Genomic DNA, 101,801 nt, shown 5'->3' on the forward strand with positions numbered 1-101,801 from the left:
ACAAAAAAACATCAGCTATTAGGCTGATTTTTTTTTGTATTTAAATTTGAAAATATTAACTCTTACCATAACTTTAACGACAAGTTTTATGAACACCAACAAGTTCACTTAAAAAATATTTAATAATGGAAACAATAATATTCATGCTGGGCAAACACCCTTAATTATAAATCTACATAACCTAGATTGAATGGAGGGAAAAATATGAGAGGAAGAATACTCAATTATTATGCAGGTGGTAATACTGCAAAAGGGTTTTATAATCTCTATGACTCAGCTTTAGAGGATTTAGATAAATTATTCATTCTAAAAGGTGGTCCAGGTACAGGGAAATCAACTTTAATGAAAACAATTGGAGAATTGATTGTAAATAAGGGAATCGATATTGAATATTTACATTGTTCTTCAGATACTAATTCAGTTGATGGCTTAATTATCCCGAAATTTCAAATAGGTATAGTGGACGGAACAGCGCCACATGTAATTGAACCAAAAGCTCCAGGGGTTATTGAAGAATATGTGAATTTAGGAGTTGCTTGGAATTCTAAGAAATTGGCCGTGCACAAGGAAACCATACTATCACTAAATGATGAAATTTCTAAGAAGTTTCAAAAAGCGTATGACACATTTGCGGCTTCCTTAAAGGCTCATGATGAAATTGAAGAGATTTATATATCGAATATGGACTTTTTAGAAGCTAATAAACTAACTGACGAATTGATAGCGCTATTTTATGGCAATGAAAGTAATACTGAAAAAGATTCCAAAGTAAAGCATAGATTTTTAGGTGCAGCAACTCCAAGTGGTGCGGTTGATTATATTCAAAATTTAACAGAAGAAATCGAAAAGCGATATTTTATTAAAGGTAGAGCTGGTTCTGGGAAATCAACAATGTTAAAGAAAATAGCAGCAGCAGGAGAAGAAAGAGGATATGATGTAGAGATTTATCATTGTGGATTTGATCCAAACAGTCTTGATATGGTAATTATACCTGAAAAAGGTATTGCAATTTTTGATAGTACAGCACCACATGAATATTTTCCTGATCGTGAAAATGATGAAATTATTGATATGTATGAAAGATGCATTACACCAGGAACAGACGAGAAATACGCTACTGAAATAGAAAGAACAACGAATTCATATAAAGATAAAATGAAAGAAGCGATCTCTTATTTGGCTGAGGCTAAAGTTCTTAGAGACAAATTAGAAGCGATCTATGTTGGCGCTATGGACTTTACAAAAGTTGATAAGATTCAGTCAGAATTAATAGAGGAAATTGAAAGTATAATAAAAAATTAGTATTATTTATTTTGAAAAAGGTGTATCTACGAAGGTACACCTTTTCTTATTTCTGAAGAAGAGATTTATTAGTTCTTTTTAATCATTTATTTCTACTTTATTCTAAACGTATATAGAATTAATTGAATTTTCTCTATATTTTCGCAAGTTCTGATTTAAAACATGCGATTGAACTAAAATAATACGACACGTTTTTATTTATTTCATTTTATTATTCAAAGTTTCTACGTTTAAGAATAACCAATAATCATTTTTTTTGTTATTAATTGTAGAAAAATGTCAACTCAATTCGTAGGAAATTCCCCCAATTTACTTCAGTATATGATGAATGTACATTTAGATTGTATTTATTTACTTACATAATGGTAAGGGCTTAAGTTTAAGCAATTTGATCATCCTAGATTTATTAAACTACTAACCTCTTAATCATAGTATTAAAGCAAATACATAATAGAAATATTACGTCCATAATAAGGAGAGGGATTTCATGAAACTTCGTAAAATTTTACCGTTTAAGGTAATGTCCACAGTAGCAATCTCATCTTTGATTTTCTCATCATATACAGTACTTGCTGAAAAAAGTGATATAACAACTCAAGCGATAGAGGATCATGTTCCACAATTGCTAGATCAAAGTTCGAAAGGTAAAGTGGATTTATACAAAGATCATCAAAAGGAGGAGTCCGAGAAAACTTATAAACCTACTGATAAAGTTCGTTTTATAGTAGAAGTTGATCAACCTTCAACTTCTGAGACTTCAGCGTCAAAGAAAAAATCCTTATTTAAAGAAAAACAAAATAAAGTAATTGAAGAAATTACAAAGAAAAATAGAGCTAAATCAAATTCACCTAAATTAAAGCAACGTTTCTTTGAAGGGTTTAATGGATTTAGTGTTGAGACAGAGTATCAAAATTTGGATGAAATCAAGTCTACACCAGGTGTACTTAACGTAAGTGTTGCAAGAACATTCCATGAAACAATGGCAGCTAGTAAAGAGTTAGTACAAGCTCAAAAGGTTTGGAATCAATATGGCTACCAAGGAGAAGGTTTACTTGTTGCAGTTGTTGATTCTGGTATTGATTATACTCACAAGGACATGACGCTAACTGAAAAGGGGAAGCAAAAAGAAAAGTTAACCCAAGCTGGTATAAAAACTAAATTAGACGGTACTTCTGTAAATGATGTTTGGTACACCGATAAAGTACCAACAGGTTATGATTGGGCTGATCATGACACTGATATTATTCCTCGTGGTGATGGAAGTCCTCACGGTACGCATGTTGCAGGTACTATTGGTGCTAATGGTGACGAGGCAAATAGTGGTGTTCAAGGAATCGCTCCGGGGACTCAATTATTAGCTGAAAAAGTATTCTCCGATGTAGGTGGAGGTGCTTATGAAGATGATATCATAGCAGGAATAGAGCATGCAGTAACAATGGGTGCTGATGTTATCAATATGAGTTTAGGTGTTGATTCAGGATTTGTAGGTGAAGATTTTGATCCGGTTCAAAAAGCAATACGTGTAGCAACGGAACAAGGAACTTTAGTTGTAGTTGCTGCTGGAAACTCAGCTTACAGTACGAAACACAACTTATTATATCCTTCTGCTTATCAGCCATATGCTGAAAATCCAGATATTGGAACAGTAGGTGCACCTGGAGTAAGCCCTTTTGCTCTATCAGTTGCTTCTTATGAAAATACAAAAGTGCACTTAAATACTTTAGGAGATGTTAATGGTTTTAAACTTCCTTTCCAAGACCAAACGCAATTTGCTCCATCAAAAAACTTTAAACTTTCTAGAAATTTAACGCCTAATCAAGAATATGAAATGGTATATGTAGGAGAAGGTTCGAAGCCTACTGATTTTACTAATAAAAACGTAGAAGGAAAAATCGTCGTAGCTAAAATGAATAACCAATATACATCGTATTCGTTTGTTCAATTTAATGCGGCAAAATATAAAGCAAAAGCTGTAATTGTCATTCCACCTAGTAATATAGTAGATTATCCGATTTTAAGATTCAGCGAATTTTCAATTCCGGCTGCGACAACTGGTAAGGCTGTTGGTCAAGAATTAATAAATAAATTAGATAATAATCAAATTGTAAAGATGAAGTTAGACGGAGATACATGGATTGATAATCCAGATCAAAATATGATGTCTGATTTTTCATCATATGGCGCGCCAAGTACATTAGATTTTAAACCAGAAATCTCTGGTCCTGGGGGTAATATCTACTCAACTGTACCTGGAAATGATTATGAAGTGATGAGTGGTACGTCAATGGCAACACCTCATGTAGCAGGTGGTTCGACACTAGTATTACAGTCTCTTTATGAAAAAGGATTACAACATTCAGAAGATACAGCTCTAAAGGCTAAAATTGCATTAATGAATACATCGAGTGTTGTGATGGACCCTAAAACAAATGGAGAAGTGCCATATTCACCACGCATTCAAGGTTCTGGTTTAATGCAAATTCAGAATGCAATTAAAACACCCGTTATCGTAACAAGAAAAGATACTCCACTTGAGCAAGCAGGAGCAGTAGCGTTGAAAGAAATTAAAAACGATCGAGCGATTTTTAAATTAAATGTAGAATCTCTTGAAGCAAAGAATCCTAAAGAAGAATATGAGTACACAGTTAATGTAGACCTATTGACAGATGCAACTGAAACAAAACAATTTGACTTAGATGGCGATGGAACTTTGGATTCAAAAGATTATTTAACATTAAATAGTAAAAAAATTGAAGGCGCATCAGTTTATGTAAATGATCAAAGGATATCTAGTACAGATGGTGCTAAATTTAAAATTAAACCAGGACAAGAGAAAAACCTAACTGTAGAGATTCGTCTTCCTAGAACATTAAATGAAAATGCGTTTGTCGAAGGATTCGTAAGACTTGTTCCTAAAGATCAAACAAAAGCAGTACCTCTCACAATCCCATATATGGGCTTTAATGGTAGATGGGATGCGCCAAGAAATATCGATCCACCTGCATGGGAAAAAGATGCATTTTTAGGTTATACAGCATTATGGGATGGAACATCAGAACGTTATCCAAAAGGATATAATTCAACAACGGGTACTTTTGATCTTAACAAAATTGCTATTTCACCAAACTTCCATTTAAATGGAATTTATTCTTCATTTACAGCTTTAAGAAATTTAGCTAAAACTGAAATCTATATCGAAAATCAAAAAGGCAAAATGGTTAAATACCTTGGCGACTTTAGTGAATTTAATGGAACCCCATATAAATTTAGAAAAAATGTCATGTCATTTGGGGATACTAGCTACAACGAACTTTACGCTTGGAATATGACAGATGAAAATGGACAAGTTGTTCCTGATGGTGTTTATCATTACGTTATTCGTACAACTTTAGACTATCCAGGGGCAAAACCTCAAGAAGTAAAAATGCCAGTAAAAGTTGATTCGATTCTACCTAAAGTTACAGATATTAAGGTTACACCAAAAGATGGTGGGAAATATGAAGTTTCATGGAAGGGTACTGATGATGAAACTGGTTATGCTGCTTCGGTTGTCTGGGTTAATGGGAATTACTATTCACCAGGCGCAGCGCAAACATTACTAGTAAATGTTGAGCCAAAGAGTATTGTAATTGGTGGAGCTGACAACGCATTTAATCACTCTTATGCTACTTGGGGAGATCAAAGCTCCAAATATATGAGTGAATGGATGGTTCTGTCAAATGGTAGTATTTATCCTACTACAAACTTAAATAAAAACAGAGTAGCTTCAGTTGATTACTTTGCTCAAAACAGAGTAGATTGGACATTTAATGTAAAAGATGTAAACGGAAATATTGTAGATACTTTTGGATTTAAAAATGAACGAGAAATTCATATAAAATGGTTCCCAAAAGCAGATCTACCAAACGGCACATATTATATTTCTGCTGACGTAGTAACTAAAGATGGATTTAAAATAACATCAACTCCGACTAAAGTAACGGTTCTTCAATAAAAGTCAATAATTGAAAAAGCTATCTTTCCTATTTATGATAGGGATAGATAGCTTTTTGTTTTTCATTTCTTATTCGATAATTGAAATCCGAATAACAAATAAAAAAATTACAGTTGCTATCGGTAATTTAATAAAAGTAGGCATCATAGAATGTACAAAACTGAGTAAAACACGAACATTAAAATATTTTTTAAGAAAAACATTCATATTTTATTGAAAAAAGAGTAATAAATTGATACTATAGAGATAGGAATTTTAGCAAACCTCATATAAGTTTGGGAATATGGCCCAAAAGTTTCTACCTAGTAACCTTAAATTACTGGACTATGAGGGGAAGTTAATCACACGTGTACGTTATTAGTATACGCCTAAGTAGATTATCTTTCTCGCCATAGAGGGATATTTCTATTTAGGCGTTTTTTGTTGGAAATTTATTGTAAAAAATAAAAAAATAGCGATAAACTTGGGGGAAAAGCAGATGAAACCGGTAGTTGGTGTCATTATGGGGAGTACAAGTGATTGGGAAACAATGAAAAATGCTTGTGATGTGTTAGATGAGCTAAATATTAGCTATGAGAAACGAGTTGTTTCGGCACATCGTACACCAGATTTAATGTTTGAGTATGCAGAATCAGCTAGAGAACGTGGTATTAAAGTAATCATTGCAGGTGCGGGTGGTGCTGCTCACTTACCAGGAATGGTAGCAGCAAAAACGACACTTCCAGTAATTGGTGTACCAGTACAATCAAAAGCTTTAAATGGATTAGATTCATTATTATCAATTGTACAAATGCCAGGTGGAGTACCTGTTGCAACTGTTGCAATTGGTAAAGCAGGTGCGACGAATGCAGGCTTACTTGCAGCTCAAGTATTAAGTATCCAAGATCAAGACGTTTATTTAGCATTAGAAACTCGTCGTGAAAACACTACTAAACAAGTTCTAGAAAGTAGTGAATCATTATGAATAACAAAGTAATACTACCAGGACAAACAATAGGGATCATCGGGGGAGGCCAACTTGGAAGAATGATGGCGCTTTCAGCGAAAGAAATGGGCTATAAAATAGCTGTTTTAGATCCTACTCCAAACTCACCTTGTGGGCAAGTATCTGATATAGAGATTACAGCTGAGTATTCTAATATAGAAGCAATTAAACAGCTTGCGAAAGTAAGTGATGTAATAACATATGAATTTGAAAATATTGATGTAAATGCACTTGAGTATTTAGATGAACATTCCTATTTACCTCAAGGTAGTGAGTTATTAAAGCTAACAAGAAATAGATTAACTGAAAAAACTGCTATTCAAAATTTAGGCATTAAGGTTGCTCCATTTCGATTAGTTGAAAATGAAGAACAATTTTCGGAAGCAGTTACGAATATAGGTTTACCAGCTGTGTTGAAAACGACAACTGGTGGTTATGACGGAAAAGGGCAAGTTGTATTAAGATCTGAAGAAGACTTTGTTGAAGCGTTAGAACTTGTAAAAAAACAGCAATGTATTCTTGAGGGCTGGGTTCCTTTTGTAAAAGAATTGTCAATAATTGTCGCAAGAAATAGTAATGGAGAGGTTAGTACGTTTCCAATCGCAGAAAATGTTCATATAAATCAAATTCTGCATACTTCATCTGTACCAGCAAATACCTCAAAATTAGTAATAGAAACAGCTGAGAACTATGCAAAAAAAGTAGCTAGCTCATTTCATCTTGTAGGTGTATTAGCAATTGAGTTATTTGTAACAGAAGATGAGCAGGTTTATATTAATGAATTAGCTCCGCGTCCACATAATACAGGACATTATACGATGGAGGCAGTTGAAACTTCACAGTTTAAGCAGCATATTCGAGCTGTTTGTAATTTACCATTAGGTAACACGGAATTACTAAAACCAGTTGTAATGGTGAATATATTAGGTGAACATGTTGAAGATGTATTGAATGTAATGCAAAATGATAGTACATTAAATGTCCATCTTTATGGTAAAGAAGAAAGCAAAAAAGGCCGTAAAATGGGACATATTAATATAATGGCAGCATCAACAGAACTAGCGATGCAAAAAGTACAACAGTTAGGGATTTGGAATCAAAGCCCGGTGGAGGTAAAAATATGATTGAACGTTATTCACGCCCAGAAATGGCAGCAATTTGGACAGAAGAAAACAAATTTAAAGCTTGGTTAGAAGTTGAAATCTTAGCATGTGAAGCATGGGCTGAATTAGGAGATATTCCTAAAGAAGACGTAAAAGTGTTACGTGAAAAAGCTTCTTTCGATATAAATCGAATTTATGAAATTGAAAAAGAAACACGTCATGATGTAGTTGCATTTACACGTGCAGTTTCTGAAACTCTAGGCGATGAGCGTAAATGGGTACATTATGGCTTAACTTCAACTGATGTAGTAGACACAGCACTTTCATACTTATTACGTCAGGCAAATGACATCTTATTAAAAGATTTAGAGAACTTCATTGGAATTCTTGAAACGAAAGCTAAAGAACATAAGTACACAGTAATGATGGGACGTACTCACGGTGTACATGCAGAACCAACTACTTTTGGATTAAAACTTGCTTTATGGACTGAAGAAATGAAACGTAACTTAGAGCGATTCAAGAATGCGGTTGAATCAGTTCGAGTAGGTAAAATCTCAGGCGCAGTTGGAACATACGCGAATATTCCTCCTTTTGTTGAACAATATGTTTGTGAAAAGTTAGGGATTCAAGCAGCTCCAATTTCAACTCAAACTTTACAACGTGATCGTCATGCTCATTACATGGCAACACTATCTTTAATTGCAACTTCAATTGAAAAGTTTGCAACTGAAGTACGTGGATTACAAAAAAGTGAAACACGTGAAGTTGAAGAATTCTTTGCAAAAGGTCAAAAAGGTTCATCTGCAATGCCTCATAAACGTAATCCAATCGGATCTGAAAATATGACAGGTTTAGCTCGTGTAATTAGAGGTCATATGGTAACGGCTTATGAAAATGTATCACTTTGGCATGAAAGAGATATCTCACATTCATCTGCGGAAAGAATTATCTTACCGGATGCAACAATACTTTTAAATTACATGTTAAATCGATTTGGAAATATTGTTAAAAACCTTACAGTTTTCCCTGAGAATATGAAACGTAATATGGATCGTACTTACGGATTAATTTATTCTCAACGTGTACTACTTGCTTTAATTGAAAAAGGAATGTCACGTGAAGAAGCTTATGACACTGTTCAACCAAAAGCAATGGAAGCATGGGAAACTCAAGTACAGTTTAAAGAGCTTGTAGAAGCAGAAGAAAAAATTACTTCTTTATTATCTCAAGAAGAAATTAATGATTGCTTTGACTACAGCTATCACTTAAGTCAAGTCGATACAATTTTTGAACGCTTAGGATTAAATTAATAAATGATTGTTTGGCTAAGATTAGAGAAATAAACTCTTAGCCAAACAATTCAAATAACTTAAAAAAGCATAAATTCTATTGGGTGTTTAAATGAGGATATGGGAGGCATTGTTAGCATGGCAGAGCAAGTAATGTTGTATGAGGGAAAAGCAAAAAGAATTTTCTCAACTGAGAATCCTGAAATTGTAAGAGTTGTATACAAAGATTCAGCAACTGCATTTAACGGTGAAAAGAAAGCAGAGATTGCTGGAAAAGGTCGCTTGAATAATGCAATTACTAGTTTACTATTTTCAAAGTTAATGGAATCAGGTATTGCATCTCATTTCGTAGAAAAAACATCAGAACTTGAACAACTTGTAAAACGAGTAACAATTATACCAATTGAAGTAGTTGTTAGAAATATCATTGCTGGTAGCTTATCGAAACGCATGGGATTAGATGAGGGAGTTAAGTTAGAAAAGCCAATCATTGAGTTTTATTACAAACGTGATGATTTAGGTGATCCAATTATTAATGAAGATCATATCGCTGCACTTAAACTAGCAACACCAGAAGAACTTGAAACAATTAAAGAGATTGCTCTCCGTGTTAATGATGTACTAGTAGAACAGTTTGATGCATGTAATGTTCGATTAGTTGATTTTAAATTAGAGTTTGGCAAATTAAATGATGGAACAATTTTGTTAGCAGATGAGATTTCACCAGATACTTGCCGATTATGGGATAAAGAGACAAACGCGAAATTTGATAAAGATGTATTCCGTAGAGATTTAGGTAACTTAACAGATGGATACGAAGAAATTTTAAAACGCTTAGGGGGATTATCATGTTCAAAGTAAGAGTATTCGTTACATTAAGAGAAAGTGTTTTAGATCCACAAGGAAATGCTGTTAAAAACGCACTTCACAGCATGAATTTTAGCGAAGTTCAAGATGTTCGTATCGGTAAATATATGGAATTATTAATTGATAAAAATGTTGCAGATTTAGATACAACTGTAAAAGAAATGTGTGAAAAGTTATTAGCAAACATCGTAATTGAAGATTACCGTTATGAGGTAGAGGAGGTAGTCGCACAGTGAAGTTTGCAGTAATTGTGTTCCCGGGCTCAAATTGTGATGTTGATATGTATCATGCAATCAAAGATGAGTTAGGCGAAGAAGTAGAATACGTATGGCATGATTCAACGAATTTAGATGAATTTGATGGTATCTTATTACCAGGTGGCTTCTCATATGGAGATTACTTACGCTCTGGCGCAATTGCAGGCTTTGCCAACGTGATGGATGCCGTGAAGAAAGCTGCTGCTGAAGGTAAACCAGTATTTGGCGTTTGTAACGGATTCCAAATTCTAACTGAAGCAGGTCTACTACCAGGTACTCTTAGACGTAATGAGAAATTAAAATTTATGTGTAAGCCTGTTGAGCTAGTTGTTGAAAACAATGAATCAATGTTTACAACTGGTTATGAAAAAGGTCAAGTAATAACAGTACCAATCGCACATGGTGAAGGAAATTACTATTGCGATCAAGAAACATATGAAGCACTTAAAAGTAATAATCAGATAATTTTCCGTTATCAAAATAATCCAAATGGTAGTTTAGATGATATCGCAGGAATTGTTAATGAAAAAGGAAATGTATTAGGAATGATGCCACACCCTGAGCGTGCAGTTGATGCATTATTAGGCTCAGCAGACGGACTTCAACTATTTCGTTCAATTGTAAGAAACTGGAGGGAAAACCATGTCGTTACTTCTTGAGCCAAATCCAATTCAAATTGAAAATGATAGAATTTATGCCACTATGGGCTTAACTGATGAAGAGTTTCAATTAATCAAATCAATTATTGGTCGCAATCCGAACTATACAGAGCTTGGATTATTCTCAGTAATGTGGTCAGAACATTGTAGTTATAAAAACTCAAAGCCTTTATTACGCAAATTCCCTGTAAGTGGTGAACATGTTTTACAAGGACCAGGTGAAGGTGCGGGTATCGTTGATATTGGCGATGAGCAAGCTGTAGTATTTAAAATCGAAAGCCATAATCACCCTTCTGCAATTGAACCATACCAAGGTGCTGCAACTGGTGTAGGTGGAATTATTCGTGACGTATTTTCAATGGGAGCACGTCCTGTTGCACTTCTAAATTCTTTACGCTTCGGTGAATTAGAAACGCCAAGAGTTAAGTATTTATTTGAAGAAGTAGTTGCAGGTATTGCTGGATATGGAAACTGTATTGGTATTCCAACAGTTGGTGGAGAAGTAAACTTCGATCCATGTTATGAAGGCAATCCTTTAGTAAATGCAATGTGTGTTGGATTAATTAATCATAAAGACATCAAAAAAGGTCAAGCGCATGGTGCTGGAAATACAGTAATGTATGTTGGTGCTTCAACTGGTCGTGATGGAATTCATGGTGCAACTTTTGCTTCTGAAGAGTTATCTGATGCATCTGATGAGAAACGTCCAGCGGTACAAGTAGGCGATCCATTTATGGAGAAGTTATTACTTGAAGCATGTTTAGAAGTAGTTCAAAATGACGCTCTTGTTGGTATTCAAGATATGGGTGCAGCTGGATTAACATCTTCATCTGCTGAAATGGCTTCAAAAGCTGGAATGGGAATTGAGATGAATCTTGATTTAGTTCCACAACGTGAAGCTGGTATGACAGCTTACGAAATGATGCTTTCAGAATCACAAGAACGTATGTTATTAGTTGTAGAAAAAGGCAGAGAGCAAGAAATCGTAGACTTATTTGAAAAGTATGATCTACATGCAGTATCTGTAGGCCGTGTTACTGACGATAAGATGCTTCGCTTACTTCATAAAGGTGAGGTTGTAGCTGAATTACCTGTAGATGCTCTTGCTGAAGAGGCACCTGTATATCATAAACCATCAACTGAACCAGCATATTATGGTGAGTTCCAAGCGATGGAAAACTATATTCCTGAAATTAATGATTCAAAAGAAACGTTAAAACAATTACTTTCTCAACCTACAATCGCAAGCAAAGAGTGGGTTTACGGTCAGTATGATTATATGGTTCGTACAAATACAGTAGTTGCTCCAGGTTCTGATGCTGCAGTAATCAGAATTCGTGATACTAAAAAAGCTCTAGCAATGACAACTGACTGTAATGCACGCTACTTATATTTAGATCCTGAAGTTGGTGGGAAAATTGCAGTAGCAGAAGCAGCACGTAATGTAATTTGTTCAGGAGCACGTCCTCTTGCAATTACAGATTGCTTAAACTTCGGAAATCCTGAAAAACCTGAGATTTTCTGGCAGTTAGAAAAAGCAACAGATGGTATGAGTGAAGCTTGTAATGTATTAAGTACTCCAGTAATCGGTGGTAACGTATCATTATATAACGAAACAAATGGTGAAGCAATTTACCCAACTCCTGTAGTAGGTATGGTAGGTCTAATTGAAGATGTTGATCATATCACAACTCAAAACTTTAAAACTGCTGGCGATTTAATTTATGTAATCGGTAATGCAGAAGCTGAATTCGGTGGAAGTGAGCTTCAAAAATTATTAAATGGCAAAATCTTTGGTAAAGCACCAAGCATTGATTTAGCTGTTGAATCTAGTCGCCAAGAGCAAATTCTTGCTGCTATCCAAGCAGGTGTAGTTGCTTCAGCACATGATATTTCTGAAGGTGGTTTAGCTGTAGCGATTGCAGAAAGCACATTTGGTCCGTCAGAAGTGGGTGCAACTATTACAATCGAAGGAAATGAAGTTGTTTCATTATTTAGTGAAACTCAATCACGTTTCTTACTTTCAGTTAAACCTGAACATAAAGAACAATTCGAAGCATTAGTAGATGCAAAGTTAATCGGTACAGTTACAGAAGAAACATCAGTAACAGTTCGTAATGAAAACAATGAAACAGTTCTTCATGCTTCAGTTGAGGAACTGAAACAGTCTTGGAAAGAGGCGATCCCATGCTTGCTGAAATAAAAGGACTAAACGAAGAGTGTGGAATATTTGGAATTTGGGGGCATACTGATGCTGCCCAAATCTCCTACTATGGTCTTCATAGTTTACAACATAGAGGCCAAGAAGGAGCTGGAATTGTTGTAACGAATGGAAATGAGCTTGAAGGTGCAAAAGGACTTGGTTTAATAACAGAAGTTTTCAGTAAAGGTCAATTAAATGATTTACACGGAAAAGCTGCTATTGGTCATGTTCGTTATGCAACTGCAGGCGGAGGCGGATATGAAAACGTTCAGCCTCTACTATTCCAATCGCATACTGGAAGCATAGCTCTTGCTCATAATGGTAATTTAGTAAATGCTTCAAGATTACGTAAAGATTTAGAGATGCAAGGAAGTATTTTTCAAACGACTTCTGATACTGAAGTACTTGCTCATTTAATTAAACGTAACGGTTCTGCTCCATTAAAGGATAGCATTAAAGCATCTTTAAATATGATCAAAGGAGCTTACGCTTACTTAGTTCTTACAAAAGATGCAATGTATGTTGCACTAGATCCTAATGGCTTTAGACCATTGGCGTTAGCTAAACTAGGTGACGCTTATGTAGTAGCTTCAGAGACGTGCGCATTTGATGTAGTCGGAGCAAAATATATCCGAGATATTAATCCGGGAGAATTACTGATTATTTCAGACAAAGGAGTGGAAACTGATCAGTTTACTTCTTCAGTTAATCACACAATTTGTAGTATGGAATATATTTATTTCTCTCGTCCTGATAGCAATATTGACAATATCAATGTTCATGCTGCACGTAAAAATATGGGGCGTGTATTAGCTAAAGAAGCTCCTGTTGAGGCAGATGTAGTAATTGGTGTTCCTGATTCAAGTATTTCAGCAGCAGTTGGTTACGCAGAAGAATCTGGTATTCCATATGAACTTGGATTGATTAAAAATCGCTATGTTGGTCGTACATTTATTCAACCTTCTCAAGAACTTAGAGAGCAAGGGGTTAAAATGAAACTTTCTCCAGTACGTTCGATCGTTGAGGGGAAACGTGTAGTAATGGTAGATGATTCAATCGTTCGTGGAACTACAAGCCGCCGAATCGTACAAATGTTACGTGATGCAGGTGCAAGTGAAGTTCATGTTCGTATTGGTGCACCACCATTGAAAAATCCATGCTATTACGGTATTGACACTTCTACAAGAGAAGAGTTAATTGCAGCAACTAATACAATAGAAGAAATTTGCGAAGAAATTGGTGCAGATTCATTAGAATTTATTAGTCTAGAAGGATTACTAAATGCTATTGGTAGAAATCATGAGGGACCAAATAGAGGTCAATGTACTGCATGCTTTACAGGGAAGTATCCAACAGTAATCTATGATGAAAATGAATTAGTACATTCTCATAATTAAAAAAATCGAGGCGGTGAGCAGTCGCCGCCTCTTTTCAATTGAATCTATTCATAAGGACTGAAAGGGGAAATCATCACATGGCGAATGCATATAAACAAGCTGGAGTAGATATCGAAGCTGGCTATGAAGCAGTGAACAGAATGAAAAAACACGTTCAAAAAACAATGCGTCAAGAAGTTCTTGGTGGATTAGGCGGATTTGGAGGAATGTTTGATCTTTCCAAATTCAACTATAAAGAACCAGTTCTTGTATCAGGTACAGATGGAGTAGGAACAAAATTAAAATTAGCTTTCCAAATGGACCGTCACGATACGATTGGCATTGATGCAGTCGCGATGTGTGTGAATGATATTGTGGTTCAAGGTGCGGAGCCTTTATTTTTCCTAGATTACTTAGCAGTTGGCAAGGCTGTACCTGAACGAATTGAACAAATTGTAAAAGGTGTATCTGATGGTTGCGTTCAAGCAGGCTGCTCATTAGTTGGTGGAGAAACTGCAGAAATGCCTGGTATGTATCCAGAGGATGAATATGATATTGCTGGTTTTGCAGTAGGGATTGTTGACAAACCGAAGCTTGTAACAGGACAAAGCATTAAAGAAGGAGATATCTTACTAGGAATTTCATCAAATGGGATCCATAGTAATGGTTATTCTCTAGTTCGTAAGGTTTTATTAGAAAAAGGTGGCTTAACGCTTGATCAACACATTGAGAAATTAGGTCATACTTTAGGCGAAGAACTACTTCGTCCAACTAAAATTTATGTAAAACCAATCTTAAATGTCCTTAAAAAGTTTGAAGTAAAAGGTATGGCACATATTACTGGTGGTGGGTTTATTGAAAATATTCCTAGAATGCTACCAGAAGGAATTGGTGCAGAAATTGATTACGGTTCATGGCCAATCCAACCAATCTTTGATTTATTAGAAGAGATTGGTGAATTGAAGCGCGAAGAAATGTTTAATATTTTTAATATGGGAATTGGTATGGTTCTTGCTGTTAGTGAAGAGAACTTACATGACACGATTAAACTATTAGAAGAAGACGGTGAAAAAGTATTTATTATCGGAAGAACAAAAGCAGGTGAAGGTGTAACCTTTGGTGGAGGTTCTCTGTAATGAAGAAGATTGCCGTATTTGCTTCAGGTAATGGCAGTAACTTTCAAGCCATTCTTGATGCAACTCTAAACGGAGAAGTGAATGCTGAAGTGAAACTACTTGTTTGTGATCGTCCAAATGCATTTTGTATCGAACGAGCAAAGCAAGCAAATATTCCATCATTTATATTTTCAGCGAAAAACTATGAATCAAAAGAGCAGTATGAAGGTGAAATTATTGCTCATCTCAAAGAGTTAAATGTCGAATTTATCGTTTTAGCTGGCTATATGAGATTAATTGGTCCGACAATTTTAGACTCATTTCCTGGGAAAATTGTAAATATTCATCCTTCATTTCTACCATTATTTCCTGGAAAAGACGCAATTGGTCAAGCTCTCCTAGCTGGTGTCGAATCGACTGGTGTAACGGTTCATTATGTCGATGAAGGTATGGATACTGGTCCAATTATTGCACAAGAAGAAATTCTGATTGAAAAGGGAGATTCTAAGGAGTCTCTTGAGAAGAAGGTTCATAGTGTCGAGCATGTTTTATATGTGCAAACACTAAAAAAATTGTTTAGTTAACTAGATTAGAGAATAGCATGAAATCGATTAGTTGGGGGAATGGATCGTGAAAAAACGAGCTTTAGTTAGTGTTTCAGATAAACAAGGAATTATTGAATTCGTAAGTGGATTAATTAAACATGATTTTGAAGTTATTTCAACAGGTGGAACTTTTAATTTATTAAAAGATGCTGGATTAAATGTAATTGGTATTTCAGAAGTAACTAACTTTCCAGAAATTATGGACGGTCGTGTAAAAACATTACACCCTTCAATTCACGGAGGTTTACTAGGAGTTCGTTCAAATGAAGAACATATGCGTCAAATGAACGAGTTAGGTATTCAGCCAATCGATTTAGTTTGTGTAAATTTATATCCGTTTAAAGAAACAATCATGAAGCCTGATGTTACATTTGAAGATGCAATTGAAAATATCGATATCGGTGGACCTACAATGCTTCGTTCAGCAGCTAAAAACCATGAGTTTGTATCGGTAGTAGTTGACCCGACAGATTATGAAGTAATTTTAGCTGAGTTAGCTGAAAATAATACAGTTTCGATTGAAACGAACCGTCGATTAGCTGCTAAAGTTTTCCGTCACACTGCAGCTTATGATTCACTAATTTCTAATTATTTAACAGAGCAAGTAGGAGAAGAAAATCCTGAAAGCTATACTGTTACTTACGAATTAAAACAATCTTTACGATATGGTGAAAATCCACACCAAAAAGCAACATTCTATCGTGCTCCAATGCCAACAGTTTCTTCTATTGCTTATGCGGAGCAATTACATGGTAAAGAGCTTTCTTATAATAATATTAATGACGCTAATGAAGCCTTAAATATTGTACGCGAATTCTCAAATCCGGCTGTTGTCGCTGTAAAACATATGAATCCTTGTGGAGTAGGAGAAGGAACGACAATTGAAGAAGCTTATGATCGTGCTTATACTGCTGATCCAGTTTCAATTTTTGGAGGAATTATTGCGACAAACCGTGAAGTTGATGCTGCAACAGCTAAGAAAATGCACGAATTATTCTTAGAAATTATTATCGCTCCTTCATTCAGTGAAGAGGCTTTAGAAATCTTAACTAGTAAAAAGAACTTACGTTTATTAACAGTAGACTTAGAAACTAAACCTACGTTTGCACCTAAATTAACGACAGTTCATGGTGGCTTATTACGTCAAGATATGGATACGTTTGGATTAGATGATGCTCAAATTACAGTTCCTACAAAACGTCAACCAACTGAAGAAGAGTGGGAGAACTTAAAATTAGGCTGGAAAGTTGTAAAGCATGTTAAATCAAATGCAATTGTTTTAGCAAAAGATCATATGACAATCGGTGTTGGCGCAGGTCAAATGAATCGCGTTGGAGCTGCAAAAATTGCAATTGAACAAGCTGGCGAAAAATCAATTGGCTCAGCATTAGCTTCAGATGCATTTTTCCCTATGAATGACACAGTAGAAGCAGCGGCTAAAGCTGGTATTACTGCAATTATTCAACCAGGCGGATCAATCAAAGATGAAGATTCAATTAAAAAAGCTGATGAATATGGCATTGCAATGGTCTTTACAGGGGTTCGTCACTTTAAACATTAAGAAATAAGGAGATGACAAGATGAAAGTATTAGTCATTGGTCGCGGAGGCCGTGAGCATACAATTGCTTGGAAGGTAAATCAATCGGAGAATGTAACAGATGTATTTGTTGCTCCAGGAAACGATGGGATGATTGATGTTGCAACACTTGTCAATATTGATGAAAGTGACCATGAAGCACTTATTGCATTTGCAAAGAAGGAAGAAATTGATTTAACAATCGTTGGTCCTGAAGTTCCTTTAATGAACGGAATTGTAAATGATTTTCGCGCTGCTAATTTAAAGATTTTTGGTCCAACTAAGGAAGCGGCAATTATTGAAGGAAGTAAAAGCTTTACAAAGGATTTAATGAAAAAATACGCTATACCTACTGCAGCATATGAAACATTTACTCAATTTGAGGATGCAAAAGCATATGTTGAAAAAGTTGGTGCACCAATTGTAATTAAAGCTGATGGATTAGCAGCTGGTAAAGGTGTAGTTGTAGCGATGACAGTTGAAGAAGCAATCATAAGTCTTCATGACATGCTACTAGATGAAAAGTACGGCGATGCAAGTGCATCTGTAGTAATCGAAGAATATTTAGAGGGCGAAGAATTCTCGCTAATGTCGTTTGTTAACGGGAATAAGGTTTATCCGATGGTAATCGCTCAAGACCATAAACGTGCTTATGATGGAGACAAAGGACCTAATACAGGTGGTATGGGTGCTTATTCTCCAGTACCACAAATCTCAGAGTCAGTTGTAGAACAATCTTTAAAAGAAATAGTCATCCCAGTTGCAGAAGCAATGATTTCTGAAGGAAGACATTTCACTGGAATCCTATATGCAGGTTTAATGTTAACAAGCCAGGGACCTAAAGTAATCGAGTTTAATGCAAGATTTGGGGATCCAGAAACTGAAGTTGTATTACCACGTTTAGAAAGTGATTTAGCTGAAGTCTTATTAGGGATATTAAATGAAGAAGAAATCCAATTAGAGTGGTCAGAAGAAGCTGTAGTTGGAGTTGTGCTTGCTGCAAATGGATATCCTGAAGTTCCTGAAAAAGGCGCAGTAATCACTGGATTAAATAATGTAAGTGAAGAAACAATGGTTTTCCACGCAGGTACAAAACTTGAAAATAATGAATATGTTACAAATGGTGGAAGAGTTTTAATTATTGCACATAAAGGAAGCTCAATTAATGCAGCTTGCGAAAATGTTTATAAGCAAATTGATACGATTCAATCAACTGGCTTATTCTATCGCCACGATATAGGACATAAAGCAATTAAAGTAAATAATTAATAAGATAAAGGTCGTCATTAATGTTCAATGGCGACCTTTTTTCTTGTTGGAATAAGAACTGGTGTTCTGTTTTGTCTATACAATCTACTCCATTTTTGATAAACTACTCTATGAAGGTTGAATGTAATCTTCGAATGGATCTTCCTCGTTGTGTTTATCTGCCATAACCTTACATTTCTTACCTAGTGCAGTCATTGGGCAAAAACGTAATATTCCCTCTGCAACTTTCATGGCACCGATTATGATCAAAATAATGACAGAATTACTACATCTTCTGCGTGTAAGTTTAGCTGTGCCGTAAGCTAAGAGTGTAAAGCCAGCAGTTATACGTATAAGTGCATTGATTATGCTAATATTTGGTCTCAACAGTAACTCCCCTTATAATAAGTATCAGTGACTACATCACTCTTTACCATTTTTCCCTCTAATTGTTTCATTATCATAGGAAACAATTAGTATTAGTTACTTAAAATGGGGACGTAGGGTTACTTTTCCTTTTTAAGTAAGATACAATACATTTATATTTTTGATAAAAATACTTAATAGATATAGATAAATTAATGAAAAAAACAATTTCGGAGGACAAAATGTACGATTATTCACAATGGAATCACATATTTAAATTAGATCCAAACAAAGAAATCACTGATGATGATTTAGAAAAAATTTGTGAATCAGGAACGGATGCAATTTTAGTTGGTGGAACGGACGGTGTAACGTTAGATGCTACGATATCACTTCTTGTTAGAATAAGACGTTACGCAGTACCATGTATTTTAGAAGTATCAAATCTAGAAGCCGTAACTCCTGGTTATGATTTTTATTTTATCCCGACAGTATTAAATAGCAATGACCCAAAGTGGATTGTCGGAATGCATCAACAGGCAATGAAAGAATTCGCACATTTAGTTCATGCTGAAGAATTGGTAATGGAAGGTTATTGCATATTAAATGAAAATTGTAAGGCCGCAAAGCAGACAAGTGCAGTGACAGATCTTTCAATCGAAGATATTGTCGCTTATGCGGAAGTTTCTGAGCAATTATTAAAATTACCGATATTTTATTTAGAATATAGCGGCATCTATGGTTCACCACAGGTGGTAGAAGAAGTATCAAAAGTATTAAACAATACGAAATTATTCTATGGTGGAGGAATTTCATCAGCTCAACAAGCAATTGAGATGAAGCAATTTGCTGATACGATTGTTGTTGGGAACATTATCTATGATAACTTACAAGAGGCTTTACTTACTGTGAAAGCTGTGAGAGAAGGAGCGACGAAGTAATGAAAACAGCAGAAGAATTATTGCAAGGTTTAAATCCAATGCAAAAAGAAGCCGTTAAAACGGTTGATGGTCCTTTATTAATTATGGCTGGAGCAGGTTCAGGTAAAACTCGAGTACTAACACATCGAATTGCGTATTTATTAGGCGAAAAAGGTGTAGCTCCTTGGAATATACTTGCGATTACATTTACAAATAAAGCAGCTAGAGAGATGCAAGAGCGTATTTTTAATCTAGTTGGAAAAGATGCAGAGGATATTTGGGTTTCGACATTTCACTCAATGTGTGTAAGGATCCTTCGTAGAGATATTGATCGAATTGGCTTCAATAGAAGCTTTTCTATTTTAGATACATCTGACCAATTAACAGTCATAAAAAATATTCTTAAAGAGAAAAACTTAGATTCTAAGAAATTTGATCCACGTAGTATTTTAGGGACGATTAGTAGTGCAAAAAATGAACTACAAACTGCTGCTGATTATACAAGAGATGCTTTTACTCCTTATGAAAAAGTTGTTGGAGAAATTTATGCATCTTATCAAGATCGACTACGCAAAAATCATTCTTTAGACTTCGATGATTTAATTATGATGACAATCAATTTATTTGAACGTGTTCCAGAAGTACTACAATATTATCAACGAAAATTTCAATATATTCACGTGGATGAGTATCAAGACACAAACCACGCTCAATATAAAATTGTAAAATTACTTGCAGAGCAATTCAAAAATATTTGCGTTGTAGGTGATTCTGATCAATCAATTTATCGCTGGCGTGGAGCAGATATTTCTAATATCCTTTCATTCGAAAAAGATTACGAAAAAGCACAAGTTATTCTGTTAGAACAAAACTATCGTTCGACTCAAACGATACTTGATGCAGCTAACGCAGTGATTACGAATAATTCGAATCGTAAAGCAAAAAAGCTATGGACAGAAAATGGACAAGGTACGCCGATTCATTATTTTAGAGCTGCTTCCGAACAAGATGAAGGCTATTTCGTAGCTGGTAAGCTTGCACAGTGGAAAAAAGAAGGCGTTCGTCAATATGGCGATGTTGCAATTCTATATCGTACAAATGCACAATCACGTGCAATGGAGGAAGTTTTAGTTAAGTCTAATATTCCTTATAAAATGGTCGGCGGAGTAAAGTTCTATGATCGTAAAGAGATTAAAGATGTACTTGCTTACTTAAGGTTTATTGCCAATCCTGATGATGAAATCAGTTTTTCAAGAATTATTAATGTACCAAAACGTGGCGTCGGAGCGGCATCTGTAGATAAAATTATTAACTATAGCATAATGAATGACTTATCTTTATCTGATACTTTAGAGCAAATAGATTTCGTTGGATTAAGTGGGAAAATTACGAAAGCAGTTGGAGATTTCCATGCTATGACAAAAAACTGGCAACAGATGCTAGATTATTTATCAGTAACTGAACTAGTTGAAGAAGTACTTGATAAAACAGGCTATATCCAAATGTTAAAAGATGAAAATACAATTGAATCTGCTTCTAGAATCGAAAATATTGAAGAGTTTTTAACTGTTACAAATGCTTTTGAAGAAAGTAGTGAAGATAAAAGTTTAGTATCATTTTTAACTGATTTAGCCTTAGTTTCTGATATCGATCAAGCGGACAAAGAAGAGTCACAAACAGATGAAGTTATCCTTATGACGCTTCATTCTGCAAAAGGATTAGAGTTCCCAGTTGTCTTTCTAATAGGTTTGGAAGAAGGTATTTTCCCTCATAGCCGATCTTTAATGGACGAAGAAGAAATGGAAGAAGAAAGAAGATTAGCATATGTAGGTATAACACGTGCGGAAAAGGAGTTATACATTACAAATGCTCAAACACGTACACTTTATGGGCGTACAAGTATAAACCAAGAATCTCGCTTTATTAATGAAATTCCTGATGAACTTTTAGATCGTGCAAATAAGAAAGTAGTAACTGAGCGCCGTGCTGTATCGAGACCAGTAGTAGCAATGAAAACAACGGGTGGCGAGTCACTTGGTTGGAGAGTTGGAGATAAAGCTTCTCATGGTAAATGGGGAATTGGTACAGTTGTGAGTGTAAAAGGAGAAGGCGAAGCAATGGAGTTAGATATTGCATTCCCAAGTCCTGTTGGTATTAAGCGGTTATTAGCAAAATTTGCTCCAATTACGAAAGCATAGAAGGGATGGAGAGCTCTTGGATCAAAAAATCATTGATAAAGTTGAAGAACTAAGAACAAAATTAAATCAATACAACTATGAGTACTATGTGTTAGACCAGCCATCTGTGCCGGATGCCGAGTATGACTCATTATTACATGAATTAATTGGATTAGAAGAACAATATCCTACTATCATAACACCAGATTCTCCATCTCAACGTGTAGGTGGACAGGCAATTGATCTGTTCGAAAAAGTCGTTCACAGTCATCCAATGTTGAGCCTAGGAAATGCGTTTAATGAAGAAGATTTGAGAGACTTTGACCAAAGAATAAGACAGGATTCAGCTCGCGTTTCTTATGTTTGTGAACTAAAAATAGACGGCTTAGCCGTTTCACTTCAATATGAAAATGGATTGTTTGTCAAAGGTGCAACTCGTGGTGATGGTACAGTTGGAGAAGACATTACGCATAATTTAAAGACAATTAAAGCAATACCATTAAGACTTTCAGAGCCAGTTACAATAGAAGCTCGTGGTGAAGCATTCATGCCAAAAGCTAGCTTCGAAAAGGTTAATGAATCGCGTGAAAAGAATGGGGAAGAACTATTTGCAAATCCAAGAAATGCAGCGGCTGGTTCATTACGCCAACTTGACCCGAAAATTGTTGCTAAACGAGATTTATCGTTCTTTGTTTATGGATTCCCTACAGCTGAGGAGTTTTCAATTCAAAAGCATAGCGAAGCACTAGACTATCTTCACAAACTTGGATTTAAAACAAATACTTTCCGCAAAACATGCCACACAATTGAAGAAGTAATTGAATACGTTCATGAATGGAAAGAAAAGAGACCGTCATTACCTTATGAGATTGATGGAATTGTCATAAAAGTGGATGAATATAGCATTCAGAAAAAGCTAGGTTCAACAGCTAAAGTACCAAGATGGGCTATTGCATATAAATTCCCTGCTGAAGAGGTAGTTACAAAATTAGTAGATATCGAATTAAGTGTAGGGCGTACAGGTGTAGTGACACCAACTGCAATTTTAGAGCCTGTTCGTGTTGCAGGTACTGTAGTAAAACGTGCATCGCTTCATAATGAAGATTTAATTAAAGAAAAAGATATTCGAATTGGTGATTCAGTCGTTATTCGCAAGGCTGGAGATATTATTCCTGAAGTTGTGAATGTTCTATTAGATCGTCGTACTGGTGATGAACAGCCTTTTTCTATGCCAACTCACTGCCCTTCATGTGAGCATGAGTTAATAAGAGTGGCAGGTGAAGTTGCACTACGATGTGTAAATCCTTTCTGTCCATCTCAAATTCGTGAAGGATTAATTCATTTTGCGTCCCGTGATGCAATGAATATCGAAGGTTTAGGCGAAAGAGTAGTATCACAATTATTTGATGCTAATTTAATTAAGACTTTTACAGATCTGTATCTTCTAACGAAAGAACAATTATTATCTCTAGAACGATTTGGAGAAAAGTCAGCGGATAAATTAATTTCTGCAATTCAATCTTCTAAACAAAATTCACTTGAAAAATTATTATTTGGACTAGGCATTCGTCATGTAGGAGCTAAAGCTGCAAAGACATTAGCACAACATTTCCAAACAATTGATCGATTAATGGAAGCGACGGTTGAGGAAATAACCGGAGTTAATGAAATTGGTTCTAAAATGGCGCAATCAATAAATGATTACTTTTCACAAGACGAAGTAAAAGAACTTATTGCAACCTTTAAAACAGTTGGAGTAAATACTGAATATAAAGGGATTCAAGTAGAAAATATGAATTTGGATTCTCTTTTTGCTGGTAAAACAGTAGTATTAACTGGTAAGCTAGAACAGATGACTAGAAGTGAGGCGAAGAAGCAATTAGAAGCACTTGGTGCAAAAGTAGCAGGAAGTGTTAGTAAGAGTACTGATTTAGTCATTGCAGGTGAGGCAGCTGGATCGAAATTAGACGCTGCACGTAAATTAAATATCGAGATTTGGGATGAAGAGAGAATGATTAAAGAGCTTCAACCACAATAATAAATTCAATCAATTAGAGGGCGGATTAATGAGGTATTAGTTCGTTCGCTTAATAAGTAGAAGGTGTGAGTTAGATGAAAAAACCATTAGGAATGCTCCTATGTTGTTTTTCGCTCATCTTATCTGGCTGTTCATTATCAATAAAGAATGAAGATAAGGTTGTACAAGAGGGCAGTAACAAAAAAGGGGAAGACGCAATCATACCCCGTTATTCAATTTCAAATGATTACTACAAGACAATACTTCCGTTTAAGCCGAGTAATACAAGGGGTGCTGTCGTTGCAAATATTGATAATAGACTAGATATTAGTGAATTTGAATTAGGTTTAATGCGAATTGTACAAGAGCAATATTCAACAAAAGATTACTTGTATCAAGAAGGACAATTATTAAGTAAAAAAACAGTGGAATCTTGGCTAAAAAGGAAGTACACTCCATCACAATTTAAACAAAAACAAGATGCACTTGTAAAAGCAAATTTAAAAAAGAATTCGATTACAAATGATGGTTTGAATCCAATTCAAACAGACACAAAAAATCTTACTGAAGATGAAAAGGCTAAACAAGCTCCGATTTTTTTAAATTCTATTTTAGAGCAGGATTATCTAAAAAAGGATGGGAAAGAAGTTAAAGTTGAGGGAGTAGCAATTGGTTTAGCAATGAACTCTGTTTATTATTATCAAGAGGAACATGGCTATCCAAGAGAGCTTAAAATTCCTCAAGATGAAATGATTAAACAAGGTAAAGCGATCGCTCAAGAAATTTTGACGCGAGTTCGAAAAATGGACGAATTTAAAGATATACCGATTACATTTGCTATTTTCCGTCAGCAAAGTCAATCATCTGTAGTACCTGGAAACTATGTTGCTATGACTTCAGTTTCCGGAAATGACTTTTCGATTAGTAATTGGGATAAAATTAATGAGAAGTACTATTTATTCCCTTCAGCTGCTGCAACTGCAGATCACCGAGATGATGCGATGAAAATGGTTAACTTTAAATCCGATATAGAAAATTATTTTCCGAATTATACAGGTGTTGTAGGCACTGGTTTTTATAAGGATAATGAATTAATACAACTAAAAATTGATATACCTATGCAGTTTTATGGTAAGGCAGAAGTCATAGCTTTTACGCAATATGTAGCGGGACTTATGATGGACCATTTCCCTTCATACTTAAAGGTTGAGACGAATATATTCTCAACAAATGGACAGGAAGCACTTATCGTAAAAGAAGTAGATGCTAAAGAACCTAGTGTGCATATTTATAACTAAAAGGAAGAGGACAACTCTTCCTTTTTTCTATGTTACGGAAGAATCTGTAAGCGTTTCATATTTGAAGAAAATATAGGAATATTGTATTATGTAAATGTGAGTTTTTTATACAGTAGATAATTCTACTAGCAATTGACTGAAAACACTGATAGAAAAACGGTTACAGTTATTGCTATTTTCAAACTAAAGGGGGATTTATTCAATGGTTATACCTTACAAACATGAGCCATTTACTAACTTTGGCTTAGAGGAAAATCAAGAACAATACAAACAAGGATTAGCACTAGTTTCATCATATTTAGGTGAAAAATATCCACTAATCATTGGTGGAGAGCGTATCTTTACAGAAGAACAAATCGTATCTGTAAATCCTTCAAATCACAAAGAAGTTATTGGTTCTGTATCTAAAGCAAGCCGTGAATTAGCTGAAAAAGCTATGCAAGTTGCTGATACAACTTTTAATACATGGAGAAAAGTTAAGCCTGAAGTTCGTGCTGACATCTTATTCCGTGCGGCTGCAATTATTCGTCGTCGTAAACACGAATTCTCAGCTTTATTAACGAAAGAAGCTGGTAAACCTTGGAATGAAGCTGATGCTGATACAGCTGAAGCAATTGATTTCTTAGAGTTCTATGCTCGTCAAATGTTACAATTAAAAGACGGAATTCCTGTTGAAAGCCGTCCTGGTGAATATAACCGTTTCAACTACATTCCATTAGGAGTTGGTGTTGTAATCTCTCCTTGGAACTTCCCATTTGCAATTATGGCTGGAACAACTGTAGCTGCTGTAGTAACAGGTAACACTGTACTATTAAAACCAGCAAGTACAACTCCAGTAGTTGCTTACAAATTCTTAGAAGTATTAGAAGAAGCTGGATTACCTGCTGGAGTAGTAAACTTCGTACCAGGTAGTGGTGCTGAAGTAGGAGATTACTTAGTTGATCACCCACGCACTCGTTTCATCAGCTTTACTGGTTCTAAAGAAGTAGGTATCCGTATTTATGAGCGCGCTGCAAAAGTTAACCCAGGTCAAATCTGGTTAAAACGTGTTATCGCTGAAATGGGCGGTAAAGACACAATCGTAGTTGATAAAGAAGCTGATTTAGAATTAGCTGCTAAATCAATCGTTACATCTGCATTCGGATTCTCTGGTCAAAAATGTTCAGCATGTTCTCGTGCAGTAATTCACCAAGATGTGTATGATCAAGTTCTTGCTCGTGCAATCGAATTAACAAACGAATTAACTGTAGGAAACCCAGAAGATCGTTCAACTTACATGGGTCCAGTTAATGACCAAGCTGCATTCAATAAAGTAATGAGCTACGTTCAAATCGGACGTGAAGAAGGCCGTGTAGTAACAGGTGGAGAAGGAGACGATTCTACTGGTTGGTTCATCAAACCAACAATCGTTGCTGACGTTGCTGAAGATTCTCGTTTAATGAAAGAAGAAATCTTTGGACCAGTTGTAGCATTCTGCAAAGCTAATGACTTTGATCATGCTTTAGAAATTGCTAACAACACTGAATACGGTTTAACAGGTGCTGTTATCTCTAACAACCGTGCAAACATCGAAAAAGCACGTGAAGATTTCCACGCTGGTAACTTATACTTCAACCGTGGATGTACTGGTGCAATCGTTGGTTACCAACCATTTGGTGGATTCAACATGTCAGGTACTGACTCTAAAGCAGGTGGACCAGACTACCTAGTTCTTCACATGCAAGGTAAAACAACTTCAGAAATGCTTTAATTAATAGAGTAAAGGTTTGTTTTAGACATCCTTTATATAGAAGAAACCCCACAGAGAATATTCATTCTTTGTGGGGTTTTCTTTGTATTTATTTGCTATTATGATCAATTAAAAAAAGAGCGTATGAATTTTATGCTTTTCTTCTTATTTCACTACTTCACTATCTAAACCTTTCCTTATATTATTATGCTATAATTTTATCATAACGATTGAGAACAGAGAGAAGGGATACCATGCAAATTTTACAGAGAATTATTCAATTAGTAGATTCAATACCATTAGGAACTCGTGATGATTGGGACTCTTATTTTTTAGGACAAGCATTTATAACTTCTCTTCGTTCAACTTGCGGAAGTAGAAGGGTAGGAGCAGTTATTGTTAGTGATAATCGAATAATTGCTTCTGGGTATAATGGATATCCAAAAGGAGCTAAGCATTGTATTGATGGGGGGTGTCCTCGCTTTGCTGCTCGTCAAGAAGGTTTAATAGATAGTGGTAAATACTCAGATCAGTATCCTTGTGATGCTTTCCATGCTGAAGAAAATGCAATTTATCAATTAGTACAATCCGGAATTCAAAAAACGAAAGGTGATAAATGGACAATCTATTGTACAACTGCACCGTGTCGAGCTTGTGCAAAAATGATAAATGGAGCGGGGATTACTAGAGTTGTCTATAATGTAGGCTATCCGGATGATTATTCAATTGAGTATTTTAAAAAATATGGAATTGAACTGACAAGAATCCCTGCCGAATAAATTTTAGTCCAAATTTAAACAAACGTTTGATTATATGTAGGAATGTGTGTACAGACTGTTTGAAAGCGAATGTCTTTCGAGGTTCATTTAATCTAATAAAAGCGAAGTTATCCTATACGATCATTTAGCTTCAATTAGGTGAAGTAACGAAGAAAGAGACCGTTTGGCGGACAGTCTGTAATTATTTTACTTGTATTTAAGTGGAATGTTGCCCGACACATGGGAAATTTGGTATTATCAGTATATTGTATGTTGTGCGAATAATATGGAGGTGCAAATAAATGTCAAAGATTACAATGGAGCAAGTTAAGCACGTTGCTCATTTAGCGCGTTTAGCGGTTACTGAGGAAGAAGCTGAGAAGTTTTCTAAACAGCTTGGAGCAATTTTAGATTTTGCTGAGCAGTTAGGTGAACTTGATACAACAAATGTAAAACCAACTACACATGTCCTAAAAATGCGTAATGTATTACGTAAAGATGAGCCAGGTAAAGGTTTACCAATAGAAGAGGTACTGAAGAATGCACCAGACCACAAAGATGGACAAGTTAAAGTACCGTCAATATTGGATTAAGGGGGGAAATGAGAGTGTCATTATTTGAATATACAGTTTCAGAATTACATAGCAAATTAAAATCAAAAGAGATTAAAGTAGAAGAATTAGTAAATGAATCTTATGAGCGAATCGCAGCAGTTGATGGTGAAGTAAAATCATTTTTAACTTTAAATGAAGAGCAAGCACGCCTTCAAGCAAAAGCACTTGATGAAAAGCCTTGGGATGAGTCCCGTGGAATTCTTTCTGGTATGCCTATTGGTGTAAAAGATAATATCGTTACAAAGGGTCTTCGAACTACTTGTGCGAGTAAAATTCTTGAGAACTTCAATCCAATATACGATGCGACAGTTGTAACGAAATTAGCACAAGCTGAAAGCATTACGATCGGAAAATTAAATATGGATGAATTTGCAATGGGTTCATCTAATGAAAATTCTGCGTTCGGTGGTACTCGTAATCCTTGGAATACGGAATACGTACCAGGCGGAAGTAGCGGTGGGTCTGCAGCTTCAGTTGCTGCTGGAGAGGTATTATTCTCTTTAGGCTCTGATACAGGTGGATCAATCCGTCAACCAGCTTCATTTTGTGGAGTTGTTGGTTTAAAACCTACATATGGTCGTGTATCTCGTTCTGGTTTAGTAGCATTCGCTTCTTCTTTAGATCAAATTGGCCCAATTACTAGAAATGTAGAAGATAATGCTTTGTTATTACAAGCAATTTCAGGATTAGATGCAAATGACTCAACTTCAGCAAATGTAGAAGTCCCTTCATTCGCTAAGGCGTTAACAGGTGATGTAAAAGGTCTTCGTATCGCTGTACCGAAAGAATATTTAGGTGAAGGCGTTGGAGAAGAAGCTCGTGCATCTGTTATGGCTGCTTTAAATTTATTAGAAAGCTTAGGTGCTACATGGGAAGAGGTTTCATTACCACATTCTAAATATGCATTAGCGACATATTATTTAATTTCTTCATCTGAAGCATCTGCTAACTTAGCTCGTTTCGATGGTATTCGTTACGGTCATCGTGCAGCTGATGTAGAAAACTTAATTGATCTTTATAAGAAAACAAGAGCTGAAGGCTTCGGAGACGAAGTAAAACGTCGTATCATGTTAGGTACTTATGCATTAAGTTCTGGTTACTATGATGCTTACTATAAAAAAGCTCAACAAGTTCGTACTTTAATAAAAGAAGATTTCGAGAAAGTATTTGAAAACTATGATGTTATTATTGGCCCAACTACACCAACTCCTGCATTTAAAGTAGGCGAAAAAGTAAGTGACCCAATGACAATGTACGCAAATGATATTTTAACGATTCCTATTAACTTAGCGGGTGTACCTGCGATTTCTGTTCCTTGTGGTTTCCATAATGGTCTTCCATTAGGATTACAAATTATCGGTAAACATTTTGATGAGTCTACAATTTACAGAGTTGCCCATGCATACGAGCAAGCAACTGACTTTACAAAACAAAGACCACAACTATAAGGAGGCGCGGGAAAGATGAATTTTGAAACGATAATCGGTTTAGAAGTACACGTAGAATTAAAAACAAAATCAAAAATCTTCTCACCAAGCCCTAATGCGTTTGGTGCAGAACCAAATACAAACACTGGTGTAATTGATTTAGGTTATCCAGGTGTGTTACCAGTATTAAATGAAGAAGCTGTAAACTTTGGTATGAAGGCAGCAATGGCATTAAATTGTGAAATTGCAACTGAAACAAAGTTTGACCGTAAAAACTACTTCTATCCTGATAATCCAAAAGCTTACCAAATCTCTCAATTTGATAAGCCGATTGGTGAAAATGGATGGATTGAAATAGAAGTTGGTGGCAAAAAGAAACGAATCGGTATTACTCGCGTTCATTTAGAAGAGGATGCTGGAAAGTTAAATCATACAGATGAAGGATATTCATTAGTAGACTTTAACCGTCAAGGAACTCCATTAATTGAGATCGTTTCTGAACCGGATATGAGAACTCCTGAAGAAGCTTATGCATATTTAGAAAAACTTAAGTCAATTATTCAATTCAGTGGCGTATCTGATGTAAAAATGGAAGAAGGATCACTTCGTTGTGATGCTAATATTTCATTACGTCCATTTGGACAAGAGGAATTCGGTACAAAAGCCGAATTAAAGAACTTAAACTCATTTGCTTTCGTTCAAAAAGGGCTAGAGCACGAGCAAGTTCGCCAAGAAAAAGTATTATTATCTGGTGGAGTAATCCAACAAGAAACACGTCGTTACGATGAAGCTACAAAGACTACAATCTTAATGCGTGTTAAAGAAGGATCGGATGATTACCGTTACTTCCCAGAACCAGACTTAGTTGAACTTTACATTGATGATGAGTGGAAAGAACGTGTTCGTAAAAGTATTCCAGAGCTTCCAGATGCTCGTCAAAAACGCTATGTAGAGCAATTAGGTTTACCAGCATACGATGCAATGGTATTAACTTTAACAAAAGAAATGTCTGATTTCTTCGATGAAACAGTAAATAATGGTGCAGATGCAAAATTAGCATCTAACTGGTTAATGGGTGAAGTTTCTGCATACTTAAATAAATCACAAAAAGAACTGCATGAAGTTGCTTTAACGCCTGAGAACTTATCTAGTATGCTTAAATTAATAACAGACGGTACAATCTCTTCTAAGATTGCGAAAAAAGTATTCATTGAATTAATCGAAAACGGCGGAGACGCAAATGAAATTGTAAAAGCAAAAGGTTTAGTACAATTATCTGATGAAGGCGCTCTTCGTAAAATCGTTATCGAAACACTTGATGCGAACCCGCAATCAATTGAAGACTTTAAAAATGGTAAGGACCGAGCTATTGGTTTCCTTGTTGGTCAAATGATGAAAGCGACTAAAGGCCAAGCAAATCCACCACTATTAAATAAGATCTTAATGGAAGAAATTCAAAAAAGATAAGATTTTCAATAAAAAAACTACGAACTATAAAGCTCGTAGTTTTTTTGTACTGTTTGAGATTAAAATGACTCAATAATATGGTTGGCTTGCTGGTGCATACAAAAAGAAATCCACTTTACCGTTGGGTCGTTATATAATCCTGATATATGTATTAATAAAGAAAAAAATCCAGCACCTAGTATATTTCCAATGTAAGTAATAAGCCACAAATTTAATACCTCTAGCCAATTCATTTTTCCTCTAACGGCAATATAGGCAAAATAAAATATGTTACCTATAAATAAGTCAGCACCACCGTATGCAATTAGAAGAATGGCGACAGTGATTGTTATTACAGCCATCGGGTAAGCAAAAGGTGTATACGCGGCATGAAAGAAATTACTTGATTTAAATGCCACTATAACTCCGAAGCCTATAAACATACTAGCCATTATAGCTCTTAATAAAAAACGCAAAACACTATCTCGATAAATCTTTAACTTTTTTAGAGCAAAATACTCTACATTCACGAACGGTTTGTTTCCCATCTCATTATCAATCCTTAATTCTACTTTAATGTATTTATCATCAATATGTACTATAATGATTAAGTTGTTCAAAACCATTGAAAAATATAGCTAAGAAACGAATGTAATATAAATTTAATATAATATAATATTACTTTTCAATCTCGGTTTTCTGGGTTTGAACATGCTTTAGATAGGTAAAAATAGATAAGTAAATGGAAAAAGTTTACTATAAAAACTTTTTAGGTTAGGATATAAGTTAGAGAACTTAAATAAATAAGTAGGATGGTTAATGATGAAACGTGCTAGAATAATCTACAACCCTACTTCTGGTCGCGAAATTTTCAAGAAAAAGCTTCCCGATGTTTTGGAATTGTTCGAGCAAGCGGGCTATGAAACTTCTTGTCATGCAACAACCGGTGCAGGAGATGCGACAATCGCAGCAAGAGAAGCATGTGAACGAAAATTTGATTTAGTTGTAGCTTGCGGTGGAGATGGAACACTTAATGAAGTCATTAGTGGTTTGGCAGAACAAGAATATCGACCAAAGTTAGGATTAATCCCAGTAGGGACAACAAATGATTTTGCTAGAGCAATCGGTGTGAATGTTTCAATTATGGAAGCAGCTGAAGTCATAACAAATGGGCAAACTGTCCCCCTTGATATTGGAAGAGTTGATGATAAATATTTTGTAAATATTTTGGCTGCCGGTAAAATTACTGAATTAACATATGAAGTACCTAGTAAACTAAAAACAATGTTAGGACAGCTTGCGTATTATTTAAAAGGTATTGAAATGTTACCAAGAGTTAAGCCTACACGATTAAAAATTGAGTATGACGGAAAAATATTTGATGAAGAAGCATTTTTGTTCTTATTATCGAATACAAACTCTGTTGGTGGTTTTGAAAAAATTGCACCCGAGGCAAGCATTAATGATGGACAATTTGACTTATTAGTATTAAAGAAATCAAATATAGCTGAAATCATTAAAGTATGTGCTCAGCTATTAAGAGGTCAGCATGTACAAAATGAACATGTTCTTTATACTAGAGCAAGCCATTTGAAAATTATGTCTGATGAAAAACTACTATTAAATATTGATGGTGAGTATGGTGGAGAAACACCATGTACAGTCGATATGCTTTACAATCACCTAGAAATCTTTGTACCATAATAAGTGAAATAGTAGTAAATACTAGAAAAAGTAACCACGGTAGTTAACGTGGTTATTTATTTTGTATAATGAAATGGTTTAATAAAAGGTTGAAAGGTAGGTAAGGGACTTGTCGAAAAGAGTATTACCTGTAGAAAAGAATCAATTTATAGATGTTGAATTTATCGATTTAACTCATGAGGGACATGGAGTTGCAAAGGTAGATGGATATCCGATCTTTGTACCAAATGCACTTCCAGGTGAAAAGGCACAAATTAAGGTGCTAAAAACAAGCAAAGGCTTTGGTTTCGGTAAAATTATCGAATTCCAAAAAGAAAGTGATGTTCGAGTAGAACCAATCTGTTCGATTTACAATCAGTGTGGAGGCTGTCAAACTCAACATATGAGCTATGAAGGCCAGCTTGAAGCAAAACATAAACAAGTTGTAGAAGTTGTAAAACGAATTGGGAAACTTGATGATGTAATAATCCATCCGGTATTAGGAATGGAAAATCCATGGAGTTACCGTAACAAAGCACAAGTTCCAGTAGGAGAACTTGAAGGTGGACTAGTAGTTGGTTTCTATCAAAAAAGAAGCCATGAAATTATTCCAATGAATGAATGCTACATTCAAGGAAAAGAAAATGATGAAATGATACAAGCTGTTAAAGATCTTTGTGATGAATTAAAAATAGAGCCATACGATGAAATTAACCATAAAGGTCAGTTACGTCATATCATGGCACGTTACGGATACTATACAAATGAATCAATGTTAGTTCTTGTTACTAATAAAGTAAACTTTGCTCAAAAAGATGAATTAATAGCTAGAATTGTTAAGAAATATCCGACAATTACGAGCATTATTCAAAACGTAAATAATGAAAAAACAAATGTGATTCTTGGAAATCAAACAATTGTATTATACGGAAGTGAAACAATCAAAGATAAAATTGGAAATATTACTTTCGAAATTTCAGCACGATCATTTTATCAAGTAAATCCTACACAAACTAAGGTTTTATATGATAAAACACTCGAGTATACAGACTTAAACGGTAGTGAAACCGTTATAGATGCATATTGTGGAATCGGATCAATATCTTTATTTTTAGCACAAAAGGCTAAAAAGGTTTATGGTGTAGAAATTGTACCTGAAGCCATTGAAGATGCGAAACGAAATGCAATGATTAATGAAATGACAAATGTTGAATTTGAAGTAGGGAAAGCTGAAGAGGTTATTCCTAATTGGTACAAGCAAGGAATTACAGCTGATGTATTAGTAGTAGACCCTCCAAGAAAGGGTTGTGACGAGGCTTTATTAAATACAATCATTGATATGAAGCCAAGCAAAGTAGTTTATGTTTCATGTAATCCTGCTACATTAGCAAGAGACTTAAGAGTTCTTGAAGACGGCGGATATAAAACAGTAGAAATACAGCCGGTAGATATGTTCCCACATACAAATCACGTTGAAGCTGTCGCGAAATTAGTACTTAAGGAAGGGAATTAATTTTCATTACTAAGACTTTTAGTAACTTGAACAGTAGAATGCTGTTGGCCGGAGATAATAATTTTAATTTTGGGCTAAAAGGTTTGAATTTTTTAGCCCATTGAGAGGATTTGAATTTAAATATGGCAGATAATTTTTGGCGTGATTTACCACGACCATTTTTTGTACTTGCACCGATGGAAGATGTGACAGACGTTGTTTTTCGCCATGTGGTGAGTAAAGCGGGTAGACCGGATGTATTTTTCACAGAGTTTACAAATTCCGATAGCTATTGTCATCCAGAGGGCATGAAAAGTGTGCGTGGCCGTTTGATTTTTACAGAAGATGAACAGCCAATAGTGGCACATATTTGGGGGGATAATCCTGAATATTTCCGTCAAATGAGTATTGGCATGGCAGAACTAGGATTTAAGGGAATCGATATTAATATGGGTTGCCCTGTACCGAATGTGGCATCAAGAGGGAAAGGGAGTGGACTTATTCTGCGCCCTGACGTTGCTGCAGAACTAATTCAAGCTGCAAAAGCAGGTGGACTTCCTGTTAGCGTGAAAACGCGACTCGGTTTTAAGGAGGTAAATGAGTGGGAGGAATGGTTAACGCATATTTTTAAACAAGATATTGCCAATCTTTCTATTCATTTACGTACAAGAGAAGAAATGAGTCAAGTAGATGCACATTGGGAGCTAATTCCGGAAATTAAAAAATTACGTGACCGCATCGCACCGAATACGCTTCTAACAATTAATGGAGACATTCCTGATCGTCAAGTTGGCCTACAGCTTGCCGAAAAATATGGTATTGATGGTGTTATGATCGGCCGAGGCATTTTTAAAAATCCTTTTGCTTTTGAAAAAGAGCCAAAAGAGCATAGTAGTAAAGAACAACTCGATCTTTTAAGACTACATCTTGATCTTCAAGATCAATATGCTGATGTATTGCCACGTTCAATCACAGGGCTTCATCGCTTTTTCAAAATTTATGTCAAAGGATTCCGCGGAGCTGGTGAACTAAGAAATCAATTGATGAACACGAAATCAACAGATGATGTACGTGTAATGCTTGATAACTTTGAGTCAAAGAATCTTGATGGAATCGCTGAATTGTAAACGTGACATCCGTTGTGTTGTCAATGATTATCCGTACATGTAAAGATGTTAAAAAAGTACTCTCTAGAGTAGACTCTTTAAAAGTCTAGCTATAGGGTACTTTTTTTATTATACAATCCTCAATCTTTTAGCTTGAATTTAGTTGTTCTTATTGAATAAGTGGTTTTTTTCCTTTACATGAAGAAAATATCCACCTAGTAAATGAGAAATGTTTACTTTACAATTAATGCAACTATAGATAATGAACATTTTTTAAATTGAGAAACGTTAAATAGAATGAATCGATAACTTAACATACGAAATCAACGAAAGGGAGGATAAACACATAATGAATAGATTGATAATTGGAATGGATGGCGGAGGAACGAAAACGAGAGTTCTGGTCAAAGAACGACTAGATGGAGAAACGTTATTTGATCAAAATTTTGGCATGTCAAATTATAACAACATCGGTGTAGAAGGGCTTATACCAGTATTTAGTGAAATATATGAATCGCTATTTTCATATTTTGGAGAGCGTTTACAAAATGCGATTCTTGTACTAGGTTCTGCAGGAGTAGATCGTCCTAAAGATATTGATATTTATTTAGATGCATTAAAAGAAAGTGGTTTTACTTGCCAGCTAGAAGTAGTAAATGATGCGGAAATTGCTCTTGTTGGTGGCAACGGAGAAAGAAAAGATGCTTTGATAATTGCCGGAACAGGTTCGATAGTTATGGGAGTAGATTCAAAAGGAAATACACTACGCTCAGGAGGATGGGGCGGATTAATAAGTGATGAGGGTGGAGGTTTCCAGATTGGTTTACATGCAATTGCTGCTGTTTTGAACGAGTATGACAAAGTGATTGCTCCTACATCTTTTACCGAAAAATTGCTCGCTCATTTTAAGTTGAATTCTCCGGAAGATTTTATGGATTTATTATACATGGAAGATACAATTCCGGTAGATAAGGTAGCTTCTTGTACCCCAATCGTTTTAGATGCATGGGTAAAAGGTGATGAAGCTGCCCGTTCAATTGTTGAAGGTCAACTAGATAAGTTGGTTCGTTTAGTGATTGGAATTAGTAGACAAATGGGTTCAATTAATTTCCGCCTATCTGTGGCCGGAAGTTTGCTGACGAAATCAGCTGAGTATTTCGATGCATTAAAAGAAAAGTTAAGTGTGGCTTTACCTCAAGTTGAACTTTCTGCACCTCTTTATGATCCAGTTTTCGGTGCCATCATTATTGGCGAGAAATACAAGTAATTCAAAATAAAAATAGTAAGGAATGGCGATTGAATATGCGTGAAATAGGAATTAGTGTGTATCCCAACTTTTATCCTTTAGATCAAATTAAAGATTATTTAGCAAAGGCTAGTTCATTAGGTTTTAAAAAAGTATTTGTTTCGCTGATTTTAAATAATCATGGTTTCGAAGGTGCACTAAATGTAAATGCGGAAACTTGGAATGAATTATTTTGTTACTGCAAAGAACTTAATATGACTGTGTCAGCTGATATGAATGATGAAGTTTTCAATGAGTTGGGTTGTACATTAACCGACCTTACAGTGTTACAAAATATGGGCATCACAAGACTCCGAATTGATGGAGGATTTACGAGTGAAGAAGTTGCACTTCTTTCAAAAAATAAACAAGGGATTCAAATAGAAGTAAATGCTTCAATGTCCTCTTCTGATAATCAAAATGGAAACGCTTTACGGGAATGTCGCGAGTTTTTAGAAACAATAGAAAGAGAAGGAAATATTGAACAATTAACAGCTTGCCATAATTTTTTTCCTCTACCAGATACAGCACTGTCTTTAGAAGACTTACGCTCAATTAACAATCTGTTTGCTTTATTCGGTGTGCCAGTCGGAGGATTTGTCGCTTCGCAGCTTTCGCCAAAGGATTTACACCACTTAGGTCATGGAGTTTGTACAATTGAAAAACACCGTTTCTTGCCTAGCCATATTGCCATGCTAGAGTTATTTGCAAATGGTTTTAATGATGTATTAATTGGTGACTCATTTGCAGATTTTACAGAGCTCAAAGAAATGGCTAGATGCTACAAACAAGATTATATAGAAATTCCAGTTGTTTTTAATCAATATGTACCAGAGCAAACAAAGTTGAAAATAAGCGAGCAGGTTCTTATTTCAAGAGTTGATCAGCCGGCAAATCTCATTCGTGCAACTGATACTAGGGGAATGAAAGTACCTCATTGCTATTGTGCACCAAGAGAGAAATATACAGTTTCTATTTTAAATAATCGAAGTGCACAATATGAGGGAGAGGTACAAATTTCATTAAAAGATTTAGGACAATCCGTTGAACATAATGTCATTGGATTTGTTCATCCTTTTGCATACGATTTAATGCCGTATCTTTTAGCCGGCAAAAATAAATTTCGATTAGTTGAATATAAGTAAAAAATTTATATAGTCGAGGTATCAGAATGGTAAAAAGTGCAGTAATTCTTGCAGCAGGCAAAGGGAGTAAAATGAATCCTTTTAGCGCAGTTCGCTCCAAAACAGCAATAAAAATCGCTGGTAAGCCATTAATTCGTTATAATATTGAATCCATTGTAGCAATGGGAATAGAAGACATTGTTGTTGTTGTTAATGAGGAACATCAAAGAGAAATTGAGAATCTTCTATTCGACATAAAGAATGTTAAATTTGTAGTAGATCAATCAAATATAGGAAGTGCGGAAAGTTTAGTAAAAGGGGTTGAGAAACTTTCAAGTACTGAGGAGTTTCTCGTTCTTTACGGCGATACGATTGTCGAACGAAAGGATCTGGAGCAATTAGCTAGTTCCAACAAACCTACCGTTTTGTTGAAAAAATTAGAAGAGTCGTCAAGGAATTGGATCGGCGCGAGTATAAAGGATGGATTTGTTCTGTCAATTGGAGCGCACTACCGTGGCGACAGTATTACCCATCAATTCGCAGGATTTCTTTTTGATGAGTTATTACTGGAAGAAGTGAAAAGAACGCCTGATTATTTTCCGAATGTAAAAGTAGGAGTGGGTGCTCCGAAAGAACAATACATCGAAGCTGCACTTCTAATATCACTTGAGAAAACAAAATTACAAGCGATTGAGTGTAATGGCCATTTCTTTGATATAGATAAGCCATGGCATATGTTAGAAGCGAATGAATATATGGTGAATCATTTTTGTAATGCATTAAAAGAAAACGACCTAGCGGAAGGTGCAACAATTTCTGAAAATGCAACCATTCATGGTCACGTAAAGCTTGGTAAGAATTCCTCAATTGGTGATCGAGTTGTCATTCACGGTAACCTAATTGTAGGTGATCATACAATTATTGATAATGGTGCGATTCTTAATGGAAATGCGGTTATTGGTGATCATACTGCCATTCGTAATTATTGTATGATTTATGATGGAGTTTCAATTGGGTCGCATTGTATATTCGACCATTGTGCAGAGTTCCTTGGCGGAATGGTAATGGATAAGGTATATCTTTACCACTATGGCGAGTTTTATGGTGCAATAGGCAGTTATACGGATATCGGTGCAGCAACGGTTTGTGGAACATTACGCTTTGATGATGGGGAAACTGAGCACATTGTAAATGGACGGAAAGAAATACCTTTACATTTTTCAAATGCAGCGTATCTTGGTGATTATTGTAGAACTGGTGTGAACACGATTATTATGCCTGGATGTAAAATAGGTGCTTATAGCGTGTTAGGAGCAGGTGCAATCATCGATAAAGATATTGAACAAAATAGTCTTGTTTTCGTAAAACAAGATCTCGTTATAAAAAAATGGAGTGAAAAGAAGTACGGTTGGTAATTTTATTAAATCAATTAAAGAAGGTATTCATTTATGGAGAATTATTTTAAGTATGTAATGGCAAATCTCGAAAAACTATATACGACACAGAATCAAAAAATAGATGAAGCGGCAACTTGTATTTTTGAAGCCATTCAAAATGGTGGTCGCTTCCTTGTTACAGGTTCGGGTCATTCACATATGTTTGCTGAAGAATTTTATGTAAGAGCGGGTGGATTTGCGGAGGTCTCACCAATTTTGCCGAATGAGTTTTTTTTACATGACCATCCATTAAAAAGTACTGTGATCGAACGATTAGAGGCTTATGCAAAGGTAATTTTCGATTTATACAAAATAAGCTCAAAAGATATTCTTGTGATTGCTTCCAATTCAGGGAGAAATGGAATGACGGTTGAACTTGCAAAAATGACACAGGAATGCGGTGCAAAGGTAATTGCTTTTACAAATCCAAATCATCCAGAAGGTTCTAAATCAAGACATAGTAGCGGAAAATACCTTTGCGATTTTAGTGATGTAGTCATAGATAATTGTACCGGACCTGGAGATGCTTCCTTTTATGTAGAAGAAGCAAATACAGGGATGGGGGCAACTTCAACAATGGCTGGAGCCTTTGTTGCGCAATCAATTTCTATATTATTAGCAAAAAAATATCATCAAGCTGGATTAAAACCACCTGTTTTTAAAAGTTCTAATGTAGATGGTGGAGATGAGTGGAATAAAGAATTATTTGCAAAATACTATGGTGTTTAATTTATGCTTTTTAATGTTTCTCAAAATTTAACAAAAAAATAAGATTAATCGACTACCCTTTAAGATCTTTGAATTTAAGAATCAAAAGGTATGCTTTTAAAATTCACTGATTCGTTTTTGCGTTCCCAGTTTATGGGTGCGCTTTTTCGCGTTTGACAGATTAAAGTGCTAACCACGTCTTACAGAATTTCTAATACATTGTTAAGAAATGCTTAACTCAATAAAATGCGGAATCCCTTATTTTTAGTACTTTTGTTGTAAGATAAGGATTTTTTTTGTATTCAAAAAAATAAAAACGAATGTTGTTAGTAAAATGTTCCTGTATTTTATAGCAGGTCTTAGGTCGTATTATAACATTGGAAGTTCGCATGACTTATGAACTAGGCTTATTTGTTTTAAATTGCGAACTATTTTGGAAAAATTCAAACTGTTAAATAGATTTACTGGAAAGTAAACTTAAAATACTAGATTAGGCATCTAGGGTGGTGAGGTAATATATGCGAAGAGATTTAATTTTGCAATTTTTGTATCAAAAAGGAAAATCACTAACTTCACAAGAGCTTGAATCAGAATTCGCTATTTCAAATCGTACATTACGAAATGAATTAAAAGAACTAAACGCGATTGGAGAAAAGTCCGGATTTGTGATTCAGAAAAAACGTGGTGAGGGCTATTTACTTCATATCGAAAACCAAGAGTTGGTTCAAACGTATATGAATGAAATAGATGGAGCATTGGCACCAGATTTACCCCGTGTTCGAGTGAATAATATTATTATGCTTTTACTTCAAACAACAGAGTTTCAAACGATCGATATGTTTGCTGATAGTCTAATGATTAGCAGATCGACAGTTTTTACCGACATGATTGAAGTTGAAAAGCAAGTAAGGATTTTTGATTTAAAAGTAGAAACAAAATCACGCTATGGGGTTCGTTTACTTGGGGATGAAACGAATTTTAGAAGAGCGTTTTCCTACTTCCTAAGTCAAAAAGAAACAGGATTGTTAAAAAAATCAAATTATCAAACTTTTGAGAAAGCGTTTCCATTTGAGGAAATTCGAGCTGTTTTGAGTGAAGAAGTACAGAATAATCAACTGAAATTAAGTTATTTTGCACTTGAGAATATTTTATTGCACATCCAAGTACTCTCTTTTCGAGTAACTCAACACAACTTTATCTTGCCTAATCAAGAAAAAAAATTAGATGTTTCTCTAATCAAACCATCGTTTATGAATATAGCAAAGAGAATTTGTGAAATTCTTTCTGAACTATATCATGTCGTATTACCAGAAAGTGAAATTATCTATTTAGCTGCACATATAAGTGGTAAATCGAGTGTTGACGATATTGAGGAACATGAAAAAAATGACTTGAAGCAAAAACTAACGAATTGTTTGGAAAGATTAGATCAAACATTTTTAACTCAGTTTTCAGGTGATCAGCAACTTTTAAATACGATGATCATGCACATGTATCCATTGTTAAGAAGATTATATTTCAATTTAAAGCTTACGAATCCATTGATAAATGATGTATATAGTAGGTATTCAGACGTGTTTATGATTGCCTTAAATTTTTCTGAAATGATTAAGGAAATTTGGGGATTCGAACTTTCTAGTGATGAAATGGGTTACATTACAATGCATTTAGCAGCTCACGTAGAAAGGGAGAAACAAAAACAACTAAGTTCCTACAAAAAAATTCTACTATCGTACGGATTGGGAGCGGGATCGGCCGATTTAATGAAAATGAAACTTGAAGCACTTTTTCAAGGGGCAAAGATTGATGTCGTTCTGTACAGCGAGCTTCAGTTAATAAATCTTGAAGAATATGATTTATTAGTTTCATCGACTTCGATTCCATTTGATACGATTTCGATTCCGTATATTCAAGTAGCACCAATACTTACTGAAACGGATGTTCAAAGAATTCGACGTGCGCTTACTAGATACCCGGCTAATAAAGTTAAAGAAGATGTACCAACACTTTTATCTTTATTTCATACAGATTTGTTTTATATAGAAGAAAGCAAAGAGTTGTTTGACTACAAAGCCTTTATTAAAGAAAAGGCAAAAAGAGTGGTTGAACTAGGATTTGCACCACCTAACTATCCTGATTTAGTTGTCGACCGTGAAGAAAAAATATCGACGATACTACAAAACGGAATTGCAGCGCCACATGCATTGAAAATGGTTGCGATCCAAGATTCAATCAGTGTGGTGATCTTTAAAAACCCACCGATAATCGATGGAAAAGTTGTACAAATCCTATTTTTAATTAATCTTCGTGCCGGAGACTTGTTTTTACACAAAGAGTTAAGTCGATTATTTTTACACTTAATGGATTACCCCGAGACGAAGCAGAAAGTATTAAAATCAAACAATTTCAACGATTTTCAATATGAAATCTCTAAAATCTTGTTTCAGTATGGTTCGTAATGAAGTAGCGATCATTCTAAAAAAATCAACCTAGTGGGATGGTCGCAATCATATGCGAATCAACATTCATATTATCATTTGGCTTTTGTAGATAATGTTGAAAACGGTTACTCACAAAAAATAATAAAATAAATTATTTCGGAGGAAGATTAATGAAAAGAAATAAATGGTTTTTGGGTAGAGCTTTACCAGCATCAGTATTAGTAGCTTCAATGTTTGCAGGTAGTTTTAATAGTGTAGTAGTTAAAGCTGCTCCTACTGTTTCAACTCAATCTACTGTAGCTCCAATTTCAACCGGAACTAAGATTTATATGACAACGACAGAGATCACTCATGCAAAACCAGCTAATTTAGATACAACAAAGCCAGTAAAATGGACAACATCTGATCCATATGTTGCATATGTTGATATGATTGGAAACGCGAAAGGAGATTATAGCGGAAAAATTTTAGGGATATCTGGTGGTACGGCAAGAATCACTGGTACCGGAGTAGATACGAATGGTAATGCAACAACTGTGAATATTACTGTTACTGTAAGTGAGACACAGTCATCTACTAATCTTGAAAAAGTTGTTTACTATTATAACGCTGGGGATTCAAATATTCCAGCAGCACTAAAAGATTCAAAATGGGAAACAACAAATATTCCTACCGCACCATCAGGAGCTAAATTCCCATCTAAGAACTATGTTGGCTACGTTAATGGAGAAAATGACGTAAAATGGTTGATTTCTAAAGATACTTTAATCAAGTCAAACGATAAAATTATTCTTGGTGACGAAAAACCTCATGGCGTAATTACTGGTATCGTATCGGATGCAATTACACTTTACGATCCAAACTTAGCACCAGCAGATCAAATTCAGTATCTACAAGGTGGAAGATATATTCCTCAAACTGGTGGATCTTCAGGTTCTGGTACTAATAATTCAGGTGCAGCTGCAACTTATAACGCCAAAGAAGTGATTACAAACATTATGCCAGATGGAAATAATGGACTTTGGGTTCTAGGTGAAAAAGGTAATGCAACGCATATCGTTAGAAAACAAATGTCGCTAATGGGTAAATCGTTATTACAAACCGAGGTTTCTAGAAACTACACGGATCGATTTGGATTCCAATCTGGGAATATGAGATTCAATTCACAAGCGGATATGATTAAAGCGCTTATGACTGCTGATAAAGATGCAGGCAGAGGCAACTACGATACAGATAATGATGGTCTTTGGACGACAATGTATGCTTCTGGAGAAATCTGGAGATACAACTACATGAAAGAAAACTTTGGAGAATCTGATGCTAGAACAAAAGACGCAAAAGCATCTGCTATTCGTGCAGTTGAATCAATCGTAACGCTTGGTTATGTATCTGGTACCCAATTAAAAGTTACATCTAAAAACAATGTAAATGACTATGTGTATGTTGTTAACTCTTATGGTGGAAACGTATCAACAATCGAAGAAGCAAAAGCATGGCTAGCTGAAAACGAAGGGAAGCCAGTTTATGTTGATGAAAACGGTAAGTATACATTAGATCACACAAAAAAACCTGCTGCATCTGGTTTCTTTGCAAGGTCATATAAAGTTAACACAAGTAACAATGGTGCAACAACTCCAGAAGCTGAAACTTGGGATAATGCATGGATAAAAAAGAAGGTTGGACAAACAACAGATATAAATGGAAAAACAGTTTACTACAATGTCGCAGGAGCTTTCAAAAATGGAACTAATCCTGCTCTTAAAGCTTATGACACAGTTGCTGTACCTCCACGTTTAACAAATATATTTGCAAGCCAAAATGAAGGTTTAGATGCTGATACAAAAGCTTTAGACTCAAATAAAGTCGTTTACAAAGCAACAACTTCTACTGATGAATTAGTAGGTCATTATTTTACGCTTGATTTAGCATATAAAGCGTTCAAAGATGAAGATCCAGAACTAGCAGCGTTAATCAAAAATAATATGATTAACCATACAAATGCATTAATTCTAAATAACTATTTCCAATTGACTGTAAATGGCGAGAATCCAACTGAATCTCGTTTTGATGAGGGAACGATTCGTGGAAATGGATTAAATGTTCCAAATGCTCCAACTAGATGGGCAAATTTGAATCCGGAATACCTTGATGGTAATAAAGATGCATGGGGAAGAGACGCAGACTATGAAGATGGTCCATTAAATGCACAATTACTTTTACAAGCACTTGCAGTCGCAAAAGATTTTGGCGGGTATACATCTAAAGAAAAAGAACTCCTTAAAGCTCAGGGCATAGATGTTGTTGAACCACTAGATTTTGCAAACGAATACAAAGTAATGAATGGCCAAAAGGCTACAAAAAAAGCTAATGAACACAATGATTTTGAAGTAAGATACCCAAAAACACACAACTCGAAATCGATGCTTGATATGTCATTGCAATATCTTGCAAGATACTTTGGTATTGCTGCTCATAACGGAGATGATATTGGTGTTAGCGGTGTAACTCATGAATCATACATGAACTATTCTGACGAAGAAGAAGAAGCACTAGCTTATTACACATTATCTCACCATGCTGATCAGTTTAACGGAGACGAAATCTTAGAAGGTATGAATCAATGGTGGACAAATGAAAAGAGAGAGAAAAACCCATTTATGACAACTTTCTATGCAGCTTCTCTAGGTGCATTGAAAGCTAAAGGGATTGATATCGGAAATGCACAAGTTGACCTTGCTGGTTCAGAGTGGCAAATGTCTCGCATCCCTAACAATTTCATGAACTTTGATGTATTATCAGCAAACAGAAATGACGTAACACATGTAGCGCCGAATCTTATGGTTGATCAATTAATTCCACGTGATGAAGTTATGATGTCTAAGTACAACACGAATATTTTCGGAACGATGGATCGTAGAACGATTGACTCTGGTAACAGTTTAACAATGGAATCTTCAACTGTAATCTCAATGCCATACTGGATCACTCAAAATCCTGAGGATGTTGCTTATGTAGAAAAGTTAGGTTCAAAAGTGACTAAACCTGTAAATAAAGGTACAGAAAGCTTAAGTTATCCAACGAACATTGCAAAGATGAATCCTCATGCGAAATATAATGAAGACACACATACATTTACGATTAATGTTGGTGAATCGGTTAGACTTGATGCAAAAACAACTGGCTATACTCGAAATGTGTCTTGGGCAACGGATGCTTGGGATCAAGCAGGATACAAAAATGGATTACCATCACAAATCAATGCCAAACCAGATGTATCACAAGTGATTGACCTAAGAAATATAGCAACTTATGGTGATGAAGGTAATGTAAAACCAACCGACTTAAGTGTAAATGGCGAGTACTATGGGGCATACGCAACAGGCTTAAAACCAGGAACTTGTACGGTATCGGCATATGTTATTGATGGTTTCTTTAGAACACCGAAAAAAATCACTTATACAATCAATGTTGTTGATCCGATGAAATCAACTGGTAAAATTGCTCCTACAAAGTTGGACAAGAACTCTTTTGCATATCCAAGCTGGTTAAAAAATGCAATGGCTGAAAAAGGATTAAATACAGATGGAAACAAATTTATAGAAGTTAGTTACGAATCATCATCTCCAGACGATGTAGCTGTTGATGCGGATGGAAAAGTAACATATAAAACAAATAAATCAGCTACTATCACTGCGACGGTTGTATACTCTGCAATGACATTGAATGGAGATCCACAATTTGCAAATGATAGTCACGTGATGACGTTTGTACGCACAGTATCTAAGGATGCTAAATAAAAGTATCTGTTATTAAATTCAAACATTAAAGATTATTTACTAAAAGAAATAAATTCTAAAAGGATCTTGGTATATGGGAAATTCATGATTTACCAAGATCCGAATTCCTTAGAGAGGGGATAACGAAATGAACAGTAAATTTTTTGAAAAAAAATTCTTACCGATCGCTTCGAAAATAGGTAATCAAAGACACTTACTTGCTTTGCGTGACGGTATTATGTTTGCCATGCCACTAATGATCATTGGTTCATTTTTCATTATCGTAGCTTGGTTAGAAGCAGAGTGGTACCAAAACTTTATGTCAAAAGTGTTTGGCGAAAATTGGAATGCTTTTGGAGATATCGTTTATAACGGTTCAATGGGGATTATCGCTTTAGTTGCAGTATTTGGCGTAGCTTATTCCTTAGCAAGTAGTTATAAGGTCGACAAAAAGAATATTGATGGAGTTCCAGCTGGAGTATTAGCATTAGCAAGTTATTTAATTGTTAATATTATGAGCACTTTCAAAGATGGTAAGGAAACTGTATCTGCATGGTCACCTGATCTATTTGGTGCACAATACTTGTTTGTTGGATTAATCATTGCCATTATTACTGCTGAAATATATCGTTACTTCTTACAAAAGAAGATCATCATTACGTTACCAGATACTGTACCGCCAACAGTTTCACGTTCATTTACGGCGCTTATTCCTGGTTTTGTGATTATCCTTTTCTTCTTACTAGTTCGATACGGATTTAGTCATACTGGATGGGGAGATTTTGCAACGTTTGTTCATAAAGTTGTAACACAACCATTTACAATTTTAGGTTCAACTTATATTGGTACACTTGTCGCTTGTTTAATGGAACATCTTTTATGGAGCTTTGGGATCCACGGTTCTTCGATTATCACATCTGTTATGGAACCAATTTGGATTACAAATGCTGATGCGAACTTGGCAGCAGTTAAAGCAGGTAAAGAATTACCACATATTATTACGTATACATTCTATGAGAATGGGATCTGGATGGGTGGATCTGGAGCTACTTTACCAGTAGCAATCTATATGACATTTTTAGCGAAGTCAAAACTTCTTAAGAAGGTAGGACGTCTAGCGATTGGACCATCGATCTTTAACGTAAATGAGCCAATTATGTTTGGTGTTCCAATTGTTTTAAATCCATTTTTAATGATTCCTTATATTCTAGCGCCAGTAGCAGTGTTAACAGTGACTTACTTTGGTACGGCAATGGGAATATTCCCACATACGACTGGAACGATTATCCCGTGGACAACCCCATATTTCATAAGTGGTTATTTAATGACGGGTGGTAAGATTATGGGTGTAGTCATGCAATTAGTAGCTTTTGCAGTGGCTTCGGCAATTTGGTTCCCATTCATTAGAATGTGGGATAAGAAAAATTTAGAATTAGAGAATACTAGTAAATAATTCGACAGCAATTAAATGGATAATTGATTAGAAGAAGGGACTAAAACTTATGGAAAATCGACAAAAAATACTAACTTCGTTTCGATTAAAAAGAATCGGTGCCTTTGCCATTGATGCAATAATTGTTTCAATCATCTTGTCAATTGTGTATCGAATCACGGGACTTCCAAACTTTCCAGGGGTCTTAGCAAATATGATTGAGCTTCAAAAATCAACTGCTAGTCAAGATGCAACTGTAAAGGTAATGGCTCTTTTTAATGAAGCATTTCTACAATCGCTTATCATCTATTTTTGTTATGAAGTTGCTACAACTCTATTATTGAGAGGGTCAACAATTGGAAAGATGATCTTTCGATTAAAATTAACACGCATTAATAACAATAAGGGAAAGCTTCCTTATATATTTCTAGTGATTGTTAGAAGTTTCTTTAAATTTTTGACGATGTTTATTTTTCAAGGTATCCCTTTCTTCTTATCCGTTATTAGCATGTTTGCTAATCAAAAATCATTGGCTGTACACGATCGAATTGGTCGATTTGTCGTTATGAATAAAAAGGAAGCATAAAAACTTACTAAAGAAAGAGGAAATCATCATGAATATCTTACTTTGCTGTGCTGCAGGCATGTCAACAAGTCTAATCGTTTCTAAAATGGAAAAAGTTGCGGAATCAAAAGGTATTTCAGCACGTATATGGGCAGTTTCTGAATCAGTTGTTCGCTCAGAAATCGAAGAAGCTGATGTGTTATTGTTAGGTCCACAAGTACGTTTCCTTTTAGAAGAAATGGAAGAAATCTGTGAAGAGAAAAACATTCCAGTTGAAGTAATTAATATGATGAATTATGGCATGTGCGATGGTGAAGCGATTTTAGAGCAAGCGATCAGTTTAATTGAAAATAAGTAGTAACTGTCAAAGAATTGACTCTTTTCAATCTTTGCCCAAGAAAAATATGATAAATACCTTAAAGGTTTATACATTTTAAAATTAATAACCGTGGGAATATGACGATAAAAAAATTTTATGAATAAAAAAGAGAGGAGGTCAGTTTTATGGTAAAAAATGAAACAGAAATTTTCACACTGATCCTTCACGGTGGAAATGGTCGAAGTGCTGCAATGGAAGCGATTCAAGCAGCAAAAAAACAAGACTTCGATTTGGCTCGCAAGAAATTGAAAGAATCAGGTGATGCTTTAAATGAGGCACATCATATTCAAACAACACTTATTCAGTCAGAGATCGGTGGTACTCCAACTGAGATTTCACTTTTAATGATCCATGCCCAAGATCACTTAATGAATGCAATGACTGTAAAAGACTTGGCAAAAGAGTTCGTTGACATGTATGAAAGGGGCCTAAAGTAATGTCAAAGAAATTTAAAATCGTTACAATAGGTGGAGGCTCAAGTTATACGCCAGAATTGGTTGAGGGAATCATTAAGCGCTATGAACAAATCCCAGTAACTGAGCTGTGGCTTGTTGATGTCGAAGCTGGACGAGAAAAATTAGAAACAGTTGGTGCACTAGCAAAGCGTATGGTCAAAAAAGCTGGAGTACCAATGGAAATTCATCTTTCGTATGATCGCCGTGAGGCCTTAAGGGATGCTGATTTTGTTACAACACAGCTTCGTGTTGGACAACTAGCTGCACGTGCACTTGATGAAAGAATTCCGCTAAAACATGGCGTAATCGGACAAGAAACAAATGGTGCAGGTGGATTGTTTAAAGCCTTACGTACAATTCCAGTTATTTTGGATATTTGTAAAGAAGTGGAAGAGCTATGTCCAAATGCTTGGATTCTTAACTTTACAAACCCTGCCGGAATGGTAACAGAGGCAGCATTAAGATATTCAAATATTAAGAGATTTATTGGTCTTTGCAATATACCGATTGGAATGGAAATGGGTGTTGCAAAACTATTAAATGTAGATCATTCACGTGTACGTATTGATTTTGCAGGTTTAAATCATATGGTATATGGTATAGAGGTTTATTTAGATGGAGTTAGTGTAAAAGAACAAGTACTTGAAATGATTATGGATCCTGCGAATGCTAGTTTTGTAAAAAATATAGATGCTGAAGAATGGGCACCTGAATTCTTAAAAGCAGTCAATGTCATTCCTTGTTCATATCATCATTACTATTACAAAACATCGGAAATGCTTGAAAGAGCATTAAAGGATTTTGAATCGAATGAAACGCGTGCAGAAGTCGTGCAAAAAATTGAAGCTTCTCTTTTTGAAAAATATAAAGATGAAGCGCTAGATATAAAACCACCTGAATTAGAAAAACGCGGTGGAGCTTACTATTCTGATGCGGCTTGTCGTTTAATTTCATCAATTTATAATGATACGAGAGATATCCAACCATTAAATACAATGAACAAGGGAGCAATCTCGGGCTTACCGTATGACGGGGCAGTAGAAGTTAGCTGTGTTATTACAAAAGATGGTCCTATTCCACTAACAATCGGGGAATTACCAGTGCCAGTTCGAGGATTAATTCAAACGATTAAATCTTTCGAACAGACAGCAATCGAGGCTGCTGTAGAAGGAAGTCGTGAAAAAGCAATTCTTGCCTTAACGATTAACCCGCTTGTAGCTAACGATAAAGTAGCTGTAGCCATCGTTGATGAAATGCTAGAAGCGCATAAAGAATATTTACCGAGATTTTATAAATAGGAAATATGTTTACGGCAGCAAATCCTTTAGGATGCTGCCTTTTATATTTTTATAAAGATATTCTGATATTTTAATAGAACCACTACCTAGTCTAGGACTAGCCTAAACAATTGTCGAATAATCAATACAAAAGTCTTAGTAAGGATTTTTTCATCATAAAACATTTTATGATGATCTATCTAGATGATAAATATATCTAGAACTTTATAACTATAAAAAAATGCTCCAAAACGATAAATTAATACATAAAATTACATAATTTTATTAAAAACGCAAAGAAACTTTAAAGATTTTAAAATATTTGGAATTTTATGAAGGAATTTTGACTCAAAAAAAGAATTAGTTAATTTATCTATTATTCCTTAAAAACTTTATTAAAAATTATTTAGAAAGTATAGGCATTAATAGGTTCAAAAAAGATGAAAGGAGATATTAGGGGGCCATCTGTGTAAAGTTTTTGAGGTAATTTGGCATGTTCTTTATTGAGAAAAGAATTTGTCGATAATCCTCGAATTGCTGAATTAAAAAACAGGGGAAGTTTTTTAAGAAAGTATGTACTAATTTATTTTATTTAAAATTATCTTGGAGGGAACGGAGAAATGAATAATAAAAAGAATCGTAAAATTACTACATATGCATTAGCATCTGCTCTTGCTCTTTCTAATTTTGCATTTGTTTCACCAACTTCAGCAAAATCTTACCGACCAGGTGATTTAGCATCTAAGTTGGAGCAAATTAAACAATCACAAAATAAAAATAAAGTATCTGAAGCGAAAGCAAAATTAAAAGCTTCAGATAAAGTACGTGTCATTGTTGAATTAGAAGGGCAGTCACCAATTGAATACGCAACTAAACAAGGTAAATTGTTTAAGGACTTGTCTCAAAGTCAAAAGTCTAGTCTATATGCAAAAGTTGATAGCCAACAAAGTTCGGTAAAATCAAAATTAAAATCAAAAGGTATTAACATTAATTATAAAAAACATTTTACAACTGCATTTAACGGTTTCAGTGGTGTAGTTGAATTTAGTGATGTAGCAAAAATTGAAGCTACTTCAGGTGTAAAAAACGTTTATTTAGCAAATGAATACAATCGTCCTACATCTGAACCAACTACACCAGATATGACGAAGAGTCATCAATTTATCCAGTCTAAAGAAACTTGGAAAGACACTGGATTTGATGGTAAAGGTATGGTTATCTCTATTATCGATACAGGGATTGACCCTACACATCGTGACTTTAAATTAACTGATCCTACAAAAGAGGACTTAACAAAAGATTCTGTGGCTAAAATTGTAAAAGATAAAGCTTTACCAGGTAAATTCTACACTGATAAGGTTCCTTATGGTTATAACTACTATGACCAAAATGATATCGTTACAGACCTTGGACCAGGTGCTTCAATGCATGGTATGCACGTAGCAGGTACTACAGCTGCTAACGGTGACGAAGCAAACGGTGGTATTAAAGGGGTTGCACCAGAAGCGCAAGTTCTTGCGATGAAGGTATTCAGTAATGACCCAAGCTATCCATCTACATGGTCTGATATTTATCTTGCAGCAATTGATGATTCTATTAAACTAGGAGCAGATGTACTAAACATGAGTCTTGGTTCTGTAGCATCTTCTTATGAGCCAAATAGTGCAGAAGATCTTGCAATTACTCGTGCAGTTGACAACGGTATCGTCTGTGCTGTTTCTTCTGGTAACTCAAACCATATTGGTTATGGCTGGGGAGATCCTCTATCACAAAACCCTGATATCGGTGTAACTGGAGCTCCAGGTCTTAATAAAGACACGATCTCAGTAGCTGCTTCTGGAAATGAAGCTTATCTTTATGAACATGCGATCACTGTGGATGGTAATAATGATCTTACTGTTATTGGTAAGGGAATCGATGCTTGGAAGAATTTATCAGATAAATTCGGTGGAAATATTCCAGTTGTAAATCTAGGTAAGAACGCTGATGGAAGCTACAAACTAGGTGGTCAGGATGATTATAAAGGCGTAGATGTTAAAGGGAAAATCGTATTAGTCGCACGTGGTACGTATACTTTTGCTGATAAAACGAAATATGCCTCTCAAGCTGGTGCTGCTGGTATTATCGTTTGGAACGCTACAGCTGGTGCTCAATACGCTGACCAAGGCGGATGGGAAGTACCAATGATGCTTGTTAACTCAAAAGCAGATGGTGAAGCGTTAGCGAATGCGATTAATGGTTCAGGAACAATTCATGTTAACCAAACAGCAAAAAATGAAAGTCCAGAAATGGGTCGTATGACTGCATTTACTTCATGGGGAGTTACACCTAGTCTTGAGTTAAAACCTGAAATTACAGCTCCTGGTGGAAATATTTATTCAACCGTTAATAATAATCAATATGAAGTAATGAGTGGTACTTCAATGGCAGCTCCACACGTAGCTGGTGGTTCTGCATTAGTACAAGAGTACTTGAAAAGTGATAAACGTTTCAGTTCGTTAAGCTTAAGTCAACGTACTCACTTAGCAAAAGTATTACTAATGAATACTGCAAAAGTTATTAATGACTTAGATGGTCATCCATTCTCACCACGCCGTCAAGGTGCAGGTATGATGCAAATTGAAAATGCAGTTACAACACCAGTTTACTTCTACAGTAAGGCAACAGGTGAAGCGAAATATGAATTGAAGGATTTCCAATCTAAACAAGTATCGATGACGTTCACTGCAAAAAATATTTCTGATAAAGATGCTGAATATAAAGTTGATGCAAATGCGTTAACAGATGAATTCTATCAAACTGCTGACGTTGATCGTAATGCGCTTCAAACAGGTGCATTAAAAGGTGCAAAAATAGATGCTCCTAAAACAATTAAAGTACCAGCGGGTCAATCTGTTGATTTCACTGTGAAAATTGATTTAACTAATGCAAAAATTCCTGGATTCGATAAAGCTGGTAAAGAAATTCTAGCAGATCTTCATGACAATATTTTCGTTGAAGGTTCTGTAAATCTTATCGGTACAAACGGTAATCCAAATTTAACGGCTCCATACGTAGGCTTCTACGGTAAGTGGGACAGTCTGCCAATCGTTGATGGATTCAAAGATCTTGGTGAAACTCGTTACTTTGATTTAGCAAGAGCTTATAAAGGTGCACATGACATGGCATCTGATTACGATAGTACATTCTGGGAAGCTGCGCCTGGAAAGAATGGAGAGAAATATTACGCATTTTCACCAAATGACGACAATAATGGTGATGATATCAATGCGCTTCCATCATTCCTAAGAAATGCATCAGAAGTACAATATAACATCCTTGACAAAAACAATAAATTCCTTCGCCGTTTAAGTGCTCAATCGGATGTGACTAAAAATAACTTTAACAATGGTAGAGGCGAAATCATGAAGGATAGCGAGTCTACTATTTGGGATGGTAAAGTGAATGGGCAAGTTATGCCAGACGGTTTATACTATTACGAGATTAAATCTGTAATTGGCTATAATAATGCAAAGTGGCAGTCTAAAAAGATTCCAGTATATATTGATACTAAAGCTCCAAGTGTTAAAGCAACTTATGATCCAGATAAGAAAATTGTATCTTGGAAAGGTTCGGATGATGCATCAGGAGTGCAAGTATACGGTATTTTCGTAAATGGTAAATTAGAAGGCGTAACTGATAATACACAAACTTCTTTTGATCTTTCTAAAGCTCCTGCTAAAGCTATAGTAGAAGTACTTGCTTTGGACTATGCAGGTAACGCGGCAGAAGATGTTGCAACGATTGGTGACGTGGATCTTCCGCTAGTATATATCACTGACGGATCAAAAGATTCTACAGGTGAATATATTCCAAACTCACCAGAACCATGGGGAGCTTACAGTGATAACACAGTTCCAGTTAAAGGTTTCGTAACAGATGATATTGGTATTAAAACTGTTAAGGTTAATGGTAAAGAAGTACCGGTTGATTTTGATTCTAAGACTGGACACTACAACTATTCAACAACTGTAACATTTGACAAAGATGGTCCATTCACTGTTCAAGTAGAAGCAACAGATTATGCAAACAAAAAATTCTCAGTTGCGCGTCATATTTATGTTGATACTCACGAGGCAGAAATTAATGTACTAAATGCTCCTACTCGTGTGGATAAAAAAGTAGATAAAGTTACATTTAAAGTAAATTTAAAAGATAACTACAGCTACTTAAACTTCTTCGTTGGTGAAAACCATGAATTTGAAGTTCCATTAATTAGCCCAGTGGATGTTGTAAAACCATTAAACAAAGATTATGAAGTAACTGTACCGTTAAAAGAAGGAAAAAATACAATTACGTTAAGAGCGACTGACCTTGCTGGTAATGAAACAGTGAAGACAGTAGTAATTAATCGTGCAGATGCTGCAATTAAAACTGGTTGGGTTTTAGAAAACGGCAAAAAATACTACTACAATAGCAAAGGTGTTAAAGTAACTGGATGGGCTACAATCAGTGGTAAAAAATATTACTTCGATAATAACGGAGTAATGAAAACAAGCTGGTTAACTTACAATGGTAAGAAGTATTACTTCGATAAATATGGAGTAATGAAAACAAGCTGGTTAGAATTAAATGGTAAGAAGTATTACTTCGATAAATATGGAGTAATGAAAACAAGTTGGTTGGAATTAAATGGTAAGAAGTATTACTTCGATAAGTATGGAGTAATGAAGAAAAGCTGGTTAGTATTAGGAAATAAACACTATTACTTTGATAAATACGGAGTAATGAAAAAGAGCTGGTTAGTATTAGGAAATAAACACTATTACTTTGATAAATACGGAGTAATGAAAACTAGTTGGTTAGTATTAGGGAATAAACATTATTACTTTGATAAATATGGAGTAATGAAAACTGGTTGGTTAGTATTAGGAAATAAACACTACTACTTCGAATCAAATGGAGTAATGTTTAGTAATGGTTGGAAAAAAATAAATGGTAAATATTATTACTTCAACAAATCCGGAGTAATGGCTGTAAATACTACAATCGGTAAATATAAAGTTGGAAAAGACGGAGCAAGAAAGTAAGATTTTTGATTTAATAGCTTACTAGATTTAGAAAAATTTTTTAGCACGTATTCGATTTGAAAAATCGGATACGTGCTTTTTTGATATGTAAAAGTGGGAACACAGCCTATTTTTCTGGGGGGGTTCTCATAAAAAAGCCACAAGGAAAACCAATTTCCTTGTGACTTTTTAATACTACTTTAACTTATTTTCGTTTTATTATTGTTATCTGTTATCCCAAGTGTACTTCTTTTCTTACCGTATAAACCATAAACAAGAAGTCCTATAGCCATCCAAACGATAAAACGAATAAATGTAATACTTGGAAGACTAGCGATTAGATAAGCAGAAAAACCAATTCCAATTAATGGAATAATTGGTACTAATGGTGTTTTGAATCCTCTTTTTAAATCAGGACGTTTTATACGTAATACAATAATAGAAGAACAAATTAAAATAAACGCTGTTAACGTTCCGATATTAACTAGTTCTGCAACTTCGTTAATTGGCGTAACACCAGCTACAAAAGCTGTAATTAAACCAATTAATAAAGTAGGACGATAAGGTGTTTTATATTTAGGGTGCAATTTTGTAAACCATTTTGGTAATAAACCATCTCTGCTCATTGAGAACCAAATACGTGATCCAGCAAGCATAAATGAGAACAATACTGATAGAATCCCTGTAATTGCAGCGGCAGAAATGATTAACGTAATCCACTTCATACCAATATTACTAAAAGCTTTTGCTACAGGTGCTGCGTTATTAAGTGTTTCATACGGAGCCATACCTGTAATAATAAGTGACATTGCAACATACAAACATAAAGCGACAGCTAATGATATGATAACTGCAAGTGGTAAATCACGTTGCGGTCTTTTTGCTTCTTCAGCTGCTGTAGTTAATGTGTCATATCCGAATACAGCAAAGAATACTAGAGCTGCACCACTCATTACGCCATGAAAACCAAAAGGCATGAATGGGTGCCAGTTAGCTGTATTTATATGAAAACTTCCAACGCCAATAACTAAAAGTATAATACCTAATTTGATGATAACCATTAATGAATTAAATTTAGAACCCATTTCAGTTCCTAATGTAAGTAAGCCAGCAATTCCAAGACTAACTAAAACGGCAATTAAGTCAACTTTGTGACCTGCTCCAGTACCAGGCGCACCTTGTGCCCATACAGGAAGGTGAACTCCCATTTGTAATAAAAACTCTTGCATGTAGCCAGACCATCCAATGGCTACTACTGCAACAACTAAAGCATACTCGAGTAACAAATCCCACCCGATTAACCAAGCTGTACCTTCTCCTAAAACAGCATAGCTGTAAGTATAAGCACTTCCGGCTACCGGTATTAATCCAGCAAATTCTGCATAACACAATGCAGCTGCTGCGCTAGCTAAACCAGCAATAATAAACGATAAAAGAACTGCCGGACCAGCATGTTCAGCTGCTGCTACACCGGTTAATACGAAGATACCTACACCAATGATCCCGCCTAAACCAATGGCAGTCAGTTGCCATAAACCTAGAACACGGTTAAGTCCGGTATTTTTAGCCCCATCCTGTTGAAGCTGTTCAATCGACTTTTTCCTGAAAAAAGCATTCATCCAAAAACTCCCCCTTTTTTAAGAATAATCTGTATTTTTAGTAAATAAATACACACTGTTTAAAATAGTGCGTAGTAACTAATCAATTTGCAATGGAAGAGTTTTATCATTTCTCAAATTTAAGTAAGCGTTTACTAATGCATATAAAAAATAGTAGTAGACTTAAATAGTAAGAGAATTATTCTTTTCTTCAAAGATTTTTTTGTATTGTAACATAGTTCGATATTACTATGCAATAATAGTATGAATGTTTTAAATAGTATACATTGAGCTAATAAAATATAAATTTTAAATTAAATTAATAAAAAGTATGTGCGAAATTACATAGATATATCAAGGGATTCTATGCCTTTTTTAGTAGTCTTTCTTTCTAGTAAAACTTATTATAAAGAAGCTAAAATTATTTTTCGAAATAGAATTTAGAATATTCTGAAATAATTTTCCTACTCGGATTATACTTTAGTAGATAAATAAACGGCTTATTAAAAAAAAGATATTAAATATTTATGATTTTCTAAAAAATCTCCTTGAAACCCTTTTTAAAACAATAGACAATAGACATAGGAGAAGTCGTAATAAGTTTTTGGCAAGATAAGGAAGGGGCAAAAGTTTTATGGAAACGGCGAAAAGAATTTACGAAGAAAAAGAACGAGTAATTACGCCACGTCAGAAGAAATTTATTGTAATGGGGATCATTGTTCTTTTAATCGTTTCTGTGGTTCTTAGCGTAGCGGTAGTAGAAATTAAAAAGAGTAAATCTAAAACATTACAGTTTATCAGTCCAACCGTAAAAAGTTTTACGAAAACTGAAACTGTGTCTGGTCATGTAGTACAAAGTCATACGGAAACAATTTACGTAAATCCAACAAAAGGTTCGATCAATGAGATTTTTGTTAAAGAAGGTGATACTGTCACGAAAGGGCAAAAACTCTTTTCTTATGAAGATCCAACTATAGCAGCTGAAATAGGACAAGCAGAAGTAAATAAGAAACTAGCAGAAACAACTGTCACACAGAAAAACGACCAAATTTCATCATTAGAAAAAGATATTCAAAATGCTATTTTAGCGTCAACATCTAATTCAACTGATGCAACTAATCCAGATAGTAATGTGACAAATACAACAAATACACTGGAGATTCAGTCTTTGCAAGTTGAACTTAATTCTGCAAAGGAAGAGCTAAATGCTGCACAGCTAAAAGTAGAAAAATATACACTTGAAGCTGAACAGCTAAAAGCACAACAAGAATCATTAACTGTAAACAGTAATAATGATGGGGTAGTACTTAACTTGAATAAAAGTATCGGACAAGGTTTTAAAGCAACAGATAAACAGCAAATCTCAATAATGCAAATTGCTTCAAACGAACCATTCCAAATTGAAGGAAAGCTAACTGAGAAAGAGAAAGCAAAAGTTGAACCAGGCCAAGCAATTAAAGTCAGTTCAAAAGTTGTTGCTAATAAGAGCTGGAAAGGAAGTATTTCAGAGGTAAGTAACTATCCTATGAATAATCCTTCCACTAATCAAGATAAGAAATCAACAAAAGAAGCAATACCTTATTACTCTTTTAGAGCAACACTAGATTCACAAGAAAAACTATATCCTGGTTACGAAACAAATCTTGAAATAGTAGTACAATCAAAGGATTTGTTAGCAGTACCTGCGACGAGCGTTAAAGGGTCAGGAAAATCAAAATATGTTTATGTACTTAAAAAAGGAACTATTTATAAGAAGAATGTAAAAACTGGCCAAAAACAAGGGAAATATGTTGCCATTCTTAAAGGATTAAAGGAAGGGGACAAAGTAGGTAAAAATCCTTCCTGGACTGTCCGCCCTGGAACTAAAATTGATTTAAAAAAGTAGTTGAATAGATGATCACTATAGGGAAAGGATTTTGCGATAGTGATCGTCTATTAATTTTCATAGAAACAAAGGTAAAAAAGGCATCTAAAAAAGTCAGGTTACCTGACACTAGATGCCTTTTTAATATGAAAATAGTATAGTCAAAGTTAGTAATTCCCCCAGGTCATACCTTTAAAGCGTTTTCAAAATAATGAATTGATTTAAGCATTAATTTTTTGTGGAGGTAATGGAACAGCGCGTAGTTCTGTTGCTTCTTCCTTAATAGAAAATAAATAAGCGATTAATCCTAAAAGAGCCGTAATAATCAGCATAAAAATGGAAGTTGTGAAGTCGCCACCTGATGAGTCACGCAACCATCCCATAATATAACTAGAAAAACCACCCATTAGATTTGTAAATCCGATTAATCCTGCAGCCCGTCCAGCTGTTTCCTGTGTAGAGTATTTTACTAAGAACATATTACTTAAATGGAAAACACCACCTTGGCAACCCATAGCTAGCCCCATACAAACGCCTGCTAAAATCGGGTTTGGAACAAGTACTGCAGTTATTAAGAATAGTATCGTTAGTGAAAATAATATTGTTGCCATTAGACTTGGGCGTCTTGTTTTATCAGCAAGAAAACCACATGCGAGAACAAATCCAAGTGCAAATAACCACGATAAGGAAGTAATGCTTGTCATACCTTCGCGCTCAAAACCTTTTGCCTCAATCAAGTATGTTGGCAACCAAATGCTGATCCCAAAGAAAAGGAAAGAGCAGACTAACATCCCAAACCATACAATCCAAAAACGATAATCTTGAATAAAATTCTTATTTCCATTCGAACTGCTAACTTTTTCTTCTGTAGGATCAGAATGGTTAATTAACGCTAACTCTTCGTTACTTACCCAAGGATGTTCTGCAGGTGTATTTCTTGTAAGAAAAATAAACATCGGGATATTAATTAATAAGTTAAAACCAGCGAGCATAAAGAAGGCAGCTTGCCAGTGAATTGATGAAATAACAAGTACTAAAATAATTGCCCCTATTGCTGGTCCTAAATAGTTACCTGTAAGCCAAGAAGCTTGAGCACGCCCTAGCTCACGTTTGTTGAACCAAGCAGAAATAAATTTCCCCGAAACAGGAATCATCATCCCTTCCCCAAATCCAAGAATAATTCGACTAATAATAAATGCTTCATATGTAGTGGAGAGACCAGATGAAAACATAGTAAGAGACCAAACAAATAATCCAGCTATGGCCGTTTTTCTCGCACCAAACTTATCAATAATGAATCCCCAAAATAGATTCGAAACCCCATATGCAATCGTAAAAACAAATGAAAGAAGACCAATTTTTGCATTTTTGTCAACACCAGTCATACCGAGTGCTTTCAAAAACTCTGGGTCTGTTTGTATGACAGAAATGCCAACTTTATCAATTTGTCCAAAGAACCAAAAGAAAAAGATTGGTAAAGCAATAAAAATCCATCTTTTTTGTTTATGTAGCATTAAAATTCTCTCTCCTTTTAATATCAAGTAATGGCGTTTAAAATTTGGAAGGAAAAAGCAGAAACTACGTTTACCTAATAGGTATTGAAGTTCAAATAATCTGTTTTGATACTTCAAGTTTTAACTTTGGCTCAACTTGAACGATCCACTCCTTTCAATAAAAGTGTTAATGTTTTAAATATAAAACACTGTTTCGTAATTTAACGATGAAACTCTTTTAAAGATAAAATAGTTAGAAAAGTTTGTCAATTGTGATTTTGCAGAAAAATTTTCCAGTTATTATGTTTCGATAGTATAATCATGTATTTATCAACCCTTTGAAAAAATAGTATTATTGACAATAAATTCTGACAAATCTATAATTCAAGTGGAAAACATGTTTTTTATATAAAACATTATGTTTGTTGATATTTAGGTTTTGAAAGATCGAAAATAGAGTGGAGGGTAATACGGATGCCAATAAGTCATTTAAAAGAGTTATCGATTCATTATAAAGAATCAGGTGAAGGACAAGCACTTGTCATTTTACATGGATTGGGAAACAATTCTCAGTCATGGAAGCATCAATTAAGTGAATTGAAGGAACAGTATAGAGTAATTGTTTGGGATGCGCCAGGTTATGGTGGGAGTTCTGATCTACAAAAGGAGTTCCGTGAATTTTCCGAGTTTGCTAATGTTCTTAAAGAGTTTTTGGATAGTCTAGGACTAGATTCTATCTATTTACTAGGTCATTCAATGGGATCAGCAATTGCAATTGATTTTACGAGCCGTTTTCCACATATGGTCGATGCGTTAATTATTTCAGATGCAACACGTGGAGCAGCTGGGTTAAGTAGAGAAGAAAACGAGATAAAACTTCAAAATAGGTTAAACTCCATTGAAAATCTACAACCAAGTGAATTAGCAAGAAAAAGAGTAAAAGCATTACTTGCGCCAAATGCATCGGCCGAGGTGATAAAAGAGGCTGAGCGTATCATGTCACAAGTACGTCTATCTGGTTACCGTTCTGTTTCCTACTCTTTATCAAACTTAAACCAAATGGAGATTCTTCCTTCAATATCTGTTCCAACACTTGTTATGTGCGGGGAGTTAGATCAAGTAACCCCAGTAAGTGAATCACAAATATTTCATGAGTTGATTCCGAATTCGGAATTTGTTATTGTACCAAATACAGGCCATTTATGCTATCAAGAAGATCCTAAACTATTTAATCAATCCGTGTTAAACTTTTTAAAGAAACAACCGATTAGTCAAAAATAGAATTGAATCTATGTATTAGGAGAGGTTTGCTCGATGGATAATGTAGAAAAAGAAAAATATAGCGCCAATTCTTTAGTTAGAGGATTAGAAATTATTAAGCTTTTTAATGAGGAACATCCTAGTTTGTCACTTTCAGAGATTGCAAAAAAGTTAGGGGTAAGCAGAACAGTACCTTATCGATTACTTTATACACTGCAGTCGATTGGATACTTAACACAGGATGAAAATACGAAGCAATATTCGTTAACGCCTAAAGTTCTTGAATTAGGTTTTAGTTATATAAATAGTTTGAAAGTACCTGAAATAGCACAACCATATATGGAATCATTACGTGATGAAATAGGTGCTTCATGTCATTTGTCAATTTTAGATGGGCATGAAGTAGTGTATGTGGGGAGTGCTCCTGTTAGAGGGGTATCAGCAGTCAATGTAAATATTGGTTTAAGACTACCAGCTCATGCAACAGCAAATGGAAAGCTACTTCTTGCATACGAGCCAAAGGAAAGTCTTATGCAACTGTTCCAAGTTACAAATTTAACGCCATATACAGATAAAACGTTAACAACGCCTGGAGAGTTTATGGACCAATTAGAAAAAATACGCCAAAATGGCTACTCGATGACAAGTGGAGAATTTCATCAAGGTATTCATTCAATCGCTGCACCAATCTACGGTAGAACAGGAAAAGTATTAGCAGCATTGAATATCGTAGCGACTGAAATATCATATCAAGAAGATTACATGAATAAAGTTGCATTACCTAAACTTCTAGATGTCTCTGTTTTATTATCAAACTATATGGGTTACAACGGCAGAGTTCCAAATCAGGTTAAATAGTTCAAGTTAAAAATATGGATTCCCATACTAAGGGAATTCATATTTTTTTGTAAAAAAAACTAGCTATAAACGCTGAAAATACAATGTTTTTTTATATTTTACTTTTATGACATATCTAAATTTTCTAAAAACTATGTTGACACAGGAGATAATCCATCCTAGAATTATTTTATAGATAAAACACTGTTTTGTATATAAAACAAACAAAAGGTTAAATACAAAACATTTTTTTAAAAAAAGGAACAACAATACAAGGAGGATTTTTAAAATGACAAATGAAACTTTTTCAGTTGAAGAATTTGAAAAGAAGTACGTGGCTCGATTAGAAGATCGTACGCTAGATTGGAATGTTTTAAAATTTCAAGAGGAAATTGATCCAAGATATAAGCGTGCTCAAATGCGATACATTGGACGTGGGGCGACAGCGAATAATGATTCAAATGTTATTACAGCAGAGCATTTTACATTAAGTACAATGGTTCTGCCTCCTGGTTGCATTGGACCTTTACATCTTCACGATGATGTAGAAGAAGTATTTTTTATTCTTGAAGGAGAGGTTACTGCTTTAATTCAAGAAGTTGGTAAAGATGAAGTACATGAAATTAAATTAAAAGCTAGAGATTGTATCAGTTCTCCTCCTGGCATTCATCGAGGTATTAGAAATGATGGTGATACTGAAGCACGTATGTTAGTTATGCTTGGTGCAGTGAAACCAAACCTTCCAACCTATCCAGAAGGTAGCGCGCTTGAAGAACTTCGTAAACAACGTGCTAAAGAGAGAGAAGCAATCATTAAAGGTTAATGAAAAAAATCAAAAAAGGTCAGCTGCATTTTGAATAAATTGTAGCTGCCTTTTTCAATAGAGTTGATAAAAGAAAGCGCTTTATATAGGTGAATGGGAGGGATTGTTGATGCTAGGAATTACTCATTTAAGACATATAAGTTTGATTACACCAAACTTCGATGAGCAAGTGAACTTTTACGAAAAGGTTTGGGGTTTAGATCGTGTAAATGTTTCAGATGACAATATTGCATATTTTCGAGGAGCGGGACCTGAGCATCATATACTAAGTCTTCGAAAGGGAGATAAATGCGGTTTGCATCATATCGCATTTGGAATGGTTGATAAAAATGCAGTTGATCGCGCGGCTGAAATTTTACATTCAAAAGGCGTACATATTGTAAAAGAGCCAGGTTATTTAGATGAAGCTGGTGGAGGATATGGACTTCAATTTGTTGATCCAGAAAACCGTGTAATCGAACTTTCAGCTTGGGTAGAGGTGCAAACATCGATTTGGACTAATAAAAACGTTGATCCTGTGAAATTAAACCATGTAGTGATGAATACAAAAGATTTAGATATGATCGTGGAGTTTTATACTGATGTGCTTGGATTCAAAGTGACTGATTGGAGTGAGCACCAAATGTCCTTCTTAAGGTGTAATCGAAAACATCATTCGATAGCTTTTAATCAAGATGCACACGCTTCAGTTAATCATATTGCTTACGAAGTTGATTCGGTAGATGAATTAATGCGAGGTATTAGTAATGTTAGAAAAGCTGGACTAAATGAGTTATGGGGTCCAGGTCGACATGGTCCTGGTAATAATATCTTTTGTTATTTTCAAGATCTCGGTGGTTTTGTCATGGAATATACATGCTATCTTGAAACAATTGAGGATGAGGCAGAGTGGAGAGCACGAGTATGGAAACGTGTGCCACACTTAATGGATCAATGGGGAATTGCTGGTCCACCAAAACCAGAAGCTCGTAAAGCAATGGGCGGAGAACCGGATAATGGCTGGGTAGATAGAACGGTTGTACGTTAAAAAGTTTAAGTAATCATGCTTTAAGATACGAACTATGAAAGCTTTAATAAGGGGTGACGGGATGGATCTTGGGTTAAAAGGAAAAGTTGCGGTAATTATGGGTGGCACCTCTGGTGTTGGACTGAAGACAGCTGAATTATTTTTAGGTGAAGGTGCGAAAGTAGCAATTTGCGGAAGAAGTAAAGAGCGCGCAGATAAAGCTTTCAATCATTTACTCTCATATGGTGATCGAGAAGATATATTTGCTTCGACTTGTGATGTTACATCAAAAGAGGAAGTTAATACGTTTATACAACAGACAGCAGAAAAGTTTGGTGGAATTGATACGTTAGTGAATGCAGCTGGTCAAAGTGTTATGGGGCATTTTTTCGATATTACAGATGAACAGTGGCAAGAACAAATTCAATTAAAGTATTTCGCAATTATCTATGCAGTTCGTGCAGCTCATCCTTATTTAGTGAAAAGAGGAGGGGGCCGAATTATTAATATAAATGCAACGCTAGCAAAAGAGCCGGAGCGTCATATGGTCGCAACAGCAGCGACACGTGCAGGACTTTTAAATTTAAGTAAAACATTGTCTCAAGAATTAGCATCCGACAATATTTTAGTCAATTCAGTAAGTCTTGGTTTAATTCGAACCGATCAATGGGAACGTAGAAGACTGAAAAATGCTCCTGATATGGATCCCGAAGAATATTATAAAGATTTGGCGATAAAAAGAAATATTCCACTAGGCCGCGTAGGTGAAGCGGAAGAAGTTGCTAGTGTTATTGTGTTTCTTGCTTCAGACAAAGCGAGTTATGTAGCTGGTTCTACAATTGAAACTGCTGGTGCAATAGGTAAAGCACTTTAAATAAATTATTAGACAAAGGTAGGATACTAAGATGAAAAATCAAGAAGAAATCGTATTTACTACTGCGGATGCCGTCGTAAAAGAGTTAGTTCAAGCAGGCGTAGAAGTCGCTTTTGGAATCGTAAGTATTCATAATATGCCCATCTATGACGCGATTTTAAGGGATGGAAGTATCAAGCTAATTTGTTCACGTGGCGAAAGTGGAGCAGTCAATATGGCAGATGGTTATGCACGTGCGACAGGAAAATTAGGTGTTGTTATTACTAGTACAGGAACAGGAGCTGGAAACGCTGCTGGTTCATTAGTAGAAGCATGGGCAGCTGGAGTTCCACTACTTCATCTGACTGGAGAAGTAGCATCACCTTATCTTGGTACAGGTAAAGGATATATACATGAATGCAAAGACCAGCTATCAATGATGAGCGGTGCTTGTAAAAATGCTGTAAGACTTAGAAGACCAGAACAAACAGCTGGTGTAGTAAGAAATGCAATTGAAGAAGCACTAACTGCTCCAACTGGACCAGTTAGCTTAGAAATTCCAATCGATTTTCAATCAGCAATTATTGAGGATGTTTCAATTGATAAGGTACAGGTTATTAAACCGCAACTTTCTACCGTAATACCAGCGTGCGCAATTTCAAAAATTTCAGAAGCACGTCGTCCAGTTATTTGGGCTGGTGGTGGAGTTATCTCTGCCAATGCCTCAAAAGAGTTAACGAACTTAGCAGAAATTCTTGGAGCTGCTGTCATTACAAGTCAATCTGGAAAAGGTTCGATACCAGAAGATCATGAGCAATGTATAGGTCATTTTGCAGCCAATGAGTCGACAAAAGAGTTTTTAAGAAATGCAGATTTATTGATTAGTGTAGGTGTACGTTTCAGAGGGAATGAAACTTCTAACTGGAAAGTCACCGTCCCAGAAGAACATATTTCGATTGATGCAGATTTTAATGCAATTAATCGTAATTATAAAGCAACAGTTGGCTTAGTTGGAGATGCAAAAGATATTTTATCGGCTCTAATTAATAAAATCGATGAAAAGTCTACTTCAGTTTCACCTACTTATATAGAAGAAGTACGTTCATTAAGAAATGAAGTGCGAGAACAACTTCGTAAAACATTGGGCCCGTTTGAACAATTTGTAGATGGGATGAGAGAGATTTTACCGAGAGATACGATTTTAGTTCGAGATGTGACAGTACAAGCAAATGTCTGGGGTAGTAGAATATTCGACATTTATGAACCGAGAACATCTATTCATGCATCCGGTGGCGGGATTGGTCAAGGCCTTCCTACCGCTATAGGCGCTCAAATGGGTTGCCCACATCAAACGGTCGTATTAATGGCTGGAGATGGTGGATTTATGGTTAATGTAGGGGAAATGGTGACTGCCGCTGAAGAAAATCTTCCAATTATCGTTGTGTTATTTGATGATTCTGGCTATGGGGTTCTTCGTAATATTCAAGAAGCGGCATATGGTCGCCAAGTAGCAGTGAATTTATTAAGTCCAGATTTTGTAAAACTGGCTGAGTCTATGCATTTTGAAGCAGTACGTATTGGCTCAGGAGACGAATTTGTAAATGAATTAAAGAAGGCAACAGAAAGAAGAAAGCCAACAATGATCGTTGTAGATATGGAAGCAGTTGGACCTATGGCAAAACCTTTTGGTGGACCTCCAGGAGCAGCTGAAAGCTTTAAGCCAAAAAAATTATAAAGGAGGTTCAGGTATGATTTCGACATATCCAGTTGTATCAGGAAGATATCTCATAAATGGTGAATGGAAGGATAGTATTGAAACATCAGATATTATGAATCCCGCTAATCATTCGGAAGTAATTGGAAAAGTTGCATTATGTACGGAGGAAATCGTAAACGAAGCAATTAATGCTGCAGCGAATGCATTTAAACTTTGGTCACAGAGTGGGATTGAGGATCGTGTAGAAAGAATGAAAACGGCAGCTGTGGAACTTTCTAAAATCATAGAAGAACATGTTTCATTATTTGTTCGTGAAAATGGAAAAACATTAGTAGAAGCTAAAAAAGACTTATTACGCTGCGTTGAAGTAATGAATGGTGGATCGGATGAACTATTAAAATGGTGGAAACCAGAATTACTTCCAGGAAATCAAAAAGTTCAAGTAAGAAGAAGAGCTAGAGGCGTTACTGCAGTAATTACTCCTTGGAATTCTCCTATGATTTTAACTTTTAAGCGAGTGATTCCTGCCGTTTTAGCTGGTAATACAGTTTTAGTGAAACCTGCGACAAATTGTCCACTAACCATTATGGCTTGTTTAAAAGTAGTGGCAAAACATTTTCCACCTGGTGTCATTAATATCGTAACAGGTTCAGGAAAAATGATCGGTGACAAGCTTTGTTCTGATTCACGTGTTCGTACGATTGCTTTTGTCGGAAGTACACAAACAGGTAAAGATATTATGAAAAAATCTTCAGGAAATCTTCAAAAAGTATATATGGAACTTGGTGGGAATGACCCAGCAATCATTTTAGAAGATGCAAACTTAGATGAAGAAGCAATTAAACGATTGAGAATGAGTATTTTAAGAGCGGCTGGCCAAGTATGTTCGGCTATTAAGCGCGTATATGTACATGATTCTAGATATGCTGAATTAGTCAAAAAATTACAGAAAGAATTTGAGCGTATTGTTGTAGGTGATGGTATTCAACCTGATGTAACAATGGGCCCGTTAAATAATAAAGCACAGTACGATTATGTTAACGGATTAATCGAACGAACTGAAAAAGCAGGTGCAAATGTAATAACAGCCGGTATCCAACTGAATCCTGAAATGTGGGATCAAGGATACTACATCTTACCAACAATCGTAACAGGTGTTGACCAGGAAAGTGAGATTGTTCGTGCAGAACAATTTGGACCAGTAATTCCTATTTTACCTTTTTCAACGATTGATGAAGTTATTAAACTAGCAAATGATAGTGAATTTGGGTTAAGGGCTTCTGTTTGGACTGAAAATGAAGAATTAGCAATTGAAATGGCAGATCGATTAGAAGCAGGCGCAGTTTTTCATAATAACCATACCATCTTTAGTGACTTAGCATTGGATTTCCCAGGGTTAAAAGAAAGCGGTGTTTCAAGAGAAACAAGACACTGTGGATTGGAATTCTTTGCAGATTCATACGGATTTGCAAATTAAGGATGGTGGTTCAGTATGAAACTAGGTCTAATCGGCTGTGGAAATATCGGCCAATTTCTTCTTCAAGCAATTAATAAAGATGGAATGTTACCAGGAGGAAAGATTGTTTCAATTTATACCCGTTCTGAAGAATCAGGTATTCGACTTGCTAAAGAATTTGAAACAGAAGCTTATGAAAGTGTAGAGGCACTACTTCTATCAGATATCGATCTAGTCATTGAAGCTGCAACGGTTGAAGCTGCAAAGGAGTACGCTATAAAAGTTCTTGAAGGTGGAAATGACTTATTGTTAAGTAGCATTGGGGCTATGGCTGATGCCACTTTTGAAGAAGTGATTCGAGAAGTTTGTACAAGAAATAGTGTAAATATTTTCTTACCTTCAGGAGCAATCGGTGGACTGGATATTTTAAAGTCAGCAAAAGCTGTAGGTGGTCTAGAGGCTGTCTCAATTACAACTAGAAAACCACCTGGCGCATTATCAAAAGAAGTATTAGATAAAGAAACAATTTTGTTTGAAGGCTCTGCAGCTGAAGCGATTAAGCTATACCCTAGAAATATTAATGTAGCAATTGTATTATCCTTAGCTGGACTTGGTGCTAACAATACGAAAGTGAAAATTATTGCTGATCCAGTTGCGATAAAAAATACTCATTTAATTGAAGCATCTGGAGCGTTCGGAAAACTTAAACTTGAGATAGAAAATGACCCAATGCCAAATAATCCTAAAACAAGTTATTTAGCAGCATTAAGTGTTTTGGCAACATTACAAAACAAAGATAAATATGTACAAGTTGGGTAGAAAGTCAAAATACGAGGGGAGATAAGCCGAGCATGATTAAAGAAAAAACCTTAGATGAAATGTCAAAAGAGCAACTAGTAAATTACTTAAACGAAACGGTCAAACCAGATGAAGGAGTCATTCCTGCATATCTCCTAGGTGATAAAGCAGTTTACGAATTAGAACATGAAAAAGTATTTTTAAAAACATGGGTTTTTCTAGGACATGAATCAGAAATTCCAAATCCAGGAGACTTTATGACGCGTGAGCTTGCAGGATATTCAATCATTATCTCACGTGAAAGTATGGGAGAAATCAATGCGTTTTATAATATGTGTACACACCGTGGCATGAAGCTGTGCCGTGCTGATAAAGGAAACAAGACTTTATTTACATGTCCATATCACGGATTTAACTTTAAAAATACAGGTGAGCTTGTTGGAGTACCGCTCCAAAAGGATATTTATGGCGACCGACTTGACCGATCAAAAATGGGTCTACACAAAGTCAAGCTAGAATCATATAAAGGACTTTTATTTGGAAATTGGGACGAAAATGCAGAGCCTCTTGAAGAGTTTCTCGGCGATTTTAAGTGGTATTTAGATATCGTAGTAGGGCGTGCTGAGATGGAAGTAATTGGAGCTCCGCAACGTTTTATTGTTAAATCTAACTGGAAGGTCGGTTCTGATAACTTTGTCGGTGATTCATACCACACGATGGTTACACATGGTTCAATTGCTAAATTAGGCATGGTTCCTAATGCAACATATTCGAAGCGCGGTTTTCAAATTCATACTGAAAACGGACACGGATTGAACCTTGGAACACCAAACCCAGACTTTGCTTTCCCGGAAGAATTGAAGGATGAGTATAAAAGTAACTTGTCAGAAGAACAATATGAAGTTCTATCAAACTTAAAAAATATGATTGGAAATGCTTTTCCAAATATGTCATTTTTAATATCTCACACAAAAATTAAGGGCGAATTAATTTCGAATACTTCGATTAGAATGTGGAGACCAATTAGTCACAATGAAATGGAAGTAATAGCATGGTTGTTAGTAGAAAAAAATGCTTCTCAAGAATGGAAGAATCGATCAAGAGATTCGTTTATCTTAACGTTTAGTCCATCTGGTATTTTTGAACAGGATGATACTGAAGTATTCACGGATATAACGGAAGCAGCTCAAGGTCCAATGCCATTTCAAAAGAATTTAACGTATAACTATACGATGGGGCTACATCGTGAACCAGTCGATTTTATCGGACCTGGAGTAGCCTATGATGATAAATTTACTGAAGCGAGTCAACGTAATTTTTATCGGTATTGGCTTGAATTAATGACAAAGTAACAAAGGGGGGAGGAAGTAAAATGAATGTTGAAAAATTATTAGCGAAATTAGAATTTGAACAGTGGTTAATTGATGAAGCAAAATTATTAGATGATATTGAATTTGATGATTGGTTTCGTTTAATGCATTCGGATTTAATCTATCAAATGCCTGTACGCGTAAATAAAGAAGGAACTGAGCGCCCAGACTATTCTACTGAGATGTTTACCTTTAATGATGATATTGAATTATTAAAGCTTCGAGTAGATCGATTAAAAACTGACTATGCATGGGCTGAAATTCCTCCTTCAAGAACCCGTCGTTTTGTAAGCAATGTTAGTGTGAAAGAACTAGTGAAAGAAGAGAAGGCAGTAGTTAATAGTTATTTACTAATCTATCGTAGCCGTAGCACAGATATTCACCATGATCTAATTTCTGGCGAACGTCATGACGAGTTTACATATGAAGATGGAAAGTGGAGGCTTTCCAAGAGAGTATTTATTGTAGATCAAACAACAATTAATACTAGAAATCTTGCAATCTTTGTTTAATAGAAGAAAAAGGAGGCTAAGTGATGTTATTAAAAGATAAAGTAGTGTTAATTACAGGAGGCGCATCTGGAATAGGCGCAGCTGTTACAAGACGATTCATTCAAGAAGGGGCAAAGGTAAGTATTATCGGTCGTTCACTTGAAACACTAGAGCAAATGAAAGAAGAATTTAATGACAATCTCCTTATCATTCAAGGTGACGTAAGCAAATATGAAGACAATGAACGGGCTGTAAAAGCGACTGTTGAACAGTTTGGTAAACTAGATGTGTTTATTGCAAATGCAGGCGTTTTCGATGGCTTTGCAAAATTTGCTGATGTGACTCCAGAGGCTCTATCAGATGCATATGATTACCTTTTAAATATAAACGTAAAAGGATCATTTTTTGGTGTAAAAGCAGCCCTAGAGGAATTACAAAAAACAAATGGTAATATTATTTTTACTGTATCTGGTGCAAGCTTCTACCCAGACGGTGGTGGAGTTTGGTACACGGCTAGTAAGCATGCTCAAATTGGATTAATGCGTCAGCTTGCTTTTGAATTGGCACCAAACATACGAGTAAATGCAGTTGCACCAGGCGGGACTTTAACAGCACTTACTGTCATTCCACCTTTACGTACTTTTACTAAATCCGTGGATAATGATACAAAAGCAAGCAATATAAAAAGAAGAAACCCACTTCAACTAGCACAAATGCCTGAAGATCATGTTGCAGCCTATGTACTTTTAGCATCCGATCAGTCACGTGCAATAACAGGTGAAGTCATTTCAAGTGATGGTGGATTATCAGTTCGTGGACTTGGTTAAGAAAGTTTTAATAAAGCATAGGGTGTCTTAAAAAGATTACTTTTTTGGGACACTCTCTTTTTTTTTTGCTATGTGCACTGCGTTAGTAGTATTAGAACAATTCAAGAAAATAAGAAGTTTACAGTTATTAAGCCTAAAATTGAAATACCATATAGCGCCCAAGCAATTCTCTTATTACCTTTTGACACTTCTTTATTACTAAAGACTCGATTAAATTTGTATGTTAAAAATACTAGTGCCGAGATTGAGAGTAATGTCAATTCGTTCATTTCATGACCCTCCTCTTTTAGTATTTTTAGCCCTACCAACCTGTGTTTTTAGTACTTAATTTAACATACGAAGGAAATAGAAGAATAATTAACACACCTAAAAAAAAGGATAGCGAACATAAAGTAATAAGAATCTGTGTATTAAAAGAAATGAATTGTTTTTGATCACAATTCGAACAATTCACGCCTTCCTTTGATAAAAAAAGCTTCCACAATGTTTTCTTTTCCCATTTGTGATCGCAGTTTTGACACTTTGCCATCCTATTCCTCCTTTTTTATTTTTAGCTCACGTATATGAACTAAAGCAATGCGTTAGTTCATAAAGAAAGTATAAATCGAAACGAATAGATTAAACCCAGATACAAGAATAAGTGAATAAGTGAGAGGCTTTCGTTTCTCTTGTAACCCCATTACTAATAACATTACTCCTAAGGAAAATATCATAAATGGCATTACTATAAATCTACCAGTAATTAAAGCATATACTGCTAAAACGAATGCAAGTAGACCAAAAACACTTTTTAATAGTTTTAACAACGTATATCCTCCTTAATAATAATTCCTATGTAGTACTTAATTAAAATTTTACCATATAATTCCATATTTGTGTGATTCAATTCTGCCATATAAATAAAAGGAGTCTTTCATCATTGAGTCCTGAATTTGTACATCTAAAGCATGAGTAAGTTATATAAAGTTTTCCCATTATATTCTCTATAGCTATTAATAAATCGGCTTAAGATTTTACATATTGACATTTATTTAAAATAACTTTAACATGAAGTAGACTTCACGTGAAATAAACTTCACATGAAATGAACTTCACTTTTTACATGGTTAATAGGTTAGGAGAGATATTTTTGAAGAATATGTTTAGGGATCGCTTTTTATTGTCAATAGTGCTCATTGCATTTGGGAGCATAAAATTAATTTTCAATAAATCGGAAGGCTTTAATTTTGGGTTTATCTTGTTATTAATCGGCGGAATACTTTTGTTATATTCAATAGCGTCTTACATTAAATCTAGAAATAACACTGAATTAGAAATGGAATTATCAAAGGAGTATGACGAAAGGGATATGATAATTGATGGAAAAGTCGCCCATTTTTCTTTGAATTTATTGGTATGTGAACTATTAATTATTATGTTTTTATCCAATTATATTGTAATTTCAACAAATGTTGCATTATTTATACTTTTAGTTTCATTGATAATAAGCGATATGGTATCTAGAAGATTTTATAATCATGTCCTTTAATTAGGAGGAGTTATGATAAATATAGTGAAAGAACTGAGAATGAAACATGATTTAACACAACAAGAACTAGCTGATAAAGTAGGTGTATCTTCAAGAACAATCATCTCATTAGAAAAACAAAAATATAATCCATCTGTACAACTTGCATATAAAATAGCTTCAGTTTTCAATTTATCAATTGAAGAAACATTTATTTTTGATGAGGATGACAAATAGTTCATATAGTAACATCGGATTAAACAAACAACGGAGGATCAAAAAATGCTAATCATGTCATTTATTTTTGGGGTAATTTTAATTACTTGGGGTCTATATCTTATGAGAACAGAAAGAGGTTTATTTGGAAAAAATCGAAAAAGTAAAAATTTATTCAATTTATTATTAATGGGAGAAGCATCAGGATTAGGGCAGTTTTTGGGTGGAGTTTTATTTATCATCATAGGTATTGTCGCATTTTTTATTTAGTATTAACAAATTATCATTTAACCATAATATCAATCCTTTTTCGACCGAATTATTATCAAACCGGAAGTCTGTGAAAAGGTCCAATCAAATAATTAACTTAATCCTAAAGAGAAGTTAGTCGATTTAAAAGCATGTTTTGTTCACTTATTTCAAGACATGCTTTTTCATTTTTTTATAATGCTTAAATATGTTACTTAAATTATAGTCAGGTTTCAACATTACTAATTGATCATATATTTTAGTCACTTCTTCTAAATGTTCTCCCGACTCTAATGACCCACCAGGTAATCCCCAAGTGTTATTATCTTTTCTTAATTGTAATAACAATCTCTTTTGTGAATCTAGTAGTATAACATTTGCTCCAGCCATTAGGAGTGGACGACTACCTACAACTTTTCTTAAATCCATAATATATCCCATTAATTATCTCCTTAAAAACGATAATCCTATTTTATTCTACTAATTTAATGTGTTTCCTTTTAATCTCCCAATAATAAAATAGAAGCCGATCAAAGTTAATGGACTCCCAAGTGATATACAACTACTGCAGTGCTTAGTTGAACAACAAAAAACTACATCAAGACTACAGCCCTTCCAAAGTGTACAAGCCTGAATATTATAGAGTATATAAATATCAAAGAGGTGCTTACTATTGAGTGATCATAAAAAATGTTCTAAATGCAATTCAAAACCATGTTGCTGCAAACTTGAAAATAAAAACAAAATCCAAAACAATCCAATCAATACGTTCAATCCAACAATTAACATCCCAGAATTGCCAGGGTCCTTTTCACCAGCATTTGGAAATTTCTTCAGAATTGGTTTTCAGACAATTCCTCCAAACACTGCTATGATCTGGACTAATACTGGTGCATCATCTGGAGGGGTTTTTTTAGCATCCCCTAATCAAATCGGAGTGACTCAAGAAGGGTTTTATTATATTCATTACACCGTATCTGTCGAAATGTCTACCCTAACAAATATAATGGCTCTGATGGGAATATTTATAAATAATAACGAAGTCCCAAATTTGCAAAGTAGAAATGCAGTCACTAATGTCGAGGCTGATAGAAGTGAGTGTACTAATCTTACAGGAGGTACCATTGTGTTTATTCCAGCAAATGCATTAGTTGAGTTAAGAAGCATTCTAAATACAATTGAAACTTGTGCTGGATTTGATATTGCTGGTGCAATAAATTTAATTAAATTATCTTAAACTATGAATTTTATCCAAAAAGACGATTGTTTAAATACAGTCGCTTTTTTATATTAATCTAAATAAATTTAGGAGTTAAAGTACAGGTACAATGATGCCGCTGACTTTTGCTAAAAGGACCGCCAGACAATGTATATAACGATCAATTGGGGCGGGTAACTATTTGTACAAATCTTTTGTTGAGAAGTTAAAATAACTAATTAAATTTTGAATACAGAATTTAAGTAAAAAAAATAAAAAGGAAGTATCCCAGAAAGCAAGAATACTAAAAATACCCCTATTTAAATTTCCAAGATTTAGTAGTGTGACTTTTTTTCGTTTTACATAAGGAAGGGTTGGGATGAAAAATGGAAAGAGATTATTTAATTAAACCATCACTTGGCCAGCATTACCCTATGATTTCGCATGGAAAGGGTGTGTATCTATTTGATCAAGATGGTAATAGGTACATTGATGGTTCATCTGGTGCAATTACAGTAGGAATTGGTCATGGTGTTGAGGAAATCATTGATGTGATGACCGAACAAGCAAAAAAAGTTTCTTTTGTTTACCGTTCACAGTTTACTAGTGAACCTGCTGAGAAGCTAGCAAAGAAGTTAAGTGATATCACTCAAGGTGATTTAAACTGGACGTTCTTTGTTAATAGTGGTACTGAAGCAACGGAAACTGCTATGAAACTAGCGATCCAGCATTACCAAGAAAAGGGAATGAAAGGAAAGAATAAAATTCTATCACGCTGGATGAGCTATCATGGCATAACTATTGGAGCACTATCTATGTCAGGTCATCCTTTAAGACGTCAACGTTTCGTTCCAATCTTGGAGGATTATCCTTCAGTTTCACCGCCGTATTGTTATCGTTGTCCTTTCAACTTAGAACAGTCATCTTGTGAATTGGCGTGTGCATCTGAATTAGAAACAGCCATTAATCGAATTGGCCCTGAACATATTGCAGCATTTATTGCCGAACCAATTATCGGTGCTGCAGGAGGTGCAATTGTACCATCTAAAGGTTATTACCAAAGAATTAAAGCGATTTGCGAAAAATACAATATTTTACTGATTTCAGACGAGGTTATGACTGGTCTTGGACGTACTGGAAAAATGTTTGCAATGGAGCATTGGGGTGTTCAGCCTGATATCGTTACACTTGGAAAAGGATTAACATCCGGATATACTCCAATGGCTGCAACGATTGCTAGTGATCGAGTGATTGAACCAATTATGCAAGGTTCAAAGATTGTAATGAGTGGACATACATTTAGTGCTAACCCATTATCAGCTGCTGTTTCTTTAGCCGTTATTGAATATGTTGAAAAACATAATTTAGTACAAGCAGCAGAAGAAAAAGGTAATTACCTGATGAATAAGCTCCAAGGATTGATGGAGGAATATCCATTCATTGGAGATGTAAGAGGAAAAGGTTTATTAATCGGTATCGAATTTATTCATGGTATAAAATCAAGTTCCTTTGTTCAAAAAGTAATGCGTAAAGGGTTACTTTTATACCCTTCCGTTGCTGGAAAAAGCGGAAGAGAAGATTCAGCTTTCATGATTGCTCCACCTTTAACGATTACTTATGAAGAATTGGATGAATTGCTTCAAATCCTTAAAGAAGGTTTAAAAGAATTGGAAATGGAACAATCCCTTCTAACGAATACAGCTAAGGGGGAACTCGTATGAATTTAGTTGAAAATACTTATAAAAAAATAGTAACAATCGAACAAATTCTTCAATTTTTCCATGACGACATGACACTAATGGTTGGAGGATTTGGAGGGGTCGGTTCACCACCAACTTTACTTCAAACGTTATTTGATAGTGGAGTTAAGGATCTTCACTTGATTAGTAACGATACTGGATTTCCGGATATCGGCATTGGAAGAATGGTAAGGAATGAAAGAATCAAGTCAATTGTGACATCTCATATAGGTTCGAATCCATTTGCAGGAAAATTAATGACGGAAGGTAAGCTTGAAGTAGAATTTTCCCCGCAAGGAACTTTAGCAGAGCGTATCCGAGCTGGAGGAATGGGGCTTGGAGGAGTTTTAGTAGATGTAGGTCTTGATAGTATGGCGGAAATTGGTAAAGAGAAAGTAAGTGTAAAAGGTAAGCAATTTCTTGTTGAGGAAGCTCTTAAAGCAGAAGTTAGTATTATTTTTGCAAAGAAAGCGGATCCATTTGGAAATTTAGTTTTTGATAAAAGTGCAAGGAATATGAATCCTCATATGGCTATGGCAGGAGATATTACGATTGTAGAAGCGGAAGAAATCGTTCCACTTGGCTCGTTGAATCCTGAGGAAATCGTAACTCCAGGTGTATTTGTTGATTACATAATTTCATCAGAAGGAGTGAACTGGAAATGGGCATGGGAATAGACTTTCGTCAAAAAATTGCAATGCGGGCTGCTAAGGAAATAAAAAACGGAATGATCGTAAATTTAGGGATCGGAATTCCATCCATTGTTCCTGATTACTTACCAGAAGATGTACACGTTATGTTCCATGCGGAAAATGGCGTTATGGGAATTGGACCGAGTCCCGAAAAAGGAAAAGAAGATGAAAATTTATGTAACGCAGGTGGTTTCCCAATAACTGTTTTAAAAGGTGCTAGCTATTTTGATAGTGCTACTGCTTTTGGCATTATACGAAGAGGTTTACTAGACTTAACGGTACTAGGGGCATTACAAGTTAGTGAAAAAGGAGATTTAGCGAATTGGATTGTACCTGGAAAACGTGTACCAGGAATAGGTGGAGCGATGGATTTAGCTCAAAAGGCTAAAAGAGTAATAGTCGTTATGAACCATACCGATAAAGCTGGGAATCCAAAAATTGTGAAAGAATGCAGTTTGCCATTAACTTCTAAATCTTGTGTAGATTTAATCATAACGGAAATGGCTGTTATTGAAGTAGTCAATAACACTTTAGTGCTTAAAGAACTAATGAGTCCATATACTGTAGAGGATGTTATCGAAAAAACTGGTGCGAAACTAGAAATTAGTACTGATTTAAAAATGTTCATATAGAAAAGGGTGAAGAGGATGAATCATTACAAAAAAGTTATTCAAGATTATATAAGCGAACATAAAGAGGAAATTATCGATCTTCTAAAACAGCTAGTAATGGAAAATAGTGTTTCTGGTAATGAAAGTAAGGCACAAGCAATTGTCCTTGAAAAATTAAGAGAACTTGAATTGGATTTGGACGTATGGGAACCAGATCTAAAAGAAATGAAAGAGCATCCTTATTTTATCTCAACAAGAGACAGTTTTACTGGTAGTCCTAATATTGTGGCTACACTTAAAGGAACGAGCGGAGGAAAGTCCATGATTTTAAATGGACATATAGACGTTGTTCCAGAAGGAAATATTCAACAATGGACGTACCCTCCTTACAGTGCAACAGTTGTAGATAACAAGCTTTATGGACGCGGGGCAACTGATATGAAAGGCGGAAATGTTGCGCTAATTTTAGCAATTGAAGCAATAAAACGAAGTGGAATTACACTAAAAGGTAATGTTTATTTTCAAAGTGTAATCGAAGAAGAAAGTGGTGGTGCTGGTACACTTGCTACAATCTTGCGAGGATATACAGCAGATGGTGTCATTATCCCTGAACCAACAAATATGAAGTTTTTTATTAAGCAACAAGGATCAATGTGGTTCCGACTTAAGGTAAAAGGTAAGGTAGCTCATGGAGGTACTCGTTATGAAGGTGTAAGCGCTATCGAAAAAAGCGTACTCATCATTCAACAAATCCAAAAACTTGAGCAATTACGAAATGAGCGAATAACTGATCCGTTATATGATGGAGTACCGATTCCAATTCCGATTAATATAGGAACAATTCATGGTGGAACATGGCCATCTTCTGTATCTGATTTAGTGACTTTAGAAGGACGATTCGGAGTGGCACCAAATGAAAGATTAGAAGATGCAAAAAAAGAATTTGAGAATTGGATTAGTAATATTAAAGATCTTGATGATTGGTTCGTAGAAAATCCGATAGAAGTAGAGTGGTTTGGTGCAAGATGGGTTCCTGGTACTGTTGAAGCTGACAGTGAATTAGTGCAAACCTTGCAACAAAACTTTATTGAAACGATGAAACAACATCCAGTAGTGGAAGCTGCACCATGGGGAACTGATGGAGGATTATTTACACAAATTTTAAATATACCAATGATTGTATTTGGACCAGGTGAGACAAAAGTAGCTCACTACCCAGATGAATTTATTGATTTAGATCAGATGTTTTTAGCAGCAGAAATCATTGCCCATACATTAATTGATTGGTGTGGAGTTGAAGGCCAACAACATGAAGGTGAGGGAGCATATGAAAACGAAAAAGTATTATGAAACAATTAAAGTTCAACAAGAAAACTATTATTTCGAAGGTGCTTTAGATTATTTTAATGAGCGAATTCGAGTTGATTTTTACTTAGGGAACGTGTCACATCTAATCGAAAGAATAGAAAAACTAGCAAAAGCAAACAAATTTACAAAGCTGATTATTAAAGCAAGAAGTGAACATGTATATTCCTTTTTACAATCAGGATATATGATTGAATCTGTACTGAAAGGCTATTTTCAAGGTAGTGATGGCTTTTTTGTTACGAAATATACTAGCCAAGATCGAAGAAATAGTCTATATTGGGCCGCTGGGGATGACATTTTAGATGCTGTTTTAAAGAGTGATAAATCAAAAGAAAAAGTAATTCCTGAAGGTTATGTTTTACGGAGAGCTGAAAAAACTGACTCAACGAAACTTGCTAAATTATATGGTCAAGTTTTTAAGGTATATCCTACACCTTTAAATAATTCCACTTATGTTGAAAAGACGATGGATGAAGGAACGATTTATTGGATTTATGAGAAAGATGGAAATATTGTAAGTGCAGCATCTGCTGAAGTGGACTTTAGTCAAAGAAATGCTGAGCTAACAAATTGTGCAACACTTGAAGAGCATCGTAAGCATGGATTGATGAAGGAGCTAATGAAAAAGTTGGAACAGGATTTAGTAAGCCAATCAGTTTATTGTTCTTATACGATCGCACGAGCATTATCATATGGAATGAACGCAGCCTTTCATCAATTAGGGTATAAGTATACTGGAAGAATGACAAACAACTGCTATATCTTTGATAAATTAGAAGATATGAATGTATGGGTGAAGGATCTTTCAAAAGAAGTCTTTTAATGTCAAACTGCCGAAAAATGAGCGCTGAATTGCTAAGTTTTCGGCAGTGAAAGGATGGTTATGAATGAACGCAACAATTCCAACTAATGAAATGATTAGTGCCATATTAAATAGTATCGATGAAGCAATTCACGCAGTCGACAAGAATGGAATGACGATATTTTATAATCAAGTTGCGGCTGACCATGACGGTGTTTCAGTTGAAGAAGTTCTGGGGAAGCATGTACTAGAAGCTTTCCCTTCTTTAACGAAAGAAACAAGTACCTTATTGAAAGTATTAGAAACAAAGCAGGCAATTATTCAACAGCCCCAACGCTATGAAAATATTAAAGGCCAATTCATCGATACGGTTAACACGACAATTCCAATCATTTTGGATGATCAATTGATCGGTGCTGTTGAAATTGCAAAGGATTATTCTACAATTAAATCGCTCGGTGAGAAGGTTTTAGACCTACAAGCAAGAATTAAACCGCAAGTAAAAAAAGGAAAAGCTAAACAAGTTCACTCTTATACGATCTCAGATATCTTAACAGATGACCCTGCATTAATGGCCGTTAAAAATCAAGTTGAAAAGGTAGCAAATGCCGACTCAGCAGTACTCGTAGTTGGTGAAACTGGAACTGGGAAAGAACTTTTCGTACAGTCAATTCACCATTGTTCAAACAGAAGTGAAGGGCCTTTTATTGCGCAAAACTGTGCTGCTTTACCAGAATCATTACTGGAGAGTATACTATTTGGTACGACAAAAGGTAGTTATACAGGAGCGATTGATCGAGCAGGATTATTTGAACTTGCTGATGGTGGAAGCTTGTTTTTAGATGAACTAAATTCAATGCCATTAGAGCTCCAAGCCAAGCTACTGAGAGTACTAGAGGATGGAGTTGTTCGACGAATAGGTGATCAAAAGACTCGTAAAGTTAATGTAAGGGTAATCGCTGCAATTAATGAATCACCATTAGATTGCGTTCAAAACGGGATTATGCGTCCGGATTTGTATTATCGTTTGAATGTGTTTTCTTTGTTTATCCCTCCGTTAAGGGAAAGGAATTATGATATCGAGCTACTCACGTCCCATTTTGTTGAACAATTTAATGAACGCTTTTCAAAGAATATCCGAAATGTAGAACATACTGTATTTGAGTTATTCCACCAATATAATTGGCCAGGTAATGTCCGAGAACTAAAGCATACGATTGAGCACGCTATGATTATGGCAGAAGGGCATACGCTAACAGTTAAACATCTTCCGATTCAATTACAACAAATTAAGAAAAGTACTGAAACAAAAGGAGTTCAGCCTTTACGTACTGCAATGCAGGAAATGGAAATTTCACTTATTAAACAAGCATTGCTACAAACGAATTCTAATATTCAACAAGCTGCAGCACTACTTGAAATACCTAGGCAAACCCTTCAGTATAAAATTCAAAAGTTAAATATCGTAGTATAAACTACATTTTATTCTCTAAAAAAACTAGTTTTAGCACTTCATTCAATAACCAAGCCGCCTAATTTTAGGCGGTTTTATTCTGTTTGATTCATCTTTAGTAGATCCCAACGTAAGAATTTAACTTTAAAAAATAAATTAACAGGCTGAATAGTTTGAATTTTCTATATTTGTGACGTTTTTACAAAAGTTTTGTAAATTTTTGGCACGGGTCTTGCTACATATAAAGCAAACAGTTTGAAAGGGGATGTAAGTATGGTAAATGCAGTCTATGCTCCAAAAAGACATTGGAAAGAAATTGAATTATGGAAAGATGTAACAGATGAACAATGGAATGATTGGGTTTGGCAACTTACAAACACCATCAAATCATTGGATGAGTTAAAGCAAGTAATTAATCTCACGCCAGACGAAGAAGATGGGGTACGAATTGCGACAAAAACAATTCCACTAAACATTACTCCATATTATGCATCGTTAATGAATCCGGATGACCCACGTTGTCCAGTTCGTATGCAGTCAGTTCCGATCTCTGCGGAGATTCATAAAACTAAGTATGATCTAGAAGACCCTCTTCATGAAGATGAAGATTCTCCTGTACCAGGTTTAACACATCGTTATCCAGATCGAGTTCTATTTTTAGTAACAAATCAATGCTCAATGTACTGTCGTTACTGTACTAGACGCCGCTTCTCAGGACAAATTGGAATGGGAGTGCCAAAGAAACAGCTTGATGCTGCTATTAATTACATTAGCAAAAATCCGCAAGTACGAGATGTACTTATTTCAGGTGGAGACGGTCTTTTAATTAACGATAATATTTTAGAGTATATTTTAAAAAGTTTACGTGAAATTCCACATGTGGAAATTATCCGTATTGGTACTAGGGCGCCAGTCGTATTCCCACAACGTATTACTGAAAACCTTTGTAATATCTTAAAGAAATATCATCCAGTTTGGTTAAATACTCACTTTAATACTTCAATTGAAATTACAGAGGATTCAAAACGAGCTTGCGAAATGCTTGCGAATGCCGGTGTTCCATTAGGAAACCAAGCCGTAATCTTGGCTGGAATTAATGACAGTGTACCAATTATGAAAAAGCTAATGCATGATTTAGTTAAAATTCGTGTTCGTCCATACTATATTTATCAATGTGATTTATCAGAAGGAATTGGACACTTCCGTGCACCTGTTTCAAAAGGTTTAGAAATTATGGAAGGTTTACGCGGCCATACTTCTGGATATGCGGTACCAACATTTGTAGTAGACGCACCGGGTGGCGGAGGAAAAATTTCGCTTCAACCAAATTACTTAATTTCTCAAAGTGCTGACAAAGTAGTTCTTCGTAATTTTGAAGGTGTTATTACTACTTATCCGGAACCACAAAATTACGTACCAGGTCGAGCGGAAGCTTACTTTAAAGAAATTTATCCTAATATGGAAGAAAAACGTTCAAATGCAGGTATTGCTGGATTAATGAATGAAACAAAATTCAATCTTGTACCTGAAGGATTACAACGTATGGAAGTTCGTAAAACATACTCAACAAACCCAGAGCATGCTTCTTTGAAAGATAAGCGTGAAAAACGCGATGAGTTAAAAGAAAAGAAATTCCAAGCACAGCTTACAAAAATCCAAGTTAGTGAAAAGCTAGTAGGAAGTGCGCAAGGAGACGCTGAATGATGAAATGTCAGTGGTGTGAGTCTGCTAACATAGTTGAATCAACAAATACGGTCTACTGGGAACTACCAGATGGTACAAAGGCAATTGAGATTAAAGAAACACCATGTATCGTTTGCTTAGATTGTAAAATAACATATCAAACAGATGACACTGTTAATGCAATTGAGGAGCAATTATACTTAATCGACACGAAGCTACTTGGTAAAACAACTTCGTATCATGGACTGCTTGAGCAACAAAGATTATTAAAGAGGAATTATTTTGACTTTTCCAAGTAAGAAATGAGAAGCGATATTCGCTTCTCATTTTCTCTACTGTTCAAACTTTTCCTGATCAACAGATAGATGTTTGAAAAAAGCAGAAAAATTATCGAATCCAAAAAACGACTGAAAAGGAGTATTTTAATGAAAAATACGGTAAATACAATAACAGTCATTGATTCAGAGAATCATATTCCTTCTATGCATCAAGAGTTAAAGCGTGGATTAAAACCTCGTCATATTACAATGATTTCACTAGGAGGAACAATTGGAACAGGTTTATTTTTAGCAAGTGGAGGAGCAATCCATAATGCAGGACCAGGTGGAGTTCTTGCAGCTTATATAGCGATTGGAATCATGGTGTACTTTTTAATGACAAGCCTTGCTGAGATGGCAACATTTATGCCAGTTGCAGGATCTTTTAGTACATACGCAACAAAATTCGTTGATCCTGCACTTGGTTTTGCACTTGGTTGGAATTACTGGTATAACTGGGCAATTACAATAGCAGCAGAATTAGCTGCAGTTACGATGGTTATGAAATTCTGGTTACCACATACATCTTCACTCTTATGGAGTTCATTATTTTTAGCGATTATCTTTCTATTAAACTATCTGTCTGTTAAAGGGTTTGGGGAGTCTGAATACTGGTTTTCGATCATTAAAGTTGCTACAGTCATCATTTTTTTAATTTCGGGATTTTTAATGATTTTTGGAATTATTGGTGGAGAAGCAGTAGGGTTTAAAAACTTTACAATTGGCGATGCTCCTTTTCATGGAGGATTTATGGCGACACTCGGAATCTTTATGGCAGCTGGATTTTCTTTCCAAGGTACCGAGTTGCTAGGTGTAGCAGCTGGTGAGAGCGAAGAGCCAGAGCGAAATATACCTCGGGCGGCTCGTCAAATATTTTGGCGTATTTTATTATTTTACGTCTTGTCTGTATTTGTAATAGGTCTACTAATACCATATACAAATGACAATCTAGCAAGTGGCGATGTAGCTGTTAGTCCATTTACATTAGTTTTTGATAAAGCTGGCATTGCATTTGCAGCGTCTGTCATGAATGCAGTTATCTTAACGGCGATTTTATCAGCTGGAAACTCAGGAATGTATGCTTCAGCACGAATGCTTTGGGACATGGCTCGTCAAGGGAAAGCTCCAAAAGCATTAGGTAAGTTAAATAAAAGGGGTGTACCTGTTAATGCACTAATCATTACAGCCGCAGTCGGTACATTAGCTTTTTTAGCTTCTCTATACGGTGATGGGGTTGTTTACATTTGGTTACTTAATGCATCAGGTATGTCTGGTTTTATTGCATGGCTTGGCATAGCGATTTGTCATTATCGATTCCGTAAAGCCTTTGTAGCACAAGGGAAGGATTTAAATGATCTACCATATAAAGCAAAGTGGTTCCCATTTGGACCAATATTTGCTTTCGTACTATGTGGGGTCGTTATACTTGGACAAAACTATTCAGCATTCATGGGAAATAAAATTGACTGGAACGGAGTACTTGTTTCCTATATAGGTCTGCCATTATTCCTTGTTTTGTTGATCGGATATAAACTGATAAAAAGAACAAAAATTGTTCCACTTAGCGAGTGTGATTTCGAGAATTAAGCATGACGGCAGAGTTTTATAGATAATGGAACTAGCTTTTAATCGAATAGTAAATTGTATGGAGATGTAATTCGTATTTGAATTAGCATCTCTTTTTTATCTGAAAATTCAGTATCCTGCATAACTCTTATGGTAAATATGAGAACGCTGAGACATAACAGGAAAGAAGGTGACGGGAAATTCAATTATCTCGCCAAATGGAAAGCAAGCACCCCAAGTGGAAATCATCCTGAATAGACTCCTTATACGAAAAATTGGTTTATTTTTCAACAGAGTAAAAGCCGATCCTCTATATAGTGAGAATCGGCTTTACTTTTGTAATAACTTACTTTACGTGTCTAAATCCTTCTCTAAATGAATACCAATTTTACCTTCCTGTATTCTAGATCTGAAAAGAGCCCAATAAATAACAATTCCAGCAAGAAATAAATAAAGTATTACTTTAGTTGTTGGTAAAAAGTCTTTTGGAAGAGTTAAAATACCAACTTCAAATACTAACCAAATAATCGCAAGAATCGTAACAGGCAGTCTCCATTTTCCTAGCTTAAAACCATCTGTATCCGGTAAGGTCTTAATTTTAGTAGCGTATGCGATTACAGTAATTAAGTATATGATGGCTGGAAGTGCCGCAGAAGTACCGATCAATAATGATAGCTTACCAAAATAGAATACAGCTATAATGCCTAATACAGAAACTAAAATTATCGCATTGTACGGTACATTATGTTTTTTATCTACCTTTTTAAATACATTTGAAGCAAAAAACACATTGTCTCTCGAAAGGGCGTAAATAAGTCGAGATGCAGAAGCCATAATGATTAATCCGCAAGCAAAAATCGAGACAATCACTAATGCAAGGAAGAAATCAGCAACTGCAGTGCCCAAACGTGATTGTAAAATATCAGAAATAGGGGAAGCGGAAGCCATGATGCCATTAATATCTTTAATACCTGAAGTAACAATGATCAAGAAAATAAATCCAATTACACCTGCAAGTAACATTGAGAAAACAATGGCTTTAGGTACTGTTTTATTCGCATCAACTGTTTCTTCTGCTAGATTTGCTGCTGCTTCAAAGCCTACTAATGTATAAGAGCCCATTACGACTGCTAGTACAAATGCTGTAAAATAGCTACCATTTGAACCGACCTTGTGAGCTGTATAAGTTAATAATGAAAAATCTGCTCCTTTGAAAAATAAGACAAAGCTTAAAATAATAATAATGCCAATAAATCCGATTACTTCTGTATAGACAGCTGAATTATTAATGATTGTAGCAATCCTTACTCCGTAAATATTTAATAATGCTTGAATAATGATTGTCACGATTACGACGGTTGTAAGAACGGTAGTAGTACTCTTAATTCCAATTAAATCAAGAAAAATTGGGGCTACTCCATAATCGACAGTTGGTACAACAATAATTAAATAACATAAAGCTGCCCAACCTGTAAACCAACCAAATCCCCGATTCGTTAAGCGACTAACCCATTGATAAACATATCCACTTAAAGGAATTTTGCTAGATAAATCTGCAAATATTAAAGCAACAAGTAAATGTCCCACCATGACAAATGGCCACGTCCAAATTCCAGCAGGTCCTGCTGCTCCTAAAGCAAGACTATAAGAGCTAAAAATACCAGTTGTAATCGAGATAAATGAAAACGCAACTGCAAATGAACTGAAAAATTTTAATGATCGTTGTAATTCCTGCTTGTAGTTAAACGATTGTAAAGCATCTGAATCAATACCTTGTTTACTCATAAATCATCTCCTCCAAAATTTTATTTACAGAATTTTCTTATAATTAAACTCATAGTTAGTCCTTTTTGCTTAACTAAAAGTTTTATTATCGATTAAATACAAAACCTACATATTCTATTCGGACCTAAAATTGGGCAGAATTGGTATTTTCTATTTAACAATGCAACTTCCATGCCAGTCTAATAGATATAAGTAATTTAAGAGATTTGTATAAATAGAGACGTAAATCTTATGAGGACTTGAATAATGTATGCAGTAGTGAATAACAACCAGGGTGATCATAAACGTAGGAATTAGTGACATTCACTTTGCTTTTTCGATTGAAATTAATCATTTCAAAGCTATAGCGGGTGTTCTTTATAACGTTTACATAAAATTAATAATTTGGCATAAAACTTGCAAATTTAAAAAAAAGACTTGTTTAAATATTCAAAAAAAGGAGGTTTCTGTCGGGAAAGTAAGAATTAAAAGGAAGAATCAACAATATTGTAAGCGCTTATTCTAAAACGAAGGGGATATGATAGGTGGAAAATAAAACACAGTTAAAGAGATCCTTAAAGTTATGGCAAGTAGTTATGATGGGGTTAGCTTATATGACTCCTATGGTAGTTTTTGACACATTTGGAATTGTATCTGATATCACTGATGGTCACGTACCAACTGCATATATAGTAGCTCTAATTGGAATGTTATTTACAGCGGTAAGCTATGGCAAACTTGTAAGAGAATTTCCTGAAGCTGGGTCTGCATACACATACACCCAGAAAGCGATTAGTGGGCACTTAGGTTTTCTTGTTGGATGGTCATCATTATTAGATTACTTGTTCTTACCAATGGTAAATGCTCTATTAACGAAAATTTACTTAAATGCACTTTTTCCTAATGTTCCAACATGGATTTGGGTAATTTTATTTGTTGGATTAGTTACATTATTAAACTTAAGAAGTATCAATATGCTCGCCAATTTTAATACTCTCTTTGTATTAGTTCAGCTTGCGATCATGGTTGTTTTTATCATTCTAGTAATCCAAGGTCTACATCATGGTGAAGGATACGGTGGATTCAGTATCCAACCACTTTTTAATGAAGGAATGCATTTTGGCACATTAGTAACAGGTGCAACGATTCTTTGCTTCTCATTCTTAGGGTTTGATGCCGTTTCAACTTTATCAGAAGAAGCAATAAACCCTGCAAAAACAATTCCTAAAGCAATTCTATACACAGCGCTTTGGGGAGGCGTAATTTTTACAGTTACAGCATTTTTCATTCAATTATACTATCCGGACATATCTAGATTTAAGCATCCAGATGCTGCATCGCCAGAGATTGCATTATATGTCGGTGGTAAATTATTTCAATCAATATTCTTATGCATTACTTTTATTAATACACTTGCTTCTGCATTGGCGTCACATGCGAGTGTCTCGCGTTTGTTATATGTAATGGGGCGCGACAAGGTTTTCCCAGATAAATGGTTTGGATTCGTTCATCCAAAATGGAAAACACCAGCATTTAACGTTATTTTCGTTGGGGTGATTTCATTATCAGCAATCTTTTTCAACTTGGTAACAGCTACTTCATTAATTAACTTTGGTGCATTAATGGCATTTACTTTTGTTAACTTATCTGTTATCAACCATTTTTACATTCGGAAAAAGCATAGATCAGTCAAAGGCTTCATTTCTTACTTGCTTTTACCTTTATTAGGAGCTGCATCTGTAGCAATCCTATGGTTTAACATTGAAAAAAGCTCGTTAATAATGGGATCAATTTGGTTCGTAGTTGGTTTAGTATACTTAATTTATCTTACTAAGGCATTCCAAATTGCACCTCCTAAATATGAAGAAGAAGTTGTGGTGTAATAAACAATATGACCAAAAGTCACAAGGTAATTTAATTTCCTTGTGGCTTTTTTTTTGAATCATTTCAGGATACTTTGCTCGTGAAATGAAGGAATTCAATTTTGAATAATGTTTAATGCAAAATTGAATAATTCATGCATCTAATCATATTTCCTCTATTGGATTGAATCTAGTTACCTGAGAAAAAAACGATATATAAGTATTACTTGAAAAAATAAAAAGGAATCAAAGCCTTGTAATAGCCTTTCTAAATAAGCTTTTGTCAATTTTACTACTTCACAAATTAATGGATTCAATTCAAGTTGGCACAGGATTTGCTATTACATTTTTAAAAATAACTAATGAGGTGTGTAAAATGAGTTCAAAATTAACTGAAGTAGAACAAAATGAAAAGAGTAGTGAACAAGTAGAAATAGATGATTCGCTTCAAGAGTTTAGAGAAACATTAAATGAAGCAATCGGCATAATGAACTATCCGAGCCAAGTATTTGATTTTCTTAAAACACCAATGCGATTTTTAGAATTTAGTATTCCTGTTCAAATGGATAATGGGGAGACGAAAGTATTTCAAGGGTATCGAGCTCAACATAACGATGCACTAGGACCTACAAAAGGGGGAATTAGATTTCATCCTGATGTAACGCCAGAGGAAGTAAAAGCATTAGCTGGTTGGATGAGTTTAAAGTGTAGTATTACTGATTTACCTTATGGTGGAGCAAAAGGTGGAGTTGTTTGTGACCCAAGACTATTAAGTATGAATGAACTAGAAAAGTTAAGTAGAGGTTATGTAAGAGCTGTCAGCCAAATTGTAGGACCTACTAAAGATATTCCTGCACCTGATATGTATACAAACGCACAAGTAATGGCATGGATGCTAGATGAATATGACCATATTAGAGAGTTTGATTCACCAAGCTTTATCACTGGTAAACCGATAACTTTAGGAGGTTCAGTAGGTCGAGAGACGGCAACATCAAAAGGAGTATTTTATGCTCTTGAGCTAATTAGTGAAATACAAAAAATCGAAATTAAAAATATGAAAGTCATTATTCAAGGATTTGGAAATGTTGGTAGTTACTTAGCACAATACTTATATGAAGCTGGGGTAAAGGTTGTCGGTGTTTCAGATGTACTTGGAGCAATCTATGATCCTAAAGGTTTAGACATTCCATATCTATTAGACAATCGTGATTCGTTTGGGGTTGTTTCTAACCTATTTAAAAATGCGATTTCTAATCAAGAGTTATTAGAAAAAGAATGTGATGTCTTAATACCAGCAGCAATAAGCGGTGTGATTAATAACCGAAATGCAGATAAATTGAAATGTAAGATTGTTGTTGAAGCAGCGAATGGACCGACTACTAAAGAAGCGCTAGAAATCCTTGATCAAAAAGAGATTTTAGTCGTTCCCGATATTTTAGCCAACTCAGGTGGAGTAGTTGTTTCCTATTTTGAGTGGTGTCAAAATATGCAAGGTTATTATTGGACTGAGAGTACTGTAGATGAGAGATTAAAAGAAAAAATGACAGATAGCTTTTTAAAAGTTTATAAAACATCACAAAAATATAATGTAAACATGAAAATAGCAGCTTATATCGAAGGAATTCGTAAAATTGCTGAAGCTTGTCGCTTGAGAGGTTGGGTAAAATTTTAAAACAAAAGGAGAGATCTAGAATGATTGATATTATTTCTGAATCAACGGAAAGACAACTTGCACACCATTATTGTTTATTAACGCAGAACAATCGTTATGATTTATCAATTGCCTTTTCAAGCCACTTTTATGGTAAATCAATGGTCACATCAATTCAATCTAGTAAAATGGCGTTATTATGTTTAGAAGATCTTCATTCTGAACATTATTGGGCTCCTAAGTTAGGTATTGCCGAGGAGGATATTTCTGAAATTCAACATTTCTTTAGCATGGTTTTACCATCAAAACAAATTTGCGAGTTATAAAATCAGGCCATATATTTTAAGAAAACTCGCCGATTGTTAAGTTTTAATAGAAGACAAACGCGAGTCACCTTCTTCGCTGAAAAAAAGGAGTGAGTTTTATGTATTATGGAGTCATTGTCAGTGACTACCATGGAACAGTTGAAGGAACTGCTATTGAGAAAGAATCGAGAATTTATGAATGGGAGCCGTTATTCTTTATTAAAACGACAGATGGAACTACAAAAGTTATTCATCAAGGAATAAGTGGTGAAGTTGTTTCATTAGAGGTCTCAGTTGGGGACAAGATCGTTCCTGGGATGGTTCTTGCGTATGTTAAAGAGGATTTGTTTGTTACTGCTAGTGATTGAATAATGCATTAGGCAAGGATGATATATTTAATTCTAAGAAGCATCCTCTTCTCTAACAAATAAAGGGTATCTCTGGTCGAATAGACTTAAGAGACTGCCCTTTATTTTTGCTTTTATAAAATAGATTAGTAAATTATAATTTTAGATTTTTACGATAAATTAAAAAACTCTGTTAAAATAGGAATGTATAACGGTTTAGACATAAGGGGGGAAAGTAGTGTTATCAATAAATGAGAAACAAATAAGACCAGTCATCACAATTGATATCGATCAATATAAAGAAAATGATGAAATCGATTTATCCAATATAAATGAACCCTTTTTATTTTTACGTAAACAAAATCAGATTTTTGGTTATGTTCAATTAAATAATATTACTCAAGGTAGTAATAAAAAGAAAAATATAGCAATTTCTAAGATTACTAGTTCTTCTCAATCAATAAATAGTGTTAGTCGCTTAAGTGGGCAAATTTCATTAACGACTCTTTTTCAAATTATTGGTGAGCCGATCTCGATTGTAAAAGAAGAGGAAGATATGCCAATAGGTTACATACTTCGTGAAGATATATTAGCGGAGTTGTTCAAACAAGAAAATAAAAGTGTAGATTTATTGAAGAGCATTTTAACATCGATACCGATGGGAACGTTTGTAGTTGATAAAAATAAAGTTATTGTAAATTGCAACGACGCCGGATTAAAAATGATTAAATCAACATCGGAAAAGGTCATTAATACAAAGGCTGAAACTATTTTTAGTGGTGAACAAGTTGATCATGTATTTGCTACAGGTAAAACCATTCTTAATCAGATTCAAATTAGTGATGATATGGGTGTTCTTGTTGATTATAGCCCAATTTTCGTAGACAACGAGGTTGAAGGAGTGGTTATTGTCGTACAAGATCTCCCAATGGTGGAAGAAATGGCCTCTGAAATTGAATATGTAAAAGATTTAAATAAAGATTTGAATGCCATTTTATCAAGTATTTATGATGAAATACTTGTAGTAAATCATAAGGGTGAGCTAATTCGTTACAGTGAAAATATCATTCCTGGATTTTGGAATGTAGATTTAAAGGAATTGCTTGGAAAGAGTATTTTAGAATTCGAAAACCAAGGACTTTTTACGCCATCCGTTACAAAACTAGTATTAGAAAAAAGGAAGAAAGTATCGATCGTTCAAGAAACAATTAATGGACGTAAAGTACTTGCGGTAGGAAATCCTGTTTTTGATGAGAATATGGAAATTGAGCGGATAATTATTGCTTCTAGAGATATTACAGAAACTTCACGTCTTAAAACAGAATTAAAAGAAATGAAGAAGATTTCTGAGCAATATAAAAAGGAGCTTGAAGATATAAAGAGTAAGGACCGTTTTGTTAAAAAACTGATTTACTGTAGTCCTAAAATGGAGCAAATTATTAATCAAGCGAAAAAAATAGCTGATTTTTCTTCCACTGTATTACTGCACGGGGAGTCTGGTGTAGGAAAGGAAGTCATTGCACAGGCTATTCATCAATTAGGAAACCGTTCTTCAAAACCGTTTTTAAAATTAAATTGTGGTGCAATACCTGAAAATCTATTGGAAAGTGAGCTTTTTGGCTATATAAAAGGAGCGTTTACAGGGGCAGATCAAAATAAGGACGGCTATTTTAAGCAAGCAGATGAAGGCGTTTTATTTTTAGATGAAATTGGTGAAATGCCATTACATTTACAAGTAAAACTGCTAAGAGTCCTTCAAGAACAAGAAGTTATTCCTGTTGGAAGTACAAAGCCTATTAAAGTAAATGTACAAATTATTGCAGCTACAAATAAAAGATTAGAAAAAATGGTTGAAGAACGCACATTTAGAGAGGATTTATATTATCGCTTAAATGTTATACCTTTAAATATTCCACCGTTAAGAGAAAGAATTGAAGATATCTCATTATTATCATTCCATTTCTTACAGCAATTAAATGAAAAATATAATAAGAGTTTTCATCTTACTCCAGATGCAATTAACGTTTTAGAATTTTATTCTTGGCCGGGGAATGTCAGAGAACTTCAAAATATTATCGAAAGATTAGTCGTCTCTGCAGAAGATCAAATTATTAATGCAGAGGATGTTAATCAATTCTTACCAAATAGCTATGACTTTAATAAATCTAAACCAGTCATTAATAAAGTAATCCCTCTCCAAGAAGCGATTGATTATGTTGAGGAGCAACTGATTATGCTTGCGATGAAGCAATATAAAACTACAACGAAGGCTGCACAAGTTTTAGGCATAAGTCAGTCCTCGGTTAGTCGTAAGTATCAAAAAATAATGAATGAAAAGAATATGAATAGTGACTTTATGTCATTTAAGTAAAAAAACGCACAGGGTGCGTTTTTTTTTTACGTTGTTGAAAAATGAGTTTGTCAACTCCACCCATTTGTGGTTGATTTCCACTAAAGACTGATATGAGTAAGGCACCTTCTAATCTTTGCTAGTTTCCTTCCTCATGAACCTGTCATGAGGAAGAACCTTTCTATTTTTCGCTAGTTTCCTTCCTCATGAACCCGTTATGAGGAAGTATCTTTCTATTTTTCGTTAGTTTCCTTCCTCATGAACCTGTCATGGGTAAGTATCTTTCAAATTTTTGCTCAAATATAAACTTAGACTTCTGTTGTTCTATATTGACAATGCTTTATTTCTCTAAATCTCCTATATTTTCAACATGACTATCAATTACTTCCGTCATACTAACTTGATCCCTCGAGATACCAAATGCCATGAATATGATGATGAGTCCAACTGCAATACATGTTCCTGCAAGCAACATACAATTTCCTCCTTTCATGGTGTTTTAGCCTATGCGATGAACTTTCATAATATGTCGTTTTACGCAAAATAGTTTACAGAAGTTTTACTAGTTTCCAAGATTATGCACAGCGTAATAGTGTTATGCAAATTTGAATAATAATGTACAGGTTATGGAAGGAAAACCCTTATAAATTAAGTGCATTAAAGTTGGCACAGTTCTTGCAATCTAATAAGTTGTGAAGAAATTAAGGAGGGTTTATATACAATGGTCGATGTTCAATTTAAAACAATTGATTTAAAGATGTTTATTAATGGCGAATGGAAAGATTCTAGTAATCATGAGAAACGCCCTGTTATTAATCCAGCGAATGGAGAAATCATTGCATATGCTCCCGAAGGTACTGTTGAAGATGCGAAAAAAGCAATTGATGTTGCTCGTAAAGCATTCAATGATGGAAGATGGTCTGATTTATCTGCTCAAGAAAGAGCAACTTACTTATTTAAAATTGCAGACAAAATAGAAGAGTATCAAGAAGAATTAACGAAACTTGAAACATTAGATAATGGAAAAACAAATCGTGAAGCAGGATTTGATGTTGCTGATGCGGCAGCTTGCTTTCGTTATTATGCAGGATTGATTACAAAGCCAGATGGATTTACTTACCATGTAGCAGATCCAATGCAGGCTATGGTTGTTCGCGAACCAATTGGAGTATGTGGATTAATTGTTCCTTGGAACTATCCATTATTAATGAGTGTATGGAAAATTGCTCCAGCACTAGCGGCAGGTAATACAATTGTTTTCAAACCTTCAGAGGTAACACCAGTGACTCCTAAGAAATTATTTGAAATTTTTGAAGAGGTTGGTCTTCCACAAGGTGTAGCAAACATGGTAATGGGAGCTGGTCCAGTAGTTGGAAATGAAATCGCTGCCAACCCTGATGTTGATATGGTTTCATTCACAGGTGGAACAAAAACGGGCAAACATATTATGAAAACAGCGGCAGATACAATGAAAAAAGTATCACTTGAGCTTGGTGGGAAATCTCCGAATATCATTTTTGCAGATGCAGATTTCGAAACGGCTGTCGATTATGCTTTATTTGGAATCTATGCAGGTTCAGGTCAAGTTTGTTCAGCTGGATCAAGAATTTTAGTAGAAGAATCTATTTATGATCGTTTTGTAGATCGTTTTGTAGAGCGTGCTAAGAAAATCAAAGTAGGTCCTGGGAATGTAGCTGAAACAGAGATGGGGCCACTAGTTAGTAAAGAGCATTTAGAAAAAGTTTTAAGCTATATACAAATAGGCAAGGAAGAAGGCGCAAGACTTGTTTGCGGAGGAAATCGAATCGAAAAAAATGGTTTAGAAAAAGGTTATTTTGTTGAACCGACTGTTTTTGCAGACGTTGAACAAAATATGCGCATTGTCCAAGAGGAAATTTTTGGTCCAGTCGTGTGTATCCAAAAGTTTAAGTCTGAAGAAGAAGCGTTAAAACTTGCCAATGGCACTGTATATGGTTTAGCAGGAGCTGTCTTTAGTAAAGATGGAGCGAAAGCATTAAGAGTAATTAAAAAGCTACGTTCGGGCATTACTTGGATTAACTCATACCACCCAACATACAATGAAGCACCTTGGGGCGGCTACAAACAAAGCGGTGTAGGACGTAGCTTAGGTACATTTGGGTTAGAAGAATTCCAAGAAGTTAAGCAAATTAACATTAACTTACAAGTTGAACCAATCGGATGGTTTGCAGAATAAATTTTGGCAGTTATAAGAAGAGACAAATAGGGAAGAAAAAAATAGATAAAACGACTATAGGAGTGAACAAAATGAGTATCAACTTAAAAAACGAATTAAAAAGTGAAGAAAAAAACGTAACCGAGTACATTAATAAGGTTTTAAGTTTAATAGAAAAAGAGTCTGTTACAGAAGAAGACGCTGCATGGATCACTAAGGAAACAGTTGATGGTTTTAGAGAACATGTTAACCCAGGTTTCCTTGCTTACCGTAAAACTGTTACAGAAGGCGGTCAATTCGCAGCGGTTGAATGGTCTGATAGCGGCTCATGTTTTAAAGACGTAAATGGTAAAGAGTATATTGATTGTTTAGGCGGATTTGGAATTTATAATGTTGGGCACCGTCATCCAAAAGTTATTAAAGCTGTGACAGATCAGTTAAAAAGACAAGCACTTCATAGCCAAGATTTATTAGATCCATTACGTGCTATGCTTGCTAAAATTTTAGCTGAAATTACACCTGGTGATTTAAAATACTCATTCTTTACAAATAGTGGTACTGAAAGTGTTGAAGCGGCATTAAAGCTTGCAAAAATGTATAGTGAGCGCAGTACATTTATCTCAACAACACGTGCATTCCACGGAAAAAGTTTAGGTTCTTTATCTGGAACTGCAAAAGGCATGTTCAGAAAACCGTTTTTACCATTAATTCCTGGATTCCGTCATGTACCATTTGGTGACATTGATATGATGCGAAAAACATTTGAAACTTGCTCTTTAGTAGGTGAAGATGTTGCGGCAGTTATACTTGAGCCAATTCAAGGTGAAGGTGGAATTATTCTTCCTCCTCCAAACTACTTAAAAGAAGTTCGTGAACTATGTGATGAGTACGGAGCTCTATTAATTTTTGACGAGGTTCAAACAGGTATGGGACGTACTGGTAAAATGTTTGCTGCTGAATTATATGAAGTAGTTCCAGATATTATTTGTCTTGCTAAAGCATTCGGTGGCGGAGTAATGCCTGCTGGAGCTGTAGTTGCAAAAGAAGAAGTATTCAAAAGCTGGTTCCCAAACCCATTTATGCATACAACAACATTTGGTGGAAATCCATTAGCATGTGCAGCTGCTATTGCTACAATCAGTGTTCTTCTTGAAGAAAAATTACCTGAAAGAGCAGAAGTAGTTGGAGCTTACTTCTTAGATCAATTAAAAGAAGCAGCAAAAGGACATGAAGACAAAGTTTTAGAAATTCGTGGTCAAGGTTTAATGATTGGAATTGAGTTCCATCAGGATGAAATTGGCTATGAAGTTTCTAAAGGAATGTTTGATAAAGGGATCCTAGTTGCTGGTACGTTAATTAACTCAAAAACAATTCGTATCGAGCCTTCCTTAAAAATTAGCTATGAAGAAGTTGATACTGTAGTAAGTGCATTTAAAGAGATTTTATCTACTATTGAAGTTTAATACCTTTCGCATGTCATGACTTTAATAATCATGACATGCTTTCATTACAAAAATCGTTATAGATAGGATGGTGCAATTATGGCAGATCGTAAATTCGTTAAATTACAAACGTCAATTCCAGGACCAAAATCACAAGAGTTGGTTGCTCGAAGAAATAAAGTGGTTCCAAAAGGGATTAGTAATAATAGCGCAGCATTTGTAAAAAAAGCAAAGGGTGCATTAGTAGAGGATATTGATGGTAATACGTTTATTGACTTTGCAGGTGCAATTGGAACGATAAATGTGGGCCATTCCCATCCTAGAGTAGTAAGGGCGCTTCAAGCTCAGGCCGGTGATTATATTCACACAGGTTTTAATGTCATGATGTATGAATCTTATATTCAGCTCGCTGAAAGATTAGCAGATCTTTCACCTGGAAGTTTTGAAAAGCAAGTAGCATTTTTTAATAGTGGCGCAGAAGCTGTTGAAAATGCGGTGAAGATCGCAAGAAAGTATACAAAACGTCAAGGAATTATTTCTTTTACTAGAGGATTCCATGGTCGAACATTAATGACAATGACGATGACAAGTAAAGTTAAGCCTTACAAATATGGATTTGGACCATTCGCTCCTGAAGTATATAAAGCACCATATCCATATGTTTACCGTCGTCCAGATCAAATGGATGAAAAAGAATATAGTAAATTTATCATTGAACAATTTGAACAATTTTTGATTGCAGAGGTTGCACCAGAAACGATTGCTGCAGTCGTGATGGAACCAATCCAAGGCGAAGGTGGCTTTATTGTACCTGATCTTGACTTTGTAAAAAGGGTTAGAGAAATCTGTACACAATATGGCATATTATTTGTAGCTGATGAGATTCAAACTGGTTTTGCTAGAACAGGTAAATATTTTGCAATTGAGCACTTTGGAATTGAGCCTGATTTAATTACAATTTCAAAATCAATGGGTGCAGGAGTACCTATTAGTGGCGTAATCGGTAGAAAAGAAATTATGGAAGCTTCTGATGCTGGTGAAATAGGCGGAACATACTCTGGTAGCCCTCTTGGATGTCGTGCAGCATTAGCAGTACTTGATATCATTGAGGAAGAAGAATTAAATGAGCGAGCTGTTGTAATCGGCGAAAAGGTTAATGAAGAAATGCATAAATGGGCTAAACAGTTTGAACAAATAGGTGATATTCGCGGAATTGGCGCAATGTGTGCGATGGAGATTGTAACAAATAAAAAAGATAAAACACCAGATAAAGTGACAGTTGGAAAGATTGTAAAAGAGGCGAACAATAGAGGGTTAATGTTGTTAAGCGCAGGTATTTTTGGCAATGTGATTCGTTTGTTAATGCCGCTAACGATTACAGATGAACAGCTTGAAGAAGGACTTGATATTTTAAGGGAGTCAATCGAAGCTGTATTAGTACCAGAATTACAATTGGAGGTAAACTCATGAGCCAAATTAAAGAGAAATATGAAGTATACCCAATGTATATAGATGGTACATGGGTTGGGAATGATCATGAATATTATACGAAGGTTACAAATCCTGCAACTGGTGCAGTCATAGGAGCAATTCCAACAGGTGGTACATATGAAGCTAAATTAGCTGTTGATGCTGCACATACAGCATTTAAAACTTGGTCTAAAAAGACAGCAGAAGAAAGATATCATTTATTAATGAATTGGTATCGTCTCATTGACGAAAAGAAAGAAGAAATTGCTAGATTAATGACAATTGAGCAAGGTAAACCATTAAAAGAAGCGCTAGGCGAGACTGCTTATGCAAATGGATTTATTTCTTGGTATGCAGAAGAAGGCAAACGTGTATACGGGGAAACAATTCCTGCAACACAACCTAATAAACGAATTTTAATTAGAAAAGAACCTGTAGGAGTTGTAGCAGCAATTACACCGTGGAATTTTCCGGCTGCTATGATTACTAGAAAAGTTGCTCCAGCACTTGCAGCTGGTTGTACTACGGTTATTAAACCAGCTACTCAAACACCTCTAACAGCATTAAAGCTTGCAGAACTTGCTCATGAAGCGGGTATTCCAAAAGGTGTAATTAATGTCGTTACTGGTAAGTCATCTGAAATTGGCGATGTATGGTTAAAAGATCCAAGAGTAACAAAGATTACTTTCACTGGATCGACAGAAGTAGGTAAAACACTAATGAAAGGCGCAGCAGAGAATGTCAAAAAGGTTTCGCTAGAACTTGGTGGAAATGCACCGTTTATTGTCATGGATGATGCTGATTTATCAAAAGCAGCGGTTGGTTTAGTTCAGTCAAAATTCCGCAATGCAGGTCAAACTTGCATTTGTACAAATCGTATTTATGTACAGGAAAGTGTAGCCGAAGAATTTACAGCGTTATTTACAAAAGAGCTAGAAAAATTAAAAGTGGGTAACGGTTTAGAAGAAGGAATTGATGTTGGTCCACTAATTGATCATGCGGCTTTAGAAAAGGTAAAAACGCTCGTTGAAGACGCTACTAAAAATGGTGGGAAAATTGTCTATAGTGGTAATAAACCTTCAGAGGAAAATGGATATTATTATGCACCTACTATTTTAACGGGTATTACGGATGAAATGGCATGTATGAAGGAAGAAATATTTGGTCCACTAGCTCCAATTACTACATTTAAAACGGAAGAAGAAGTAATTGAGAGAGCAAATAATTCAAATTACGGTCTGGCGGCGTATGTGTATACGGAAAACTTAAGTCGTTCATTCCGCGTTACAGAAGCACTTGAGTACGGAATTATTGGATTAAACGATGGCACACCTTCTGCTGTACAAGTTCCATTCGGTGGTTATAAAGAGAGCGGTCTTGGAAGAGAAGGCGGTCACTTTGGAATTGAGGAATTTTTAGAAGTTAAATATATTTCAATTGGGTTAGACATCTAATATATCTACTGTTCATACAAAGCGCAGTTGTAAGCCAGTTAAACATTCAATTCAACTATTGTGATTGATCGTTTTACTGGCTTATTAACTAGATTAATAGAGGTGGGAAAATTGCCAGGTGCATTACATGGAGTAAAAATCATTGACTTAACAAGAGTACTAGCCGGACCCTTTTGTACGATGATCCTTGGAGATTTAGGAGCAGAGGTTATAAAAGTAGAAAGCATAAATAATGGCGATGAAACAAGGGGATGGGGGCCACCTTTCGTTGAAGGTGAAAGCGCTTATTATTTATGTGCCAACCGCAATAAGCAAGGCATTACTTTGAACTTAAAAAGTGAGCAAGGTAAAGAGATTTTAAAAAGGCTAGTTTCTGAAGCTGATGTAGTCGTTCAAAATTTCAAACCTGGAACAATGGAAAAATTAGGATTTGCCTATGAAGATTTAAAAAAAATTAAAGAAGACATCATACTAGCGTCTATTAGTGGGTTTGGCAGTGAAGGGTCGAATTCAAGTTTACCAGGATATGATTATATCATCCAAGCGATGTCCGGATTAATGAGCATTACTGGTGAGAAAGAGGCAGCGCCAACAAAAGTAGGAGTAGCCATTTCGGATGTTTTAACTGGTCTATTTACATGTATTGGGATTCTTGCTTCTCTTTTAAACCGAGATCGTACAGGAGAAGGTCAGGAAATCGATATTTCATTGTTTGACTCTCAGCTAGCTGCTTTAGTAAATGTAGCTAGTAATTATTTATGTAGTGGAATTGTTCCAGAACGAATGGGGAACCAACATCCAAATATCGTTCCATATCAAGTCTTTACTGCAAGTGACGGTGAATTAGTCGTAGCGGTAGGGAATGATGAACAATTTAAAAGGTTTGCTTTATTAATTGATGAACCCAACTTATTGGATGAAAAATATAAGACAAATACTGGTCGATTACAGCATCGAAAACGAATCGAGCAATTAATTCAAAATAAATTAAAGTTGAAAAGTAAAAATGAGTGGAAGCAATTATTAGATGAAATAGGGATTCCAAATGGTCCAATAAATAGTGTAAGTGAAGCTCTACAGTCCAAACATGCTAAATCGAGAGAAATGGTGTTGGACGTGAACCATCCTTTTATAAAGGATCTAAAATTAGTCGGATCACCATTAAAATTATCAAAAACACCAATTGAAGTATTAAGACATCCACCCTTACATGGTGAGCATACAGAAGAAATAATAAGTAAACTAGGATTTTCTCAAAATGAAATAGAAGAAATGAAACGAAATAAAACAATTTAGGAGGAAATAGAAATGGATTTTTCACTATCAGAGGAACAAATTAGTGTCAGGAAAGTAGTTAGGTCATTTGTAGACAGAGAAATTATCCCTTTCATAAAGGAATGGGATGAAAAAGGTCATTTTGAAGCAAATATTTTAAAACGACTAGCAGATTTACAACTAATGGGTGTATGTATTCCAGAACAATATGGTGGAGTAGGAATGGACTATAACACATTAGCAATTGTCTGTGAGGAATTAGAACGAGGAGATACCGCATTCCGTACTGCTGTTTCCGTACATACGGGTTTAAATAGTATGACATTACTACAATGGGGAACAGAAGAA

The 101,801-nt window shown here is 35.2% G+C and carries 82 protein-coding genes, 1 pseudogene and 1 riboswitch; of the genes and pseudogenes, 74 read left to right on the forward strand and 9 right to left on the reverse strand.

Going from position 1 to position 101,801, the window contains the following annotated elements; translation table 11 throughout:
* Nucleotides 1–204: 204 nt before the first annotated feature.
* The 14 genes from CN925_RS10040 to purD all read left to right on the forward strand — a co-directional run bounded on the left by CN925_RS10040 (nucleotide 205) and on the right by purD (nucleotide 18,604).
* Entirely contained in the window at nucleotides 205–1,302 is a 1,098-nt protein-coding gene (locus tag CN925_RS10040) for a PRK06851 family protein (protein ID WP_098846124.1), read from the forward strand.
* A gap of 487 nt (nucleotides 1,303–1,789) precedes the next feature.
* Nucleotides 1,790–5,296, forward strand: a complete 3,507-nt coding sequence (locus CN925_RS10045) for a S8 family serine peptidase (protein ID WP_098846125.1) — start codon at nucleotides 1,790–1,792, stop codon at nucleotides 5,294–5,296.
* A gap of 245 nt (nucleotides 5,297–5,541) precedes the next feature.
* Nucleotides 5,542–5,643: riboswitch (purine riboswitch) on the forward strand.
* 131 nt (nucleotides 5,644–5,774) lie between these two features.
* Entirely contained in the window at nucleotides 5,775–6,260 is a 486-nt protein-coding gene (purE, locus tag CN925_RS10050) for a 5-(carboxyamino)imidazole ribonucleotide mutase (RefSeq protein ID WP_098846126.1), read from the forward strand.
* Nucleotides 6,257–7,405: a 5-(carboxyamino)imidazole ribonucleotide synthase gene (purK, locus tag CN925_RS10055; RefSeq protein WP_098846127.1), complete on the forward strand. Its 1,149-nt coding sequence runs from the start codon at nucleotides 6,257–6,259 to the stop codon at nucleotides 7,403–7,405. The genes purE and purK overlap by 4 nt, the downstream gene beginning before the upstream one ends.
* A complete protein-coding gene (gene purB / locus CN925_RS10060) occupies nucleotides 7,402–8,697 on the forward strand; it encodes an adenylosuccinate lyase (RefSeq protein WP_098846128.1) in 1,296 nt (431 codons plus the stop codon). The genes purK and purB overlap by 4 nt, the downstream gene beginning before the upstream one ends.
* Nucleotides 8,698–8,814: 117 nt before the next feature.
* Entirely contained in the window at nucleotides 8,815–9,537 is a 723-nt protein-coding gene (gene purC / locus CN925_RS10065) for a phosphoribosylaminoimidazolesuccinocarboxamide synthase (RefSeq protein WP_098846129.1), read from the forward strand.
* Complete coding sequence (gene purS / locus CN925_RS10070) at nucleotides 9,525–9,779, forward strand: phosphoribosylformylglycinamidine synthase subunit PurS (RefSeq protein ID WP_069032645.1); 255 nt, start codon at nucleotides 9,525–9,527, stop codon at nucleotides 9,777–9,779. Before purC ends, purS begins: the two co-directional genes overlap by 13 nt.
* Nucleotides 9,776–10,459 (forward strand): phosphoribosylformylglycinamidine synthase subunit PurQ, encoded by a 684-nt coding sequence (gene purQ, locus CN925_RS10075; protein WP_098846130.1) that lies wholly within the window; start codon nucleotides 9,776–9,778, stop codon nucleotides 10,457–10,459. The genes purS and purQ overlap by 4 nt, the downstream gene beginning before the upstream one ends.
* Nucleotides 10,443–12,662 carry a phosphoribosylformylglycinamidine synthase subunit PurL gene (gene purL / locus CN925_RS10080; RefSeq protein WP_098846131.1) on the forward strand — a complete coding sequence of 740 codons (2,220 nt, stop codon included), beginning with the start codon at nucleotides 10,443–10,445 and terminating at the stop codon, nucleotides 12,660–12,662. Before purQ ends, purL begins: the two co-directional genes overlap by 17 nt.
* Nucleotides 12,647–14,059, forward strand: a complete 1,413-nt coding sequence (gene purF, locus CN925_RS10085) for an amidophosphoribosyltransferase (protein WP_098846132.1) — start codon at nucleotides 12,647–12,649, stop codon at nucleotides 14,057–14,059. Before purL ends, purF begins: the two co-directional genes overlap by 16 nt.
* A 77-nt stretch (nucleotides 14,060–14,136) precedes the next feature.
* On the forward strand, nucleotides 14,137–15,174 hold the full coding sequence (gene purM / locus CN925_RS10090) for a phosphoribosylformylglycinamidine cyclo-ligase (protein ID WP_098846133.1): 1,038 nt from the start codon (nucleotides 14,137–14,139) through the stop codon (nucleotides 15,172–15,174).
* Entirely contained in the window at nucleotides 15,174–15,737 is a 564-nt protein-coding gene (gene purN, locus CN925_RS10095; protein ID WP_098846134.1) for a phosphoribosylglycinamide formyltransferase, read from the forward strand. Before purM ends, purN begins: the two co-directional genes overlap by 1 nt.
* Before the next feature lie 46 nt (nucleotides 15,738–15,783).
* Nucleotides 15,784–17,319 carry a bifunctional phosphoribosylaminoimidazolecarboxamide formyltransferase/IMP cyclohydrolase gene (gene purH / locus CN925_RS10100; RefSeq protein ID WP_098846135.1) on the forward strand — a complete coding sequence of 512 codons (1,536 nt, stop codon included), beginning with the start codon at nucleotides 15,784–15,786 and terminating at the stop codon, nucleotides 17,317–17,319.
* A gap of 19 nt (nucleotides 17,320–17,338) precedes the next feature.
* Entirely contained in the window at nucleotides 17,339–18,604 is a 1,266-nt protein-coding gene (gene purD, locus CN925_RS10105) for a phosphoribosylamine--glycine ligase (RefSeq protein WP_098846136.1), read from the forward strand.
* A 108-nt stretch (nucleotides 18,605–18,712) separates the two neighbouring features.
* Here purD and CN925_RS10110 read toward each other — a convergent pair whose 3' ends face one another.
* Nucleotides 18,713–18,970: a YgaP family membrane protein gene (locus CN925_RS10110; RefSeq protein ID WP_098846137.1), complete on the reverse strand. Its 258-nt coding sequence runs from the start codon at nucleotides 18,968–18,970 to the stop codon at nucleotides 18,713–18,715.
* Nucleotides 18,971–19,191: 221 nt separating this feature from the next.
* Between CN925_RS10110 and pcrB the strand changes: the two genes are divergently transcribed.
* The 9 genes from pcrB (at nucleotide 19,192) to gatB (ending at nucleotide 31,356) form a co-directional block, all read left to right on the forward strand.
* Complete coding sequence (gene pcrB / locus CN925_RS10115; RefSeq protein ID WP_098846138.1) at nucleotides 19,192–19,890, forward strand: heptaprenylglyceryl phosphate synthase; 699 nt, start codon at nucleotides 19,192–19,194, stop codon at nucleotides 19,888–19,890.
* Nucleotides 19,890–22,067, forward strand: coding sequence for a DNA helicase PcrA (gene pcrA / locus CN925_RS10120; RefSeq protein ID WP_098846139.1), 2,178 nt, complete (start codon nucleotides 19,890–19,892; stop codon nucleotides 22,065–22,067). Before pcrB ends, pcrA begins: the two co-directional genes overlap by 1 nt.
* Nucleotides 22,068–22,083: 16 nt before the next feature.
* Nucleotides 22,084–24,084, forward strand: a complete 2,001-nt coding sequence (ligA, locus tag CN925_RS10125) for an NAD-dependent DNA ligase LigA (RefSeq protein ID WP_098846140.1) — start codon at nucleotides 22,084–22,086, stop codon at nucleotides 24,082–24,084.
* Nucleotides 24,085–24,158: 74 nt separating this feature from the next.
* Complete coding sequence (locus CN925_RS10130; RefSeq protein ID WP_098846141.1) at nucleotides 24,159–25,361, forward strand: CamS family sex pheromone protein; 1,203 nt, start codon at nucleotides 24,159–24,161, stop codon at nucleotides 25,359–25,361.
* 202 nt (nucleotides 25,362–25,563) lie between these two features.
* On the forward strand, nucleotides 25,564–27,111 hold the full coding sequence (gene pruA / locus CN925_RS10135; protein WP_098846142.1) for an L-glutamate gamma-semialdehyde dehydrogenase: 1,548 nt from the start codon (nucleotides 25,564–25,566) through the stop codon (nucleotides 27,109–27,111).
* 233 nt (nucleotides 27,112–27,344) lie between these two features.
* Nucleotides 27,345–27,869, forward strand: a complete 525-nt coding sequence (locus CN925_RS10140) for a deoxycytidylate deaminase (protein ID WP_098846143.1) — start codon at nucleotides 27,345–27,347, stop codon at nucleotides 27,867–27,869.
* A 281-nt stretch (nucleotides 27,870–28,150) separates the two neighbouring features.
* A complete protein-coding gene (gatC, locus tag CN925_RS10145) occupies nucleotides 28,151–28,441 on the forward strand; it encodes an Asp-tRNA(Asn)/Glu-tRNA(Gln) amidotransferase subunit GatC (RefSeq protein ID WP_069032659.1) in 291 nt (96 codons plus the stop codon).
* Nucleotides 28,442–28,449: 8 nt separating this feature from the next.
* Entirely contained in the window at nucleotides 28,450–29,910 is a 1,461-nt protein-coding gene (gatA, locus tag CN925_RS10150) for an Asp-tRNA(Asn)/Glu-tRNA(Gln) amidotransferase subunit GatA (RefSeq protein WP_483295186.1), read from the forward strand.
* A 15-nt stretch (nucleotides 29,911–29,925) separates the two neighbouring features.
* Complete coding sequence (gene gatB / locus CN925_RS10155) at nucleotides 29,926–31,356, forward strand: Asp-tRNA(Asn)/Glu-tRNA(Gln) amidotransferase subunit GatB (protein ID WP_098846145.1); 1,431 nt, start codon at nucleotides 29,926–29,928, stop codon at nucleotides 31,354–31,356.
* 59 nt (nucleotides 31,357–31,415) lie between these two features.
* Here gatB and CN925_RS10160 read toward each other — a convergent pair whose 3' ends face one another.
* The gene (locus CN925_RS10160; protein WP_098846146.1) at nucleotides 31,416–31,883 is read right to left on the reverse strand and encodes a formate/nitrite transporter family protein; all 468 of its coding nucleotides are present in this window, start codon (nucleotides 31,881–31,883) and stop codon (nucleotides 31,416–31,418) included.
* 271 nt (nucleotides 31,884–32,154) lie between these two features.
* Between CN925_RS10160 and CN925_RS10165 the strand changes: the two genes are divergently transcribed.
* From CN925_RS10165 to CN925_RS10235, 15 genes are all read left to right on the forward strand, one after another.
* A complete protein-coding gene (locus tag CN925_RS10165; RefSeq protein ID WP_098846147.1) occupies nucleotides 32,155–33,039 on the forward strand; it encodes a diacylglycerol kinase in 885 nt (294 codons plus the stop codon).
* A gap of 109 nt (nucleotides 33,040–33,148) precedes the next feature.
* On the forward strand, nucleotides 33,149–34,531 hold the full coding sequence (gene rlmD / locus CN925_RS10170; protein WP_098846148.1) for a 23S rRNA (uracil(1939)-C(5))-methyltransferase RlmD: 1,383 nt from the start codon (nucleotides 33,149–33,151) through the stop codon (nucleotides 34,529–34,531).
* Nucleotides 34,532–34,653: 122 nt separating this feature from the next.
* On the forward strand, nucleotides 34,654–35,637 hold the full coding sequence (locus tag CN925_RS10175; RefSeq protein ID WP_098846149.1) for a tRNA dihydrouridine synthase: 984 nt from the start codon (nucleotides 34,654–34,656) through the stop codon (nucleotides 35,635–35,637).
* 328 nt (nucleotides 35,638–35,965) lie between these two features.
* Nucleotides 35,966–36,883: an N-acetylglucosamine kinase gene (locus tag CN925_RS10180; RefSeq protein WP_098846150.1), complete on the forward strand. Its 918-nt coding sequence runs from the start codon at nucleotides 35,966–35,968 to the stop codon at nucleotides 36,881–36,883.
* 35 nt (nucleotides 36,884–36,918) lie between these two features.
* Nucleotides 36,919–38,046 carry a MupG family TIM beta-alpha barrel fold protein gene (locus CN925_RS10185; protein WP_098846151.1) on the forward strand — a complete coding sequence of 376 codons (1,128 nt, stop codon included), beginning with the start codon at nucleotides 36,919–36,921 and terminating at the stop codon, nucleotides 38,044–38,046.
* A gap of 26 nt (nucleotides 38,047–38,072) precedes the next feature.
* On the forward strand, nucleotides 38,073–39,440 hold the full coding sequence (locus tag CN925_RS10190; protein ID WP_218937228.1) for a sugar phosphate nucleotidyltransferase: 1,368 nt from the start codon (nucleotides 38,073–38,075) through the stop codon (nucleotides 39,438–39,440).
* Nucleotides 39,441–39,473: 33 nt separating this feature from the next.
* Nucleotides 39,474–40,190 carry an SIS domain-containing protein gene (locus CN925_RS10195; protein ID WP_098846153.1) on the forward strand — a complete coding sequence of 239 codons (717 nt, stop codon included), beginning with the start codon at nucleotides 39,474–39,476 and terminating at the stop codon, nucleotides 40,188–40,190.
* Nucleotides 40,191–40,687: 497 nt separating this feature from the next.
* Entirely contained in the window at nucleotides 40,688–42,628 is a 1,941-nt protein-coding gene (locus CN925_RS10200; protein ID WP_098846154.1) for a BglG family transcription antiterminator, read from the forward strand.
* A 152-nt stretch (nucleotides 42,629–42,780) separates the two neighbouring features.
* A complete protein-coding gene (locus CN925_RS10205; protein WP_098846155.1) occupies nucleotides 42,781–46,407 on the forward strand; it encodes a hypothetical protein in 3,627 nt (1,208 codons plus the stop codon).
* A gap of 127 nt (nucleotides 46,408–46,534) precedes the next feature.
* Nucleotides 46,535–47,839, forward strand: a complete 1,305-nt coding sequence (gene celB, locus CN925_RS10210) for a PTS cellobiose transporter subunit IIC (protein ID WP_098846156.1) — start codon at nucleotides 46,535–46,537, stop codon at nucleotides 47,837–47,839.
* Between the two features lie 49 nt (nucleotides 47,840–47,888).
* Nucleotides 47,889–48,404: an RDD family protein gene (locus CN925_RS10215; protein ID WP_098846157.1), complete on the forward strand. Its 516-nt coding sequence runs from the start codon at nucleotides 47,889–47,891 to the stop codon at nucleotides 48,402–48,404.
* 28 nt (nucleotides 48,405–48,432) lie between these two features.
* Nucleotides 48,433–48,741: a PTS sugar transporter subunit IIB gene (locus tag CN925_RS10220; RefSeq protein ID WP_098846158.1), complete on the forward strand. Its 309-nt coding sequence runs from the start codon at nucleotides 48,433–48,435 to the stop codon at nucleotides 48,739–48,741.
* Between the two features lie 146 nt (nucleotides 48,742–48,887).
* The gene (locus tag CN925_RS10225) at nucleotides 48,888–49,199 is read left to right on the forward strand and encodes a PTS lactose/cellobiose transporter subunit IIA (protein ID WP_097974004.1); all 312 of its coding nucleotides are present in this window, start codon (nucleotides 48,888–48,890) and stop codon (nucleotides 49,197–49,199) included.
* Nucleotides 49,199–50,515 (forward strand): 6-phospho-beta-glucosidase, encoded by a 1,317-nt coding sequence (locus CN925_RS10230; RefSeq protein WP_098846159.1) that lies wholly within the window; start codon nucleotides 49,199–49,201, stop codon nucleotides 50,513–50,515. Before CN925_RS10225 ends, CN925_RS10230 begins: the two co-directional genes overlap by 1 nt.
* Before the next feature lie 599 nt (nucleotides 50,516–51,114).
* Nucleotides 51,115–55,563: a S8 family serine peptidase gene (locus tag CN925_RS10235; RefSeq protein ID WP_098846160.1), complete on the forward strand. Its 4,449-nt coding sequence runs from the start codon at nucleotides 51,115–51,117 to the stop codon at nucleotides 55,561–55,563.
* Nucleotides 55,564–55,742: 179 nt separating this feature from the next.
* Here the strand turns inward: CN925_RS10235 and CN925_RS10240 are convergent, their stop codons facing one another.
* Complete coding sequence (locus CN925_RS10240; RefSeq protein ID WP_098846161.1) at nucleotides 55,743–57,161, reverse strand: amino acid permease; 1,419 nt, start codon at nucleotides 57,159–57,161, stop codon at nucleotides 55,743–55,745.
* 613 nt (nucleotides 57,162–57,774) lie between these two features.
* On the opposite strand from CN925_RS10240, the gene CN925_RS10245 reads away from it, so the two are divergent.
* Nucleotides 57,775–59,025 (forward strand): efflux RND transporter periplasmic adaptor subunit, encoded by a 1,251-nt coding sequence (locus CN925_RS10245; protein WP_098846162.1) that lies wholly within the window; start codon nucleotides 57,775–57,777, stop codon nucleotides 59,023–59,025.
* Nucleotides 59,026–59,225: 200 nt separating this feature from the next.
* Here the strand turns inward: CN925_RS10245 and CN925_RS10250 are convergent, their stop codons facing one another.
* Nucleotides 59,226–60,518 carry an MFS transporter gene (locus CN925_RS10250; protein ID WP_098846163.1) on the reverse strand — a complete coding sequence of 431 codons (1,293 nt, stop codon included), beginning with the start codon at nucleotides 60,516–60,518 and terminating at the stop codon, nucleotides 59,226–59,228.
* A gap of 453 nt (nucleotides 60,519–60,971) precedes the next feature.
* Here CN925_RS10250 and CN925_RS10255 point away from each other — a divergent pair, with 453 nt between their 5' ends.
* The 11 genes from CN925_RS10255 (at nucleotide 60,972) to CN925_RS10305 (ending at nucleotide 71,935) form a co-directional block, all read left to right on the forward strand.
* Nucleotides 60,972–61,778, forward strand: coding sequence for an alpha/beta fold hydrolase (locus CN925_RS10255; protein WP_098846164.1), 807 nt, complete (start codon nucleotides 60,972–60,974; stop codon nucleotides 61,776–61,778).
* A 33-nt stretch (nucleotides 61,779–61,811) separates the two neighbouring features.
* A complete protein-coding gene (locus CN925_RS10260) occupies nucleotides 61,812–62,615 on the forward strand; it encodes an IclR family transcriptional regulator (RefSeq protein ID WP_098846165.1) in 804 nt (267 codons plus the stop codon).
* Between the two features lie 268 nt (nucleotides 62,616–62,883).
* Complete coding sequence (locus CN925_RS10265) at nucleotides 62,884–63,417, forward strand: cupin domain-containing protein (protein ID WP_098846166.1); 534 nt, start codon at nucleotides 62,884–62,886, stop codon at nucleotides 63,415–63,417.
* 109 nt (nucleotides 63,418–63,526) lie between these two features.
* Nucleotides 63,527–64,444 (forward strand): VOC family protein, encoded by a 918-nt coding sequence (locus CN925_RS10270; protein WP_098846167.1) that lies wholly within the window; start codon nucleotides 63,527–63,529, stop codon nucleotides 64,442–64,444.
* 61 nt (nucleotides 64,445–64,505) lie between these two features.
* Complete coding sequence (locus CN925_RS10275) at nucleotides 64,506–65,297, forward strand: SDR family oxidoreductase (RefSeq protein ID WP_098846168.1); 792 nt, start codon at nucleotides 64,506–64,508, stop codon at nucleotides 65,295–65,297.
* A 31-nt stretch (nucleotides 65,298–65,328) separates the two neighbouring features.
* Nucleotides 65,329–67,011, forward strand: coding sequence for a thiamine pyrophosphate-binding protein (locus CN925_RS10280; RefSeq protein WP_098846169.1), 1,683 nt, complete (start codon nucleotides 65,329–65,331; stop codon nucleotides 67,009–67,011).
* 13 nt (nucleotides 67,012–67,024) lie between these two features.
* Nucleotides 67,025–68,470, forward strand: coding sequence for an aldehyde dehydrogenase family protein (locus CN925_RS10285; protein ID WP_098846170.1), 1,446 nt, complete (start codon nucleotides 67,025–67,027; stop codon nucleotides 68,468–68,470).
* 15 nt (nucleotides 68,471–68,485) lie between these two features.
* Nucleotides 68,486–69,268, forward strand: a complete 783-nt coding sequence (nadX, locus tag CN925_RS10290; RefSeq protein ID WP_098846171.1) for an aspartate dehydrogenase — start codon at nucleotides 68,486–68,488, stop codon at nucleotides 69,266–69,268.
* A 32-nt stretch (nucleotides 69,269–69,300) separates the two neighbouring features.
* Complete coding sequence (locus tag CN925_RS10295) at nucleotides 69,301–70,599, forward strand: aromatic ring-hydroxylating oxygenase subunit alpha (protein ID WP_098846172.1); 1,299 nt, start codon at nucleotides 69,301–69,303, stop codon at nucleotides 70,597–70,599.
* 20 nt (nucleotides 70,600–70,619) lie between these two features.
* On the forward strand, nucleotides 70,620–71,129 hold the full coding sequence (locus tag CN925_RS10300) for an aromatic-ring-hydroxylating dioxygenase subunit beta (protein WP_098846173.1): 510 nt from the start codon (nucleotides 70,620–70,622) through the stop codon (nucleotides 71,127–71,129).
* Nucleotides 71,130–71,152: 23 nt separating this feature from the next.
* The gene (locus tag CN925_RS10305; protein ID WP_098846174.1) at nucleotides 71,153–71,935 is read left to right on the forward strand and encodes an SDR family NAD(P)-dependent oxidoreductase; all 783 of its coding nucleotides are present in this window, start codon (nucleotides 71,153–71,155) and stop codon (nucleotides 71,933–71,935) included.
* A gap of 101 nt (nucleotides 71,936–72,036) precedes the next feature.
* Here CN925_RS10305 and CN925_RS21305 read toward each other — a convergent pair whose 3' ends face one another.
* Complete coding sequence (locus CN925_RS21305; protein WP_180232928.1) at nucleotides 72,037–72,204, reverse strand: hypothetical protein; 168 nt, start codon at nucleotides 72,202–72,204, stop codon at nucleotides 72,037–72,039.
* 312 nt (nucleotides 72,205–72,516) lie between these two features.
* The gene (locus CN925_RS10315) at nucleotides 72,517–72,741 is read right to left on the reverse strand and encodes a DUF3953 domain-containing protein (RefSeq protein ID WP_098846176.1); all 225 of its coding nucleotides are present in this window, start codon (nucleotides 72,739–72,741) and stop codon (nucleotides 72,517–72,519) included.
* A gap of 323 nt (nucleotides 72,742–73,064) precedes the next feature.
* Between CN925_RS10315 and CN925_RS10320 the strand changes: the two genes are divergently transcribed.
* Genes CN925_RS10320 through CN925_RS10330 form a run of 3 tightly spaced genes read left to right on the forward strand, consistent with a single transcriptional unit; the run spans nucleotide 73,065 to nucleotide 73,928 of the window.
* Entirely contained in the window at nucleotides 73,065–73,463 is a 399-nt protein-coding gene (locus tag CN925_RS10320; protein ID WP_098846177.1) for a hypothetical protein, read from the forward strand.
* A gap of 12 nt (nucleotides 73,464–73,475) precedes the next feature.
* Nucleotides 73,476–73,679: a helix-turn-helix transcriptional regulator gene (locus tag CN925_RS10325; protein WP_098846178.1), complete on the forward strand. Its 204-nt coding sequence runs from the start codon at nucleotides 73,476–73,478 to the stop codon at nucleotides 73,677–73,679.
* Between the two features lie 45 nt (nucleotides 73,680–73,724).
* Nucleotides 73,725–73,928: a hypothetical protein gene (locus tag CN925_RS10330; RefSeq protein ID WP_098846179.1), complete on the forward strand. Its 204-nt coding sequence runs from the start codon at nucleotides 73,725–73,727 to the stop codon at nucleotides 73,926–73,928.
* A gap of 243 nt (nucleotides 73,929–74,171) precedes the next feature.
* On the opposite strand, the pseudogene CN925_RS21560 reads toward CN925_RS10330, so the two are convergent.
* Nucleotides 74,172–74,348: pseudogene (locus tag CN925_RS21560) on the reverse strand (NUDIX domain-containing protein); the annotation flags it as partial.
* A gap of 232 nt (nucleotides 74,349–74,580) precedes the next feature.
* Here CN925_RS21560 and CN925_RS10340 point away from each other — a divergent pair.
* From CN925_RS10340 to CN925_RS10385, 10 genes are all read left to right on the forward strand, one after another.
* Nucleotides 74,581–75,144, forward strand: a complete 564-nt coding sequence (locus CN925_RS10340) for a hypothetical protein (protein ID WP_098846180.1) — start codon at nucleotides 74,581–74,583, stop codon at nucleotides 75,142–75,144.
* A gap of 347 nt (nucleotides 75,145–75,491) precedes the next feature.
* On the forward strand, nucleotides 75,492–76,826 hold the full coding sequence (locus tag CN925_RS10345) for an aspartate aminotransferase family protein (protein WP_098846181.1): 1,335 nt from the start codon (nucleotides 75,492–75,494) through the stop codon (nucleotides 76,824–76,826).
* Nucleotides 76,823–77,521, forward strand: coding sequence for a 3-oxoacid CoA-transferase subunit A (locus CN925_RS10350; RefSeq protein ID WP_098846182.1), 699 nt, complete (start codon nucleotides 76,823–76,825; stop codon nucleotides 77,519–77,521). Before CN925_RS10345 ends, CN925_RS10350 begins: the two co-directional genes overlap by 4 nt.
* Nucleotides 77,506–78,168: a 3-oxoacid CoA-transferase subunit B gene (locus tag CN925_RS10355; RefSeq protein WP_098846183.1), complete on the forward strand. Its 663-nt coding sequence runs from the start codon at nucleotides 77,506–77,508 to the stop codon at nucleotides 78,166–78,168. The genes CN925_RS10350 and CN925_RS10355 overlap by 16 nt, the downstream gene beginning before the upstream one ends.
* 15 nt (nucleotides 78,169–78,183) lie before the next feature.
* Entirely contained in the window at nucleotides 78,184–79,497 is a 1,314-nt protein-coding gene (locus CN925_RS10360) for a peptidase (RefSeq protein ID WP_098846184.1), read from the forward strand.
* Nucleotides 79,475–80,338: a putative beta-lysine N-acetyltransferase gene (gene ablB / locus CN925_RS10365; protein WP_098846185.1), complete on the forward strand. Its 864-nt coding sequence runs from the start codon at nucleotides 79,475–79,477 to the stop codon at nucleotides 80,336–80,338. Before CN925_RS10360 ends, ablB begins: the two co-directional genes overlap by 23 nt.
* 64 nt (nucleotides 80,339–80,402) lie before the next feature.
* On the forward strand, nucleotides 80,403–81,791 hold the full coding sequence (locus tag CN925_RS10370; protein ID WP_098846186.1) for a sigma-54 interaction domain-containing protein: 1,389 nt from the start codon (nucleotides 80,403–80,405) through the stop codon (nucleotides 81,789–81,791).
* Nucleotides 81,792–82,043: 252 nt separating this feature from the next.
* Complete coding sequence (kamA, locus tag CN925_RS10375) at nucleotides 82,044–83,474, forward strand: lysine 2,3-aminomutase (RefSeq protein ID WP_098846187.1); 1,431 nt, start codon at nucleotides 82,044–82,046, stop codon at nucleotides 83,472–83,474.
* Entirely contained in the window at nucleotides 83,474–83,752 is a 279-nt protein-coding gene (locus CN925_RS10380; RefSeq protein WP_098846198.1) for a YokU family protein, read from the forward strand. The genes kamA and CN925_RS10380 overlap by 1 nt, the downstream gene beginning before the upstream one ends.
* Nucleotides 83,753–83,935: 183 nt before the next feature.
* The gene (locus tag CN925_RS10385) at nucleotides 83,936–85,357 is read left to right on the forward strand and encodes an amino acid permease (RefSeq protein WP_098846199.1); all 1,422 of its coding nucleotides are present in this window, start codon (nucleotides 83,936–83,938) and stop codon (nucleotides 85,355–85,357) included.
* A gap of 330 nt (nucleotides 85,358–85,687) precedes the next feature.
* On the opposite strand, the gene CN925_RS10390 is transcribed toward CN925_RS10385, so the two are convergent.
* The gene (locus tag CN925_RS10390; RefSeq protein WP_098846188.1) at nucleotides 85,688–87,121 is read right to left on the reverse strand and encodes an APC family permease; all 1,434 of its coding nucleotides are present in this window, start codon (nucleotides 87,119–87,121) and stop codon (nucleotides 85,688–85,690) included.
* Nucleotides 87,122–87,696: 575 nt separating this feature from the next.
* On the opposite strand from CN925_RS10390, the gene CN925_RS10395 reads away from it, so the two are divergent.
* The 5 genes from CN925_RS10395 (at nucleotide 87,697) to CN925_RS10415 (ending at nucleotide 93,639) form a co-directional block, all read left to right on the forward strand.
* Nucleotides 87,697–88,983 carry an APC family permease gene (locus tag CN925_RS10395; protein ID WP_098846200.1) on the forward strand — a complete coding sequence of 429 codons (1,287 nt, stop codon included), beginning with the start codon at nucleotides 87,697–87,699 and terminating at the stop codon, nucleotides 88,981–88,983.
* A gap of 355 nt (nucleotides 88,984–89,338) precedes the next feature.
* The gene (locus CN925_RS10400) at nucleotides 89,339–90,637 is read left to right on the forward strand and encodes a Glu/Leu/Phe/Val family dehydrogenase (protein WP_098846189.1); all 1,299 of its coding nucleotides are present in this window, start codon (nucleotides 89,339–89,341) and stop codon (nucleotides 90,635–90,637) included.
* A gap of 20 nt (nucleotides 90,638–90,657) precedes the next feature.
* Nucleotides 90,658–90,942, forward strand: a complete 285-nt coding sequence (locus CN925_RS10405) for an SAV0927 family protein (protein ID WP_098846190.1) — start codon at nucleotides 90,658–90,660, stop codon at nucleotides 90,940–90,942.
* A 98-nt stretch (nucleotides 90,943–91,040) separates the two neighbouring features.
* A complete protein-coding gene (locus tag CN925_RS10410) occupies nucleotides 91,041–91,289 on the forward strand; it encodes a biotin/lipoyl attachment domain-containing protein (RefSeq protein ID WP_098846191.1) in 249 nt (82 codons plus the stop codon).
* A 217-nt stretch (nucleotides 91,290–91,506) separates the two neighbouring features.
* A complete protein-coding gene (locus CN925_RS10415; RefSeq protein ID WP_098846192.1) occupies nucleotides 91,507–93,639 on the forward strand; it encodes a sigma 54-interacting transcriptional regulator in 2,133 nt (710 codons plus the stop codon).
* Between the two features lie 319 nt (nucleotides 93,640–93,958).
* Here CN925_RS10415 and CN925_RS21565 read toward each other — a convergent pair whose 3' ends face one another.
* Nucleotides 93,959–94,093, reverse strand: a complete 135-nt coding sequence (locus CN925_RS21565; RefSeq protein ID WP_286138318.1) for a hypothetical protein — start codon at nucleotides 94,091–94,093, stop codon at nucleotides 93,959–93,961.
* 246 nt (nucleotides 94,094–94,339) lie between these two features.
* Here CN925_RS21565 and CN925_RS10420 point away from each other — a divergent pair, with 246 nt between their 5' ends.
* The 6 genes from CN925_RS10420 to CN925_RS10445 form a co-directional block, all read left to right on the forward strand.
* A complete protein-coding gene (locus tag CN925_RS10420; RefSeq protein WP_098846193.1) occupies nucleotides 94,340–95,833 on the forward strand; it encodes an aldehyde dehydrogenase family protein in 1,494 nt (497 codons plus the stop codon).
* 71 nt (nucleotides 95,834–95,904) lie between these two features.
* Nucleotides 95,905–97,275 (forward strand): putrescine aminotransferase, encoded by a 1,371-nt coding sequence (locus CN925_RS10425; protein WP_098846194.1) that lies wholly within the window; start codon nucleotides 95,905–95,907, stop codon nucleotides 97,273–97,275.
* A gap of 78 nt (nucleotides 97,276–97,353) precedes the next feature.
* Nucleotides 97,354–98,724: a 4-aminobutyrate--2-oxoglutarate transaminase gene (gene gabT, locus CN925_RS10430; RefSeq protein WP_098846195.1), complete on the forward strand. Its 1,371-nt coding sequence runs from the start codon at nucleotides 97,354–97,356 to the stop codon at nucleotides 98,722–98,724.
* A complete protein-coding gene (locus CN925_RS10435; RefSeq protein ID WP_098846196.1) occupies nucleotides 98,721–100,178 on the forward strand; it encodes an NAD-dependent succinate-semialdehyde dehydrogenase in 1,458 nt (485 codons plus the stop codon). Before gabT ends, CN925_RS10435 begins: the two co-directional genes overlap by 4 nt.
* A gap of 111 nt (nucleotides 100,179–100,289) precedes the next feature.
* Nucleotides 100,290–101,474 carry a CaiB/BaiF CoA transferase family protein gene (locus CN925_RS10440; RefSeq protein ID WP_098846197.1) on the forward strand — a complete coding sequence of 395 codons (1,185 nt, stop codon included), beginning with the start codon at nucleotides 100,290–100,292 and terminating at the stop codon, nucleotides 101,472–101,474.
* A gap of 12 nt (nucleotides 101,475–101,486) precedes the next feature.
* Nucleotides 101,487–101,801, forward strand: a 315-nt coding sequence (locus CN925_RS10445; protein WP_142339217.1) for an acyl-CoA dehydrogenase family protein, incomplete at its 3' end; no start/stop codon positions are given.

The organism is Bacillus sp. AFS055030 (assembly GCF_002574545.1).
Classification (GTDB): domain Bacteria; phylum Bacillota; class Bacilli; order Bacillales; family Bacillaceae_G; genus Gottfriedia.

Coding starts and splice junctions, on each gene's coding strand:
- CN925_RS10040 (WP_098846124.1), top strand. CDS start 205: ATGAGAGGAAGAATACTCAATTATTATGCAGGTGGTAATACTGCAAAA.
- CN925_RS10045 (WP_098846125.1), top strand. CDS start 1,790: ATGAAACTTCGTAAAATTTTACCGTTTAAGGTAATGTCCACAGTAGCA.
- purE (WP_098846126.1), top strand. CDS start 5,775: ATGAAACCGGTAGTTGGTGTCATTATGGGGAGTACAAGTGATTGGGAA.
- purK (WP_098846127.1), top strand. CDS start 6,257: ATGAATAACAAAGTAATACTACCAGGACAAACAATAGGGATCATCGGG.
- purB (WP_098846128.1), top strand. CDS start 7,402: ATGATTGAACGTTATTCACGCCCAGAAATGGCAGCAATTTGGACAGAA.
- purC (WP_098846129.1), top strand. CDS start 8,815: ATGGCAGAGCAAGTAATGTTGTATGAGGGAAAAGCAAAAAGAATTTTC.
- purS (WP_069032645.1), top strand. CDS start 9,525: ATGTTCAAAGTAAGAGTATTCGTTACATTAAGAGAAAGTGTTTTAGAT.
- purL (WP_098846131.1), top strand. CDS start 10,443: ATGTCGTTACTTCTTGAGCCAAATCCAATTCAAATTGAAAATGATAGA.
- purF (WP_098846132.1), top strand. CDS start 12,647: ATGCTTGCTGAAATAAAAGGACTAAACGAAGAGTGTGGAATATTTGGA.
- purM (WP_098846133.1), top strand. CDS start 14,137: ATGGCGAATGCATATAAACAAGCTGGAGTAGATATCGAAGCTGGCTAT.
- purN (WP_098846134.1), top strand. CDS start 15,174: ATGAAGAAGATTGCCGTATTTGCTTCAGGTAATGGCAGTAACTTTCAA.
- purD (WP_098846136.1), top strand. CDS start 17,339: ATGAAAGTATTAGTCATTGGTCGCGGAGGCCGTGAGCATACAATTGCT.
- pcrB (WP_098846138.1), top strand. CDS start 19,192: ATGTACGATTATTCACAATGGAATCACATATTTAAATTAGATCCAAAC.
- pcrA (WP_098846139.1), top strand. CDS start 19,890: ATGAAAACAGCAGAAGAATTATTGCAAGGTTTAAATCCAATGCAAAAA.
- CN925_RS10130 (WP_098846141.1), top strand. CDS start 24,159: ATGAAAAAACCATTAGGAATGCTCCTATGTTGTTTTTCGCTCATCTTA.
- pruA (WP_098846142.1), top strand. CDS start 25,564: ATGGTTATACCTTACAAACATGAGCCATTTACTAACTTTGGCTTAGAG.
- CN925_RS10140 (WP_098846143.1), top strand. CDS start 27,345: ATGCAAATTTTACAGAGAATTATTCAATTAGTAGATTCAATACCATTA.
- gatC (WP_069032659.1), top strand. CDS start 28,151: ATGTCAAAGATTACAATGGAGCAAGTTAAGCACGTTGCTCATTTAGCG.
- gatA (WP_483295186.1), top strand. CDS start 28,450: ATGAGAGTGTCATTATTTGAATATACAGTTTCAGAATTACATAGCAAA.
- gatB (WP_098846145.1), top strand. CDS start 29,926: ATGAATTTTGAAACGATAATCGGTTTAGAAGTACACGTAGAATTAAAA.
- CN925_RS10160 (WP_098846146.1), bottom strand. CDS start 31,883: ATGGGAAACAAACCGTTCGTGAATGTAGAGTATTTTGCTCTAAAAAAG.
- CN925_RS10165 (WP_098846147.1), top strand. CDS start 32,155: ATGATGAAACGTGCTAGAATAATCTACAACCCTACTTCTGGTCGCGAA.
- CN925_RS10175 (WP_098846149.1), top strand. CDS start 34,654: ATGGCAGATAATTTTTGGCGTGATTTACCACGACCATTTTTTGTACTT.
- CN925_RS10180 (WP_098846150.1), top strand. CDS start 35,966: ATGAATAGATTGATAATTGGAATGGATGGCGGAGGAACGAAAACGAGA.
- CN925_RS10185 (WP_098846151.1), top strand. CDS start 36,919: ATGCGTGAAATAGGAATTAGTGTGTATCCCAACTTTTATCCTTTAGAT.
- CN925_RS10190 (WP_218937228.1), top strand. CDS start 38,073: ATGGTAAAAAGTGCAGTAATTCTTGCAGCAGGCAAAGGGAGTAAAATG.
- CN925_RS10195 (WP_098846153.1), top strand. CDS start 39,474: ATGGAGAATTATTTTAAGTATGTAATGGCAAATCTCGAAAAACTATAT.
- CN925_RS10200 (WP_098846154.1), top strand. CDS start 40,688: ATGCGAAGAGATTTAATTTTGCAATTTTTGTATCAAAAAGGAAAATCA.
- CN925_RS10205 (WP_098846155.1), top strand. CDS start 42,781: ATGAAAAGAAATAAATGGTTTTTGGGTAGAGCTTTACCAGCATCAGTA.
- celB (WP_098846156.1), top strand. CDS start 46,535: ATGAACAGTAAATTTTTTGAAAAAAAATTCTTACCGATCGCTTCGAAA.
- CN925_RS10215 (WP_098846157.1), top strand. CDS start 47,889: ATGGAAAATCGACAAAAAATACTAACTTCGTTTCGATTAAAAAGAATC.
- CN925_RS10220 (WP_098846158.1), top strand. CDS start 48,433: ATGAATATCTTACTTTGCTGTGCTGCAGGCATGTCAACAAGTCTAATC.
- CN925_RS10225 (WP_097974004.1), top strand. CDS start 48,888: ATGGTAAAAAATGAAACAGAAATTTTCACACTGATCCTTCACGGTGGA.
- CN925_RS10230 (WP_098846159.1), top strand. CDS start 49,199: ATGTCAAAGAAATTTAAAATCGTTACAATAGGTGGAGGCTCAAGTTAT.
- CN925_RS10235 (WP_098846160.1), top strand. CDS start 51,115: ATGAATAATAAAAAGAATCGTAAAATTACTACATATGCATTAGCATCT.
- CN925_RS10240 (WP_098846161.1), bottom strand. CDS start 57,161: ATGAATGCTTTTTTCAGGAAAAAGTCGATTGAACAGCTTCAACAGGAT.
- CN925_RS10245 (WP_098846162.1), top strand. CDS start 57,775: ATGGAAACGGCGAAAAGAATTTACGAAGAAAAAGAACGAGTAATTACG.
- CN925_RS10250 (WP_098846163.1), bottom strand. CDS start 60,518: ATGCTACATAAACAAAAAAGATGGATTTTTATTGCTTTACCAATCTTT.
- CN925_RS10255 (WP_098846164.1), top strand. CDS start 60,972: ATGCCAATAAGTCATTTAAAAGAGTTATCGATTCATTATAAAGAATCA.
- CN925_RS10260 (WP_098846165.1), top strand. CDS start 61,812: ATGGATAATGTAGAAAAAGAAAAATATAGCGCCAATTCTTTAGTTAGA.
- CN925_RS10265 (WP_098846166.1), top strand. CDS start 62,884: ATGACAAATGAAACTTTTTCAGTTGAAGAATTTGAAAAGAAGTACGTG.
- CN925_RS10270 (WP_098846167.1), top strand. CDS start 63,527: ATGCTAGGAATTACTCATTTAAGACATATAAGTTTGATTACACCAAAC.
- CN925_RS10275 (WP_098846168.1), top strand. CDS start 64,506: ATGGATCTTGGGTTAAAAGGAAAAGTTGCGGTAATTATGGGTGGCACC.
- CN925_RS10280 (WP_098846169.1), top strand. CDS start 65,329: ATGAAAAATCAAGAAGAAATCGTATTTACTACTGCGGATGCCGTCGTA.
- CN925_RS10285 (WP_098846170.1), top strand. CDS start 67,025: ATGATTTCGACATATCCAGTTGTATCAGGAAGATATCTCATAAATGGT.
- nadX (WP_098846171.1), top strand. CDS start 68,486: ATGAAACTAGGTCTAATCGGCTGTGGAAATATCGGCCAATTTCTTCTT.
- CN925_RS10295 (WP_098846172.1), top strand. CDS start 69,301: ATGATTAAAGAAAAAACCTTAGATGAAATGTCAAAAGAGCAACTAGTA.
- CN925_RS10300 (WP_098846173.1), top strand. CDS start 70,620: ATGAATGTTGAAAAATTATTAGCGAAATTAGAATTTGAACAGTGGTTA.
- CN925_RS10305 (WP_098846174.1), top strand. CDS start 71,153: ATGTTATTAAAAGATAAAGTAGTGTTAATTACAGGAGGCGCATCTGGA.
- CN925_RS21305 (WP_180232928.1), bottom strand. CDS start 72,204: ATGAACGAATTGACATTACTCTCAATCTCGGCACTAGTATTTTTAACA.
- CN925_RS10325 (WP_098846178.1), top strand. CDS start 73,476: ATGATAAATATAGTGAAAGAACTGAGAATGAAACATGATTTAACACAA.
- CN925_RS10330 (WP_098846179.1), top strand. CDS start 73,725: ATGCTAATCATGTCATTTATTTTTGGGGTAATTTTAATTACTTGGGGT.
- CN925_RS10345 (WP_098846181.1), top strand. CDS start 75,492: ATGGAAAGAGATTATTTAATTAAACCATCACTTGGCCAGCATTACCCT.
- CN925_RS10350 (WP_098846182.1), top strand. CDS start 76,823: ATGAATTTAGTTGAAAATACTTATAAAAAAATAGTAACAATCGAACAA.
- CN925_RS10355 (WP_098846183.1), top strand. CDS start 77,506: ATGGGCATGGGAATAGACTTTCGTCAAAAAATTGCAATGCGGGCTGCT.
- CN925_RS10360 (WP_098846184.1), top strand. CDS start 78,184: ATGAATCATTACAAAAAAGTTATTCAAGATTATATAAGCGAACATAAA.
- ablB (WP_098846185.1), top strand. CDS start 79,475: ATGAAAACGAAAAAGTATTATGAAACAATTAAAGTTCAACAAGAAAAC.
- CN925_RS10370 (WP_098846186.1), top strand. CDS start 80,403: ATGAACGCAACAATTCCAACTAATGAAATGATTAGTGCCATATTAAAT.
- kamA (WP_098846187.1), top strand. CDS start 82,044: ATGGTAAATGCAGTCTATGCTCCAAAAAGACATTGGAAAGAAATTGAA.
- CN925_RS10380 (WP_098846198.1), top strand. CDS start 83,474: ATGAAATGTCAGTGGTGTGAGTCTGCTAACATAGTTGAATCAACAAAT.
- CN925_RS10385 (WP_098846199.1), top strand. CDS start 83,936: ATGCATCAAGAGTTAAAGCGTGGATTAAAACCTCGTCATATTACAATG.
- CN925_RS10390 (WP_098846188.1), bottom strand. CDS start 87,121: ATGAGTAAACAAGGTATTGATTCAGATGCTTTACAATCGTTTAACTAC.
- CN925_RS10395 (WP_098846200.1), top strand. CDS start 87,697: ATGATGGGGTTAGCTTATATGACTCCTATGGTAGTTTTTGACACATTT.
- CN925_RS10400 (WP_098846189.1), top strand. CDS start 89,339: ATGAGTTCAAAATTAACTGAAGTAGAACAAAATGAAAAGAGTAGTGAA.
- CN925_RS10405 (WP_098846190.1), top strand. CDS start 90,658: ATGATTGATATTATTTCTGAATCAACGGAAAGACAACTTGCACACCAT.
- CN925_RS10410 (WP_098846191.1), top strand. CDS start 91,041: ATGTATTATGGAGTCATTGTCAGTGACTACCATGGAACAGTTGAAGGA.
- CN925_RS21565 (WP_286138318.1), bottom strand. CDS start 94,093: ATGTTGCTTGCAGGAACATGTATTGCAGTTGGACTCATCATCATATTC.
- CN925_RS10420 (WP_098846193.1), top strand. CDS start 94,340: ATGGTCGATGTTCAATTTAAAACAATTGATTTAAAGATGTTTATTAAT.
- CN925_RS10425 (WP_098846194.1), top strand. CDS start 95,905: ATGAGTATCAACTTAAAAAACGAATTAAAAAGTGAAGAAAAAAACGTA.
- gabT (WP_098846195.1), top strand. CDS start 97,354: ATGGCAGATCGTAAATTCGTTAAATTACAAACGTCAATTCCAGGACCA.
- CN925_RS10435 (WP_098846196.1), top strand. CDS start 98,721: ATGAGCCAAATTAAAGAGAAATATGAAGTATACCCAATGTATATAGAT.